We start from the raw sequence: 115,343 nt of genomic DNA, 5'->3' as shown, positions 1-115,343 counted from the left end.
GTCTATTTCCGGAGCGGCCTGATTGCTCTAACTTCCAGCAGGTACTTTACAAATTTTTCTGAATACGATATACTAATGTTAATCATGCAGAAGCGAGCCACGCTGGTAACGCATGGTACATGAGTCGGATACAACCTTAAAATCAAGCATAACTGCCAAATCTGTTTTCCGTTCAATGCCAGTTCTGAAACAGCAGATACAAGCCAGTTCAAACGAATGGACACCTGACTGTCCTTGTTTTGAAGTGGCTTATTTTTATGCTGGAAAGGCGTGATGAAGTGGCTGGAGCACTTGAAGGCATCAAAATTCTCGACCTGTCACGTGTGCTTGCTGGGCCTTACTGCACCATGATTCTCGGTGATCTGGGTGCTGAGGTGACTAAAGTCGAAGCACCGGGAGGCAGTGATGAAACACGCAAATGGGGACCGCCCTTTCAAAATGGCGTCAGTGCTTACTATCTCTCTGCCAATCGCAACAAAAAGAGCATCACCCTTGATCTGAAATCAGATGAAGGGCAGCAAGCGATTCTGGACCTTGTCAGAGACAGTGATGTTATCGTTAATAATTTTAAAACGGGCACGATGCAGCGTCTCGGTCTCGACTATGAAACCCTGGCTGCCATCAATCCGGGTATCATTGCCTGTTCGATTACAGGTTTTGGGGAAACAGGACCCTATCAGAATAGGGCCGGCTATGACTTTATTATCCAGGCAATGAGCGGCTTGATGAGCATTACTGGTGATCAGGAATCCGGACCTCAGAAAGTTGGTGTCGCTATAACGGATATTTTAACCGGTTTATATGCATGCATCGGGATCGAGGGAGCGCTTATTGAACGCATGAATTCAGGCAAAGGTCAAAAACTCGATCTTTCGCTGTATGATACCGCTGTGAGCGCGCTTGTGAATATCGGCAGCAATTATTTAATGGCTGGAAAAATCCCAGAGGCATTGGGCAATCAGCACGCTAATATTGTGCCCTACCAGACATTTGCCACGATGGATGGGCAAATGGTCATTGCGGTTGGCAATGATCAGCAATTCGAACGTCTGTGCACCCTTATGAACAAGCCTGAATACGCGGCAGACGCCCGTTTCCAGACCAATCCGGATCGTGTCAGCAACCGTGCTGCGCTAATCCCGCTGCTGCAGGCAATATTCCAAACGCGCTCAACCGCTTACTGGCAGGAGGCATGTGAGGCAAATAATATCCCGTGCGGCCCCATTCAAACGGTGGACGAGGTGGCCAGTGACCCGCAGCTGAATGCGCGGGAAATGTTTGTAACAGAACATCATCCAACAGCCGGCGATATCCGGATGGTTGGCAGTCCGCTGAAACTATCACGGACACCGGTCCAGATCAGGTATCACCCGCCCGATGCGGGTGAGCACACATCTGAGATTTTAAAACGATCAGGGTTTCCGGAATGACCTTTGACTGTCTAAAATCGGACAGCCATCATGACAATTTAACGATCACTTTTGACTGAGGAGATGAACATATGGATTTTAACGTTTCCGAAGAACAGGAAATGCTGCAGCGTACCGTCAGAAATTTTGTCGATAATGAGATCCTCCCACATATGGCTGAATGGGACCGGCAGGGACAATTCGATCCGGCTATGATGCAGCGGCTTGCCAGTCTCGGTCTGATGGGTGTCTGCATCCCTGAACAATACGGCGGGAGCGGCATGGACTATAATTCCCTGGCGATCGTCTGTGAAGAACTGGAACGGGGCGATACAGCATTTCGGACGGCTGTCTCGGTGCACACTGGCCTGAACAGCATGACACTCCTGCAATGGGGGACTGAACAGCAAAAGATGGCCTATCTCGTCCCCCAGGCAAAAGGTGACAAAATCGGGGCATACGGCCTCACAGAACCCGGTGCTGGTTCCGATGTTACCGCTATCCAGACGACAGCAACGAAAGAAGGCGATTATTACATTCTGAATGGCTCCAAGTCCTGGATCTCCCTCTGTGATACGGCCGATCATTTTTTGGTAATCGCTTATACCGACAAAGCCAAACTCCATAAAGGGATGTCCGCCTTTATCGTTGAACGCAGCCGGGATGGATTTGCCTCCAAAGCAACCGAAGGCAAATTAGGTATTCGCTCCGGCAATACCGGCGAAATTTTTCTCGATCAGGTCAAGGTTCCAAAAGCCAATCTGCTCGGTGACGAGGGTGAAGGATTTAAAATTGCCATGTCAGCGCTCGATAATGGCCGGTTCACTGTTGCCGCAGGTGCTGTCGGCCAAATTCGCGCCTGCCTGGAGGCCAGCACCAGCTATGCCAGTGAGCGTGAAACCTTTGGCAAGCCAATTGCCGATCATCAGCTCATCCAGCAAATGATTGCGAATATGAAAGCCGGTCTGGAAATGAGCCGTTTACTTGTTTTCCGCGCCGGTGAATTGAAAAATGCCGGCAAACGCAATACAGAAGAAACATCGATGGCCAAATGGCAGGCGTGTAACTTCGCAGCCAGGGCGGCTGATGATGCCATACAAGTTCACGGTGCCTACGGTTACTCGGATGCGTATCCGGTTGAACGGTATTGGCGCAATTCCAAAGCACCTGTGATCTACGAAGGCACACGTGAAATCCATACGATTATGCAAGCGGAATATGCCCTCGGCTACCGCCAGGATAAACCGCTGAATAAGATGCTGCCAGCCTGGGACGGAAATCCGGCCAACATCTGATTGTGGTTTGCATCGTGCTTGTATGGGCTCTTTAAACCTGCTTTTCCCTGTAATGCTCATACTGCCGGTACAGATCGTGCAATGCTGAGACGAGAGCATTGCCAGCCTTGCCCAAATAATGCGTTTTCAGCAGATCGGCAGGTGAGCTGATTCCGTCCTGCAGACTATGCCCTTTTAATAACTGATGAACAAACTGCCGCCCGTGTTCGGTCGCCAGCGTACAACTGGCCATTACAATAACACCATAACGTTTGTCAATTTCCGCCGTAATCGTTAATGTTTCATAAACGCTTTTTGCAGCCATGCCTGAGGGCAATCTGGCATGGCCTGCAATAAATACCGTATTCATCAATAGATTCGCCTCCTGTTAGAAATCCGGCCTGCGATAACCGAGTTTTCGGGAAATCGTCTCCGCCGTCTCCCGCGTCTTCTGCTGCAGCTTTGTTAAGTTATCCCCTGTAAAATAACGGGACAAGCCACTTACCGCTAAAGCCGCTATGACATCATCACTATAATCACAGATCGGATACGTTATCCCTGTCGTATCGGCATCCTGCTCCCCAATACTAGAGGCATAACCTGTTTCATAGATCTCAGCCAGCTCCTGCAGCAAGTGCTCGTAACTGGCCACCCTGTGCTCACCTTCCGCATAAGCCTTGTCCAAAATCACTTCCTGCTGATAGCGGGACATGTGTGCAAGCAGCATTTTCGGACCTGATCCCAAATATAAAGGTGACCTTTTACCGATACGCGTATTCAGCTGCAACGCCCGGAAACTATCAACCTTCTCAATATAAGCAGCCTCATCCTGGCTGTGAATAACCAAATGGACAACTTCATTCACTTCTGCTGCCAGCTGCTGCATATAGGGTAAAGCAGCCGTTCGGACTTCCAGCTGGTCGGTAACAATCTGACCGAGCTCCAATAGTTTAAGGCCGAGCTGATACGTGCTGTCGTGTTCCGTTACCTTAACTTTGGACAGAAAGCCACCTGCCTCCAGAGCAGATAATAACCGGTAAGCAGTCGGCTTGGGGATGCCTGCTTGCTGAGCAATTTCCTTAAGCGTTAATGACGGTGTATCACCTGTGAAATAATTTAGCAAACCGAGTGCTTTAAGAACGCTCTGATTCATGTCAAAACTCCTTGTGACCGCCTTATACTAAAAAAGGCTGCCGCCTGAGAAGCACAGCAGCCTTTGGTCGCTATTCACATCGTGGCATGTGCCCTTGCCTGGCTGATAGATTCGTGTATATGCACATCCCGTTTGGCCATCTCGTCAATATACACAGAGCCCGGGACAATCTGTTCAGGCGGGTAAACTCCCCGTTTGTTAATGTCGCCTGATCCAATCATTTGCGCGACTGCTGAAATGGTATTAGCAGTAGCCCGGGCCATTGCCGTCACTTGGGTCTCTCGGTCCTTATACGTCGTCATCTCAAACACATGGGTTTCCGGATGGTTGCCCTTCTTACCGCCGACCTCGACTCGCAGCAGCACCACATCGTCCTTTTCACCCAGTTCGACAATCGGGTCAAGCACTTCGAGCAGCACATCCCTGGGACTGACTTCCTGACCATTTATATCCACCGAATAATCCATACGCGTCAAATTCAAATCCACAAGCAGCTGAAACTTTTCTGCATGACCTGGATAGCGAATCGTTTTATATTCCAGCGTTTGCAGCTGCGGATACGAAATCGATAATGTTGATGTGCCCCCCGATGTGTGGAAGGCTTCCAGCGGTCCGAATTTCTCAAAATGCACCCGTTCCACTTCACTTAAAGAGGCAATTTCCTGCTTCAGACCGTTACGAACGATTAAAGCCGGATCTGTATAGTGATCAAACACCCCTTCCATGGAAAACACGTGATTGTACTCAAGGGGCGGCTCGGGATTCACCGGGATGCCGCCGACATACAATTTGATTTCGCCCGGTTCATCCAGCTTGCCTGCCCCGTGGCCGGATAAAATATTAATCATGCCGGGGGCAACACCTAAATCCGGAATGAGCGTGACACCAGCAGCCCGGGCCTCTTCATCATAGGTCAGCACTTTATCGGTGACATGTCCGATATGGCCGCCCAAGTCAACTGAGCTGACCCCTTCTTTAATCGCTGTTTTGGCAACCGTTTCATTAAAGGCGTAAAATAAAGCATTGATAATAACGTCGAACTGCCGCATATAGCTGGCCAGTTCCTGTTCGTCCTGAGCGTTAACCTGATAAGCGGTCAGTTTCGGTGAATTCAGCTGTGCGGCCGCTTCACGGGCTCGCTCAAGGTCGATATCCGCCAGACCAACAGCTGTCACCTCGTCACTGGATGCAAGATCCCGCGCCGCTTCTTTTCCCATCAATCCTGAACCGAGTACACCAATTTTCATATCATCCACTCCTTATCTGCGTATGTTTCGTTTAAATCTGGCAGGTTCGTTCTGACCAGGCCATATCCCAGAGCGTTACTCCGTATCAATCTGCGCGCGCTGCAGCTTTCCGCTGAAATCTATATAAACCGCTTTCCATTCTGTAAATACATCCAAAGCCTGCACACCGGAATCCCGATGGCCATTGCCTGTTCCCTTTGTACCGCCAAATGGCAAATGAATTTCTGCACCTGTCGTACCTGCGTTTACATAGACGATGCCTGTATCGAGATCGCGCTGGGCCTGAAAAACACGGTTGGCATCTGTCGTGAAAATGGAGCTGGACAAGCCATACGGCACGCCATTGTTAACGTTAATCGCTTCGTCAAAACTGGCTACAGGGATCAAGGAAACAACCGGCCCGAAGATTTCTTCCTGTGAGATACGCATGTCAGCTGTGCAATCCGTGAAAAGTGTCGGAGCGAAATAAAGGCCTTCCGCATATTTGCCTTCATCCAGCGCATAACCGCCGGCCAGCAATTTAGCACCCTCGTCCTTGCCGATTTGCATATAGCGGGTGATTTTGTCCATACCAGCCTGGTTAATGATCGGGCCGACCTGATTTGCTTCTTCAAGACCATCACCAATTGACAGCTTGTCGATTTCCTGCAGCAGCCGCTCCTCCAGCTTCTCTTTGACATCTTCATGCACAATCACCCGGCTGGCTGCCGTGCAGCGCTGCCCGCTGGTGCCATATGCACTCCAGACAATGCTCTCCGCGGCCAGATCCAAGTCAGCGTCGTCCATAACCGTTATGGCATTTTTGCCGCCCATTTCGAGCGATACTTTTTTCAATTGCTTGCCACACTCGCTGGCAATCTGACGCCCCGTGTCCCCTGAGCCGGTAAAGGAAATCACCTGAAGATCAGCGTGATGCACCAGCGCATCGCCAACAGCGGAACCTCTGCCATATACGACATTCAGAACACCTTTAGGCAAACCAGCTTCTTCAAGAATTGAGGCGAGTTCAGCAGCCATAATCGGCGTTTCGGTCGCCGGTTTCCAGATGACCGCGTTACCGGAAACAATCGCCGGGAAAGACTTCCAGGTCGCAATCGCGATGGGAAAATTCCACGGTGTAATAATCCCAACGACACCTACAGGAAAACGCTCACTCATGGAAAATTTATTCGGCAGTTCCGCCGGGGTCGTATGCCCGAACAAACGGCGTCCCTCGCCCGCCATATAAAAAGCCATATCGATGCCTTCCTGCACTTCGCCGCGTGCTTCCTCCAGCACCTTGCCGTTCTCCAATGTCAAGAGACGGGCCAGCCGTTCTTTCCTGTCTTTCATCATTTGACCGGCTGTGAAAAGGACTTCCGCCCGCTGCGGGGCCGGTGTCAGCGCCCACTTCTTCTGGGCCTTTTTGGCAGCAGCTGCTGCTTTGTCAATGGCCGTATGGTCTGAGAGCGGCACTCGGACGACTGTTTCCCCATTGGCTGGATTCGTCACAGCCGCCGTATCGCTTGTCTCCAGCCATTCTCCGCCAATAAAATTGGTCAGTTTTTCGGATGTAAGCAAACTTTGTGTCATATAAATACCTCCTGTTTTGATCAGTTTTAGTTAGTTGCTGGCACGATCATGCAGGTTTGTAATCGTGGATGACACCGAAATGTGTTCCTGATCCGTCGCAATGTCGATAACGGCTGGCTTATTTGCCTGCAGCGCCGTTTCAAGTGCCTTCGCAAATTCCTCGGGCGTACCGGCCGTATAGCCGTCAGCCCCAACACTCTGTGCTATTTTTGCAAACGACACATCACCCAGTCCGGTACCAATCACTTTTTCAGGATAATGCATTTCCTGATGCATGCGAATCGTCCCATACATCCGGTTATTGAACACCAATGTAATCACCGGGATGTGATAGCGAACGGCGGTTTCCAGTTCCTGCATCGTCATCATAAAGCCGCCATCCCCTGTCAATGCGATAACGGGTTTGGCCGGCAAAGCCATCTTGGCCCCGAGTGCGGCTGGCATACCATAACCCATCGCGCCGGATGTTGGGCCGACGTATGTCTGTTTTTCCGTAAAGACGTAATGCTTATGGAACCAGCCTGCAAAATTGCCGGCATCCGTGGTCAGGAGTGTTTCTTCTGGTAACATACGGTCCATCACTTTAACTATATGTTTGTTGATTGGATCATTATGCGAAATGTCCAGACGGCTCGACGCTGCAAAAGCCTGCCGGCGCTCATCTGCCCAATTTTGCCAATCACCCGGCACGTCGATAGCCGTCAGGGCAGCTAATGCTTCGCTGGCGTCTGTCACAACGCCGAGATCCGGCGGGTAAACCTGACCGATTGGCTCATGGCTGATATCCATATGGATGAGTGTCTTATCCGGTGTGATAATCTGATAATCCTGCGTCGTGACTTCGGACAGACGTGTTCCGATGGCGAGAATTGTATCCGCCTCCGCGACCGTCTGCAGGATATTCGGATGGGTTCCCAGCCCGAGATGGCCGGCATATAGCGGGTGATCATTCGGAAACACGTCATGGCGGCGGAAAGCAGCGATGACCGGTATATGATGCGTTTCGGCAAATGTCACAAGACTATCTTCGGCTTGCGCCTGTTTCACACCCCCGCCAGCGATAATCAGCGGTCTGGCAGCTTTCGTGAGCAGATTTTCGGCCTGGCTGATCTCCGCGTCAGCTGGTGCTGGTCGCGGATTTGCCGCAACCGGACCAAATGTCATGTCCGCTTGTGCTGGGAGAACATCCTCGGGCAGAGACACAACCACAGGACCAGGACGGCCTGTTCGGGCCACACGGAATGCGCGCTGCACCAATTCCGGCATACGTGCTGGATCCGTCACTTCCACCGTCCATTTTGCAATCGGCTGCAAGTACTGCTCCAGATCGATTTCCTGAAAGCCCTCCCGTCCGCGGAATCCGCTGTGCACCTGGCCGAGAAACACGACCATCGGGGTGGAATCCTGATAAGCTGTATGAACACCAATCGATAAGTTGGACGCCCCCACACCGCGTGTTGCCATGACAACCCCCGGTGTTAAGGAAGCTTTGGCATACCCCTCAGCCATAAAGGCCGCACCGCTTTCATGCCGATTCGAAATGAGGTCAATCGACGTTTCATCGAGCAATGCATCCAATAATGGCAAATAACTTTCACCAGGGACACCGTATACACGACGGATCCCTTCCCGTTTCAGGCATGTCACAATCGCCTGTGCAGCTGTCATGCGTTCCGTCTGACAGACGCCTTTTTTCCCCATTTAGCGTGTCACCTCCTGCAGATCCAGTTCACGCAAACGTTCCACAGCCTCACGCAAACGAGCGGCCGGTACCGTTAAGGCCAGGCGGAAATAGCCCTCGCCCCGCTCACCAAAGGCATTCCCTGGTGTCACGATCACACCTGCCTCCTGCAATAATTTGTCAGCGAAGGTCATAGACGTCAAACCAGCCGGCACTTCTGCCCAGACAAATATCGTCCCATTCGGTTTCGAAACGCTAATACCGAGTTCTTTCAGCCCTTGATACACAACTGAAAGCCGCTCTTGATAGATTTGATTATGCCTGGCCACGGCTTTTAGATCACTTGTGAGAGCTGTGGCTGCCGCCTTTTGCACTGGGAGAAACTGACTGGTATCCAAATTGCTTTTTAGTGCTGACAGTGCTTGAATCACTTCCGGGTTGCCGACAGCATAGCCAATCCGCCAGCCAGCCATATTGAAGCTTTTCGATAATGAGCCGAATTCCACTGCCTGCTCTTTGGCACCTGGAACCTGCATCACACTTGGTGCTTCATAATCAGCGAATGTCAGCAAATCATAGGCAGCATCATGGACAAGCAGCAGCCGATTTTCCCGAGCAAAGGAAATCGCTTTCAAAAATGTGTCGGAATCAGCAACGGCAGCGGTCGGATTATTGGGGTAATTTAACAGCAGTAATGTGGCCTGTTTTAATACGTCGGAGTCTATCGCAGCATAATCCGGCTGATAATGATGGGTGCTGTCCAGCGGCAGCGCAGCACTCTTCCCGCCCGCCAAATGGACAGCTGACCTGTAAACCGGATAGCCGGGATCGGGAATGAGCGCGACATCTCCGGGGTTCAGCGCAGCCTGCAGCACATGTGCGATGCCTTCTTTAGAACCGATCACCGCAAGCACTTCTGTATCCGGATCAAGCTGCACACCGTAATGCTTGTCGTAAAACTGAGCAACCGCTTCACGAAATTCCTGGGAACCGTTATAGGCGGAATAACCGTGGTTCGCCGGATTCCGCGCTTCCTCAGTCAGACGGTCAATCACAAAATCAGGCGGCGGAAGATCCGGGGCACCAATTCCTAAATCGATCACATCGACACCATCTGCTTCAAGCAACTGTTTCTGTTCCTGGAATCGCGAAAATAGATAAGGCGGCAAATTCATTACGTTATCCGAGACAAAAGCCATGTTATCCTCCCCGTTTCATTATGTGAAATGCCATTTCAGATATCTGCAGGAAGTATAAAGGCACGGCATTAAATTTTCAATTGTTTTAAAAGTCTAATATTGTCGTCATACGATTAATTGTCAACAACTTCTGCAGCCATTACGAAAACCTAAAAAAAGAACCAGCACCTCATGTACTGATTCCTTTTCGAAGCTGGGACAAACGTATTTTTATGACGTTAACCCCGAACAGCTGGCATAAATCTTAAGTTTTGTTCCAATCCCATTTTAACGCTGTCAGAACAATCACCGCTGTGGGACATGGAATTCAGGCATGTCACCTTCACCAATGCCGTTTTCACCTGCAGGATCACCGGAAAGAAAGTCATCCTCTTCGTCAGCGTTTCGGTCATGCTGACTGCTGCCTTCAGCCTCCGATGACATAGACGGTTCCGTCGGTTCTGTTGGTCCGGATGGCGTATCGCCGGTTTCTCTCGATGATGACACCGTTCCAGGACCCTCTTCGGATGTTAGTTGATTCTCCTCAGGTTCTGCCGACTTCTCTTCTGCCGGCGCTTGGGCGTCCTGATCAGAGAGTTCTGCCTCTTTTTTATCTGAACTGGCGGAACGACCTCCCACCTTGTCATCTGGTGACGATTCGTTCTTTTCCGCTTGCTTTTGATTTTCCTTCGTTTTCTCAGCTGCTGTTTCCGTATTTTTCGGATCAGTTCTATTCTTCGCTTCCGGTAAGGCGTCCTCTGCCTTCTTGTCCGGGTCCGCCATCTCCGAATTTGCAGCCTTTTGCGTCTCTGTCTCAGACGATGATAATGAATTGAATGCTGCCCATACCATGCCTGAACCCGCCAGTATTAGAATAAGCGCACCGGCAACGGATAGCCATATTTTAAAATGCTTATGTAAATACGAACGCATTGTCCATTCCTCCTGCCAGAATTATCACGTAAAAAGCGCTTCTTTTCAAGCAGGCAGACGCCACTTTTTGGCAGGGAAAACTAAAAAAACCGCCTCAGATCTCTCACACGCTTGAAAAGGTTTAAATTTTTAATAAAAGGGAACTTTACAGAAAAAGGAGGTCGTTTGTATGGCACGAAAAATCATGATTGTGGGCGGTGTTGCCGGCGGCGCCAATGTGGCTGCCCAACTGCGCCATGATGACAGTGAAGCAGAAATCACCCTGTTTGATAAGGGCGAGCATATTGCCTTCTCCACATGCGGTATGCCCTATTACATAGGGGATGTTGTCGAAGAGCGGGATCATCTGCTCGTCAGTCCTGACAAAATTGCACAAAAATACAATAGCCATGTTTATACGCAGACAGAAGTCACGGCGATTGACCGGACGAACAAGCTATTGACCTATCGGGATGCATCAGGCACACAGCAGACGGCTTATGACAAACTTGTCCTCACACCCGGCGCGTCAGCTGTCAAACCTGATTTTGCAGGCATGAATGAGGAACGCGTATTCACACTCCATACCATTTCCGATATGGATGCGATCAAAGACTACGTTGACACATACAAGCCACAGAGCTGTGCTATTGTCGGCGCTGGTTTTGTCGGAATGGAAATGGTGGAAAATATTCAGGCACTTGGTCTCGACTGCACACTCATTAATCATTCCAGGCACGTGATGAAGCTGGTTGAAAGTGATATGGCATCCGATATTGAAGACCACATCCAGGAAAAAGGTGTTCGGCTGCTGCTGAATGAAGGCCTGGCATCATTCTCTGACGATGGCACCACGTTAAACTTAGAGAGCGGCAAGCCTATCCAGGCAGACATGACGATTCTAGCGGTCGGCATCAAACCGAACACGGAACTGGCTGAGGCCAGTGGTCTAACTACCGGCGAGACCGGCGGCATACACGTCAATAGCTATATGCAAACAAATGACCCTGATATATATGCGCTGGGTGATGCCGTGGAGACACCGGACGTCGTAACCGGGAAGCCGCGTCATGTTGCCCTGGCCGGACCAGCACACCGCCAGGCGGCGATTGCAGCCAGTCATATAAATGGCAGACGTGAGCCTTACAAAGGCATTCAAGGAACCGCCATTTTCAAAGTCTTTGATTTAAGTGTCGGTACCACTGGGCTGAATAAAGCCGCACTTGATGACCTCGGCATAAACTATCAGGAAGTCACCCACGAATCACGGGCACACGCTGCCTATTATCCTGGAGCAGAAAAAGTCCGCCTTAAACTGCTGTTCGATGCTAAAGACGGCCGGTTATACGGAGCTCAAGCTGTCGGAAAAGAAGGTGTTGATAAACGATTGGCCGTGCTTGCAACAGCTCTGAAAGCAAACCTGCCTGTCCATGAGCTGCCTGACTTGGAACTTGGTTATGCACCGCCTTATTCCTCACCGAAAGACCCGGTCAATGTGATCGGCTACAAAGCCGCCAGCAAACTGCCGGAATGATAAGGCTGCTAAACAGCTATACACATAAAGCGAAGCTGAGACAAAAATGAACAATCAGAATGAACGCTTGCGTGAACAAACCGCTTCGGAAATAAACGTCGCTTTTTTCGGGCGGCTGTTCCCGCAGGATTCTCCGCTTTTACTCCGCCGATTTTAAGCGTCATGCGTCCTCTGAATGTGATAACCTTGTTTTGTCCCAGCTTCGTTTGTTAAAAACCTTCTTCAAACCGGTAAATCAAGCGGAATTTATCTTCATTTAAAAGATCCTTTACATGGACTTTCACATCATGGCCAAAATAGACCTCATCATCAGACATCGCCACGATCATGGCTTTCACATTACGATCGATATCTAAATACATATCACCGACAACCGGCCGGTCGAAGTGATCCTGCTCAGCTGTCAGGCCTGCTGTTTCGTCATCCCCGAGCTGTTCATCTGATACGAGGGACTTATCATAGTAAGCAATATCCTCAGCATCCTCGGCTTTTCCAGGCACCATGACAACGTACTCACTATGTTTGACACCATTATCGCGTGTCGTGACAACGTTCCCATTTTCCACACTTTCAACCTTTTCAATTTCGTTAAGTGAATAATAATCCAGAAAATCAGGCGCTGGCTTCACAATTAAAATAAGCTCACCTGGGTCTGGCCGTTTATTTTTATCAATGGTATAGCGTCTGCCGTAAAAAATGAATGTATCATTATGTTTCGGCCGGCATGGTTCAATATTACTCGCGCTTGTGATTTCCTGTTGCATATCCTTGAAACGATAGAGGTGAATAGAATGTTTAAACATTGGCTTGACGGAATAAACTTTATGAAGTTCATTTTTATAAAAAACAAACTGCCCTTTTCTCACCTGAAATAGCTTCATTCGGATGCCTCCTTGATTTTAGCAATTCTATGTTTATTATTTTCCATCATACCACATATATTAAACATAAAATCATACAAAACACAAATTTATTTAGAGACGGCACTTGCAAGACAGCAGCTAGCTGCCCTGCTCCTCAGCCAAAAGCGACAAGTCTTCCCAGCGCTGCATTTTGGCTTCCAATTCAGCCTCTCTTTCCTGCTGCTCCTGATAAAGATTCTGGACTTTTTCAGCATCGCTCCCAGCGCTGGCTATTTGCTGCTCAATCGATTCAAGTGCAGCCTCCAGCTCCGTTATGTCATCTTCAATTGTCTGCCATTCCTGCTTTTCCTGATACGACATCTTCTTTTTCTGCGCAGTCGCCGGCTGCTGCGGTTTCCGGGCTGCTTTCGCGGCTGGTTCAGGCGTCTCCTGTTTCGCCCGCTCCAGCAAGTCATGATAATTGCCGTAAAAATGCTCAATTGGCTCTTCCATTTTGAAAATCAGCATGTGGTCAACGACACGATCAAGGAAATACCTGTCGTGCGATATGGTGATCACAACTCCCGGAAATTGTTCTAAATAATCCTCCAGAACACCTAGTGTTTCTGTATCCAGATCGTTGGTCGGCTCATCCAATAACAACACATTGGGTTCAGCCATGAGCACCTTCAATAAATACAGTCGGCGCTTTTCGCCGCCGGATAATTTCCGGATATAATCCCATTGCTGCGGACGCGGGAACAGAAAGCGTTCGAGCATTTGCTCCGCTGTAATCTCTTCACCTTTTTTAGTGTGAATGATTTCGGCTGTTTCCCGGATATAGTCGATCAGCCGTTTGCTCCCGTCAAGTTCTTCCCCATCCTGCGTGTAATAGCCAATTTTGACAGTTGGTCCAATGTCAATCGTGCCTTCATCGGGGGTGATGCGTCCGGCTATAATATTCAAGAGGGTCGTCTTGCCTGAGCCATTGGGTCCAACAATCCCGAGACGGTCACCAGGAACAACCAGATAATCAAAGGCGTTAATCAGCGGCTTGTTTTCATAAGCTTTGCTGATGCCTTCCAGTTCAATCACCTTTTTACCCAGCCGGGTCGAACCCGCTTCAAAGGATACCTGGTCTTTCGTCGTATGAAAGGTCTGCTTTTTCATTTCCTCGACACGTTCCACACGGGCTTTTTGCTTCGTTCCTCTTGCTTGTGGTGCCCGCTGCAGCCAGGCGAGTTCTTTCTTCAGGATATTCTGATGTTTTTCTTCATAGCTGCGTTCCAGGGCCTCCCGCTCCGCTTTTTTCTCAAGGAACAGTTCATAATTGCCTTCATAGGTATACAGCTGGCCTTCATCCAGCTCAAATATCTGATTCGTTACCCGGTTCAGGAAGTAGCGGTCGTGTGTCACGAGCAGCAGGGCGCCTTCATAGGATGCCAAATAATGCTCGAGCCATTCGACTGTCTCATTATCCAGATGGTTGGTCGGCTCATCAAGCAGCAGCAGATCAGCAGGCTGGATTAGGGCCTTGGCGATTGCCACCCGTTTTTTCTGCCCGCCGGAAAGCTCTGATACGTGCTTATGATAAGCCGTAATGCCCAATTTCGTGAGCACCGTCTTGGCCGTTGCGTTGGCTTCCCACGCATCATAGTCATCCATCTGCTGCTGTTTATTGAGCAGCCGCTCCTGAACTTTTTCATTCTCCGGATCATTCTGCAAGTCAAGCAAAACTTGTTCATACTCGCGCATAACCTGCATGATCGCAGCATCCCCGTAATAAATTTGCTCAATCACCGTCAAGTCCGATTCCAGTTCAGGATCCTGGGCCAAGTATTCAATGCGGTAGTCCTTGGCATGCTGGATGTTTCCCTGTTCGGCCGTATCAATGCCCGCCAGCACCTGCAAAAATGTTGATTTACCAGTCCCATTAACACCAATCAGCCCGATCCGGTCGTTCGGCTTGATGATGCAGGAGATGCTGTTCAGCAATGTTTTAGCACCATACGTTTTATATAAATTCTCAACCGTCAGCATATTAATCCCTTTCTATTGTTGACTCATTGTCATGATTTTTGCGTCTTTTAATCAGCTGGCTGATCAGCGTCACAAGCAAAAATAACAGCCAGGACGTGGCCACATAGAACACTAATTTGCCGGTCTGGTCCATATCCTGAAAAAAGAAAGCCATCCCGATCCAAATAATGCCTAACGCGAAAGCCTGATAAGCTAAAACTTTAATAGGTTTGATAGCGATTGCCCCCTGAAATCATTTATCACATCTATTTTATCTTATTGACAGCCACTTTACCACCAGGAACATTCAACGAAACCTCCGCCCGGCAGCACCAGGCCGTACTGACTCAGCTGCTAAGTTCCTTAATAACATTGGCTGTTTCAATTGCCGCGGCAGCTGCTTCGGATCCTTTATTGCCAGATTTTGTTCCGGCCCGTTCAATTGCCTGTTGGGTCGTATCGGTCGTCAGAACGCCAAATATGACCGGCTTCTCTGAATGCTGGCCCGCATTGGCTATACCTCCAGCGGCTTCACGACAGACATAATCGAAATGCGGCGTTGATCCGCGAATAACCGCTCCAAGTGTCACGACAGCATCATAATCGACCTTCATGGCCATTTTTTGTGCTGCCACGGGTATCTCGAATGCGCCCGGAACCCAAGCAATATCGATGTTGTCTTCTTTAACACCATGCTGTTTCAGCGTATTAACCGCGCCTTCCAGCAGCTTATTCGTAATAAAATCATTAAACCTTGCCACCACAATGCCAATTCTCAAATTTGAGCCGACAAGACTACCTCTGAACGTTTTCCCCAAATTGCTCATCTCCCTTGTGTAAATTATGAGTGCTGCGAAGAACTGATAAGATGTCCCATTTTCTGTACTTTTGTGTGCATGTAGTGTTCATTTTCTGCCGTTAAACCTGTCTCAATCGGAATACGCGTGTTAATTTGGATACCATGCGACTCGAGTGCTTCTACTTTTTCAGGATTATTGGTCATAAGATTTACCTTTTCAGCCCCCAGATCCTTCAAAATCTGCGCACTGATCCTATAGTCGCGCTCATCTGGTGCAAATCCCAGATGTTCATTGGCCTCTACTGTATCCAGCCCGCGATCCTGCAGCTGATAAGCCCGGAGTTTATTAATGAGACCAATTCCGCGCCCTTCCTGACGCATATACACAACAATACCGGCTCCTGCTTCGCTAATGTCACGCAATGCTTTTTGCAGCTGCGGTCCGCAATCACAGCGGAGTGAGCCAAATACATCGCCCGTCAGACACTCGGAATGCACCCGAACAAGCACCGGCTCTGCCCGATTAATGTCACCTTTCACAAGCGCAATATGTTCTTTATGATCATGATCATTCGTATAGCCATATATTTTAAATAAGCCAAATTCGGTCGGCAATGTGGCCTCCGGCTCTCTGATAACATGACTTTCCTGTTGTTTGCGGTAAGACACCAGGTCGGCTATCGAGATAAGTTTCAAATGAAATTTATCAGCCATTTTATATAAATCCGGCACCCTTGCCATAGTGCCGTCGTCTTTAATAATTTCACAAATGACGCCTGAAGGAAAGGCACCGCTTAGTTTAGCCAACTCGACACTGGCCTCTGTATGCCCTTCACGCGTCAGAACACCCCCATCATTAGCAATGAGCGGAAAAACATGACCCGGCCGTTTAAAAGCTGACGCTTGAACGTCTGAATCAAGCAGCGCCTGTATCGTTTTAGAGCGTTCGACAGCACTGATACCCGTCACGGTATCGCTATGATCAATACTGACGGTAAATGCTGTTTTGAATGGATCGCTGCTCTCGTACGTCATAAGCGGTAATTGCATGTTCGCAGCTAAATCTGCTTGAATGGAAGTACACACAAGCCCTCTTCCATGTGTAATCATAAAATTAATCATATCAGGCGTTGCTTTCTCCGACAGAGCTACAAGATCCCCTTCATTTTCTCTGTCCTCATCATCGACTACAATGACCGGTTTGCCTGCTTGCAAATCGCTGATTGCTTCCTGAATGGTATGAAACACAATCTCACTTCCTTCATGTTAATGTTGCTCACTGAGCATATTTTTCATATATTTCGCCAGTATGTCACATTCAATTGTCACGGGGTCTCCTTTTTGTTTATCGCCCAGAACTGTCGCTGACACCGTGTGCGGTATCAATGAAAGCGTCATGGTTCTGCCGCTTATGCCGAATACCGTAAGGCTGACGCCGTCTACAGCGACTGAGCCCTTTTCGATCAAATAGACAGCTAGTTCATCCGGCACGTCTACAGCGACGTTGACTGCATTTTCTCGTGTCTCTTTCCGGGTAATCGTTCCTGATCCGTCAGCATGACCAGAAACAAAATGACCGCCAAACCGCCCATTAGCCGGCATCGAGCGTTCCAGATTTACAGATGAGCCTTCTGTCAACAGCTTGAGCGATGCAGTTTTCAGTGTTTCCGGCATGATATCTACCTGAAAATATGTTTCTGAAAAGGCCGTCACAGTTAAGCAGATACCGTTAACCGCTATGCTGTCGCCCATTTGCATATCATCCAGAATCTGTGATGCTTCAATCGTTATCAGCATGGCTTGTTCAGAAACCAGCTGTCTATCTTTAATCGTTCCCTTTTCTTCAATAATGCCTGTGAACATGCGTATCATCCTTTCGGGGTTCCGCGATGATTTTGATATCCTCGCCGATCATGTCTGCCTTGAGAATGGACAGCGACAGCGTTTCTGCCATGCTGTCAAAACCGCCCCCTGCGATGACTGACGGAGCATCTTTTCCGCCAATCAGTTTCGGCGCGATATATTGCACATACTGATTAATGTGTCCGCTTTCCAGAAAAGAGCCGTTCACTGCCGCACCGCCTTCAACAAGCAGTGACATGACCTTTTGTTCCCCTAGATATTGCAAAACCGTTCTGATATCCAGTGTGTCGAGTGGAATGATATGCACATGGCGCTTTTCCTTAAACGAATCAAGCTGTTCATCTGTGATCGTCCGCTCTGTGAAAATCCATGTCTCAGCCTGCGCGTCATTGATAACTCGAGCATCCATCGGTGTGCGCAGACTGTGATCAAGAATAATCCGCAGCGGATTCCTGCCGCCATCCGGAAGACGCGTAGTCAGGCTCGGATCATCCGCAATCACCGTGTTTACGCCTGTCAGAATTGCATCATGACGGTGACGATATTGATGAACATCACGTCTTGCCGGCTCACCTGTAACCCATTTGCTGTCGCCTGTATGGGCGGCTGTTTTTCCGTCAAGGCTGGCTGCTGCCTTTATCGTGACAAAGGGCATTTTCATCCGAATATAATGGTTAAAATATTTGTTAACAGCTTTTGCTTCTGCCGCCATAACCCCCAAATCTACCGTGATGCCAGCTGCTTCGAGTTTGGCCACCCCGCTTCCAGCCACTTTAGCATTCGGATCTTTCACAGCAATAACGGCCCGGCTTATGCCTTTTTCAATCATCAGATCAGCACATGGCGGTGTCGCACCGTGATGGCTGCATGGCTCCAATGTGACATACATTGTGGCGCCTTCTGCCTCACTTCCGGCCATGGCAAGTGCATGGACCTCAGCATGTGACTTGCCTGCCTTGAGATGCGCGCCGAAACCTAAAATAGTGCCATGCTTGACGACAACCGCACCCACTGGCGGGTTGGGATTCGTTTGCCCTGACACGGATCTGGCCACATTAAGGGCTAACTGCATATAAACGTCATCATTCACAATAGACCTCCTCGCCTGAATGTCGGGGCATGCTGCAGTATCACTGATTGGTCTTTCCGCACTTAAAAAACCTCTGAATTCACTTCAGAGGTTTGCGGATCGAATTATTACCGCATCATTCAGACACCAAACTAGACACCTGTACAAGGCAAACCAAAAAGGCAGCTGCCTATACGTGTCCACTGGCCTGATAAAATACGGCACAACTCCTTCTCCCATCCAGACTTTCACTGTCGGTCCCGGTCTTTCACCAGGTCCACCGCTTGGTATTAAACCGCACGGGTCGCGGACTTGGAAGCTATACTTCATCACCGCCGATTGGGAATTTCACCCGACCCCGAAGGAATATTCTATATTCATTTAATTTTTCATAGTATAGCACTTTCTGATACATCATGCAAAACGTACTTTTGCATAGCGTTATCATTTGAGCGGGCACGTAAACCAGAATGAATTAGATGGACCCTCTGATTGCAGGCCTATCTCACCGCCATGGTTTTCGATAATGTCGGCTGCGATCGCAAGTCCCAGACCGCTTCCGCCCGTTTCCCGGGTTCTGGGATCATCAGGCCGGTAAAATCGTTTAAAAAGACGGGCTGCTTCGTCATCAGAAATAGCTCTGCTGGGACCGCTGACCGAAACACAGTAGACCGATTCCTGTAAAACACCCTGCACTGTGATCGGACCATCACCTGTATAATACTGAAAAGCATTCTCCAGCAAATTGCTGATAACCTGCTGCATCCCGGCCACATGCACGGACAGTCGACATGAATCCGCACTGACCGTCAGCGGGATATTTTCCTGTTCCTGCCGCCATTCGAACATAGCCGTGCTTTGTCTGATTAATTCAGCCATATCAATGGCCGTATGTGTGACATATGCGGCCGAAGCGGCATCATCCCACTCTTTAAGCTGCTCCAGCTGCTCCAGCATTGCTGTTAAACGCTTCGACTCCTGGTGCAGGGATTCGAACAGCTCCTGACTGCCTGCGATATCACCGCGTTCCAGTGACTGAAGATAGCCATTTAAGTTGGTGAGCGGTGTGCGCAACTCGTGCGACAAATCGGACACAAACGTCTGTCTGTGCACGTCCCGGGCCTGCAATTGTGTGACGAGCCCGTTAAACTGATCAATAAGTTCACCCACCTCACCCTTAGAAGCGTTTGTCACTGGATCTGGATAAACGCCTGTTTTCAGCTGTTCAGCCGAAGCAATCAACTGTCTGACCGGTTTAATCATCTTCCGCGTCAGGTAAAAATGGAGCAGACTTCCACCGACAATGGTAAGACCTAAAAAAATCAATAAATAGTGAAACAGCGTTGCATTGAACTGACTTTGCTGCGGATCATTAAGCGTCCCCATAGCATCGACTAAAAAACAGGCCGTGTTATAAACAGCAAGACCGCTGAGGACAATGGCCGAGGCAACGATAATAAAATTTAAAAACGATAAACGCCACAAAAAACTGTCTGGAATCAACGACCCTATCCATTTACGCACTGACAAATTTATACCCCATTCCCCGGATTGTCTGAATGCGCCTTGGATTCGAGGGCGTTACTTCAACTTTTTCCCGCAGCTTTTTAATATGCGCGTCAATCGTCCTGTCCAGCACACTATTGTCAGCATTAGGATACAACTCGTTAACCAATTGTTCGCGGTCCAGCACCATGTCCGGATGCTGCATGAAATAATAAAGCAGCGTGAATTCATGTTTTGTTAGATGAAGCTCTTCATCATAGAGCAGCACCACACCCTGGCGCGGTTTCAGGCAAAGACCATCATAAACCAATTTCTGACACATTTGACCTGTACGCCGCAGAACCGCCTCAACATGTGCCATCAGCTCATCCGGATCGAATGGCTTGGTAACGTAATCATCAGCCCCCATCTTTAAACCGGCAATCTTATCATCGGTCCGGGCTTTAGCCGTCAGCATGATAATCGATACATCCTGAGACCCGCGTTCACGTACCCAATCACAAAATGCTTCGCCGCTCAGTTTCGGAAGCATCAAATCCAGAATGACCAGGCAAGGCCGGTATGTCAGAAACACATCCTGCGCCTCTTCACCATCAGAAGCTTCCAGGACATCATAGAGATGCTTCTCCAGATGCAGACGGACGAGGCTGCGTATCATATGATCATCTTCCACGATTAAAACTGTTTGCTGCACGCGTAACACCTCTGCTTTATTTTACGCCTTGGGAACAACGCTAGGACATCTTTTCAAACTCCTGCACCATGCGTTCATAGTTCATAGGACCGAATACTCTGAACGAAATGCGTCCATTTGAGTCAATCATAAACGATGACGGGATGGGCTGGATTCCATAACGGTTGGCAACTTCTGTATTACGGTCCAATAAAACAGGGAATGTCATCCCATATTCTTCAATAAAGTCGTCAATATCGCTTTCATTGCTTTCGGTTGATGTCAGGTTAATCGCCAAAAGTTTAATATCCTTGTTTTTGTAAAACTTCTCCAGATCCGGCACCTCAGCCCGGCATGGCGGGCACCAGGAAGCCCAGAAATTTATCATGACACGTTCACCACGGTAATCAGATAACCGTACTGTCTCGCCTTCCATCGTTTTTAGTTCAAAATCCGGCGCCAGGTTACCGGTGTTAAGCCCCACTTCATCCGGATCAGCCTTTTCATCTGATTCATCAGTATTCTCATCCGCTCCGCCTGACTCCTCAGCCGAATCCTCCTGGACCGTAAAATCATCTTCTCCCGTCTGTGCGGTATCCTCTGTATCATAGACCAGATCATAAACTGCCCAAGCAAACATACCTGCTATGACAACAATGATGATTGTCTTTTTCATTTAAAGCCCTCCCTCTAATGACATGCAATTGCCGCGTGCGATCAGTTATGTTCCGTAACACCTTTATCCGGTTTTTCCCGATTGGTTATGTATAAACTTATAATGCTCAGCACAAATACGAGGACCATGAACCATCGTGATAACGTATAGCCATATAAGGCTGTATATGGCAGCTGAAATGTCAAAATGAATTGCCCTAAGCTCCAGAGGCCCAAAACAAACCCTGAGGTCACCACAGGCACTTGCCGTTCGCGCAAAAACAGAAAAACAACCAGCAGGATCAGAAATAATCCCAGATGCCACGAAGCCAGCATGTTGTCATGGGCGGCGATTTCAATAAACTCATAGACAAACCCCGACCCGAGAAATATTGGAACAAGCGCTGAGAGTATCGAATTGAGATCCTTTTTGTGACGTTTTACAGTGTAACCGATGTTGACCAACAGCAGTAAAACCGCTATATAAAAGGCATTCGCATCACTTGGATAAGCCAGCACAGCAAGTGGGTCGGTAACAAACACAGCGATGTTGAGCACGATTTTACCAGCCCAGATGTACAGAATAAAATTAACAATTAGTGATACGCTTTCTTCCAGTTGCTGTTTTTTCTCACTTCGGCCTGCCTGACTGGTCACATAAAACAAGACCAGTCCAGCCGCAATACTCATAGCCATATAAGTCAGCTGTACCAGAACCCAAGTCGATAACATGGTATGTCCTCCATTCACGTTACATTCATTATAGACCATTTCTGTGAAAATTTGATGAAAATCAATGCAAACAAAAAATAGTCGCCAGTTCTGACGTCAGAAAGTTGTGTCTGTTACAATAATCGTAATGCTATAAGACGAAAGGGGTGTCAGCCTTGCAGCTGCCAAAAGGTCCCAATCAGTGTATCACCGATGTCCCTGGCGTAAAAACGGGCCATGTTACGTTATATGAACCTATTAATCATGAGGATACCATTTGCACGGGGGTTACGGCTATCCTGCCGCATACCGGCAATCTGTTCCAGCACAAGGTGCGTGCTGCGAGCCACATCATTAATGGGTACGGAAAAACGGCTGGACTCGTACAGGTGAATGAGCTCGGGCTGCTGGAATCGCCCATCATGCTCACCAATACGTTCAGTGTTGGTGCGATCATGCAGGGAACGCTGCAGTACATGCTGGAGCAAAATCCGGAAATCGGCGATACCGCAAGTTCTTTGAATCTCGTTGTCGGCGAGTGCAATGACAGCTACTTGAATTCGATGAGACTGCAGGCGGTTAAACCGGATCACGCAGTGGAAGCTATTGAGCAAGCTGCGGATGGACCGATTGAAGAAGGGGCTGTCGGTGCGGGAAAAGGCATGGTCTCTTTTGACTGTAAAGGCGGTATTGGCACAGCCTCACGCGTTGTGGATGATTATACTGTCGGCGGACTGGTGCTTAGCAATTTCGGCAAATCGGAAGACGCACGCTTTGCTGACTTCAGCCCAGACCGAAAAGCTGCACAGGATGGTTCGATTATGATCGTCATAGCCACCGATGCCCCACTTGATCACCGGCAGCTGGAGCGGCTCGCTAAGCGCAGTGCCGCGGGGCTCGGGCGAACTGGCAGTTATTTTGCGCACGGCAGCGGCGACATCGCCATTGCATTTTCCACCGCCAATCAAACAGCGCCGTATCAACAAACAGCTGAGGAAACAATCACCGCAGTCCGTGACACACACCCCATTATGAACAAACTCTTCCAAGCAGTCGCCGACACAACCGAAGACGCAATCATCAGCTCACTCAAACACGCAGAAACAACAACAGGCCGTAAAGGACGCGTCGTCGAAGCGGGTGCCAGGTACATACACAATTGGTAATATTGCGAATTGTATGTGTACCTGGCACCTACACGATTATTTCTATTCTTTCACGGTAATCATGCCGTTATTTGTTGTCAATTTAACATGGTGGTCGGCGTCGCCGTAAACGGTTTTTCGGTTTTCGCGGCCAAATAAGCTGACGATGCCATTATCCGTGTGAGCATCCAGCAGCGCATTGGACGGCCGTTTATCTGTTTGAACGATAATGCGTCCATTGTTCGTCGTCAAATCAATATCGCGATCAAGGTCAGATGTGGTAAGGCGAATCTCACCATTATCCGTTCGCCCGGTCACATTTCCACTAATATCTTTCATCAGCAACTGCCCATTATCCATTCCGACATTAATTTGATCAGTGGTCAAATGGTTGAGATCAACCTGACCATTGTCGGTCTGGATAGTTACATCGCGGGCTTCGAGCTGATTCGCGACGATTTTGCCATTATTAGACTTGACGTGAAGTGAGTCATATGATTTTTCAGGAAGGGAGACCGTCAGTTCATTTTTATTAAAAAAGTCAAAGCCAAAACTAAACAATTTAAATGGATTACTTTCCAGACGGACTGACAATTCACCGTTATTCTTACCAACTGACAAACGGTCGCCATCACCCTTGACAGGACCGGACCACTCAACGGTTGCCTGTTTGGCATCCTCGGACCGGACAGTATTTATTTTACCATTAACGGCTTGAATATTAATAGAATGAACGCTGTCCGCGTCGACTCTTTTTGTTTCCATACCCGATTCATTCCCAATCCCCGATTGAACAGTCAGCAAACTGCCAGCTCCGCCAAACAGAATCAGAAGAGCTGCTGCAAAAATGAGTATTTTAAAACGTTTATGCATGGCTAACCCCTCCTTTAACGGCGTTGACATTAAAGTGCAGATACTTGATAATTCCTTGAATGAAAAGACGTGTCAGATAATACATGCCGATGCCGATAAGAATGCCGACGCCTGATAACAGCAGGGAAAAAAACACGTCAAACCAGATAAACGTTGCCGGAAACAAGAGCGCATTCACAAGAACAAGAAGAGGTGTGGCCGTAAAGGAGACCCCAACAACCCAACCGGCAAATCCAATGCCTGCGAGCGCTAAAACCGGACCGAGTACGATAACCAAATTGAAAAAACCGAGACCAATCACCGCCCAGACTGCCCTAAGGACATTGGAAACTGAGTTATCTGAATCAACCGTCTCCAATTGATAAGCCGCTCGCATTTCCTTCCCGATTTGACGGGGCGACCCCAATCCAGCTGCGATGTCGAATTCAGATTTCCCCTCTTTGGCTCCTGCAGAAAAATGTTCGTCAAAATCCTGGTTAATATCCCGTTTCTCCTCGGCAGGGAGGCCGTTCAGATAATGGTTTAATTCTTTCATAAATGTTTGCTTATTCACCGCTTATCCCCTCCTCTATAATTTGGTTAACACCCTTTGAAAATGCGTTCCATTCCCTGATCATGGTATGCATGTAATCCCTCCCCTCATCTGTTAATCTGTAATACTTGCGTGATGGACCTTCAACAGACTCCTGTGAATAGGTGCTCAAATAGCCATCCTTTTTAAGCTTTCGTAACAAGGGATATACCGCCCCTTCTGAAATTTCAATCTGCCCGGATATCATTCGGACAAGTTCATAACCATAACGATCCTTCTTATCCAGAAGTGCCAGCACACATATGCCAAGAACCCCTTTTTTAAATTGTATATTCATGAAAGTTTCCCTTCCGATCTCATTCAGATTATATAGTATTATATATTGTATAGTACCAGATTATGAATCATAGTTCAAAGAGGTACCAGGTACATGAACAATTTATAATATTAGGAATTGTTCATGTACCTGGCACCCCGGTTGAACAGCCATTGGAGAGCTAATCCTTGCAGGGCGATGCCGAGGACTGTGACAGCTGTTAATGTCCAAATTGAGAGTGTTTGATCAAAATCAAAGATGCGGTGGCCAAAAAAGAATAAATAGCTAAAAACAGCGAACAAGGCTTCCCCATAATGCTGAACGCCATTTTCCAGAAACAGAATCAGACCTGCCTCACTTAACAGCAGCACGAGAATGCCCATAAGAATTAGTGATTTGGATGGTAATGTCATTCTTTCTAGAAGAGGGCTGAGATAATATTTCGTGATCGTCTTCAACCGGAATAAATGAACAAGCCTGACAATCCGCGCGATTTGGAAAAACTGATCAAAGGGAATAATAGCAATAACCAGAAATGGATTTTCCTTAATAAACACCCATTTTGAAGGCGACTTGATCAAGCGGGCCATAAAATCAATAAAAAAGATGCCCCACACAATCCAGCTGAGGGTTGAATTATAGGTGCTGTCGGTCCAGATCGTGATAATGGTCAGCATCACAAGGATAATCATGACAGATTCATAGAAAATGCTTGCCACTTTTTGCATGTGCATCCCTCTTTCAGCCACTTTAAAACCTGCAAAAACTAAAAAGCCAGGGTTCTAAACCCTGGCTGAGGCACAGTAATGAATCAGCGGTGTTTATTCCGCCAGTACATCCTGATACGCCGGTGTATCTTCAATAATCTGTTTGGCAAAGGGGCATGTTGCTTTGAGCTTCATGCCGTTTTCCCGGGCATGCGCAACAACCTTCTCGACCAGCTGGCCGCCAATGCCTGACCCACGCATGTCATCTGATACATACGTGTGATCAATATCCCAGGCACCGCCAGCCTCTTTGAACGTGACTTCTGCCTTTGGATGCTGCTGGTCACCAATATAAAATGTGTGATCACCTTGTTTGATATCCGCCATACTATCACTCCTTTATACATGGTATTCCCGGCAGCCGCGGTTATTAATCGTTTTTCTCGTTTAATTCAGCCAGGGCGAGGTTACAATAATCGCCACTGCAAGAATAATCATTAAATAATTGACCGATACCATAAACATCTTGTCCGCCCATTTCCGGTTCTCGGTTGTAAACATGCCACTGAACGCCAGAGCTAAATAAGCCATATTCAGCACTGTCGCTATCACAACAAATGCCGTGCCAAGAGGGAACAGTAAGAAAGGAAGCGGCACAAGACAGGCAATATACACGACCATCTGACGCTTCGTTATGTCCATGCCGTAGACGACCGGCAGCATCGCCACGTTAGCGGCTTTATAGTCATCATACTTGCGAATGGCAATGGCAAACGTATGCGGCATCTGCCAAATAAAAATAATCAGTGCCAGAACATATGGCATAACATGGGTCGCGGGTACAAGCGCAGCCCAGCCAATCAATGGTGTCACCGCACCGGAAATACTGCCGATAACCGTGTTCAGGGTATACCTACGCTTCGTTAGCATGGTATAGAATATAACATACGTAACCCAGCCAATCAGGGCATAAATAACAGCTTCAAACCTCGTGAATGCAAGCATTAAAAAACCCAGAACACTGGCAGAGCTTCCAATCCACATAACCGTCCGCATTGATATATTGCCAGTCACCGTCGGACGTTTTTTCGTCCTGTCCATCACCTTATCAATATCCGCCTCATACCAATTATTCAGCACGAGCGCTCCAGCCATCACGAGCGTACTGCCAATAAGCGTCAGTAAAAACAAACCAGCATTAGCTGTAAACGACGCCTCCGTGAAATAAACTGCCAGCCAGAACCCTGTGAAAACCGGCACAGCGTTAGCGATCAGGACCGGCAGTTTAAAAAGGGATTTCAGATCGGCCATTAAGGATACCTCATTTTCATTATCTGCTGCTATATCAGTCTGATTGATAGTTGATGACGTTATGATTTGTCTGCTCATCTGATCCACCCTCTCATGTGCACACTGCTTTATACAGAGTGATATCACTATACGTTAAGCCGAACTCGTTTAAATCGCCATTCTTAAGGAAACTTATGATAGCATTATCGGCTATATATATCCTAATTTATAATAACACATCCGGGGTGATAACCAAATCTTGTTCCATATGACATCTTTGTGACGCTTTAGGCATTTGAACAATCCGGCATCAGACTGGCTGCATATCTTATAGAAACTGAAACCGATTGAAAGGGAGGGAGGAGAAAATGATCCGATACAACAACAGGGCTCGTCCAGGACGCTGTGTCTTTCCTGGCTACCGCTTTTGCGGCCCGAACTGCAGCGGTCCGGGTCCACCGGTTAATATGACTGATGCTGCATGCCAGGCGCATGATGCATGTCTGGAAAGCGGTGGCTCACCATGTATCTGTGATCAGCTGTTTATTCAGCATCTCCAGAGACTGATGAATCCATACACAAAAGAGGGCAGGCAAGCTGGCACAATGTATTATGCCATGCGAATCGCAGCCCGTTTTCGATGCTGATCACTCAGCCAGCAGACGTTTTGAGTTACCTCACCAATAGCAATAAACCGGCTGAGTGAGAGCAATTTTTTGATCAGCCGCGTTTATACCAGTAATTATTGGCGGCCGCTACTGTCTCAAAATGAATCGCAATAACTTGCGATGACGCAATGAGATTCTCAGCATCCTCCGAATACTTGGGGCGCAGTTTTTTCCTGATCTTTTCAGACGGCTGTGTATATTGGATCCCTTTCTGGGCCAAAGTGATCGCCAATTCAAATCCTTCCTGCGGTGTCTTCGTCTGTAAACTGTTAATCCACTTCTCCATGAAACACAACTCCCTTTATAGTGTATCTTCTACACTATATGCCCATCACCGCACGACGTTCCTGTTTTCGTCTTGTCACAAAGCATCGTCTCAGACTGACGCGTCGGATACTTTCTTTTCCAGGCGGCACACGGCTTCCACGTGATGTGTCTGCGGAAACATATCGACGGGCTGCACTTCTTTGGCAGCATAACCGCCATCTTCGAGAATGCCTAAATCGCGGGCAAGTGTCGACGGATTGCAGGATACATAAACGATTCTGTCAGGTGCCATGCCAATCATTGCCTGTAATAATGCTTCATCACAGCCCTTTCTCGGCGGATCAACGACGATCACATTCGGACGCATGCCCTGGGCGGTCCACCAGGGCATCACTTTTTCTGCTTCACCCGTATAGAAGGAAGCGTTCGTCATCTGATTCAGCCGGGCATTTTTCTTGGCATCATCAACAGCATCCGGCACCACTTCCACGCCGTAAACCTGTTTAGCTTCCTTGGCCATGAACAGCGACAGTGTACCTATTCCGCAATAAGCATCGACCACGGTATCGTTTGCGCCGAGATTGGCGTATTCCAGTGCTTTATCGTACAGCTTCGTCGTCTGCGGCGGGTTTACCTGGTAGAACGACCGGGCGGAGATCGCAAACGTCAGGTCACCAATCTGATCCTGAATGTAATCGTCGCCCCAGATGGTCTGCGACTTTTTACCCCAGATTGCATTCGTCTCCTGATCATTAATATTGTGCACAATCGATGTAATATGCGGATAAGTCTTAAGCAATTCGTCCACAAGTTCATCCCCGTTCGGCAAGTCCGGCGTTCTTGTGATAAGAACAATCATCGTATCATTGGTTTTAGCAGCGGTGCGAACAACAATATGCCGCAATACGCCGGTATCCTGCGCTTCATCATAAGCGGAAATGCCGAGGCGGCTGGCGATGCGGCGTACGCCTTCCACCATGCGATCATTGACTTCATCCTGGATAACGCACGTCTCCATGCCGTCAATGATGCGATGGCTCCGTTTTTGATAGAAACCGGTCTTCAGTTCCCCATCATCTGTTTCGCCGACAGGCATCTGCACTTTGTTGCGGTAGCGCCACGGATCGTCCATACGAATAATCGAATGCACCGGTACATGGTCCAGGTGGGCGACTTTCCGCAATGTGTTTTTAACCTGCTCCTGTTTCATATCGAGCTGTTTATTATAGCTCATATGCTGCAGCTGGCAGCCGCCGCATTGATAAAACACATTGCACGGCGGCTCAACACGTTCCGGGCTGGATGCAGTCAACTTCAGCAATTTGCCGAAACCGAAGTTTTTATTAACTTTAACGACCTTCACATCCCCCTCTTCTCCCGGGAGTGCATATGGAACAAACAGAGGATAGCCGCTGATTTTCCCGACACCGTTGCCTTCATGCGTCAGATCCTCGAATTGAAGCGTGATGGTCTGGTTCTTTTTCACAGGTGCTGCTTGTTTTGCCATAAATATCTTCCTTTTCGTTCGTGAATGTGCTTTCCATCTTATCATACCCGCGATGCAAAAGGAATTTTCCCGAATAAAATACAGAAGAAATCGTTTGATATGCAAATAATAAAAAACGAGGCTGGCACTTATTTGATTCTCCAGTTTTTCTATGTACTCTCCCTTTTCAATATCCCATTTGATCTAGTCCGACCGCTATAATAATCATAATCACATCAATAATAGCTAAAATCCCAGAGATTTTTCCAACTGTATCCCCAAACCATATGGTGAAAATAGCTGTTAAAATGGCTAAAAAACCTGCAATAATCAAGAGTACACCAATCCTGGTCCCTAATCTTTCTCGATTAACTGGTTCCCATATTTGCGTGACATCTGCGAGAAATGAAAATACCATTTTTGTCCGAACAATATAACCCGCCCAGATTAAAAATGCACCGATAACAATACCTATAAATAGGCTCATATTAGATTTCACTCCAATTTTTAGTTCTTCTAGAAATCGTTGAACTGAACTGCCTGTTTTATTTCTGCTTTACAAGTATCATCGCATTTAACGCACCCTTTAATTCAAAAGGGGGATGCCTCTAAAATCATATATATCTTCCCTGACATCTAGTGCGAATGTTCAGCATAATGGCCCGATTCCAATATAATTCTTATTCCAAAATTGCGCCTGATTCCGGAATATTTATTAGTTTTCATTTTCTTTCTTATAAATCTTTTTTAGCGTTGCATTGATGTTATTTAAACTTATTAATATAAAGCCAAGCATTACGAATGTTATAATTTCGCCTGTAAAGAAAGATACAACACCTAAAATTAAAGCGTATAAAGCATACAACCAGTTATTCATATACAAACCCTCTCTTTTCTGAAAATCTGACCCGATTCCAGCACAATCCTTACGCCAGAATTGCACCCGATAGTTCAACAATGGGTAATACATGAACTCAAGGTCTCAAGCCATATGCGAGGTTGAAAATGATATATAGAAAAAATAATATGATACCGCTAAGCAGTACGGCTATTGTAAATTGAGTCCAGCGATTTTTTTCCAATGGTTTTATTTTTCGAATAATAGCGTATAGAACAAGTATGCCAATTGGAATGATAAAAGCAAAACTAAACCAGAATGCCCAATTTGAATTAACGTCCCACCCCTCTGGTATGACAGGACCATCATACATATTGTATTTCTCGTGAATACGGTGGCGACCGGTGATAAATACAATAGTAATAAGCGTATAATATAGGGCCACTGCCATTTTCACCCACTTATTATATAAAGCAGATTCCTTAATTAATAAAGATATCACAAGCAATAAAATGATAATAACGACAAGAAAAATGGTTAACCCTCCTATCCTCTCACACAAACATTTTTCCACAATCTGATCCGATGAGGCAGTCATAAACCGATTCGATCCCAATAATTCTATTTAATAAGCCCGTAGAATCGCCCAATTGTTTTATAATACGCTCCTATCGCGATATAAAAACAACGTAAGTGCATTTAACAGAATGGTAAAAATGGCAAGTACCGTTGAAGCAACAGCTACACCGCGCATTGTATCCGCCAAAGCAGCAAAGTCTTCAATGTTCACCAAGTAAAGGTTATAAAAAATTTGGAAACATATTGCGATAACGCAAGCGCTGAAACTGATGATAATGGAAAGAGCAATCCATTTCTTATTCTTCTGCTTTTTATTTGCAGCAATATTAATCATAGGAATTATCCAAGCTACTAATCCCAGTATCAAACTGCCGATGTTAAGCCAACCAGCATCAATCATATGTCATCCCGCCTTTTTTACAAAATTAGGTCATTTAGGTGTATCAACTATCTATCTGCCCTTATATACAGAACGGGCGCCATAAACATCAAGTTTTATACCGGAATGGCGCCCTTTAATTTAATAAGAATCCCTGTATGGAAACAAAAAACATAAACAACGAAACAATAATACTCATATAACCCCAAAATGCTTTTTTATCATTTTGAAGTTCAACTACTCCAGTAATCAAAGTCGATATACCTAATCCCAGCATCAGGTAAGGCATAAGCTCAAAATCTTGAGTTATCAGCATATAGCTAGCTAACACTGCAACAACTATTGAAAAAATTACTCGCAGTATCTTAAAAATAGTCTTCCCTCCCTCAATTTTGCCATCTTCAGAAAGACGCACTTATGAAGTTACCAATTATTGTACTGTTTGATTACCTGGCTCTGGCACTATTTCTTATTAGGGAAAAGTTCATTCCTTGAATAAACTTCACTCAAAAATTTTTTGACTTAATGTTAACATAATTATTTCACAAATTTAATTAGTAATGTAAGGATCTATAAAAACAATAGATCGAATCATTCAATAACACATAAAGAAGTCTACCCTTTTTAAGATAGACTTCTTTATAGGTTAAGCTATCTGCAAACCCTATTTCACAGTGGTAAATTACGTTTCCTGAAAATAAGCACTGCAATAACACATGTCGCAATACCAATTGAACCAAGCGTAGCGGATGATACCAAGACATCCGCCTCACCACTTGCAATGTTACCTGGCTCGTATAAAGAGAAAGGAGTGAAATCGCGAATCCAATCAATATCAGTCACAATTTTACCCATCATGTTCATGCCATAAAACAGGAATGTTAAGCCTCCCGCCAATGCAAAGGCATTCTTTTCATCATTAAACAGAGACGAAATAAGAAATGAATAACCTCCCACTGCAAAAAATAACAGAAATCCTACAACGTTAATTTGAAAAAATTCCCCGAATGCAATGGTGCTTTCAGTATCTATTAAAAATTCGGCAGCAAGAAATCCTCCACCAAATGTTAATACATGAATAACAATTAGACCGCTAATAAGTACTGTGATTTGTGTAACAGCAATTTGAACTCGAGAAACACGGGTTGACAACAAATAAGCCATAGAACCACGATCAACAAGGCCTGCAATTAATTGGACTGCAATCATGACACTGAATACACCAAGAATAAGCAAATAAAACAAACCATAATATTCAGCTGAAACAAACTGCCCATAACTGCTAAAAGATTCTAAACCCATTGCCCGCAAGAATGCATCAGGGAATATATCAATCAATTTATCAATTTCCTCCATATTCTTATCGAGCATAGGAAAGAGAGAAGTCATAAGTGTGACGTATAATGCTGAACCAAGACCAAAGCCGAGAACAGTCTTTAGGTTGGTTTTCATCATTTGCGTATAAAGTGAGAAATTCATAATCACAACTCCTCCCTATTATAATAATCCATAAAAATTTGTTCCAAACTTTGATCGTCAGCACTGATGTTTTTCACATGATAACCAGACAAAGTATCAATAAAAGCATCATAATTACCTTGAAGTTTAATGCTTACGGTGAAATCATCGATTTTTTCAGGCTTCAGTTCAGACTCCAAAATGGCTTCAACATCTTTTTTTTCAGTTAGTGTCACATTAAAGGCTTTCCGTTGCATGGTTTGAAGTTCATGAATGTTTCTCGTAGCAGCAATCTTACCATCCCGAATGATTGCAGCTCTATCACAAGTACGTTCAATTTCAGCAAAACTATGGGAAGACATAAGGAACGTTTTTCCTCTTTCTTTCTCCTCAAGCACCAAAGAAATGAAGAGTTTTTGCATAAGAGGATCCAGCCCTGATGTTGGTTCGTCCAGTATATAAATATCTGGATCATGCATAAAAGTTGCTACGATGCCTACTTTTTGCTTCATCCCTTTCGACATTTTCCGAATTGGCGTTTTTGGGTTGAATTGTAGTTTGTCAATAAGCTCTGTCCGCCGTTGTTTGTTATGAACACCTTGCATGCCAGCAATCATATTAAGGAAATCATGACCGGTCATGCCATCCAAAAAAGCAATTTCACCAGGAAGATAACCAACGTGACTTCGTGCTTCAGCTTGTTTCTCCCATGTGTCCAATCCCTTAATCGTTGCATAACCTTTCTGTGGCTTCATATACCCCATTAGATGACGTATCGTTGTTGATTTACCACTGCCATTAGGACCAAGAAATCCGAACACCTCGCCTTTTTCTACATTAAAAGACACGTCAGATATACCTTTTCCATTTGAAAACTGTTGCGTTAGATTTTCAATTTGAATCATCTTTTCTCGTCCTCCTTAATAAGAATGCGGACGGCGTTTAATTCATCAGCCCCGTTAGATAGAAAAAAGATACTTCTTCCGATTGAACGTGTTTATAGCCATACCGTTAAGCTTCTGGATCTTTTTGAAAGGTTCTAGTAATGCAATTTTCCGTCAAAAATATAAAGGATAGTTTATGTTGCCATAACACTGTATACAGCAAATGCTGAATGCATTCATAAATGAATATATTCGAATCAAATCATGATATGAATAGCAGGTCAAGATGGAATGAAAGGGTACTGTTTGAAACAAATAAAGAGCGACGTGTGACTGCTAAATTAAAATGAACAATAAGTTTCGCAATAAAAAAATAACACACCAATTATATGTGAATTGATGTGTCTTTTACTTCTATCATGTTAATTTTCGCCTCAGTAAGTGCACGGCTTCATTGGTTCAAAAACGCGTCCGGCACTAAAAGTTCAATATGCTGCGGCAAGTTTTCAAATTCCCCTGGCAGCAGCCCGCCGTATTCACCATCGATATTCAGCTGCATTTTTTCATCGGTGGCAACACTGATATGTTTCGCCTGCGTGTAAATGATGCGCTCATCATCAAGATGAGCCCCTCGCACAGCTTGTGTCGCTATTCGGACAAATTCGGCCAGATTCATTTTCTTCAAAATCAGCAGGTCAAAATAACCGTCATCCATCCGGGCGTCAGGGGCCAATTTTTCAAATCCGCCAACTGAATTTGTATTGGCAACAAGAAACAGCATAATATCTTCATTAATAATGGTGCCGTCGTATTCAATTCTGCTGCGTATCGGCCGTAATGACGGGAGCAATTCAATTCCTTTGACATAATAAGCCAGCTGGCCGAGAACCGTTTTTAATTTACTCGGCGCATCATAGGTCAGCTCTGTCAGTTTGCCGCCGCCTGCAATATTCATAAAGTAGTGCTCGTTCACACGTCCAATATCGAGCGGTTTTGACTGACCCGACACTAAGATATCCACAGCTTTATGAATCGCACGAGGGATATTCAGAGCTCTTGCAAAATCATTCGTCGTACCGGTCGGGATAATGCCGAGTTTCGGACGGTGCGGCTGCTCGGCTATGCCTTTAATCACTTCATTAATGGTTCCGTCACCACCCGCAGCAACAACCAGATCAAAATAACCGGCAACTGCCTGTTCAGCCGCAACCGTTGCGTCACCCTCACCTGTTGTGGCATGAGCTGACGTTTCATAGCCGGCTATTTCCAGACGGTTCATCACAGCTGGCAGTTCACGTTTGAAATTTTCCCGTCCGGATGTCGGGTTATAAATAATACGTGCTTTTCGCATATCCGCTCCCCCTCCCGCGCACGACTAAGCAGTTTAGCGGCATCGTATCAAAATGCGCCCTTGAGTCGAAGGTCAAACAAGGGACTGCTGCCATATATGACAGCAGCCCGATTGAACACGTTCTCTTTCAACGCGGCGGCGTTACCGCTTATCCATTTCCTGCTGCAAAATCTTGTTGACCATTGGCGGATTAGCCTGGCCTTTCGTTGCTTTCATAACCTGACCGACTAAGAACTTAATAGCTTTGTCCTTGCCGTTCTTATAGTCAATGATCGATTGTTCATTCTCATCGAGCACTTTCGTAATAATGTCTGTCAGCTGGCCTTCGTCAGAAATCTGAGCCAGTCCCTGATCCTGAACGATTTTTCCTGGGTCGCCACCGTTCTCCACCAGTTCGGCGAACACTTTTTTGGCTATTTTGGACGATATCGTGCCGTCTTCTATCAATTTGATCATTTTAGCCAACGTCTCAGGCGTCAGAGCCAGTTCGTCCAATTCTTTATCGTTCTTGTTCATGTAGGCAGACACTTCATCCATCATCCAGTTAGACGTCTGTTTAATATCAGCGCCGTGGCTGACGGTTTCTTCAAAAAAGTCAGCCATCTCTTTCGAAGCGGTCAAAACACTGGCATCATATTCGGGCAGCTCCAGTTCCTGAATATAACGCTGTCTGCGCGCATCCGGGAGCTCTGGAATCTTATCTTTAATCCGTTGTTTCCACGCTTCATCAACGTGAAGAGGCGGAATGTCCGCATCAGGATAGTAGCGATAATCCTCGGCTTCTTCTTTCACACGCATAAGAACCGTTTTTTTCGTTTTCTCGTCAAAACGGCGTGTTTCTGACTGGATCTCACCGCCCGACAGCAGCTCCTGCTCCTGGCGTTTCGCTTCATATTCCAGACCTTTTTGGACGAAGGAGAAGGAGTTGAGATTTTTCAGCTCGGTTTTAACACCAAATGCTTCCTGGCCGACCGGACGAACGGACAGGTTCGCATCACATCTGAGTGAGCCTTCCTCCATTTTACAGTCCGAGACACCCGTGTACTGAATAATATTTTTCAGTTTCTCCAAGTAAGCATAGGCCTCTTCCGGCGACCGGATATCCGGTTCGGAAACAATTTCGACCAGCGGTGTTCCTGCGCGGTTAAAGTCCACCAGCGAATAACCGTCATCCTGGTGAACCAGCTTGCCGGCATCCTCTTCCATATGCAGGCGGGTGATGCCGATTTGTTTCTTTTCACCATTGACTTCAATCTCTATTGAACCGTTTGATCCAATCGGCTGTTCAAACTGAGACAGCTGATAGACTTTGGGATTGTCCGGATAGAAATAGCTCTTCCGGTCAAATTTCATGTCAGTGGCAATGTCGCAATTCAAGGCCATAGCCGCTTCCATCGCATAGTTAACGGATTCCTCATTCAATACCGGCAAGACGCCTGGATAAGCGAGATCACCCGGATTCACATTCGTATTGGGTTCATCCCCAAATGCATTGGGGCTTGGGCTGAAAATTTTCGATGCTGTTTTTAATTCAACGTGGACTTCAAGCCCTATAACTGATTCAAAGTTCATGATTGAGCACCTCCTAATTGAGGGCGTTTTGTATGGTGTTCAGTTGCTTGTTCATATGCGTGCGCCGTGCGATAAACTGTGCTTTCCGCAAACGGTTTTCCGATGATTTGCAGGCCGATTGGCAGCCCTTGTCCGGAAAAACCGCATGGAAGCGATAGCCCAGGCAGTCCGGCCAGATTCACGGGAACAGTCAGCATATCGTTCATATACAGAGCCATGGGATCATCAGTGCTTTCGCCAGCTTTAAATGCAGGCGCAGGGGCTGTTGGGCCGATAACGACATCGTAGTCACGCAGAATGTTGTCAAAGTCCTGTTTAACCAGTGTACGGACCTTTTGTGCTTTTTTATAATAGACCTCATAATTGCCGGAACTGAGCGCGAATGTTCCAAGCATAATCCGGCGTTTTACTTCATCGCCAAAGCCTTCAGCCCGGGAATACGTAAACATATCATCCATGTTATCTGCTTTATCCGAACGCTTACCAAAGCGGACACCGTCAAAGCGGCCCATGCTGGCAAATGCTTCACCTGAGGAGATCATCTGGTAAGCTGCAACAGCATACTCGGAATGCGGCAGGGACACTTCTTCCCATTCAGCACCGAGCGATTCATAAACTTTCAGCGCATTCATAACAGCGTCTTTAACTTCCTGTGCAACACCCTCACCGAGATACTCTTTAGGAACGGCAATCTTCATGCCTTCCATATTGCCATCCAGGGCGTCAGTATAGGCTGGAACCTCGGCAGCTGCACTGGTGGAATCCATTTTGTCCTGGCCAGCAATCACTTCAAGCACGCGGGCGTTGTCTTCAACTGAGCGTGTAACCGGGCCGATCTGGTCCAGCGATGAGGCAAATGCAATCAGACCAAAGCGTGATACACGCCCGTACGTCGGTTTCATGCCGACAACACCGCAGAAAGAAGCAGGCTGACGGACAGATCCGCCTGTATCGGAGCCAAGTGAAAAGACAATTTCACCGGCGGCAACAGCTGCTGCTGAACCGCCACTGGATCCGCCTGACACATAATCAGTGTTCCACGGATTGCGTGTCACCTGAAAGCTCGAATTTTCCGTTGTTGAGCCCATCGCAAACTCGTCCATGTTTAATTTGCCTGCTGTTACCGACTTGTCGGCTTGTAATTTTTCGATAACGGCAGCATTGTACAGCGGATTGTCAAAGTCTTTCAGAAATTGACTGGCACTTGTTGTCCGCAAATTTTTCGTCACAATATTATCCTTAATGCCGTTGGGAATACCAAACAAACGGGCACTGGCATCCGGCGCATCATCAAGCTGCTTCGCCTGACTGCGGGCATGCTCCTCATCCAGGGTCAGAAACGCCTGAACCTGGTCATCGACTTCACTGATCCGGTCAAATGAGGTATTAACCAGATCTTCAGCCGATATTTCCTTTTTATGTAGCATCTCTTCCAGTTGCTTGATGCTGTGATCAAATAAGGCCATCAGTTATTCCCTCCTTAATCCAAAATCGATGGGACGCGGAAATACCCATCCTGCCTGTCCGGCGCGTTTTTCAATAGATCCTCACGTGAGGTCCAATTTGTTGGCTCATCATCGCGCATGACATTCTGCAAATCGGTCATGAAAATGGTTGGCTCAACACCTTCCGTATCAACATCCTGAAGCTTATCGGCATAGTGAATGACCGAACTGAGATCGTCAGTAAACCTGTCAGCTTCTTCGTCGGTTATGGCAATTTTTGCTGTTTCAGCGATATGCTTGATCTGCTCTTTCGTTATATCTGCCACTGGTAAAACACCTCCGTCATTAAATAGCATGTACCATCAGTATACCATTAGATAAGCTAAAACACACTAATAGATCATAGCAAATCCCCGTGTTTCAAAGCAAGCAAAATCATGTCACACAGCCCTTCTCATCTACTAACAAACATAATCCTAAAGTTCACATGATATGTCAGGAATAACGGGATGGTTCAAATATGAAGACTATAACAGATAAGCGCCGAACACTTGAAACGATGTCCGAACAAATTGCACACCGCGGCCGAGATGACAAAGGTTTCTGGACATCCGATCATGTGGCTCTGGCCCACCGGCGGCTGACATTCAGAAACGCTATGAGGAAGCACTTCAGGCAATGCCTAAGTCTCAGCTCCAGGGACTTGAACAACGCCGTCAGGAGATGCAATTTCTCAATTTGACGCACTTCCTGCCGATGTTGATGGACCGATCCAATCGTCTAAGTGTCAGGGCCGGTCTGGAAGTCCGCACACCTTTTTGTGATCACCGGCTGGTTCAATATCTCTGGTGATTCAGGTGAACGAATGGCTGCGAGTGAACAGGACTGGGACAAACGTATTTTGTCCCAGTCCTGTTTATGTATCAAAAACATGCACTTGCTTTTCGCTGTCTCCAGCATCCCGTGATATCACACTTTCCATTTTCTCGTCAGACTTGATGTTAATGTTCAGATCATAGTAGTCCTCAAACATCTCATCCGCGAGTTTTGATACATATTGGGTGAAACCAACAACTTCTTCCTTTCCGTGAAACTCAATTGGAATTTCCAGTGTCAGCTCTTGCAGGTCATCACCGATATAGAAGCCGTCTCCAATAACGCCAACGTAATTTGGAAAGTATTCCTCAATTCGGCTGCCGAAGTTTTTAACGAGCTGCTGTGTGTCGTAGTTTTTTTCTTCCCCTCTATCCGAAGGGAACAGCACATTCTCTTCATTAAGGTTCTCCCAGTCACTAATGCTTGCTTCGCCGCTTTTCACTGATGTTTTGGCAACGAAATTTCCCGGTACGGGCGCGTTCTCGTCTTCTTCCCGGTACAGGGCTATCATAATCGGAATATCGCTTAACGCGTCAATGTTCCGGACGCGCTTCAGCACGGTTTTGGCTATTTCCTTTCCCTTATCCAGCATTTTTGACTTGGATATCTCCACCTTGCCAGGATTGCCTTCCACTTCAAAACGGTAAACAGATTTTAAAGCAATACCAATCGATACACCGGACAGTTCCACCTTGTCATCATCATGCCGCTTCAAGAAATCCTGCTCCAGAATATGGGACACATATTTGGGATTTTGTTCATGATCATCTATTGTGGCGTTTTCTTCATCCAATGGCGGATTTAATGCCTGTTTCCGCTTAGCTAGCCGCTTTTCCATCTCTTTTTTCTTGATTTTGTTGTCTTTCACCTGTTTTTCCAGCTGGTTTTTCAATTCACTGAGTTCATCGTCCGTCGGATAACTTTCAAGCCACCTGTACAGCATATCCGAGTCCAAATACTGGCCTTCTTCAAACAGGTACTCATCAGGATCGAAATAGTCTTTGGAAAGTCTTCTTAAACCTGTTTCGGCCTCATCGATGTCCAGACGGTTCCCCATTTGCCCCGTAATAACGCCTCGGGAGGCACTGGGACGGTATGGCAGGAGAGTCCGGTAATCTTCATCTGACAGTTTGTTCGAAACAATCGACGTCTCCTGTTCTGACTTATCCTCGTCTTTGACAACCTCGTCTTCGTTATTAATTGATGGCGCACAGCTTGTGAGAAGCAGAATAGCAACGGCCAGTGACATCGTTAGTTTTTTTAACACATACCCCACTCCTTAATCGTTCGAAACATCTTTCAGCTGCTGTTCGTTCCAAATCGCTACGCCCAGCTGCTCCGCACGATTCAGCTTCGAGCCAGCGTCCTCTCCAGCTACGAGAATATCAGTCTTTGTGCTGACACTTCCCGTGACCGACCCGCCGAACCGCTCAACCAGCGCCTTGGCCTCAGACCGCGTTAAGGTATTCATTTTGCCTGTCAGGACAACAGTCTTGCCTGCTAACGCTGTATCGTCAGCAGCGGCTTCCAGCGCCGGGCCTTTGTACGTCATAGTCAGACCAAGCTCTCGCAAGTCATTCAGCAGCTGCGTCACCTCGTCAGCGGCAAAGTAATTCACAATGGCATCGGCGATCACCTCACCCATGTCCTCGATTGACACAATAGCTTCGCGGGAAGCCTGCTGCAGGTTAGCCATTGTCTGGAAATGAGCGGCAAGGGTCCGTGCTGCTTTGGAGCCGACAAACCGGATGCCGAGTCCGACCAGCAGCTGTTCCAGCGAATTTGTTTTAGAGGCTTCAATCGCCTTGAGCAGATTATCAGACGATTTCTCGCCCATCCGCTCCAGTTCCAGCAGCGCATCCTGCTGTAGCCGGTAAATATCCGCGATTGAATGGACCAGATTCTCCTGGAACAGCTGAATGACCACTTTTTCGCCCAAACCGTCTATATCCATCGCTGACCGTGAGGCAAAATGGATCAGCGCTTCCTTCAGCTGTGCCGGGCAATTCGGATTCATGCAGCGCAGGGCAACTTCTTCCTCAAGGTGAACAAGTTCACTGCCGCACTCGGGACATTCTTCAGGCATGACAAATGGCTTCTCCTCACCTGTCCGTTTTTCCTCCACCGCCCGGATAACTTCCGGAATAATGTCACCAGCTTTCTTGACGATAACTGCATCGCCGAGACGGATATCCCGTTCCCGGATAAGATCTTCATTGTGCAAGGAAGCCCGTCTGACCGTTGTTCCAGCCACCCGGACGGCATCCAGGACAGCTGTCGGTGTGACAGCGCCGGTCCGACCTACACTTAATTCGATATCGCGCAAGACAGTCAGCACCTCTTCGGCCGGGAATTTGTAGGCAATCGCCCAGCGCGGACTTCTGGCGGTATAACCAAGTTCCTCCTGCTGAGCGGTGTTGTCCACCTTCACCACGACACCATCGATATCGTAATCGAGTTCCGGACGTGCTTGTTCCCAGTGTTTGACAAATTGAATCACGTCATCAATCGTTTGGCACTGACGCCACTCCGGATTCACTTTAAATCCCAGATCCTGCAGGCGTGTCAGACGTTCGCTGTGAGATGTGAACGTCTCAGCTTCCCAATCACCAACACCATACAGGAAGACGTCCAAATGACGGCTGGCAGCGATTTTCGGATCGAGCTGACGCAGGGAGCCAGCAGCTGCGTTGCGCGGATTGGCAAAAGGGTCCCTGGCCAGCTTCTCGCGCTGCTCATTTAAACGCAGAAATGATCGATGCGGCATAAACGCTTCGCCGCGCACCTCAATCGTCTGATCCGCCTGAACCGACAACGGGATGCTGCGGATCGTTCGCAGGTTGCTTGTAATATCCTCACCGGTCGTGCCGTCGCCGCGGGTGGCACCGCGGACCAGACGGCCATTTTCATAAAGAAGTGAGACGGCGAGTCCATCAATTTTCAGTTCACAGACGAACGAAATCGGCGCATCAGTCCCCTCATCAGCGCGCCGGGCAAAATCACGCAATTCCGCTTCGCTGAAAGCATTTCCGAGACTGAGCATTGGTATATTATGGGCGACCTTCTGAAACGCATCGAGCGGCTCACCGCCGACACGCTGGGACGGTGAATCAACGGTCACCAGTTCCGGAAACGCCTCTTCCAGCTCGATCAGCTCCCGCATTTTCCGGTCGTATTCGGCATCCGGCACACTCGGATCATCGAGCACATAATAGGCATGATTATAATGATTCAGCACGTCCCGCAATGTTTGTATCTGCTGTTTTGCCTGCTGCTGTTCCATGTCAAGCACCTCCTATTGTTTCGTAATCGGTGCGAATTTGGCCAGAAGCCGTTTAACGCCCATTGGTGCGGGAAAGGCAATGTCAAGTTCCATTGCATCATCTTCGCCCTGCACTTTAACGACCGTTCCGACGCCCCATTTTTTATGTTCCGCTTTATCACCGGGATTCCACGTCTGTGCTTCAGCACCGGTCGACTGTTGGATTTTGCCGGCCTGGCGCTTAGGTGCCGCCGGCGTCTCAGATGCCTTTTCCTTCGATCCATACAGCGTCCCGCGCATCTGCTCGATCCCTTCAACCAGATCTTCCGGAATTTCAGTAATAAACCGGCTCACCGGATTCATATTCGTCCGGCCGAAAATCGTGCGCATTTTGGCATGGGTTAAGTAAAGTTTCTGTTCCGCCCTTGTAATGCCCACATAAGCCAGACGCCGCTCTTCTTCCATGCCTTCATCATCAAACAGTGACCGGCTGTGCGGAAAGACATTTTCCTCCATCCCGAGCAAAAAGACCACAGGAAACTCCAGTCCTTTCGCGGCATGCAGTGTCATCAGCGTCACTTTCGGCTCATTGGCCGTTTCGTCTTCCTCAGTTCTGTCAATATCGGCTACCAATGCCAGATCGGTGAGAAAAGCAATTAACGTTTTATCCTCAGCTTCCTCTTCAAAGTCCTTTGTGACAGTTTTAAATTCTTCCAGATTTTCCAGACGGCTCTGCGATTCCAGAGACTGCTCTTTTTTCAGCATATCTTCATAGCCAGTCCGTTCAATAACCGCCTCAACCATATCCGTAGCGGTCAGAAATTCCTGCTGCTGGGTCAGCGTCTGAATCAGACTGCCAAATTCCGACAGCGCATTCGCAGCCTTTTTCGTCACGCCAATGAAATCAACCTCTTTAACCGCCCTGTAAAACGAGATATCCTGATCCGCAGCGTAGGCGCGCAGCCGGTCAACCGTTGTCTGGCCAACACCGCGTTTCGGAACGTTCACCACGCGTTCGAAGCTGATATCATCATCCGGGTTGGTAATCAGACGCAAATAAGCGATCAGGTCCTTGATCTCTTTCCGGTCATAGAACTTCGTGCCGCCAATCATCTGATACGTAATATCCGATTTCAGAAACGTATCCTCCACCGCACGTGACTGAGCATTCGTCCGATAAAGGATCGCTACATCATCCAGGGAAAATCCCTCTTCACGGGTCAGTTTTTGAATTTCCTGGGTCACATACAACGCTTCTTCCTGCTCCGTCGCTCCCTGGTAGTAATTCACTTTGTTCCCGTCCTGATTGTCCGTCCACAAATTTTTCGGTTTGCGGCCGGTATTATGGGCGATGACATGGTTCGCGGCCTCAAGAATAGACTTCGTCGACCGGTAATTCTGTTCCAGATAAATCACCCGTGCCGATGGGTAGTCCTGTTCAAACGACATGATATTCGTAATATCAGCACCACGCCAGCCATAAATCGACTGGTCAGAGTCGCCGACAACACAAAGATTCTGAAACCGGCTTGCCAGCTGCTGAACCAGATAGTACTGGGCATGATTGGTGTCCTGGTACTCGTCCACATGGATATACTGGAAACGCCGCTGGTAGTACTCCAGCACCTCAGGCACGCGTTCGAACAAGTGAATCGTCTGCATAATCAGATCATCAAAATCAAGTGCCTGGTTTTTCCGCAGCGTTTTCTGATAGCGTTCATAGATCTGCGACACTTGCCGCTGGAAAAAGTCCGCAGCATTCTTGCTGTATTCCTCCGGTGTGATCAGCTCATTTTTCGCCGAGCTGATTTGTCCCAGCATGCTTTTGGGATTGAATTTTTTCGGGTCAATATTCAAGTCTTTCAAGATCTGTTTGACGACTGACAGCTGATCACCGCTGTCGAGGATTGTGAAATTCTGGCTGTAGCCGATTCTGTCACTATCCCGGCGCAAAATCCGGACACACATGGCGTGAAAAGTCGACACCCAGATCTGTTTGCCCTCAGCGCCAACGAGTTTATTCACACGATCCTTCATTTCACGAGACGCTTTATTCGTAAATGTTATAGCGAGCACACTTCTGGGCGAAACATCCTTTTCCGCAAGCAAGTAAGCAATGCGGTGTGTCAGCACACGCGTTTTGCCGCTCCCTGCTCCCGCCATAATCAAAAGCGGGCCATCTGTATGTTTAACCGCTTCCTGCTGCTGTTCATTTAAGCCATTCACTAATTCATGCATTGTCTGACGCACGCTTGTCACCACCTCTGGCTATGTTCTCCGTATTAACTGCCTCAACTGTCTGCAGTGCTTCCCCGATATCCAAGTAAATCAGATTGCCGACAACAATCGTATCGGCATGTTTCGTCATCTCCCGAGCCTGGGCCTTTGACGCAATTCCGCCGCCATAGACAAGCTGGGTATGACAGAGCTGTTCTCTGACCTCTTGAACGAGCTCTTCATCCCCATACATGCCGCTGTATTCCAGGTAAAAAATCGGCAGATGAAACATATGCTCCGCCATATACGCATAGGCCACAACATCATCATGATCCGGCAGATCACAGTTGGTATATTGAAAGGCCTTGGCATCTTCATTTAAAATACAATAGCCTTCGACTGCCATGTCATTCCAATTTATCAAGTCTTTATAGGCTTTAATAGCCTGGTGCTGTATATCCATCATCCATTTCTTATCACGGCTGTTCATGACCATCGGTATCAAGTAAGCATCAAAACCGGGTGTGATAGCCTCCATGCTGCTGATCTCCAAACCGCAGGGAACAGAATAGCGGCGGATGCGCATGAGCAAGTCAAGCACGCCGTCCAGTGTGACATGGTCAGTTCCGCCAACAATCACAGCATCGGTGCCTGATTCACAAACAGCCTCGAGATCATCATCCGTTATAAATTTGGCTGGGTCCAGTTTAAAGACATGCCTGGCATCTTGCAGAAACGCATTCACTATATAGCCCCCTGATCGATTAATGACTGTGTTCTGTTTGCTGGCCTATATTCCGTATTCAAAACAGATTTTCAATAAGCCGTATGATGTAACATAGCTTAACAGAAACACGTACTAATCTTCATTGATAAAGTATATCAAAAAACGCGCTGTAAATTTAGGGTTTCGGAACATGATTTTTTGAAAGTTAGCCTGTGTGGTAAAAAGGCAGCCTTTAAGGCTCCCTGCAGAGAGGAATGAAACCGGATGGAATGGCAGGAAACCGGCGGCTCAGGCCGATTTCCTGTCTATCAGCGGTGACATACACAGCAGACGCATACGAGCTGCATTATGCATCCGTATCCGGCATGCGTTCAAGCACCGTGTTATAACCGTCGCTTCCATAATTCAGACAACGCCGCACACGCGATATCGTAGCGGTTGAGGCGCCTGTCTCTGTTTCAATCACATTGTAAGTATCGCCTGCGGTCAGCATTTTGGCAACATGCATCCGCTGAGCAAGTGCGTGAACTTCGGACATCGTTGCAATATCATCAAAAAATTGATAGCATTCTTCCCGATCATTTAACGAAAGGATCGCATCAAACAGCTGATCCAGCTGTTCTCCGCGCAGTTTATCGATCTGCATGCAGCATTCACCTGCTTTCTACTCGTTTGACACGGTTACTGATTGCGCCATCCCCGGATCAGCCGGCACGACATTAATCCATGTTTTGCCCGGAACAAATGGCACCGGATCACCGTTTTTGACAGGGATGATTCGTCCGTCACGGTTTTCCCACTGGACTTTGCGGATGTGCCCTTTTTGGACAAGATAGGCGTCGCCGCCCGAGGTGATATCAATCTCCCGCCGGCCAGCATCGTCAATAATCTCATGCGGTGTTTCGATGATGAAAAGATTGTCTGCGGTCACTGGCTCATCAGCGTCTTTTTCAATTGATTGGTTACCGTTGCTGTAACGGTTGTAGACCGCATTGCCTTCATCATACGAATATGTAACCACATTCTTCATCCCGCCTGAATAATCAATGGTCACACTGGCTGCTTCATCACCTGATGCAGCGGCCGCTTCATCCTCATCTGCAAATGGCAGCGGCTGATAGGATTGCGTCACATTATACCCTTTTTGTTCGGCCATATCATTCACGCTGGCAAACTGCAAATAGGAATTATGCGGGGCAGACCGGTCTGATGAGCGTTTGAACAAGTTGCCATCATTATCATGCAAGGCACCATCCAAATGCTCAATGCCCTCATCAGCAATCATATCATTCACGAAGTTCGCAGCGCCATGATAAACATACAGCGCATCATACCCGTCGGCCAGATCAAAGTAATACTCCCGGGCACTGCGGACGGGTCCGACCACATCCGGCTGCTGACTTTGGTAGATGGCCAAAAAGCGGGTGATGCTCCCCTCAGCCAGCATCTCAAAGACAATATCGGCCTTGCTGAGACCGGTCTGCGGACGCGCTTTTGGATGGTTGTTCACCATAACACCAACAGCCCGCTGTTCGGTGTTTCCCTCTGCCGGCAAACCAGTAAGCGGAGAAACATCCGGGTTCTCATTCTTTTCCGTAACGGCTTGTCCATGTGACGCATTGTCCTGACTTGCTTGCTCCTCTTCACCGGAACAAGCAGCCAGAGACAGAATCAGTAAAGCAAGCAAACTCAATGCCGTCTTTCGCATTCATGCACCTCCCTGGAACACTTTCATTTCTCCGTTTCCATTATACGTCAGCGCATCGTTGCTGGGAAGAGGGCTTCACGTTTTTTAACATCAACGACGCCCTGCTGGGTGACGCGCGTATAGGGCAAATGCGTTGCCGATAAAAACAGAATCGCATACACCGGGTCATCGAACGGATAGCCAAAATCCTGCAGCCATTGTTTTAATTGTTTTTCTTTTGCAATCAAATCTTCCATATTGCCAGCATACATACTGCCGCCCAGTGCAAGCGGCAATTCGAATAAAATCTCACCGTCATGAACTAGAACAATGCCTCCACCCAGCGCTTTTAGACGCTGCCAGGCAAGCAGCAGATCCTGTTTGCTTTTGCCGATAAACACCAGATCACCCGTCGTAGAATACGAGCTTGCCAGACCGCCGAGCCGATCCGTGAAGCCTTTTATGGCTGTATTAACCCGCCACTTTCCTTTGCGGTCAACCAGCATAAGAAAAGCATCATCCAACGTCTCGGGTATTACATCCACTGTAACATCTGCCTTAATCGCGTAAGGCTTTATAATCACATCACTCACCATGTCCAGTCCAATGGGAACCGAAAACTGCAGATCCTCCAATCGTAAATCCCAGTCAAAATCGATCGGCTGAATACCATGGTGTTCCCAATCAATGCGGGAAGGCTCAGGCAGTTTCTGGTGATCTTTTACAAGCCATTCCCCTTTTGCCAGGACACTTACCGGCGTGGGATCTTCCTTCTTCGCCAGAATATTAATGTGCGCCAGACGGCCCGGGGCGATGCAGCCCAAGTCTTCCAGCAGACCATAATGATCAGCCGCATTATGCGAAGCCATTCGATAAGCGTCTGCGAGCGGTACGCCTTTTTGTATAGCTATCCTGATACACAGATTCATAATACCATTTTCATAGAAAGAAGGCGTCGATCCGTCCGTCGTCATGGTGACATGATCAAACACCGCCAGCCCTTCAGCAAGCATTTCTTCCAATAATGCGGGCAGATTAGGGCGGATCGAGGAGTAGCGCAATCCCGTCTGGTAGCCTGACTGCAGACGCTGAATAGCTTCTTTTCCGGTCGTTGCTTCATGGTCAGCTGCCACACCGAGCAGTTTCAGCTTCGTCAGCGTCTTTTCGGACGCGCCAGGCAGGTGGCCTTCCACCGGTTTACCGCGCCGGTTGGATTCCTGTATCCAGTAAAGCAGGCGGTCATCACCATCGAGCAAACGCGGCCATGCCGTTAACTCACCGCCCTGGATGACGGATGGGTGATCGAGCCATCTGAGCACTCTATTCGTGCTGAAAAAGTCCTCGCCCTGTTTCAAAAGCGTCTGCGGGTCAAAACGCGCCCACCAGTACATCGATACGGGCAGCTGATCAAATGCCTCAATGATAGAAAACGCTTTCTTTTGGTCTAATAAAAAATGCCAGACTAAGTTGTCATTAATAAATGTCGTCGTTCCCGTTTCTGCACCGTGGCTCGCAAGTTCTTCCGGATTATACAGCTGAAACGGATGCGCATGCGGTTCAATATAGCCCGGTACCAGATACATGCCTTCACAATCAACGATTTCAGCTGATCCGCTTTTTTCCGGAAGCTGATCACCAACATAAACAATCCGGTCATGCAAAATCCAGATATTGGCCTTAAGCCATTGCTTCGTATACGTATTCAAATAGGTGCCATTCTTTAAAACGATGGTCGGTTCCGCTGTGCCATCAATCACCGCGACATGCTGCCGCAGCTCGCGGTTCCGCCAGTATTGATTATCGATCATAACAAAAACGCTCCAATAGTTATTTCTTTAAGTTTAACATAAATGCGCTTTCATACGTTATGATTTCAGCAAATCAGCCTGACTTTTTTGTGACAGCTAAACAGCACCAGGCGTGCTGAAACCTCTCCAGCAAAGGGCCTGCTGCTAGTTGCTGGCAAGCCCAATCCGCCGGAAAATCGCATCCACATTTTTCAAGTGATACGTATAATCAAAGCAGGCATTAAGATCTGTCTCTGTTAATTTAGCCATGATCCTGCTGTCCGCCTCCAGCAGCTGTTTGAAGTGCGTGCCTGTCTCCCACGCCTGCATCGCTTTAGGCTGAACGAGATCATAAGCCTCTTCACGGCTCATACCCCCATCAACCAGTGCCAAGAGCACACGCTGAGAGAAGATCACGCCCTGTGTCTGGTTAATATTCGCTTTCATCCGTTCAGGAAACACGGTCAATTTCGCGACAATGCCGGCGAAACGATTCAGCATATAATCAAGGGCTGTCGTCGCATCTGGCAACATAATTCTTTCCGCTGAGGAGTGCGAGATATCCCGCTCATGCCAGAGCGAAACGTCTTCATAAGCTGTCGTCATATACCCCCTGAGAACCCGGGCGATTCCCGCCATATTTTCCGAGCCAATAGGATTGCGTTTATGCGGCATGGCTGAAGAACCCTTCTGCCCTTTCGCAAAAAACTCTTCCACTTCATGTGTTTCGGTCTTCTGCAGACCGCGGATCTCAGTGCCAAATTTTTCAATGGACGTCGCGATCAAGGAAAGGGTCGCTATGTAATACGCATGCCGGTCACGCTGCAGTGTCTGCGTTGATATAGGGGCAGGCGTGAGCCCGAGGTTATCACACACGTATTGCTCAACGAATGGATCTGTGTTCGCATATGTCCCGACAGCACCAGACATTTTGCCAAATTCAACATCGCGGGCAGCCTGTTCAAAACGTTCCAGGTTGCGCTTCATCTCCTCATACCAGAGGGCCATTTTCAGTCCGAACGTTGTCGGCTCGGCATGAACGCCATGAGTCCGCCCCATCATGACTGTGTGCTGATGCTCGATGGCTTTTTGTTTCAAAACGTCAATAAAATGGTGCAAGTCCTGACGAATGATCTGATTAGCCTGCTTCAGCAAATAGGATTGCGCGGTATCAACTACATCCGTCGAGGTAAGTCCGTAATGCACCCATTTGCGCTCGTCACCAAGGGATTCGGAAACCGCACGGGTGAAAGCGACCACATCATGCCGCGTTTCTTCCTCAATTTCCTGAATCCGCTCAACTTTGAATGACGCGTTGCGGCGGATGTTTTCCGCATCCTGGGCCGGTATAACGCCCAGCTCAGCCCATGCTTCACATGCCAGAATCTCCACTTCCAGCCAAGCTGCGTATTTATTCTCATCGCGCCAAATCGCGCCCATTTCCTCACGTGTATAGCGTTCTATCATCGTTTGCCTCCTCGCCCATGTCCGGTTTTTAGCCTGATTGTTCTACGATTGGTTATAATCATTCCCTGATTGTGCAGCTTGTGGTTTTTCGTCGTTTTTATGACGGTTATTAAACAAGCGGCCTTTACGCACTTGTTTCACCCAGAAACCGCCATGAATCTGCTTCGGTTCATAGGATATGATAAAGGCTTTCGGGTCAATTGTTTTCACCGTTTCATACAAACGCAGTTCGTATTTGCGCGGTGTGAGAATTTGCATTGCCAGCCGGTCGCCGTCCATGCCATAAGCCTGCCAGCTTGTCACACCGTAGCCTTTCTCGCGGACTTTTCGCGTCAATTCAATATCAGAATCAGACGCAATGACGTTAACCGTAATATAGCCGAGCGCCAGTTTTTCCTCAATTTTGGTGCCGACAATCACACCAATACCGAAACCAATCGCGTAGGCCGCAACATTCTGGATTTGATCTAAATTATCCAGAACAAGACCCAGACCGATCACATACATCACAACTTCAAACATACTGACAAACGCTGCCATGTAGCGCCGGCTTTTCAGCGTCAGAATCATCCGCATCGTCGACAGGGATACATACACAATATTAACGACCAGTATAATGGCCACCATCACCAGAGCATTATCCAGCAAGAGATTGCCTCCTTCCAGCTGCAGCACTATGTTCTCTGCGGTCACGACCAGTGCCGTCCCTTAATCCTCTCTCCTTGTATTATTGTACCTGTGATTGACAGGAAAATAAAATCAAAATGGTGTTACAGCCACAAGAATGATTTGCGGCAATTTTCTGATGGTTATGTAAGGATTGCAGGTTCAGCATAAATGCATCTATTACCCGCCAGACCCGATTTTATGATAAAATTATGTGACATATGATTAACCGCAGCATCTGGGGGGGGGAATGTGACATGTCAAATTTGAAAAAAGCAACATTTGCCGGCGGCTGTTTTTGGTGCATGGTGAAGCCATTCGATCAGTGGGATGGCATTCATGGCGTCGTTTCCGGCTATACTGGCGGCCACACCGACAATCCGGCTTACGAGGACGTTAAAACCGGCACAACCGGACACCGGGAAGCCGTGGAAATCACCTACGATCCAACGGTCATTTCCTACGAAACGATTTTAACGATTTACTGGCAGCAGATTGACCCGACTGATGACGGCGGGCAGTTCCATGACCGCGGCGACTCCTACCGCACAGCCGTCTTTTATCACAATGATGAACAGAAAGCACTTGCTGAACAAGCAAAACAGACGATCGCCGAGAGTGGCAAGTTCCGCGATCCGATCGTTACATCTATTCTGCCAGCCCAGACATTTTATCCGGCTGAAGACGAGCATCAGAATTTCTATCAGAAACATAAAGCGTATTACGAACAGGACCGAGAGGCCTCAGGAAGGGATGCATTTATCCAGGCTGCATGGGGAGAGAACCTTTAACTCTCCTCTTCTTTGCCTGGTCATTCCAGGCTTATTGCATGACAGGCAAATCGCCTCTTTAGGTGCTTTGACATATTGACATCGCGTAATATAATAAAATTAAACGTATTTTGAAAGCGGTTACCTTACAGGACAGCTGCAGCATATCGCAAATATATGTTTAATATTCTGATTTTTGTGGAATAGACCGTTAAACATACCAGGTAAGCGTTATTCATATATATGTTAAGGGAAAGGAGTTTTGCAATTGTCCAATACAGATAGACTCAATACGCTTTTAGAAGAAGATCGTACGTTTGAACCACCTGAATCATTTAAAGCACAAGCAAACTTCAACGACCCGAGCGTTTATGAAAGGGCTGCCAATGACCCGGAAGGCTACTGGGCAGAACAGGCAGAATACTTAAGCTGGTTTAAGCCTTATTCAGAAGTGCTTAACTGGAATCCGCCACATGCTGAATGGTTTGTGGATGGCAAATTAAATGCAGCCTATAACTGTGTAGACCGTCACCGCGAAGGCCCGAACAAAAATAAGGCTGCGATTATCTGGGAAGGCGAGCAAGGCAACAGCCAAATCTTTACTTATGACATGCTCGGCCGCGAAGTCGATAAAGCAGCTCATATGCTGAAGCAGCTCGGGGTTAACAAAGGAGACCGCGTCGCCATCTATTTGCCAATGATCCCTGAGCTTCCGATTTCCATGCTTGCCTGTGCGAAAATAGGCGCGATCCACTCGGTTGTTTTCGCCGCTTATTCAGCCAAAGCATTGAATGACCGAATCACAGACACGGAAGCCAAACTTCTGATCACCTCAGATGGCAGCCGCCGCAGCGGTAAGATATTGCCATTGAAAGATAACGCGGATAAGGCTGTTAAAGATACAACAGTGGAAACGACGCTGGTGATCAACAATATCGGTCCAGACGCGAATACAGCGTGGAACAAGGCTCTCGATGTTGACTGGGGAACACTAAAACAAAAAATGCCGACAACACCGCTCGAGCATGAAGAAATGGATGCAGAAGATCCTCTGTTCATTCTTTATACGTCAGGAACCACTGGCAAACCAAAGGGAATCGTTCATACGACAGGCGGTTATTTAACCGGGGTCAACCACTCTGTCCGGAGCATCTTTGACTTAAAAGATGAAGATGTGTTCTGGTGCACAGCAGACATCGGCTGGGTTACCGGCCACTCCTATTCGGTTTACGGCCCCCTTTCTGCTGGCGGAACCAGTGTCATGTATGAAGGCGGCCCTGCTTATCCTGAACGTGATCGTTTCTGGGACATTGTCGAGAAATATGGCGTCACCATTTTCTATACAGCCCCAACCTCGATCCGCACATTCATGAAATGGGGACATGAATACGTTGAAAAACATGACTTAAGCTCGTTAAGATTACTTGGAACAGTTGGGGAGCCGATTAATCCAGAGGCTTGGATGTGGTACCACAAATATGTCGGCGGCGAAAAGTGCCCGATTGTCGATACGTGGTGGCAAACCGAAAACGGGTCTGCCATGATCGCACCACTTCCCGGCATCACAACAACAAAACCAGGATCTGCAACCAAACCAGCGCCAGGCATTATTGCCGATATCTTTGACGGAGAAGGCAATCCCGTCGAACCCGGCAATGGCGGCTATCTCGTCATTAAGCAGCCATGGCCGTCCATGCTGCGAACCGTCTGGGGAGACGATCAGCGCTTCAAAGACTCCTATTTCGGTGATTATGATGGCATTTATACATCAGGCGATGTTGCCCATAAAGATAAAGATGGCTATATCTGGATCTTAGGCCGTGATGATGATGTCATTAATGTCAGCGGTCACCGTCTGGGGGCAAGTGAACTGGAAAGCGCCATTGTCAGCCACGATGCAGTCGCCGAAGCTGCCGTCATTGGCCGGTCCGATGACATTAAAGGGGAAGCAATCACCGCATTTGTCACCCTGAAAGAACGCGCTCAAAGCAGCGACGAACTGCATGATGAGATTGTTGCGCAAATCGTTGATCAAATTGGCAAAATCGCCCGGCCGGATGAAGTGATTTTCACAGCAAGTCTGCCGAAAACAAGCAGCGCGAAAATCATGCGCCGCCTGCTCCGGGATATTGCAGAAGGCAAAGCTGTCGGAGACACGTCCACGCTGGAAGATCCAAGCGTTGTCGAGGACCTCAAAGAGAAATACGCTGAAGCTGAAGAACAATAGAGCCTATGAGTGCTGCGGGAGAACGCGCGATTCTCCCGCAGTTTTTTTAATAATATCTCTCCCTTAAAAGAGAACAAGTGACAGATAAAGGCCGATCAGCGTTATAAATAAAATCGGTATCGTTAACATAATCCCGGTCTTGAAATAGGTTTTCCAGGATATTTTAACGCCTTTTCGCGCTAGCACATGGAGCCATACGAGCGTCGCCAGCGAACCGATTGGTGTGATTTTAGGACCTAAATCCGACCCGACCACATTCGCGTAAATAAGAGCTTCTTTTAATACACCAGATGTGTTTGTCTCAGCAATGGCTAAAGCATCCACCATGACAGTCGGCATATTATTCATAATCGACGACAGGAATGCCGCCAAAAACCCCATCACGATCGTCGAAACAAATAAGCCCTGTTCAGCCACCGACTCCAGAACACCGGCCAGCATAGACGTGAGCCCGGCATGTCCTAAGCCATAGACCACAACATACATCCCGATGGAGAAAAACACGATATCCCATGGCGCGCCTTTGATAACCGCTTTCGTATCCACGGCTCGACTGGTGCCAGCCATAAAAATAAAAAAGAGTGCAACGACACCCGCCACAATCGAGACGGGAAGGGTGATAAACTCACTTAAAAAGTAGCCAATAAGCAGCACAGCAAGTATATACCACGACACGTGAAACAGCTTCTGATCTTTAATAACGTCTTTTGGATCACTTAATTGCGACACGTCGAATGATTTGGGAATGTTTTTGCGAAAATAAATATATAAGACCGTTATCGTTGCCAGCAGGGAAAATAGATTCGGAATCATCATTCTTAGCGCATATTCCACAAAGCCAAGTCCAAAAAAGTCTGCTGATACGATATTCACCAGATTACTGACAACAAACGGGAGGGATGTGGTATCAGCTATAAAGCCACTTGCCATAATAAAAGGGAAAATCATTTTCTCTTTAAAATTCAAATGACGCACCATCGCCAGCACAATTGGCGTCAGAATCAGCGCTGCCCCGTCATTCGCGAATAAGGCAGCAACAATAGCCCCTAATAAACTGATATAAATAAACATCTTAATCCCGCTGCCTTTGGCAAATTGGGCCATATGTAAAGCGGCCCACTCAAACAACCCGATTTCATCCAAAATCAGCGAGATGAGAATGACCGCTACAAATGCCAAAGTCGCGTTCCAGACAATATCGGTGACAGCTATGACATCAGCTGGCCCTACCACGCCGGTTACTAAAGCAATTACAGCACCGCCGATTGCCGTCCAGCCGATATTCAATCCTTTGGGCTGCCAAATGACGAACACTAATGTGACAATAAAAATGCTAATGGCAAGGATGAGAGTTGTTGACAACGTAAAGCCTCCGTTCAGCAGCAAAAATGATTGCCATGGCTGCCAGTTGAATTAATTCAATGAGCCATTCAGACAGACACACAATCTATCGCTTTTGACTATACTAAATGTCTATCATACCATATACCAGTCTATCTAGTAGTGATCCTGACATCATTTTGAATAAAATTTCAGCTAAAAAAAAGCTGGGTTGAGTATACTTACCGACTCATTGTCCCAGCCTCTCCCTATTTAAAGCTTCGCTCGTTCCGTTTTCGCCTATAACCCCATGTTTTTCGCAATAATGTCTTTCATGATTTCATTCGTACCTGCGTAAATGGACGTCACTGCGACATCCCGGTAGCGCCTGGCAATTTCATATTCTTCCATATAACCGTATCCACCATGCAATTGCATGCATTCAACCGCCACGCGTTTTGCCAGATCTGTCGTCCACCACTTGGCCATAGACACTTCAGACACAATCTGCTTGCCCGCCACATGCTCCTCAATCAACTTATCAACAAATGCGCGGCCGATTTCAACCTCTGTTTTCATTTCGGCAAGTTTGAATTGTGTATTTTGAAATTGACTGATTGGCTTGCCAAATGCTTCCCGCTGTGTTACATAATCAACAGTGAGGTCCACCATTTTGGACGCTGAAGGTATACTGGCAATCGATACCATTAACCGTTCCTGCTGCAGTTTTTCCATTAAATAATAAAAGCCTTTATTTTCTTCACCTATTAGATTGCTTGCCGGGACTCTGACATCTTCAAAAATAAGTTCGCTCGTGTCACTGGCATGCTGGCCGATTTTATTAAGTTTTTTTCCGCGCTTAAACCCCGCCATACCCTCCTCAACAACGAGCAGACTGATTCCCCGGTGGGCCGGTTCAGCCTGGGGATCTGTTTTGCATACGACAACAACTAAATCAGCAGAACTGCCGTTTGTAATAAAGGTTTTTTCGCCATTAACGATATAATCATCGCCATCCCTGATGGCAGTCGTTGTCACAGAAGCTAAATCAGAACCTGTTCCCGGCTCGGTCATGCCAATGGCGGAAATAAGCTCACCAGTCGTTGCTTTGGGCAGCCAGCGCTGTTTTTGTTCATCTGTACCGTATGTTTCAACATAGGGCATAACAATATCATTGTGAAGACCAATCCCTGTCAGACCCGTTCCAACACGCTCAAACTCCTCCGAAAGCACAACTGAATAACCGAAGTCAGCATTCAGACCTCCATAGGCTTCATCAACTTGTGGACAGAGAAAGCCCTGCTCCCCTGCTTTTTCCCAGAATGACCGTGGAACTTGTTTATCCTGTTCCCACTGATCATAATATGGCGCCGCTTCCTGTTCGAGAAATTTACGCAGTGATTCGCGAAATATCTCATGTTCATTCGTTAAAAAGGTCCGTGACATCGCTCTCGCTCCTTTCTTTAAGATTAGCGGTGGTTAAATTCAGGTTTTCGTTTTTCAATAAAGGCCTGAATCCCTTCTTGACTGTCCTGGGTTGCAAATAATGCCTTGAATGCCGCTTTTTCTTGCTGCAGTCCCTCATGAAGCGACACCTGCTCAGTATTATTAATCAGCTGTTTGATGCGGCTTAATGATTGCAATGAGTTACCGGCTACTTTATGAGCGAGCTGGTTGGCTGCTTCTTTTCCTTCTGACTTCTTGACGACCTGGTTAACAATGCCGATATTATATGCCTCGTCTGCGGAAATATGGCTGCCCGTAAACATCAATTCCTTGGCTTTTGCTATGCCAATCTCTTTTGGCAAACGCTGGGTTCCGCCGCCACCAGGCAGTAATCCCAGATTCACTTCCGGAAGCCCAATCTGAACATGATCTTCCGCAATCCGGAGGTCACATGTCAAGGCAAGTTCTAATCCGCCGCCTAATGTAAACCCATTCAGCAAAACAATGGTAGGCTTTGGAATCGCCGCAATTCTATTTAAAACACCATGCGTGTCTTTTGCCTCCTGGTTCACGTCTTCGTCCAGAAACTCTTTGATATCGGCTCCGGCCATGAACGCACGATCGCCAGCGCCGGTTAAAATAATCGTGATAACCTCATCATCTGTCTCCAGTTGCCCGAACACATCATCCAGCCCCGTGAGAACCTGATTGCTTAAGACGTTCATCGGCGGATTATCAATAACCACTGTCGCAACACCATCGTGTTTCGTGACTGATACATGTTTACTCATTAACCTCATTCTCCTTTATTAAATCATTTAAAATCATATCCGTATGCTCCCCTAATGCAGGCGCCTCTGACTTAAGGCTGCCGGGTGTGTGTGACAGTTTAATAGGAATACCGACTTGCGTTTGTTCACCCAGCGCTGAATGGTCGAGAGAGGGAAACATATCCCGTTCCTGCAGTTGAGGATTTCTAAGAACGTCATCAAATGTCTCAACCGGAGCAACACACGCTTCGACTTCATAAAAATCCACCATCCATTCAGCCAATGGTTTCTGCGCTATGATGGATTGAATGGTTTGTTTCATCAGCGCCTGCTCCTCTGCAGGTGCCTTTAATTGAGCAATCAGATCTTCGCGGCCGATTGTTGTACAGAATGCCTGCCAAAACTTCGGTTCCAAAGCACCGACAGACAACCAGCGCCGGTCTTGTGTTTCATACACATCGTAGCAGGCAAGGCCGCCGCTCAGGTCATGCTCACCACGCTCGGGCTGTTTTTCATCAGCCAGATACTCGGACAGCAACACCGGCAGCATGGACACAACCCCATCGGTCATGGCTATATCCACGAACTGGCCTTTACCAGAATTCCGGCGTTCAAATAAAGCGAGCAAAATCCCGATGACAGCTGGAAACGCACCACCCGCAATATCAGCAATCTGTGTGGCCGGAACCACCGGCTTCCCTCCTTTTTCACCCATCATCTGAAGCAAGCCTGCATAACTAATGTAGTCATGTCCTGGACGATTGGCATAAGGCCCTGTCTGACCATAGCCGGTAATTGAACAAAAGATGAGCTGCTCGTTAAATGCTTTCAACGTTTCATAGTCGATCCCCAGACGCTCCATTACACCAGGGCGAAACGATTCGACGACGACATCAGCGGTTTTGACGAGCTGGATGAAGTGACGTTTTCCTTCATCTGATTTCAAATCCAGGCAGATACTTTTTTTATTGCGGTTAAGCATATGGAATAAAGCACTATTGTCATCCCGTTTTGGTTCGCCGTGACGTGCATAATCGCCTGTATTGGGATCTTCAACCTTAATCACCTCAGCACCAAAATCAGCAAGCATCATGGTGCCGTGAGGTCCCGGCAGCAAACGGGTCAAATCAAGTACTCGAATCGATGTCAGCGGCATCTGCTGGCCCACCTTTCTCTGAAAATGAAAGTCATCTTTTAAAACACGTGAACGCTACAGCCGCTCAATAATGGTTGCGTTGGCCATGCCGTGCCCTTCGCACATCGTTTGCAGGCCGTATCGTCCGCCTGTTCGCTCCAGTTCATGAAGCAGCGTAATCATAAGGCGGCCGCCGCTTGCCCCCAGTGGATGGCCCAGTGCAATGGCTCCGCCGTTTGGATTTAACTTCGCCGGATCTGCGCCCGTTTCCTGAAGCCATGCCAATGGTACAGATGCAAAGGCTTCATTCACTTCAAACGTATCAATATCATCGATCGTAAGGCCGGCCTTGCCGAGTACGTTTTGCGTCGCTGGGATGGGACCTGTAAGCATCAAGGTTGGATCAGCCCCGACAACAGAGCGGGCAAGAACCTTAAATTTTGGTTTGAGACCCAGTGCCTCTGCCTTATCTCTTGACATCAGCAAAATGGCATTCGCCCCATCACTGATTTGGCTTGCATTGCCCGCCGTTATTGCCCCATCTTCAGCGAACGCGGGCTTAAGTGAGCTTAATTTCGCCATAGTTGTATCCTCACGCGGCCCTTCATCATGCTCTACCGTTGCCGTCGTTCCATCCGGAAGTGTTACCTCAAGCGGCATGATTTCCTTTTGGAAACGTCCTTCATCTCGTGCACGAATGGCTTTTTTATGACTGTCTAAGGAGAGAGCATCCATGTCTTGCCGGTTAAGCTGCCACTTGTTTGCTATCCGATCGGCTGACAATCCTTGATGAATCATCTCATAGCGACTTGATAACTCCGGGCTAAAGTCAACATCCTGACGACTCGAGCCGATTGGAACCCGTGACATGCTCTCAATCCCGCCGGCCACAACAACATCCATATCCCCGCTGATAATAGCCTGTGCTGCAAAATGAACCGCCTGCTGACTTGAACCGCATTGACGATCAATCGTTGTGCCGGGCACTTCGACTGGATAGTCTGCCGTTAACGCCGCCACTCTGGCAATATCAAGTGACTGTTCCCCTACTTGTGACACACACCCAAAGATCACATCTTCAATGATGTTTTTCTCGATCCCTGATCGTTTTACGATTTCTTCCAAAGGTTTGGCTGCAAGGACATCAGCTCGAACACCACTTAACTGACCATTTCGCTTTCCAACCGGTGTCCGCACCGCTTCTACAATCACTGCTTCACGCATCGTTTCCCCTCCCGCTAACCAAGATATTATTGAACATTCTAACAACTAAACTTCAAACTTTACTGATTCGGGATTCTTATTCCGGCTGCATTCGAATTGCCCCATCCAATCGAATCACTTCGCCATTCATCATCGGATTTTCCATTAAACTTTTGGCGAGCATGGCATACTCTGTCGCATAACCCAGACGCTGTGGAAATGGCGTCATTTTTCCAAGTGCGTCACGTGCTTTTTCAGGCAGTGCGGCAAACAACGGTGTATCCAATAACCCAGGCGCAATCGTCAGGACACGAATGCCGAGTTTCGATAAATCCCTTGCAATCGGCAATGTCATCCCAACAATACCGCCTTTTGAGGCACTATAGGCAACCTGACCAATCTGCCCTTCATAAGCTGCAACCGATGCGGTATTAATTATAACGCCGCGTTCCCCTTCATCATTCGGGTCATTGGCATTCATCTTTTCCGCAGCAAGCCGAATCACATTAAATGTACCCATTAAATTCACTTCAAGAATCTTTGAGAAATTCTCAAGCTTGTGCGGTCCCTTACTGTCACTGAACGTTTTTTCTGCGTTGCCGATCCCAGCACAATTGACCACTGTGTTAATCGATCCGTGGGCACGTACGGCCTGATCAAGGGCATGCTGGACGCTTGCTTCATCGGCTACATTCGTTTCAGCAAATATGACATGTTCATTTAATTCAGCTGCGATTTCTTCCCCTCTATCCACCTGTAAATCCAGAATGGCCGCCTTGCCTCCATTTTTAACAATATTGCGAACAGTAGCTTCACCCAGTCCGGACGCTCCACCTGTTACGACTGCTGATACATGTTCTAAATTCATTGATTCGTTCTCCCTTCCATCGTTTGGCCTGATAATTTTATCTCGCGAATGGTGTGAATCACTTACCCCTTCACTTTTTCCCGCAATTCAACTTTGCGTAATTTTCCTGACGTGTTACGCGGGAGCGCTTCTTCGATCAGCACCTTTTTGGGAATTTTATAAGGTGCTAAATCGTTTCGGCAAAAATCATTAACCGCCTGAAATAATCATATCCTTGCTTCGGTCAACAACAGTCATATAGCCTTCCCAAGTGTAGGAACGATCGTCGTAAACAACAGCTTGCTTATCAGGAATACGCGCAGCATTCGAACTTGACTTTAAGTGTCCATCTGAATCTGTTTCTGACACGCACACTATGTCACATCAACTAACACTTTAAAGGTGAATGACAATACTTCAGCATTATGCTGATTGGTTATACGGGTCTGCATCGTCAGCACGCCTCTTGTATGATCCGATAATAATTGTTTATCTATCACGGTATACACACCCATTAAACGATCATTTGCCATCACAGGTTTCACCCACTTGATATGGTCAGCACTAAGACCGCCCAAGCATTCCTTTCCCAGGACATCCATTCGAATGAATTCGGCCCAGACAACATTCATCGTATAAAATCCCGATGCAATTAAAGCGCCAAACGGGCCCGCTTTCGCACGCTCTTCATCCAAGTGAAGATATTGCGGGTCATACTTTTTCGCGTAATCGACCATATCTTCTTTTCTCACAGTGATTTGGTTTGTCGTAAACTGATCATTCAGATTAAACGCAGCAAACTTCAGATTATCACCTCCCTCAAATTCAGAAGACACACTTCAGCCTTGAAAGACACTAACGATGCCGTGAAAACCCTTTCAAAAAATTCGATTGCATGAGCCTGCCCTTCCTTAATCCTTAACTAAGATGAGCTTTAGATAACTGGAAATGGATCTCGCCAGCGTCGCTTGACTCCAGGTTCCTTCCGGCGAATACCACTCAATGACATAGTTCATCGCGCCCACAATAATATTGCGAACAATTGTGATATCCACATCATGAAAGCTGCCCTCTTCAATCCCGATTGCAATCAGTGAATCAATCTTTGAGCTGTACGTGTCGCGCAAGTCAATGATGTCTTTCAATTGACCGCCTTCAAAAAATTGCTCAGGTCTAAGGCCCATCCCAAAACCTGTTCGCTCTGTAATTAAATAGTCCGTATGCTGCGCCATCGTCTCCTCGAGTTTTTCCGCCGTTGTTAAGTGCTTTTGCATGATGTCGTCGATATTCCGAATACTCTGCTCTAACAGGGATTTCTGGCTTTGGAATAATAAATCTTGCTTGTTTTTAAAATAATAATAAACAGAGCCCTTTGTCATCAGAAGATTAGACGCGATATCCTCCATTGTTGTCGCATGATAGCCCTTTTCTGCTATCATCTGTAAAGCCGACTGTACAATGTCATCTTTTTTCTTTTGTGTTTTTTGTTCTCGTAACGATAGCATAATGTCACTTCCTGCTTCATTGTTATGCCTGCATTGCACCTTTTATTCTATAAAGTCATTTTTTAAATGCTGATTTAAATTAATCTATCTAGGCTTATTTTCCAGGCTGTTTCTAATAATGACTGAATTAAGTTAGCAATTTTCTAAATTATATGTTAAATTAACCTTACAGCGCAAACAGAAATTTCAGAAGGAGGTTACATTTTGCAAGCCAGCGACCTTATCGCACCGCAAACATATAATTTAACAAGCGAAATAGAACAGTATACGACTGATGCGAATCGGATAGCCATCAAATGGCGCAGTGAACAAGGAGCGTCAGAAAACCTAACCTATGTCGATTTATTTAAACGCGCGAACCAGTTAGCAAATGCCTTACAAGAACAAGAGCTCGGGAAAGGCGATCGTGTACTGATCATGCTGCCCCGTATGACCGAAGCTTATGTGACGTATTTAGGCTGCTTGAAAGCCGGATTGGTTGTGGTTCCTTCATCTGAAATGTTACGTGCAAAAGATTTAAGTTACCGGATTAATCATGGCGAAGTAAAAGCGGCTATCGTCCATGCGCCTCTGATCGGTGAAATTGACAGCATACAAGAAGATACACCGACACTCGCTGTCAAAATCATTGTCGATGGTGAGGCCCAGGGCTGGCTTCCGGAACGTTCATTGACTGATAAAGCAAGTGAGGCATTCACAACCGTTTCAACCCATCGTGATGATATGGCACTTCTGGAATACACGTCAGGAACCACAGGTCAGCCTAAAGGCGTGGTCCATACGCATGCCTGGGCTTATGCCCATCTGCGAACGACCGCGAAAAGCTGGCTGAATATTGAAGAAGGCGATACCGTTTGGGCAACAGCGGGGCCGGGCTGGGCAAAATGGGTCTGGAGTCCGTTCATGGCAACACTTGGCTCAGGCGCGACCGGATTTGTGTATTCAGGAAAATTTGAACCGGCAAGCTATTTGTCTATGATTCAGGAATACGGGATTAATGTGCTATGCTGCACACCAACGGAATACCGGCTAATGGCGAAAATCGATCACCTTGATCACTATCATCTGTCCACATTGAAAAACGCCGTGTCTGCTGGTGAACCTCTCAATCGTGAAGTGATTGACACGTTCTGCCAGTATTTTGACATTGATGTCCGGGACGGATACGGCCAGACAGAAAGTACATTATTAATTTGCAACCAAAGGGATATGCCCCTTCAGCCCGGATCAATGGGTAAACCCACACCAGGTAATTTTGTTGATATTTTAACAGAAGACGGTGAGGTGGCACCTGTTGGCGAGGTCGGTGATATTGGCGTGCACAAGGACACACAGGCCTTGTTCAAAGAATATTTCAAGGAACCGGAAAGGACAAACGCAGCCTATCGGGGCGATTACTTTTTGACAGGCGATCGTGCCAAAAAAGATCAGGATGGCTTATTCTGGTTTGAAGGACGCAGCGACGATATCATTGTCAGTTCCGGTTATACGATTGGCCCGTTTGAAGTAGAGGATGCCCTTGTCAAACATCCTTCAGTGAAAGAGTCTGCGGTCGTGGCAAGCCCTGACCCGAATCGCGGTCATGTCGTTAAGGCGTTTATTATTTTAAAAGATCCGGAAGAAGCAAAAGATGCTTCGCTGGTTAAGCAATTGCAGGACCATGTGAAGTCATTGACCGCGCCTTATAAATATCCGCGTAAAATTGAATTTATCGACGACTTGCCTAAAACAACATCTGGCAAGATCCGCCGTATTGAACTCCGGGAAAAGGAAGACCGGATGGCCGCAAAATAAACCTCTTTTCGGAGATACACATTTTGTGGGACTGGGACAAAAGTGCGAACCACTTGCGTGACTGAAACGCTCCGGAAAAAGACGACGCTTTCCGCGGGCGGCTGGTGAGCCTCCGAAGTGCGTTCGCACTCCGGGGTCTCACCTATCCTTTGCTCCCGCAGGAGTCTCCGTCTTTTCCTCCGCTGAGCCACAGCTTTGTTCGACGCTTGAGTTAGTCGCTTTCGTTATGCCCCAGCCTTTTTTGCTTAGAAAAGATTCATGTATATTTTTTTAGCGAACACCAAACAATAGCACTATGCTAAAATAGTAGGAGGCCATGAAGCTGAAATGGAACACCAACCAGAATTAACGGCATCGGAAATCTCTAACCTTTGGACATCTTATCAAAACGACTCCATGGAAATTTGTGGAATTAAATACTTTTTAGCGAACATTGAAGACACCGACATTCGCTCAGTTTTAGAATACGCCCTTGCGATCTCTGAGCAGCATGTGCAGCGTGTCACCGCTATTTTTCAATCGGAAAATTATCCGGTCCCGGTGGGATTCACGGAACATGATGTCAATCTCAACGCCCCGCGTCTGTTTTCGGATCGTTTATACTTAGATTATATCCTGAACATGGGAAAATTCGGCCTCAGCTCATACAGCTTAGCCTTATCCCTGTCCTCACGTGATGATATCATTGAATATTATTCAAATTGTCTATCTGAAACAACAAAGCTGCATAATTGGGCTAAAGACATATCCAAACAAAAAGGGGTCTATGTGCGCGCACCGCAAATTCCCACCCCTGAACAAGTGGATTTTGTGAAAGATCAACGTTTTTTATCCGGAGGCTTATTTGGGGAACCACGACCGCTTTTGGGTGTTGAAATTGGCAGCCTTGTTTACAATGCCAAACGGAATTCACTTGGCCAAGCACTCATCACCGGATTTAGTCAAGTTGCAAAAGACAGCAGCGTTCGGCAGTACTTTGAAAGAGGCCGGGAGATTTCAGGAAAGCATGTCGAGATATTTAATTCATTACTTCATAAAAATGACCTTTCCGGTGTCAACGCTTTAACGGACGAGGTCACGGATTCAACTGTGGCGCCTTTTTCAGATAAGCTTATGATGTATCACGTTTCAGCATTGATTGCTTCAGGGATTGGCCAATACGGCATATCCATGTCTACCAGCCCGCGGCGCGATTTAGGTGTCGACTATGCCCGTTTAATGGCCGAAATTGCTAAGTACGCTAATGACGGGGCAAAAATGATGATCCAGAACGGCTGGATGGAACAACCGCCCGAGGCAGCTGATCGGCAAAAGTTAGCTAAACGGAAATAGCGGTGTTTGCCGCGAAATGGCCCTTCCAGCAAAAACACTTAAAAGTCTATGGCTGAACCATGTCAGATACAATAAGAATCAAACCTATAAAAAAACCATCACTCAAGGTCATAACAAGTGCTAAGGCAGCAATTAGTTTATTTTCCGTTTTCTTAAACAGACCTATAAGCGCTAACAGAAAAGCTAATATCATAAGCGTGACAATGAAAAAAAGTGCGGCATCTATGTCCCAATTAAAAACGCTGTAAAGAACAGCCATGTAAAGAGGTATTGGCAGAATACTTAATACCAAGGCGGAATAACTTAGCCATCTGACTTTTTTCATCTGACCATTCATTGAAAACACCCCTTTTTTCCTATTTAACAGGGCGGTTTTATCAGCTTCCATATGTATAGTACCATATGAGCACGGCTGTTATTGCTTCATTACTTTTTTAACAAGCAATACCAAACTGTAGCCTAAAAAACCCATAAGTACGTACACAAGTATATAGATGAGTCCACTGCTATTCAGCCACATAAACATAATGACCATATAGGCAGCCAGCGAGATCCCCAACGATAAAAGAATATTCGCTTTAAGCAACGCACATACTAAACCTTGTACAAAGAACAGAATTGGGTAATAAAGTATCAGGGATTCAATTATAAGGTTCATTGAATTCAGTGAACCTGCATCATACACTATATTTGAGAACGATAGAATGACGAGCGTGAACATTATAAGAACTGGCACAATGATATGAATCCCAACGACAATACGGCGTTTATGCATTTTAACCGGACTCCAATTCTGATTAAACTGGGGCTTCCCATAACCACTGCGATCACTCTTTTTCACCAGGTGCACTGCGAAAGGCTGCGACATACCACAAAACGTTGGTAATGAATGTTATAACACCAAAAATAAGCACTACCAAAAAACCAGTCAAACTGCCTGCAGATAATCCCCTTAAAAGGTCACTTACCATTATACAAGACACGATGACCAATCCTGCTCCACAGAAAACGGCCATCACATATTTCACCGTATAGACACCCGCCAGATATAAACTTAATAGCACGCTATAGCACACAAGCAGGATGGCAATAATGGCCGACATATCAAAGGAACTAAATGCATTCACAACGGAGGCGGGGATGGTAAACGGAAAAAGGAAAATTGAAATTGTTAAAAAACAGAACAGAAAAGCTGAAATTAATGTCATTAACGCAATGCACCATCTCATTCCCCAACCCCCTTATATCAGATTCGATAATTTTCATAGGTTAATTCTGTCCATTTCTAAATTTCCGTCTTATCAATCAAAAGAATAATATGTAAATTTTAACACAAAACAGATAAATACAAAAAGAATATTTTTCCACATACGCTGTCATAACGGTAACAGGTGACGGCATTTGCACAAGCAGAATCATGGCAATCAGCACAAATGTTACCATTCACCCATTAATGGAGGGTGATTTTATAATTTTAAAGATTACTAATATTATTGATATATTATGAAGTTTACTCTATGTAAGCGAATTCTCTCTACTGATATGATAGTAATTTTTTAATATTTTTGCAGTTAACATAGTGACATTTTCCTCCGACAGCTGTTGACATTTTATTCATATATTGTATTCTACAGTATATAGACATTTTGTTAAGTTTATTTTTTACAAACTAAATGTTCAGTACAAAATAAACATTAACGTCTATAATCTCTTTTGTATCGCAGTGGTTCGCATCAATTCGTCTCTTCCCCCCCTTAAAGGAGGTGAGCAAAATTGTCCGAAATAAAGGTTGACAACCAGTATTACGAAATAGATGGTATCTTATTTGATAAAGACGGAACACTATTGGATTTTGCGAGCTTATGGCTTCACTGGGCCATCAGCTGGATTGATCATTTGCAAGCCGCGAATCCAGATTCTGACGTGAGCAGAGCCGATTTAGCAGAAACAATTGGGGTAGATGTGGACCACAATAGCTGGGATCCCACCGGCCCTTTGGCTATTGGCAGTAATGATGACCTGAAGGCTTTATTAGGATCATGTTTATATAAGAACGGGATGCCTTGGAATGAAGCCATCTCCCTGGTTATCCAGAGCCGTGAATCCACCGACAATTCCCTGGACTGGGAACACTATTTACAGCCTATAAAGGGATTGAGAGCCTTCTTAGAACAATTGCATCAAGCATCGATTCCGCTTGGTATCATTACTTCTGATGATACACAAAGAGCACACCACCATTTAGAAACTCTCAACATAGCTGATTATTTCACAAGTGTTATTGGGCAGGATGCGGTTAAACGAGAAAAGCCATTCCCCGATAGCGCCAGAAAAGCCTGCCAGCAATTGAACATCGATCCCGGAAAAACATTAATGATCGGCGACTCCAATGGGGATATGATAACTGGCAAAAACGCCCATATGCTGGCGACAATAGGAATCGTTCCCGAGCAAATCGGGACAAGCCGCCATTTAAAACAGGCGGATCAGGTAATCACTAATTATGAAAATAGTAATCTTTTAACCTAAAGAGGAGGAAATTTTATGAAGAAGTTTTTAATTGTTATGGCCGTTGCCTTACTCGCTCTAATAGCCACAGCATGCGGAAGTGATGATGCTGACAGCGCTGGAGACGGTGATGGTGATGATGTGAGCGGGACGACACTTAAAGTCTATACACACAATAACGCGGATACAATGGATCCCCTTGCTGAGGATATTGAAGAAAACACGGGAGTCGAATTGGATGTACTCCGCCTTTCCAGTGAAGAAGGCTGGAGTCGTATAGAGTCTGAGGCACCAAACTTTGGCGCCGATATGCAAATCGGCATGCTGGAAGGAATCGGACGGAAAGCAGCTGATAAAGACTACCTTATGCCTTACGAATCAGAGAACTGGGAAGATGTTCCAGACAAATTTAAAGATCCGGACGGCAATTGGTACGGCACCGGTTTCTGGTACACCATGGTAGGCATGAACAAAGAGATTTTCGAGGAAAAAGATTTGGACAAGCCCGAATCATGGGAGGACCTCCTCGAACCCCAGTATAAAGGCGAGATCATCATGCCTGACCCAGGTACGTCCGGTACCGCTTATCTGTTTGTAGCAGCCATCCTGCAAATTATGGGTGAAGAAGACGGTTGGGACTATCTCAAAGAATTGGATAAAAACGTCGCCCAGTATGAAAAATCCGGCACCGCTCCCGGTGAAAAAGTCGCACAAGGCGAATATGCTGTTGCCATTACTTGGGACAAAGGTGTCACAGATTTCGCAGATGAAGGTTATCCTATCGAAGGCATGATTCCATCTGAAGGCGTTGGCTACAGCCTGGACGTCAACTGGATTTTCAAAGATACAGAGCATCCTGAAGCAGCCAAAAAAGTGATGGACTACATGGGAACGAAAAATTTCGCTGAGAAAAACGCAGAATACCGCTCTGTTGTCACTAAACCTGGTGTAGAAGGTACCGAGGATAGTGAAGAGCTGGAAAAACAATTTATCGATTATGATGCTAAATGGGCCGCTGAGAACAAGGACGCCATCATGAAAAAATGGCGTGAAACATTCTCTGATTAAACCAAAAGGGACTGGGGCAGCACTTACGTTTGTCCCAGCCTCTCCAACATGATTAAAAAGGGGTGTTAACTGTGGAGATGACAAAGCGAAAATCCAATCCCTTTACCAGAGCTTGGAAAAATCTTTGGGCAGAACCAGGATTTGCGATTTTAACCATCATCCTGGCACTAGCCATTTTACTGCTTATTGTTGTGCCAGTTGTAGCTGTCTTATTAAAAAGTTTTGGAATTGGTTCCGAAACGCTGACATTTTCGCATTACAAAGATTTTTTCTCTTCGTCTACCTACTTAGGGGCACTGCGTAATAGTATATTGTCATCGATTGTAACAACCACTGTCGTTATCTTTTTAAGTATTGTCTTAGCACTGTATGTAACACGCTCCCGGAGTTTACTATCCCGGTTTTATGGCGGAGTAGCCCTATTGCCGCTTGTAACACCGCCCTTTATTTTTTCCTTGTCCCTTATTATTTTACTGGGCCGCAATGGATTAATTACCAATCTATTATCCGATTGGTTTGGATGGGATTTCAGCATCTATGGCTTTTGGGGTGTCGTTTTAGCACAGATCATTGGCTATTTCCCTATGGGCTATATGCTTGTAGAAAGTACACTGAGCAGCATGAACCCAAGCCTTGAACATGCTTCCAGAGATCTCGGGTCCAGTCAGTGGCGGACATTACGTAAAGTGACGCTTCCGCTTGCTAAATCAGGGATTATCAAAGCTGCTATGCTCGTCTTTGTTATGGCCATGGCTGACTTTTCGAATCCACTGATCATCGGGGGAAGCAATGCGTTTCTCTCATCGGAAATGTATCTTGCCGTCGTCGGTCAGCATAATATGGAACTCGCTGCTGTTATGGGCGTTTTTCTCATTATTCCGAGTTTGATTATATTTATCTTTCAAACCTACTTTTTAAAAGACACCAATCTCGAAACCATAAGCGGCGGATCAGGAGAATCCAACGCACCGCTCTCCAAATCTGTAAAAGGTTTCATGACCACGATCAGTACATTGTTCGTCCTCGTTATCCTGGGGATGTTTGTGATGGTCGTACTGGGAGCATTTGTTAAAATTATCGGTATCGATAACTCCTTCACGCTCGATCATTTCAAGGATCAGAGCGATTGGGAACCATTGTACACGAGTATTATTGTGTCGTTCATTTCAGCTATTCTCGCGGCTGTCATCGGGATGCTGCAAGGTTACTTATTTGCCCGAAAACCAATCCCCGGCAAAAGCGTGCTGGAATTTTTGACACTATTCGGCTTGGCTGTCCCGGGAACCGTAATGGGGATCGGTTACGTCTTGATCTTTAATGGCCCGCCATTCTTCTTAACCGGTACAGTGACGTTACTCGTCTTAAACATGACCTTCCGGAAAATCGGAGTCGGAATGGAAAACAGCATCAGTAAAATGCATCAGATTGACTCTGGCATGGAAGAGGCATCCAGTGATCTGGGAGCTGGACCCTATCGCACCTTCCTGCGTGTTGTTGCACCGCTCCTGACACCATCGTTTGTCGCCGGTTTCGTTTATACCTTTATGACGGCCATGGTGTCTATTAGTTCCGTCGTCTTTCTCATTTCACCTGGAACCAATCTGGTTGCCGTACAGATCCTTAACCTGGCCGAACAGGCCAAAGTCGGTATGGCTTCAGCGATATCGTTTGTCCTGATTGTCATTGTCCTTTTCTGTATGGGCATATTAAAGTTTCTGGAAAAACGCTTTGGCGTCAAGATTTAATGGGAATCACTCAAAATTCCTATCCGATCGTCACGGATCCAGGATATAGCATGTTAAATGACTACCAAAGGAGGCTCAACAATGGCAGAAGAATTCTTGAATTTGGAGCATCTATTTAAATATTTTGGCAATGTAACGGCCGTCGACGATATTTCCGTCCAAATCGGTAAAGGCGAACTCGTATCATTTATCGGTCCCAGTGGTTGCGGTAAAACCACCCTCCTCCGTACCATCGGAGGATTTCACAGGCAAGATGCTGGTGACATTGTTCTCGATGGTCAAAATGTCGACCATTTACCACCTGAACGGCGCTCGACGGGGATGGTGTTTCAGAACTATGCACTATTCCCTCATATGACAGTCTATCGTAACGTTGAATACGGACTGAAAATACAAAAACTGAGCAAATCAGAGCGTGAGGAACGTATTCAACAGGCCCTATCCCAAGTGCAGCTGGAAAATTACGATAATCGCAAACCGAGCGAATTAAGCGGCGGTCAGCAGCAGCGCGTAGCAATCGCACGCTGCTTGGTCCTGCAGCCAAAAGTACTGCTGCTTGATGAACCGTTGTCCAATTTGGATGCGAAACTGCGTATGACCATGCGCGAGGAGATCCGCCGTTTAAAAGACGAATTAAATCTGACCGTGATTTTTGTAACCCACGACCAGGAAGAGGCATTAAGTATTTCGGACCGTATCATTGTTCTAAACGAAGGTGTTATTCAACAGCTGGGTAATCCAGATGAAATCTATAATCACCCCGTCAACCCTTTTGTTGCTAATTTCGTGGGTCAATCCAATATACTGGAAGGAATCACTGAAGAAGAGGGACCAAAGACATTATTTAAAAACGACGCGCTAGAATTTGAAATAACAGACAACAATTCACAGCAACGTGATAATAAGCGTAAAATCATGATTCGTCCCGAACGCATTATTATTAATGAAGACAGTGCTATACAGGGGAATGTTTCCAAAGTCGTCTATAATGGAAACGTCATCCGTTACTTTGTTGACCTGAACGGAACAGAAATACTGGTCGATCAATTTAATATTGATTCCTCTCGTCATTACCACAAAGGTGATCACATTGGTCTCGAAATGCCTAAAGACCCGCACTTTTTATAAAAAAGTGCGGTCCTATTGCTTAGGGAGCAAGCCGTCATAGCAATAATTGCCGCGCTCCCAGCGGCAATTTAAAAATGCCAATGCCAGAGATGCCTTATCCCCAACATTGGCATGTTTACTTAACCCGTCTCGTTCTGCGATTTTCCTTTACTTTTAGATAAATAATCCTGCAATCGTTGCCGATAAGATACTGACCAGCGTTGCGCCGTATAACAATTTCAGACCGAAGCTTGCAACCTCATTGCCCTTTTTCTCATGCAATCCTTTTACAGCGCCTGTGATAATACCAATCGAAGAAAAGTTTGCGAAAGAAACAAGGAAAACAGAAACGATTCCTGTTGCACGCACAGACATTGGATTTTGACTGCTGAGATCTGTCATGGCAACAAATTCGTTGGTCACCATTTTGGTAGCCATAAGACTCCCAGCATGGACTAGGTCTCCCCAGGGAACGCCCATAATAAAGGCAATTGGTGAGAAGACATAACCCAGAAGCTGCTGAAAGGATATGCCGATAATACCTTTGAAGATCCCGTTGACGATGGCGATCAGAGCAACAAATCCGATAAGCATGGCGCCAACCGTAATGGCAACCTTAAACCCATCCATGATATATTCTCCAAGCATTTCAAAAAAGGATTGCTTCTCACCCTCCTCCTCTTCTGCTTGCAGCTCATACTCCTCCTCATTTACAGTATAAGGATTGAGAATCGACGCGATAATGAAACCGCCAAATAAATTTAAAATAAGAGCTGTGACCACATATTTCGGATCAAGCAATTCCATATACGAGCCGACAATCGACATCGACACGGTCGACATAGCAGAAGCACACAACGTATACAGCCTGTATTTAGGCAGATACTCAAGCTGATTTTTCACCGAAATAAAGACCTCTGACTGGCCCAGAATCGCACTGGCAACACCATTGTAAGATTCCAGTCTTCCCATGCCATTCACCTTGCTTAATATCAGGCCAATATATTTAATAATAAAGGGTAAGATCTTCGTATACTGGAGAATCCCGATAATGGATGAAATGACCACAATGGGCAGCAGCACTGTCAAAAAGAAGGGCGCCTTGCCTTCGTTTGCCATTCCCCCAAATACAAAATCAACACCCTGGCCCGCATAGTTCATCAGGTTATCAAAGACAAATGAAATCGCCTTAATAATGGCTTCGCCCACCGGTGTATTCAGAAAGATAAAACTCAGTATAACCTGCAAACCAATCATGACAGCAATGGGTCTGTAGCGAATCTTTTTGCGATTATTACTTCCCAGATAAGCCAGCGCAAAAACAACAAGCACGCCTAAAAGGGCGATTAAAATCCTCATCCTTGGCTCCTCCCTTTTCTGTAAAAAATACTCAGATGTTAAGGTTTAGCAATGCTATAATCACTAATATTTCATATCCTCAGCATGCACCGGGAGCAGCTAACTAATGGAGCGCTCGCTCTTGGGTGGGTAAGTTTATTAGAAGTCTTTTACTTTTTTAAACTCAATCTACCGAATAGTAGAATAGTACGTTTATGAATATTTGTCAAAGTTTGTTTAAATAGGCGTGAAGGATGACGGTGAACATTGTAAAGATGTCCTCAATCCCTAATCCAACACCTGCCGCTGACAATTGATCTGTGATAAATGCCTCTTAAAGTCCCATAAAATGGTACTTATTCTTTATCGATAACTGACTCGTGGCAGGTGCGCTGATCTTAAATATGATCTGTCAGCCGATTAATTCAACCATAATCGCCGTTGCTCTACCCCCTACCGAATACCGCCACGGCCGCTTATCTCCTTTCGTTTATGTATCGCTGACCGTGGTCTTTTATCATGAAACATTTTTACGTCTGCATGTCTTCATGGCGCTTTATGGCTTTTGCAATATTGTCGTCGATAATCTGATAATATTCATCCATTGAAGCGACATCGCCATCGACATCTTTAAAGGTAAGATGTCTGGGCTGAAGTTGTGTCGGCGATTCGACACCGGCAGCTGCTGCAACCCGGAATATGCCTTTACGCATCGTTACCAGATAATTGGCGACTCGATTTTTTTTCTCGTCAACGACCAGAGCCTTTTGTAAATCAGGATCGGTGGTCGCCACCCCGACTGGACAAATATTAGCATGACATTTCAGCGTTTGAATACAGCCCACTGTGACCATAAAGCCGCGCGCAATGTTGATCAGATCGGCCCCCATCGCTAGCGCCATCGCCGATTTATCTGGTGTCTCCAGTTTCCCAGAGGCAATGATTTTAACTTGATCGCGTACACCATAATGACGCAGTGTGGCATCGACAATTGGCAATGCCGATTTGATGGGCAAGCCAACACTTTCCATTAGTTCCTGATAAGACGCACCTGTACCGCCTTCACCGCCGTCTATGGTAATATGGTCAGGACTTTTACCTGTTTCTTTCATTTTTTTAGCCAGCGGCACCAGGCTGTCATTTCGCCCGATTACCACTTTAATGCCGCACGGTTTTCCGGTATGGTCGCGAATTTTCTCAACAAAATCAAGGAGGGTCGACACATCATCAAACTGGTGAAAACGATTCGGACTTTCAATGGATTGATAAGGCTCTACCTTGCGAATATCAGCAATTTCGGGCGTGACTTTCTCCGCATCTACGTGACCGCCGCGCTGTTTTGCTCCTTGCGCTAATTTGAGCTCAAACGCTTTGATTTCTTCCATATCCCCTTTTTTCTTTAACTCCTCCCAGCTGAAATTCCCGTCCTTATCACGGAAACCAAATAAACCCGAGCCAATTTGCTGAATAATATCTGTTCCACCTTTTAAATGGTGCGATGACAGCCCGCCTTCACCCGTATTCATCCAGGTTCCCTTCGCCATTGCCAGACCTTTCGACAGTGCGGTGATAGCACGCTCACCAAGGGAGCCATAGCTCATTGCAGACTGGCCGACCAAGCTTTTGACAACAAATGGATGAGCAGCATCAGGTCCGATGACGATCGCATCATCATCTTTTAACAAATAAGCGCTTGTTTGATTATCTTCCAATTTTTCTTCACGCTGCCCAAACAACGAATCCTTCAATAAAATATATTTTTTCGTTCGTACTTGAGTTTCATGATTAACTTGCATTTCGTCTGCTTGTTTGGGAAACATGGTATTGGCCAAATAATAGCCCGCCGCATCATAGTCCCGCTCGGCACCGAATCCAAGCACTTCACGCTGGTATTTAGCACTTTTGACGATATTCTGGTATTGGTTCCGGGAAAAAGGCTTGCCCTCGGTATCGCTGTCAAACCAATATTGACGCATCTCCGGGCCAATGTTTTCGAGAAAATACCGAACTCTTCCCAAGACGGGATAATTGCGTAAGATAGGATGCTCACCCTGGCTGTGATCTTTGCGATACATTAATAAAAAAGCAATCCCGGCAGCGATGATCGTTAAAACGATAATCGCAAACCCGATTACTGTTAAATAGTTGGCCAAGTTCATCTGCGATTCCTCCATTTGTCTGTATTCTGTGTCTTATTATTCATAATGACAGCTGAATTTATACACATGGCGAAATCGACTGCCTGGCTGCGGCATATCTTAGTTCGTGTGAGATTTAGTTTTAATGGGAACATCTGTTTCAACGTCAGCGTCATTGAATTTTTCAATTAGCGTCAGATTGTTTATCGCCTGTGATGTTTCTTTTGTTATCGTAATGACATGCGTCCGTGGCGTTGCCATCTCCTCACAATTATCAGTTGGACCTATTAAATCATTTAACATTACTGTCATTGTACTATGGTCACTGTCCAATTTGATGTTTTTTATCATTGTCGGACAGTTTCCCGACCCTTCACCAGATTCGTACAATCCAATGAACAAAGCGTCTTTCTTAGTAAAGTCTATACGCGGCGGCTTATTTTCAAGTTCATATAAATCCCACGCATCTTCATAGTCCGATTGATTGGTGACTTCTTTTACGACATACTCATAGAGCGGTGTTTCCTTCCTTTTAAACGCCATTTCATTAAATTTCGCAGGCAAAGCTTTCTCGCTTGCCGCTAACGTAATCGTCTGCTCACTATCAGCAGAAAGATCCCTGCCGATTTGCTCCTTAACAGCAGACGAAGCGGAATTGGTTTGATCATTGGAATGTTGCTCTTCAGACGTCCCCGAAGCACAACCTGCCAGCATCAATAATGTACTCAAGAATAAAACGTTTACATAATTCATAGTCATCCCTCACATTTTTTGATCAACAAGCCATATTTTACATGACTCTGCCCCTTCAGGAAAACCGGCAGTCCGCAAATGAGACAGGGTGGCATATACTGCGTGCCGTTTTATGATTATGTTACTATAAAGATAGTGATAAAACAGTCATAACGCATTGAATGGAGAGAGGTGAAGCGAATGATCGAGTTAGATGACTTCAAACCAACTGACTTTCAGCAGCTCATCGAATGGATTGATTCAGAGGATTTTTTAGTTCAATGGGGAGGCCTTGGTTTTTCTTACCCGCTGGACAACGAGCAGCTGAAAACATATATCGAGAACACAAATCATAAAAGTGCTCGCGATTTCATATTTGCGGTGCGGCTTAAAGAGACCGGCGATACGGTTGGCCACATTTCCTTAAGACATATTGATCAAGAAAACAAGTCGGCACGAATAGCCAAGGTTCTAGTAGGAAATCAGCATTCAAGGGGGCAGGGAATTGGCCAGCAAATGATCCATGATGTCTTACGCATCGCGTTTGATCATTTCCAGTTACACCGCGTCAGTCTAGGTGTATTTGACTTTAACACCCCGGCTATAGCCTGCTATGAAAAGGCTGGATTCACAAAAGAAGGTTTGCTTAGGGATTGCAGAAAAAGAGGAAGCGATTATTGGAGTCTGTGGGAAATGAGTATTTTAGAAAATGAATGGCGAGACAATAAGAGCCATTTGTATGAAGATTACCTCTAAATAGTTGAGCTGAAGAGGTTCAAAAGGAGTTGTTGCACTGTTAAAATTGACCGCCGCAGTCTTGTTAATCCTCTGTTACGATTTCAACTTGCTGTTATAAAGTCCGCTGACAGTGCCACGATTACACCCATGATAACGAAGGATAGTGAGAATACCCCTGATCCCAGTGTGTCGATAAGTATCATTCCAGAGATCAAAAAGACCAAGCTCATACATATCAAAGTCAGTCCCGTTTTACGCTTTTTAATTTTACGAGGTGAGTTGGTGAAGAAAACCAGCCCCAAGCCTGCTAAAAAACCGACACCATAGATAATTCCATTAAAACCACTGTCCCATACAGAAAGATCCTCACGGTTCAGGAAATGAATAACACCTAAACCAATTATTAATAACCAGCCAGTTATTTTAAGGATTAGTCTTACTTTCATATTTAAAATACCTTTCCTTGGGCGTTCTGGCTCTTCAAAAAACCTTCTTTTAGACAACTATGGCTGCCGTTGATTATCTTTCATTCCTTGCAAATTCTAATAAACATCCATCTGCTGCTATATCAGCTTTATTCATCCGTTGCCGTTTTCTTGAGTTTTTTGTTTCGAATAATCCCCCAAATGAACAAGGTGAAAAGAAACATAAATAACAACGTAAATATAATACCCAGTCGTATTTCATTATAAGCATAGCTTTGATACGCCTTTAAAGACCAAGTCATCGATGTAAACAATATTCCTGCAAGAATTAATGGGTGAACTCTTGCTTTAGAAAACTCATCACCTGCTTTCTTCTGTCGAACGTTTTTATACTGCTATTAATTGCCGTTTTTCTTCTCAAGATCACTAATTCTTTTCTCAAGGTCTGAAATGTCCTCTTTTAACGCATCAACTGGCGCATTAACTCTGTCGACCACCCCTCTGAGGATTGCTATAACAGCTAAAATCAACACAATCAAGCCTGCTGCAAAAATCAAAATTATTTCCATAATATCTTTTGTCCTTTCCGCTGCTCTCGATCGATTCCGTGCTGTGCTTCGATCGACTTTCCGATGCTCCCGATCGATTCTGTGTGCGCCTCGATCGACTTTCTGGTGCTCTCGATCGATTCCGTGCTGTGCTCGATCGATTTTCCGGTGCTCTCGATCAATTCCGTGCTGTGCTCGATCGACTTTCCGATGCTCTCGATCGATTCTGTGCTATGCTCGATCGACTTTCCGCTGCTCTCGATCGATTCTGTGCTGTGCCTCGATCGACTTTCCGCTGTTCTCGATCGATTCTGTGCTGTGCTCGATCGACTTTCCGGTGCTCTCGATCGATTCTGTGCTGTGCTCGATCGACTTTCCGCTGCTCTCGATCGATTTCGTGCTGTGCTCGATCGATTTTCCGATGCTCTCGATCGATTCTGTGCTATGCTCGATCGATTTTCCGGTGCTCTCGATCGATTCTGTGTGTGCCTCGATCGACTTTCCGCTGCTCTCGATCGATTCTGTGCTGTGCTCGATCGATTTTCTGATGCTCTCGATCGATTCTGTGCTGTGCTCGATCGATTTTCCGCTGCTCTCGATCGATCGACTGCCCGTCTCGATCGAATTGATACAATCAATTAAACGTTAACATGTTCCCATAATTGTGTAAATATTTCCATTAGCTGACAACCCCTAATCCAGCGCGCCGTCATCACCATTTCAGAATCTGGTTCAATACACACAAAAGCGGCCCCACCCAGAGTGGCGCCGCTTTTTCAATCAGCTCAGAAATATAAAATATAAGACAAATATGACGAATAGTCCATACATCACGGGATGAACTTCTTTGATGCGGCCTTTCAGAATCATTGTAATCGGGTAGAAGATAAAGCCGATGGCAATCCCGGTGGCGATGCTGTACGCCAGCGGCATGGTTACCACTGTCAGAAAGGCCGGCACCGCGATTTCAAATTGATCCCAATCAATATCTTTTAACGAGGCCGACATCATGACGCCAACAATAATCAGAGCCGGCGCGGTCACTTCTGAGGTGATCACGCTCAATAATGGCGAAAAGAATAAGGCCAGCAGGAAACAGGCCGCGGTCACGACGGAAGTAAAACCGGTCCGGCCGCCTGCGCCAACACCAGCGGTCGATTCAATATAGGATGTTGTCGTGGATGTGCCAATGACAGCGCCAGCAACGGTTGCGGTCGAATCTGCAAACAGCGCTTTGCCGGCACGCGGCAGCTTATTATTTTTCATCAGGCCTGCCTGGGTGGCGACAGCGACAAGTGTGCCTGCAGTGTCAAAAAAGTCCACAAATAAAAACGTTAGAATCACGACAAGCATATCCATCGAAAAGATGTCGCCAAAGTGGCTGATGGCCTGGCCGAACGTCGGTGCGACACTGGGTACTTCGCCGACGACACCGCTGATACCAGACGGCGCATCAATCAAGCCGGTCACCATACCGGCAATCGCCGTGATAATCATGCCGTAAAAAATACCGCCTTTAATGTTCAGACTCAGTAAGATAACGGAAATGACCACCCCGAAAATAGCCAGCATAACAGGCGGTGCTGTCAAATTGCCCAGCGATACGAGTGTATCGTCATCACCGACAATAATACCTGCGTTCTGAAACCCGATAAAGGCAATGTAAAGACCGATGCCAGCACCCACAGCCATTTTCAGATTGGGCGGAATGGCGTTAATAACTTTTTCGCGCAGGCCTGTTAAGGTTAAGACGATAAATATAAGTCCGGATGCCAAAACACCGGCAAGAGCGGTTTCCCAGGGGATGCCGAATCCTAAAATCACCGTGTAAGCGAAAAAGGCGTTCAAGCCCATCCCCGGTGCGAGCGCAATCGGGTATTTGCCGAGAACCCCCATGATGAGCGTTCCCAGTGCCGCCGCAACAGCAGTAGCCGTGAAGACCGCCCCCTGATCAATGCGTGTGACACCTTCAGGCAAATCTTCCACGCCAACCAATGCAAGCGTCGAAGGGTTAACAAACAGAATATAAGCCATCGCTAAAAAGGTCGTCAGTCCACCCATAATTTCGTTCCGGTAAGTCGTGCCATGTTCGCTAAACTGAAAATAACGCCGCAATGTTTCTCCTCCTCACTTTTCCTTTTAAAATAAAAGCACTCCTGCGGGGGCAAGAGTGCTCACAAAACCGAGCAAGAAAAAGCAATCAGAAGAGACTCAGTCCTCAACATCATGACTTTTCTCTTGCGTAGTCAGACCATTTACGGTGGTCTGGTAGAGACTCTGGGCCGTATCCCCGAAATTATACGCAAACTATTTAATTATAGGTTCATATTACATGAAGCAGCTGAACACGTCAACAGAAAACGAACATTCTATTCATTTATATAGTAAATGTTCGTTATTCCCATTCAATCGTTGCAGGCGGCTTACTGGAAATGTCATACACAACACGGTTAATTTCGTCGACTTCATTCACTATGCGCGTCGATATTGTCTCTAAAACATCCCACGGAATACGTGCCCAGTCAGAGGTCATGCCATCGACGGAGGTTACCGCGCGGATGCCGATTGTATAATCATACGTGCGCGCATCACCTGTTACGCCGACACTGCGGATATCCGGCAGAACCGTGAAATACTGCCAGATAGTTTTATCCAGACCGGCAGAAGCAATTTCGTCACGCAAAATAGCATCCGATTCCCGAACAATCGCCAGCTTGTCCTCCGTCACTTCACCAAGGACGCGAATTCCCAGGCCGGGACCTGGAAACGGCTGCCGCCACACAATCGTCTCCGGAAGCCCAAGCTGCAGACCAACTTCGCGGACTTCGTCTTTAAATAGGGTATCCAGCGGTTCAATCAGTTCGAACTGGATGTCTTCCGGCAGACCGCCGACATTATGATGCGACTTGACCACCTGACCGTTTTCGCCGCCGCTTTCGATTACATCGGGGTAAACGGTTCCCTGCGCCAGAAATTCAATATCTTTCAGTTTGTCTGCTTCATCATCGAACACATAAATGAATTCATTGCCGATGATTTTCCGTTTCTGCTCCGGGTCTGTTACACCTTTCAGCTTGTTTAAAAACCGGTCAGCCGCATCGATGGCGATGAAATGCGTATCGAAATCCTCCGCAAATGTCTTTTTAACATCACTGGCCTCATTTTTTCTGAGAAGGCCGTGATCAACAAAGATGCAGGTCAGCTGCTTGCCAATCGCTTTATCAACCAGTGCGGCCGTAACGGAGGAATCAACGCCGCCGCTGAGCGCGCACAGTACTTGCTTGTCCCCTACCTGGTCGCGGATGCGTGCCACTTTCTGATCGATGAAGGCCTGAACGGTCCAGTCACCTCCGCAGCCACATACATCATAAATAAAATGCTGCAGTAAATCCTCACCATACGCTGTTTCGCTGACCTCGGGATGAAACATAACGCCATACAAACTGCGATCAGGAGCGCTCATTGCTGCAACGGGGGTCTGAGCGCTTGAAGCATTTGTCTGAAAGCCCTCTGGCACATTGGCGACATCGGCACTCTGGCTCATCCAGACCGTCTGCGTTTTAGGTGCATCCTGAAACAGAACCCCGTCACCCTGAAGCTCAATCACGGCTTCACCCTTGTCCTGGCGGGCCGTTTGCGTCACCGTGCTCCCGACATGACGCGCCATCTGCCGCATACCGTCATCAATGCCCAAAACCGGAATGCCCAGATCAAAAATAGCCGGGTCGAAATTCTCAGCTTCATTAGCCGGGCCTCCTGAGAGGATAATGCCTTTAGGCCTCATCCGGCTGATCGCCTCAGCGCTTGTCGCTTGCGGATGCAATTCACTGTAGACATGCTGTTTACGAATTTGTTTCGTCAACAGCTGGTTATATGGGTTGCCAAAATTTAATACTAATAGCATATCGTTCGATTCCATTTTGCCTCGCTCCTATCAATCCTGCATTTTTGGTTCGTGACTAAGCCCGCCTTCTGGGTTCGCAGAAACAGCCAAAGGTCACATCCTGTTTCTTTCAAAAATAACCCGGACCCCTGCCACTGGACAGCACATAGCTGTTAGAAGGCAGAAATCCGGGTTCGTGCTAATAACCCATTGACATTCCGCCTTCATAGTCAGGGCATTTACGGTGCCCCGGTAGAAACTTTCGACCCTTATTGTCGAGGATATATGAACGGCGTTATCTAGTGATCAGGCAGTTTTTATATGGTCTTATTTTACTAAGGGATGAACAAGGCGTCAAGCTAAAATGCGCTTCATTAATTGCCGCCATAACTCACGCAGGCGGACCTCATCCTGAGACGTCAGTTCATTTTTATAAAGCCATTGTTCATAAGCCGTGGTAAGTCGCCCCATGTCGGTTGTCTGGTAAAGCGTATCAACCTGCTGTGAGAATTCACTTAATGTCTCATCCGGTCTCCGGGTCACACCTTTATGGGCAAGCAGGTCCAGCAAACAGAGATACGCTTCCTGAAAGATCTGATCATCCGGCCGACGCTGCCATTTCCGGAGTAAGTAAGCCATCCGCCAGCGAAAGCGTGTCTTATAGATAACCAGGGCCAGAACTGCGATCACAGCAGCACCTGCAAGCACATAACCCCAGGGAAATGACCCGTTGCTGCGGGTTTCCTGCGCCTGAGCTGCTTCGTCTGCCTCATCAGACTGTTCAGCTGTATCCGGTTCGTCCGTCTCTGGCTCCTCTGTGTCCTGCTCGGTCTCATTGCCGCTTTCCGCGTTCGAATCCTGTTCCTGGTATTCAGTTAAATTGGAAAAACCTTGCGTCGGCTCAAATGACACCCAGCCAGAACCTGGAAAATAGACTTCCACCCACGAGTGGGCATTCGCATTCGTCACTTTGTAAACATCAGCGTCATCATCAGTTTCGCCATAGTCGACAACCTCACCGCTCGTAAAACCTTTCGCCCAGCGTGCGGGAATGCCCAGTGACCGCAGCATCACAACCATCGAGGTGGAATAGTTGTCACAATAGCCTTCCTTGGAGTCAAACAGAAACTGGTCCACATAATCCTGGTCCGCATCAGGCACCGGCACATTGCTCGTCTGGTAACGAAACCCACTCTGGCCAAAATACGTCTCAATCGATTGCGCTTTGTCATAGCGATTAGTCGCGTCTTCAGTAATCTCCTTTGCCAGTTCGCCGACCCGCTCCGGAAGACTGTCCGGCAGCTGGGTATAGCGTTCCTTCAGACCACCTGGATCGTCGCCGGGACTGACTGACCGCAGCACGTCAGGTCTGAACGACGGCACATCATACTGGACGGTATACTGCTTAAGGCGGGAGATGCTGCCATTTTGGACAGGCCGGATCTCGCCAAATTGACGATCCACCTGCATATCAACGTCAAGGTCGGCCGCAACGCCGTTGGCTGCAAAGCCTGTGATCCCGTACGGGTAAACGAGCTTTCCCATCGGACGGCCATTTTGAAACGTCACTTGAGCCTTATGTTCTTCGACGGGGACATCATCGGAAAAAGTGTCCATATCAATAGCATCGCTGGATTGTAAGTTATACTGCGTATTCTGCGATTTTTTCCACCCTTTTCCGGTGTAGACATCTTTTGTCTCGACACGCCAGTAATGCTCATCTTGTGCTTTTGCCTTAAAAACCACTGTCTTATCTTGCACAAACGAGCCGCCCAGCTGGGTGTCATCCTCGCCATAGCCGGATTTTTGCGAGCCTGCATCATCACTGTTCTCCAATCCGCTGGCATTCTCCGCAGCACTGTTAAGAAATGGGACTGGATCAGGCCATTGCGGGTCAAACTTGGGAGCAGCGAAGCCAGTGAGAACTGACACCATAATCAGCACAGCGAGTGGAATAACCCATGAAGGCGCCTTTTTCAGCCAGGCAAAACGGACAGACTCCCGCATCTCTTCCTGGGACAAATGACCGACGCCAAGAGCAATAAATGACACGATCAATGTGCGGACAATCGCGGCATCCGCATCATACGGTGTGAATGTATCCAGGAGTGACAGGTAGACAACGGTCATGACAACAAACAGGAACACGCGCTGCATCACAATAAACCAGTAATACAATAGATAACTGAGCATCCAGATTAAGAGCAAAAACAATAGACTGCGGAATAAAGGTGTGAGTGCGCCCCAATGCTGGGCCATAAGTGCATTCAGATTAAGGCTGATTTCTGACACAGCCTGATTCAGCCACGCGCTGCTGAAAAGCGACGGTTCCAGAAACAGGCTATCAAGAATCAGCACGAGCCCCATGCCTTTCAGCGGCATTGACAGCCACCAGCGCAGCCGTAGCATAGCGATAGCAAAACAAAATATCGCGTACACAAGAAACACGGTCATGTTCCGGACGTCACTGACAAGCTCGACCGGGTAAAGCCATTCCAAAAATAATATAAAAGCACAGCCATATAACAGGGTCGTATACAAAAATGATTGTTTGCCCGTCATACCGCTCTCACCTCAATCAAATCCTGCGACAGCTCCGTTTCTGTCAGAACATTGACGCGAATACCTGCAGCGCGGAGCTGATGGACTCTATCCTGCTCCGCTTGAGAAATCCACGCAGCGGCCTGAATAAAGAGAAGCGTCATCTGTTTCACCTGCCGCTGTCTTAAACGGCTGATCACATCTGGAAGATCAGGCTCTATATATGTGGTCACAACAAAGAGATTGGCCATTGGGGCCGCTTGCTGCATGCGTCTCTGCAGCAAAACCGAAAACGACTCCGATCCGCCCGGCTGCAAATGCGTTAAGTGTCGTCTAATGGCCTGCTGCTGACCCGTACTCAGCCTGAGCGGAAAATACATCGTCCGTTTCCCGGCCACAAACAACCCCGCCTCTGACGTCTGCTGCCGAACCGCCTGCAGAAGTCCCAGTGTCAGCTCAATCGCCATTTCAAAAGCCTGTGTATTATTACCAGAAGCAGCACTCGCATCCAGTGCCACCACCGTATCCGAGCTGTTTTCCTGCTCAAATTCTTTGGTGATGATTTGATTGCGCCGTGCGGTCTGTTTCCAATCAATCCAGGACAGACTGTCACCGGGCACGTATTCCCGGACACCTGCCGCGATAGTCGTATGGGTTAAATGAGCCTTATGGGATTTAGACGAACCGTGCTCGGCACTGTTAAAGGCGCCTGACAGCATGACCGGTTGTTTATTCGGCGCTGCGGCAAGTTCATCCGCAACCGGGAAGCAGTGCTCCTTTGTGATCATGCCAAATACATCACTCGTCCGAATCCTGACTGCTGGCAGGACGTGCTCACCGCGCGGGATATCCGTGATGCTGTAGCTCAGCCTGATCACCCGCCGGAAACCCGGAAACAGCATGCGTTTCATCTGGCGCTGTCTGTGACGACTGCTCGGATCGGCCAGACTGTGATAGCGTTCTGCCGCATTATCCGCCTGCTGCAGTGTATCAGGAAATTGTTCCTCACACAGACAGTAATAGACAGGAAATGGCAGCGACCGTTTAATGGTCAGAGTCACTTGAATCCGATCACCCGTCCGGACCGTATGCCGGGAAAGGCACCGGCTAACGTGCCAATCACTTATCGGGTAAAGCAGCACCCCGAGCTGGTAGAGCAGAACCGGCAGCACGGCAAAAAACAGAAACCAGCTGACAAACCCGCCCTGAAACATCGCAAACGAAAACAGCGCTCCCACGAGCAGCACCGCGACACTTATTTTGCCAATCAGCCGGAGTGTTCTGCTCATGACTGAAAGCCCTTCTGGATGGGAATGTCGCTGTGTGCCACAATCGCGTCAACGACCTGTTCAGGCGTCCAGCCATCATAAGCCGCTTCCGCATTTAAAATCAGGCGGTGGGCGAGCACAAAGGGTGCCAAATATTTCACATCATCCGGCAGTACATAATCACGTCCATAAATATAAGCATAAGCCTTGGCAGCTTTCATTAAAGCGATCGAACCGCGCGGACTGACGCCAAGATAAACGAATTGGTCGTCACGCGTATTGTTCACGAGATTAATAATGTATTGTTTGATCGTCCGGTCAATATAAACCTCATTCACCTCTTCCTGCAGATGAACGAGATCAGCTTGTGTGAGTACAGGGGACAGGCTGTCAATCGGATGGTGCTCAGCAGTTAAATCAAGCATCTGCATTTCCTCATCAGCTGACGGGTATCCCATTGTCATCTTCAGCAAAAACCGGTCGAGCTGAGCCTCAGGCAGCGAATAGGTTCCCTCGTACTCGATTGGGTTTTGTGTCGCCATGACAAAAAACGGCCTCTTTAATGGGAGGGTTTGCCCATCGACAGTGACACGATTCTCTGCCATGCCTTCAAGTAAAGCGGACTGGGTCTTGGGTGAGGTCCGGTTGATCTCATCCGCCAGCACAATATTGCCGAGAATCGGACCGGAACGAAACTCGAATTCCAGCGTTTTTGGATTGTAAATCGACACACCTGTGACGTCTGAGGGCAGTAAATCAGGAGTAAACTGAATTCGCCGCAGATCACAGTCGAGTGATGCCGCCAGGGCGCGGACAAGCATCGTCTTCCCCACACCCGGCACATCTTCCAGCAGAACATGACCTTGAGCCAAAAGGGCAACAAGACTCAGCACCGCTTCTTTCTCCTTGCCAACGATGACATGATTAATATTGGCAATAACTCTCGCAATCTCGTTCTGATAACGCTCAGTCTTCTCTATCATCCAGCAAACGCCTCCCCCTCGATCCTTTATAAGTTCGCTATACTAAAAATCTTTAATCTAATATCGGCTTTTAAAGCAAGTATGGACGCATCAAACAGCGTTTATACGCCGAGTCGCTCCTTCTCTCATCTATCATGCGGCTGAAAGCTTAGTCAGCCTGCGTCATATACGGGTTTCCGCGCATGCCTGCCCACACGTCTGTCTTTTCCATATCACCGGCAAGCTTCAGCAGCAGATCCTCCTGCCCTTTTCCAGTCATGAATTGAACCCCTAATGGCAGTCCGCTCGCTGTTGTATGCACAGGAACAGACATAGCGGGCTGTCCGGTCAGGTTGGCCAGCTGTGAAAAAGGTGTGTAGGTGAGACTCGGCAAAAACACGTCATAGATAAGATCCTGCTGCTCGTGTTTATCCAGCTGGTGCATCTGCTCCCGGAGCACAGCCTGGCGCTCCTGACTGTAGGTTAATTCGCCCACTTCCGGCGCCGGAAAGGCTGAGGCCGGTGTCAGATACAGATCATACGTCTCGTGGAAAGCAGCCATCCGGGCAGCCGCCTGATCCCAGGCACCGAGACTGATCGAGTAGTCCGCAGCGGAGACCGATTGCCCGGCTGTGTTTAACAGCCACGTTTCAAGCTCCAGATCATTTTCCGTCAGAGGTCTGCCTATAGTCTTCGCCAGATTTTCCCCGAGAGCAGCGATCTCACCGCTGTTCATCATATAATAGTGACGCATTAAATCGACGCCATCGATGTCAGGTGCTTGTTCCTCCACGTGATGGCCCTGTTCCGCCAGCCACTTAACCGTTTTCCGGACAGCTTCCCGGGCCTCGCCGGAAACAGGTGTGCCAACCGGGGATTCGGTTGTGAAGGCAATCCGCAATGGCTTTGTAAACGGTTCGGTGACTTTTTTCAGGTAATTCCCAGCAAATAATGGTGTCTGAAACGCCGCTTCCGGCTGCACAACTTGCAGGTTGTCCAGTATCGCGGCACTGTCACGAACGCTTTTGCTCAGGGCAAAGTCAATCGCGGCACCCTGCCACTGCCGGCCAGCACCGGGCCCCACCGGTGTGCGTCCGCGTGTCGGCTTCAGCCCGAACAGACCCGTGAACGATGCGGGTATCCGGATCGATCCGCCGCCATCACTGGCTCCTGCTGCCGGGACAACGCCGCTTGCGATGGCTGCCGCTGAACCGCCGCTGGAGCCGCCAGGTGAGTGATTGGTGTTCCACGGATTGCGCGCCGGCCCGTACAAAGCAGGCTCTGTAATATTTTTTAGACCAAATTCGGGTGCATTGCTGTGCCCCATTAATAAAAAACCCGCTTCCCGAAATGTGCTGACGATCGTGGCATCCTGCTGGCTGATGGTAGCTTGCATGAGCCGGGAGGACGCGTTGAGCTCTTCACCGGCAATCGACTGCGTCAGATTTTTTAATAATAGCGGAACACCTGAGAACAGCCGGTCCATTGCCACTGTGTCTGCTTCCGCCATAACCCGGTCTTTGCGCTGCTGCACAACGGCATTGAGGCTTGGATTAACCGCTTCAAGCCGCCGGAAAGCCAGCTGCAGAAACTCAGACGGCTGCATCTCATGACGCTGAATTAACTCAGCGATTGCCGTCGCATCCAGTGTCGTATATGTTTTGACGTCCATCCTGATCTCCCCCTTATGTCGTTAACGCTTATTGTAACATGTCAGCGGAGTTCTGCTGGCGTTTATGAAACTTTTAATAGAATAAATTCATTTATTCTGGTTAAACTAAACATGTTAAATTCTGGGCATTCAAGGACACTTGACGTACGGCCGACCATCCAGCGAACGCTTCGTAAAAGGAGACGATATCATGACAGAACGACAGCCATTCGTGCTTGACCAAAGCCAGACAGCTGCGACTCGGATTCGAGGACATTCCATACCAGACCTGTACAGCTGGTCTGATCGGTAAACATATGACAACGTATTATGGCAAAAACCGCACAAAACTTGAAGCGCTGTTATGGAGTGTCGCCCTGCCCGGATTTGGACAGCTTATGAATCACAGCTATTTAAAAGGGTTTGTATTTATCTTCCTGGAACTGCTTATTAATGTCATGGGGAACTTCAACGAGGTAATTATGTTAAGCTTTCATGGCAGCATACAGGAAGCCATTCAGCAGACAAATTACGCATGGCTGATGTTTTACCCATGTATTTATTTTTTCGCCATGTGGGATGCCTATAAACAGGCTGAAGGCGGCAGCCGCCCCTATGCTTTTATCCCTTTTGTGTTTGCCGCTTACTTTGTGACAGTTGGTTTGATTTTTTCACCTCATTTTGAGCTATTTGGCTATTTAATTGGTCCGATGTGGCTGCCCATGCTGGGCGGACTGCCTCTTGGATTAATCATCGGCGGCATCATTCGCTGGCTGCTGTTAAAGCGGATGGCTAAAAACTGGAAAGACAAACGTTAAACCCCGGCGCAGTCTCGACAGCGGCGGGGTTAATTAGCATGATATAGATGAGCTGATTTGGCTTATGAAACAGCCTCTCCTGTTAAGGTGTTATCCCTTGATCAAGCAACGTCACGTCAACATCAACATCAACCGTTATGTCCGGAAATTTATCACGCCATTCCGATTCCGTCAGCGCACCACTTCGTTTTTGCGCTTTATAAATGCGCCCATAGCCGATAGGATCCACATTCAGTTCCTGCAATTTCGTTACAAGCTGTGTATACTGCTGTTTCATTGTCTTCTCAATCTCTGTTTCCAGTGCGCTAATCGCGTCTCGCTTCTGCAGATTAATGCTCTCGGTTAATTCCAATAAGTTTACCCCAAATTTTAATTGGGTCTGAAAATGGAGATTTTGTTTGTCGACGAGCTTTGTTTTACTTGTCCCTTTCTCAATATTAAATACTGTATAAAGGTGATCACGATCGCCTTTTGGTTCCTTTTGTAAATGCTGCTTGAGCGGCTGGAGCGGCAATTGAACCTCTTGATGCAGGCCATGGATCGTTTCATGGGCAACTTTGATGTAAAAAGCCTGGTCGATCGGAATTTTCCCCGCCAGCTGATCACCCCGAAACAGCCCCAGTGCAGTGAGTTTTACTTTTTTATCTTGATAGGACATAATCGGCATCACTGGATCCCTGCCCGATTCATAATAATGATGATCAAAGCTGTGAAGTGTTACTTTAGGGAGAACGTTCATATCATTGTTCACTTCAATATTCTTGGACAGCACCCTATTGACATTGATATTTGGCCGCTTATCGATCTTGGTTATCAAACCCTCGGCGGTCGTATCACTGATAGCCAATAATCGCCTGCTGGACGCTACTGGATCACGGACTGCCGCTTCCATATAACTAATCAGACCTTTTTTAGCGGCTTTCTTGCCGAATAGCTCTAATTCAATCGATCCCGACTGCAGCTCAAATCCGAGCTTATAATTCATCCGTTTTTGGCCCTCCGCCAGTGTTTTTCCTTTGCCCGTGACAAGTCTGGATGAACCCTGACCTTTGGATCCGAATTTGTAATACACAGATGTGGTGCTTAGCTGGTCACGCTGGGTGATATCAACGCCATAGACACTCATAATACCGTTTTCTTCAAGGATCTGTGGTTGAGCACAGCCACCCAGGAGTATACTCATCAAAACAAGAATGCCCAACAGACAGCGTTTCATATTTCTCCCTCCTTCACTTCCGGTTTTGCCGCCATTTTTTAAATTTAACAATGGGCAGCAGGACAAGTGGATAAACAAAAATGATCCAAAAGGCCATATCATTCGCGAAATTGGTTAACATCATAACCTGACCATGACTGTCGATGAAGCCGCTTAAGACAGCCATAATTAACGCGAGACTATACAACGTCACGCGCTTCGGGACATTATAAAGTCGCTTCATGCCTTGCGTCGTAGCCCACATATACAACAGTATCGTCGGCAGGGCGATCATCATCCATTCGGCCACAATAATAAAGTCAAAGCGAGCAATAAACGGCAATTCAACATTTTGAAGCATCGCTAAGACAGTCCATTCGATGGTTTCCAATTGAATGGGACTAAAGTAACCGATAGCTACGGCAACACTGAACAATAATATGCCCGCCGACCAGGTTATTCCTAACCAAAGAGGGCGCCAAACATGTTTTTTATTCTGGATAAACGGATACAGCACGAAAAGGATTTCAAATCCGGCAAGCGTGAATGCAGATTCTCTAGACCCTTTTAACAGATCAATCATCGACGCCTGCAGAACAGGCTGATAATGAGAGGCATCGATTAAAGAAATGGGTTTATACATTAACAGCCACAGCCAATGAGACAGCAGAAAGAAGAGAAACACAACCCCGATAACCGAGCGCAAGCCGCCGGCAACACAATAGACAACTAATGATAAAAGCAAAAAACTGATAAGCCAAGCGTTGAGATGTGGAAAGATAAACAACTGGATAAGGTCAATATAGGTGACGAGTACGACAAACAGAGTCAAAGCAAAATGCAGAATATAAACCGTACCCAGCAGCTTGCCGATCCACTGGCCAAAGATATCCGCCTGGATTCCAAAAATATCAGCATTATCATAGCTTTTCAGGATAAGAAGCATCACCCACAAAATTATTAAAATAGCCGCATACGCAATCAGAACAGAGATCCAGCTGTCCTGTCGCGCGTGCGTGAAAATGTATTTGGGTCCGCCTATAACGCCAACACCAATCTGAATGCCGCCCATTATAAAAAACAGATAAAATGCGCGAAAACGCAGTGCCTGGTTGACCTTCATATTAATATCCATTCGTCACCCTACTTCTTAATGTCTCGTTGCCGTCTGGCTTCTTCCCGGTTATAGCGATGCGATTTTCTGGGCTGAAATGACAGAAAGCGTCTGTTTTGGAATTGCAATGGCAAACGGAACAACGCTTTATTCAGATCTTTTAAGTAAAACGGAAAAACCGGTGACAGGTACGGTCTGCCCAGGGACTTGAGTTTAACCAGATGAATGACGAGAAAACATGCCCCGTACATAATGCCGATCAGACCAAACAGCCCAGCCAGAATCATCATAGGAAAGCTCACAACACGAATGCTTGTTCCCATCATATAATTTGGTACCGTATAGGAAGACAAGGCACTCAAGGCAACGATAATAATTAAAATGCTACTCGTCAGTCCCGCCTCTTCAATCGCTTGTCCGATAATGACACCTCCCACAATGCCAATCGTCTCGCCGATCTTTGTCGGCAGGCGTGCTCCGGCTTCGCGCAGGAGCTCAATTAAAAATTCTAAAAACAAGGCCTCAATCAGCGGCGGAAATGGAACAACCGCCCGGGATTTGCCAATAGTAATGAGTTCATTGGTCGGAATGATTTCAAAGTGATACGTCACCGCTGCAATATACAGCGGTGTAATAAAAACCGCAAACAGCAGCGCCAAAAACCGTAACAGGCGCAAAAATGACCCAACATTCCAACGCATATACATATCTTCAGTCGATTCAAAAAAACTAAAGAATGTAGACGGCGCAATCATCCCGGATGGACTGTTTTCCGTTAACATGCCAACCCGTCCCTGCTTAATGTCATGCGTGAAGCGATTGGTCAATTCCGTCGCATAGTATTGCGGGAATACAGACGAGGATGAATCGTTAATATACTGCATCAAAATCGTCGTATCCCCCACATCGTCAACATCCAAATCCTGGAGTCTCTGGCGCATCGTATTAACGTCCGTTTGATTAGCAACGGATTTAACATAGACGAGACGCACTTCACGCGGGTAAGTATGCCCGATCATAAATTTTTCCATCACCAGATCGGTCGAACGAATACTCCATCGCACCACATTCATGTTCGTTATCAACGATTCAGTAAAGGAAATCTGGGGACCGAGAACCACCGATTCATTTTCAGCTTTGTTAAGCGCCCGGTGCTCTTTATTCAGCAACAGGTAAGAAAGAGCCTCTGTTTCACCTTCAACATAAATAAAAACTTCCCCGACCAGCAAACCTTTTAGAATTTCATCCAGCGTTTCCTTTGTCATTTGAGTAGCAATCGGAATGTCATTTTTCAGCGACGATGTGCTCCACTCGTCCTGACTGTTGAGCACAGGGTCAAGTAAGTCCTGCTTCACTTGGCTCTCTTTCGCCATATACTGGATGAAAAAGACAGCCACTCTTGTCCCTTGATCCTGCTCATAGATCGCAAATGTTAAATCCTGATTATTCTCGAATTTGCTTTGCATCATTTCTTTTAAGGCATCAAGTTTTTGGGGAAATAACTGATCTTTCTTGCTCTTCCCCTGATTCTTCCGTTTCATAGGGACCTCCAAATTACATGCTGCTGTTAGTATGTGACACGTGAGGAAAATTATAAGCGGTTTGGAAAACGTGTCACAGCATATAGTTATTGATTGAGGCCTGCCGATAACTTAGCCGCACACACTAAAAAAATGGCGCACCCTGCCGTAAAGAAGCAGGACGCGCCATGTGTGTTTCTGTATGATTTTTTTGCCGGATGCCGTTCGTGTGGCTGGCCTCGGGGACGATGTCTAAAAGAAGCTGTTCCGCTTTCGTTTGCGGTGAAAAAGAATACCCGCAGCACCAATCACAACAGCTGTCAGCGGGATAACCATCATAAGCGAATCATTCCTGTGTAAAAGACTTTTTCCCTCAGCATTATGATCGGCTTTTTCCGTTTTCGCCTCTGTCTGGTCTTCAGCTTTCGCCAGCGGTACAGAGGCTATCACGCCTTCGTCCGGCTGACTGATTTCCAGCTCGCCATCCTCTGTAACATCCTGCCGCACTTTCTTGTCCAGATCATGTGTATAGGTTAGCTTTTCGTCCGTCTGATAATCATCGCTTCCTGCCGTATAGGCTGTCCCCTTATCAATCGTCGACTCTTCAAAATGGTCAAAACCGTCATCCAGAAGTTTGGTGGTATCAGCATAAGCCTCGTCTTTGCGGGAGACATCCAGCGTGATGACAATCAGTTTTAAACCATCGCGCTCGGCAGCAGTTGCCAGCGTATGACCGGATTCATCAACAAAACCCGTTTTGCCGCCGACCACACCATCGTAGGGATCTTCGCGCATCAATTTATGATGTGTGTAAAGGGTTGTATCCCATGTCTCCCCATGCCAGTCGAGCTCTTTGGTTCCAAAGATCTCCCGAAACGTGTCATGACGCATAGCATATCGTGTGATAGCTGCCAGGTCCTTCGCAGTTGTCACATGATCTTTATTAAAGAGACCATTCGGATTTTCAAAATGTGTGTCATGAACACCGACTTGTTCCCGCAGATAGTCGTTTATAGTCGATGCAAACTGGCTGACACTGCCGTCAATATGCTCAGCAATTGCCACAGCGGCATCATTGCCGGAATTGATCAATAAACCCTGGAGCAGTTTCTTTAAGGAAATGTCCTCATCCTCCTCGAGGTAGACGCTGGATCCTTCTGTACCAGCCGCATTCTCACTCACTGTGACACGTTCATCAAGATTCGCATTCTCGATCGCATAGACAGCGGTTGCCATTTTTGTCAGACTGGCCGGATACATCGACTTTTCAGCCTGTTTTTGATAGAGAATATCACCGGTCTCGCTATCTATCATAACGGCTGCTTCACTCGACAAAGAAAGATCAGCATCGGCTGCCTCAGCCTTCACTGCCATCAGGCTGAACGGCGTCAGAGCAACAGCCAAAGCTAATAAGGCGATGAATCGTTTCATCATACGAACACCTGCTTACGTTCAATAGATTCGCCTATTTATGATACACGATTTTTGTCAGTTTTTCAGTTTTGTTAAACAATTGTTAAACATTCTTAATCAGGCAGTCATTCATTTAGCGGCGGATACTAGAAGCCAGGCTAGTTTGCCTGTTCATTAAAAAATGGCGTATCAAATTTAGCTGCTATTTGATACACCATTTATAAGCACTATTTTCCCATATTCTATTTTTTGTGCCGGATGCCGATCACACGGCCGGCTTCCTGCGGTTTTTCTGCTGGTGTATGTTCCTCAGCGAGTTCTTCCAGCTTCGTGAAAACCGTCTCCGGGAATGGTGCGGGGCGCCCGGTTGTCTGGTCCATTCCCATGAGCATCTGCTCACCAGTGGCTGCCCGTTTGTCATTGTCACCGAACAGCTCAAAAAACACATGCGCCCGCTTCGCATCATAATCCAGGATTTGCAGCCGAACGTCAAACGGCTCATCCTGCTTCATCTCGTCCAGATAACAAATGTGTGCTTCCAGCGTGTACACCGTGTACTGCTCTTGGTCGCGAAAATCTTCCGTCAAGCCGATCAAGGTCATAAACGCATCGACCCCCTGGCTGAACGCCCGGCTATATTCGGCATCATTCATATGGCCATTATAGTCGATCCAGGCAGCGGGCACCGTGTCCTGAAGCAGCTTTTTCGCCTCACGCATAGCATATCACCTCTATTTCTTCTGCAGCGGCTTAGATGCCGCCGGACAGATTAGCACTTGGCCAGTATTTTTGCAGCAGCTGCTGCAGTTCAATCAAAAATTGGTCACGCCGTTCTTCAAGTCTGTCCATTTCGACATTACCCGTCTGAGCTTCACTGCCTGTGACAACTTTTTCAGCGAGTTCATTGGTTAATTCCGGTGCCTCCAGGTATGTCCATGGCAGTTTCAAAGCCGGACCGAACTGTTCCAGCATATGGCGCATGCCTTCTTTGCCGCCGCCCATATGCAGTGTCATAAACGGCCCCATCAAGGCCCAGCGCAGGCCCGGCCCATAGACGATAGACGCATCGATTTCCTCCGTTGTCGCTGCCCCATCATTAACGATGTGCAGTGACTCACGCCAAATGGCTTCCATCAAACGGTCGGCAATATGACCTTGGATTTCCTGATGAACAACGAGCGGTTTCATGCCCATACCTTCATAAAACGCCTGTGCCTGTTCAACAAATGTATTATCTGTTTTCTCGCCGCCAACCAGTTCCACAAGCGGCATAAGATAGACCGGATTGAACGGATGGGCCACAATCACACGCTCCGGATGCTGCACACAGTCAGCCTGCAGTGTGCTCGGAAGAATCCCGGATGTGCTTGAGGCGATGACCGCTTCCTTTGGTGCATAGTGATCAATGGATGCAATGACGCTCCGTTTAATTTCTTCGCGTTCTGGCACGTTTTCCTGAACAAAATCGGCTTCAGCCAATGCTTTTTCCAAATTCGGTTCAAATACCAGGTTGTCCTGTGAGGCATTGTCAGCCAGACCCATCTGTTCGATCGAGCTCCAGGCACGTTTTACGGAATCCCGTGTCAGAGCTTCGGCTTCCGGAGCTGGGTCTGAGGCTACAACGTGGTAGCCATTAGCCAAAAACCGGGTGATCCAGCCATTGCCGATAACACCTGTCCCGACAACGGTAATTTGTTTGATTGATGATGATTCTGTCATGTTAGGCTTCCTTTCCATATGGATTAAGCAGATTTAGTTCCTGACGTGCTTCGGCTGGTGTCATGATATCTGAGCCAAGACTCTGGATGATCCCGGCTGCTTTATCGACGAGCTGTTCATTCGTTGCCAGCTGGCCTTTTTTCAGATACAGGTTATCTTCCAGTCCGACGCGTACGTTACCGCCCTGCATGACGGATTCGGCAACCATCGGCATTTGCATTTTACCAATGCCAAACGATGCCCAGCGGCTGTTCTCCGGTACACGGCTCTTCATATATGATAACGTCTCGGCATCAGCGGCAGCTCCCCATGGGATCCCTAAGCAGAATTGAAACAGTGGATCGCCGTCCAGCAGGCCTTCCTGATACAGCTGGTTGGCAAACCGCACGTGGCCTGTGTCAAAACATTCAAGCTCAGGCTTCACGCCGCTGTCCTGCACCATTTTGGCATGCCGGCGCAGCCAGTCAGTCGGACCAAGATACAGCATATTGCCGAAATTCGTGCTGCCGCAGTCGATCGTGCACATCTCCGGCAGAAGTTCTTTAACCGGTTCGTGCCGCTCTTCCGGTGTCTGGATATCCGTCCCTTCGCCGCCCCGGGTCGGATCGGCGTCACTCGGAACCCAGTCACCACCGCCGCCGGATGTAAGATTAATAATAATATCCGTATCCGCTTCACGAATGCGTTCCACTGTTTCCCGGAACAAATTGACATCGTGGCTGAGCTTACCTGTCTCCGGATCACGCACATGGATGTGGGCGATCGTCGCACCGGCTTTGGCTGCTTTAATCGCCGAATCGGCTATCTCTTTTGGAGTTACCGGCACATCCGGATTTTTAGCTGTCGTCTCACCCGCACCTGTCAGGGCACATGACATCATAACCTTATTACTCATTAAAATCGCCTCCTGGTTGTTGTTTAGGTACATGCTTGAAGATTTCGCCGCTTTCAAAGAAGTCAGTTACGCGGCGTATCCAGTCATAGTATTCTGTCCACTCTTTAATTTCAGCCAGCAAATCATTAATCGCCTGTTCGTCTTCATTCGTCAGCTCCGGCTGTGCTTGAAGGTCATCCAGTTTGCGCCGCAAACGCTGTTCAAAGTGACGACTGCGGCTTATGGCCTTTTGCCAGGTGGCCGTAAAAATGGAAATGAACGTCTGATAGTAATCATCTTCCACCTGGTAAAGATCTTTCCGAACACCTTTTAGAAACACACGCTCCGCAATGTTCATATCAATCATTTCCCGGACAACCTGGCTCATCCGGGTTTTGCTCATCCCGGTTTCCGCCGATAACTCATCAAGCGTCATCGGGTCGCCGTTCATATAAATAATCCCCAGAACACGGCCAACACTCGTTGGCGCACCAAATGCGTTCATATTGTCTGTGATCTTCTCAACAAATTGCGTCCGGATATCATCAATTTTCTCCTGATTAACACTCATACCATTCTCTCCTTTTTCCATCTTTTAACAATACCGTACCACAAGATCTTGAACCCATGTAAATGTTATACAAGAAAGAGTTAACACGATCTATAAAGGAGAGTCTGTTTCGTCTGCAATCGGAAGCAGAATACGTGATCCTGTCTGCCCGCCCTCGTGAATATATTCAATATCAGAATAACCATCCTGATGTGTTTTCGTTGTTGTTCCATTGTTCAGATTGACATCATAATGCGGTGCATTGGACGCAGCCAGATCGATCCGCAGTCGATGACCAGCCTCTAGACGGTACAGCGTTGTCCCGACATCCAGTTCCAGACGTACGATTTGATCCGGCTCCACCTTTTCCCGGTGAAATGTTTCGGTGATATTCCAGGCACGGCCTTCTTCGTCCACGTCGGAAAGCCTGATGACTATATCGAACAGGGCTGAAGGCGAGGTACCCCAAACAAGCGCCTTGACCGTTCCCATCAGTAGCAGGGATTCCTCGGCAGGATCACTCGTATACACAAGCACATCTGAACGATTCTGGACGCCGGAAATGTCAAACATTCCGGAATCACTTCCGGCGATCAGGGCATTGCCGCCAAAAGTAGGAACAGGATGAGCAGGGTCCAGAACCATCGCCGTTTTGGTTTCCGTCTCCGTCAGCTGGCCGGCCAGTTTTCCGCTATCACCGGTCGCCGCATTTCCGTCGCTCTGCAGGAAGAATGCTTGCTTGGACGCATCTGGCTCCTGTGAGAAAGCCTTCCACTCTGCGTCGCCCATCGCATACAAATGCACAGGTTCCTGAACAGGCATTGGTTTGCCTTTAAGCCAATAGTCAAACCAGATGATGTGCAGTTGGGTCGGATCTTGAATCCTGTCAACACCGATATGCTTCTCTGCATTCTGAAACAGAACCTCACCGGCGCGTCCGGTCATTTCCTCATGCGTCCAAGGCCCAATCCACAGCATACTCGGGCCATGATAGGCACGATAAGCCTCAAGCGTCGGTTTGAGCAGCGCATCGAACCAGCCGCCCATAAACAAGGCTGGAATATCGATTGAATGCAATTTATCCTGAATGTTGGCACGTTCCATTACTTTAGCCGGAAAATTCCCTTTCATCACATCAAAGAAGAACGAATCAGGATCAAGATCTTGCATAGGCCCCCACGCTTCTGCCGGTGCCTGATGGAGGAACGTCGCCAGATTCTCATGATAATACCGCAACTTTTGCTCATCCAGTATGCCTTTGCGCCGCAGCTGATCTTCCACAATCGACCCCAGCACCCAGGTTTCGAATTTCCCTGTTGCATGGGCAGCATTATCTTCTGCGTAAAGGTCAGCCCACGGATCAGCCATCGTCATCACAGGCGCTATCGCTTTAAGAGAAGGCGGTTTTTCCGCGGCGGCAGCGAGCTGCGTATAGCCATGATAGGACATGCCGAACAGGCCAACGTTTCCATCTGCATAAGGAAGGCGTGCTGCCCATTCGACAGCTTCACAGCCATCCTTTCCTTCGTCGGTGAACGGTGAAAACGTGCCATCTGAAGCAAATCGCCCGCGCACATCCTGGAGAATCACTGCATAGCCTGCTTCCACCATTCGCGGGACCTCCAGGTATTCATCATAATAACGCGGTGTTTCCTTATCATAAGGAAGGCGCAGCATCAGTACCGGATACACACCATCATCATCGGGACGATACACATCTGAGCGCAGCACAATTCCGTCCGAAAGCTTGCAGGGAACATTTTTCTCAATGATCATATCACGCTTTTGCATGCATCATACCTCCAAGTCATAGTTGAACCTAAAAGCAGAATCGCGACGCGTTTTAAGATTTAGCTGGCTGTAACAAGCGTTCTGTCCAGCCCAGAATCAAGTCTGCGATAATGGCCATCAGTGCTGTCGGAATGGCACCTGCCAGAATAATAGCTGTTCCGTCAGTCGCATTTGTACCTGTAATGACAATAGCGCCAAGGCCACCAGCTCCTATAAAAGCACCAATTGCCACAATGCCAATACCAATAACCAGCGCTGTCCGAACACCAGCCATAATGACACTGACGGCCAGTGGCAATTCAACCATGCGCAATAGTTGAAATTTGGTCATGCCAGAAGCGAACCCTGCTTCAACAACTGTTTTATCAACATTTTTCATTCCCACATAGGTGTTTTGTGTGATAGGCAGAATCGAATACAAGATTAACGTGACGATGGCTGTATTAGTCCCTAATCCCATAACCAGCATAATAATAGCCATAGCGCCAAGCGCAGGTATCGTTTGGATAATACTTCCGGCAGTCAGCACCCAGTTGCTTAGCCTGCCATATTTAGCAATGAGAATTCCCAGAGGGATCGATATAATGGATGCAAACAGCACGCCATATGCCGACATCAGAAAATGTCTATAAAATTGTGTCCAAATATAATCGCCATTGGCACTGACATAATTGATCAATTCCTGCAACGTATCCATGTATCAGTTCCCTCCTTCAAAGTAATCATTTTTTTCCAGAAATCGCTTCGCAGTTTTATGTGGGCTCATATGCTGAACATCCATTTTGTAGTTCAATTCCTGCATTTCTTCTGTTGAAATCTGATTATGAAGCCGCTTCGTTATCTCACCGATTTCAGGATGCTCTTCCAGAGTCTCATTATTGATAACCGATGATGCATCATAAGGCGGGAAGAAATGCTTATCATCCTTAAGCACTTTCAAATTATATTTTTGTATCCGGCCATCAGTGGAATAAGCCAGTACAGCATCCATATCTCCACTGGCTGCCGCCTGATAAACCAGACCGAGATTCATCGGATAAATATCACCGAAGTCAAAATACGTCTCTTTGAAAGCATCATAACCGTCGCCTTCCCGGTTAACCCAGGCATTATTGACACCAAAATCCAAATCATCAGCGTAGGGCTTCAAATCCGAGATGGTTTCAATGTCATTTTTATCCGCAAATTCTTGTGTGACAGCGATCGAATAGCTATTCTCAAATCCATATATTTCAGCCCACGTTTGATTGAACCGATCTTGAAACTCGCGCTTCACTGTTTTCAATGCTTTGTCGGGATCTTTAATAGGATTCATATCAAGAGCGCCTGATATATCAGTACCGGTATATCGTGTGCTCGAAATATCAATATCACTGCGCACCATGCCCTGATGCTGAACAATGGATGAACCCAGTTTCGTAACGAGATCCGTATCAGCATCGGTTTCCCGTTCAATCATAATGGACAGCATTTCTGCCATAAGCTCGGATTCCGATTGTGTCAGTGAGCCAATTTTAATAGTTTCCTTTGATGTCCCGGACAGTCCTGGCAAGGAGCAGCCGGCAAGCATAACCATCACAAGGGATATGATAATTGCCTTTTTTATGACTGTTTTCACGCGTCTTCACCTCCCATTATGCTGCTTCTTTCATCCCATTAGGCGTCAGCCTGCTTTCCAAAAGTGCAAGTGAACGATCCGCAATGACAGCAAGAATGGTTGCCGGAATCGTTCCAGCCAGAATCAGTGACGGCTGATACAGATTCAGGCCATCAAAAATAAAGTCACCAAGACCGCCACCGCCAATGAATGCCGCCAGTGCTGCCCAGCCAATTAAGTAAACGGTTGACAGTCGGATACCAGCCATAATCACAGGCATCGCAAGCGGCAATTCCATTTTCGTAATCGATTGGCCATTGCTCATGCCCATGCCTTTACCTGCTTCGATAACGCCCGGATCAACATCGCGAACACCAATATACGTATTGCGCAAAATCGGCAGAAGCGAATAAACAAATAACGCGATAATAGCCGGCACTTTGCCAATGCCTACAATGGGTATGAAAAAAGCCAGAATCGCCAGACTTGGTATCGTCTGCAGAATACCAACAAATGAAATGAACTTATCCGCAAATCTGGGAACCCTTGAAAGAGCAATACCCACGGGAATGGCGACAATCACACCAAGCAGCATGGCGAACAGGGAAATGTAAAAATGTTCCCACGTTTTGTACAGCAGTTCCGTTCCATGTTCTGAGAAAAATGCCATCATAGTCGTCACCTCCTATTCTGATGTTGCTGCAGTATCTTCCAGTTCCGAACCATCGCCCCAGATCGAGTCATACACAATAGTGGCAAGTGTCGCCCGGGTCACGATGCCGGTTAGCTGATCATCCTGATTAATGACCGGCACATAGGACACACCACGATGCAGGATCTTATGAACCGTGTCACGCAACAGACTGTCCTCAGAGACATAGAAGACATCTGGTTCCATCACTTCTTCGATGAAATGGGCTTCTTTGTAATAATAATTAACCGCCTCAACATCTAAAAAGCCCTGCAGCTTATTAGTGGCATCAACGACGATGAGTGAATCAACGCGTTTATTGCGCATGATCGAAATCGCGTCTTTCAGCGTCGTGCATGTTTGAGCTGTTACCGGATAGCCACCCATTATCTGACCCACAGTAGTCACTTCCGGACGTGCCTGGATCAGTCGGTCTTTACCAAGAAACTCTTCCACAAATTCACTGGCAGGATTGCGAAGAATTTCATTTGGTGTATCCGCCTGCACGACTTCACCATCTTTCATAATCACGATGCGATCACCCAGTTTCAGTGCCTCATCCATGTCGTGCGTGACAAAAACGATCGTCTTATTTAGTTCTTTTTGCAGCTTCTTAAATTCTTCTTGCAATGAATCCCTTGTAAGCGGGTCCAGCGCACCAAATGGCTCGTCCATCAAAATCAAAGGCGGATCTGCCGCCAGAGCTCGCAATACACCAATACGCTGCTGCTGACCACCACTCAATTCGTGCGGGTATTTATCCAAATATTCTTCAGGCATGCCGACAAGCTTCAGCAATTCACGAGCACGCTCATCCTTCTGTTCTTTGGACCATTTCAGAAGCGTCCCGACAAGCACAATATTATCTTTAATCGTCATATGCGGCATCAGACCAATTTGCTGAATCACATAGCCAATCGAACGCCGCAGCTCCACCGCATCCTGTTTCTTAATATCTTCACCGTAAACTGAAATCGTGCCCTCTGAAATATCTATCAGCCGGTTAACCATTTTCATGGTTGTTGTTTTACCACAGCCGCTCGGTCCGATAAAGCACACAAATTCACCTTTATCAATATTTAAATTCAAATCGTTGACAGCTGGCTCGCTGCCACTGTAACGCTTAGTTACATGCTCAAACTCTAGCATTCTATTGCACCTCCGTTATGACTTACGACGAAATTACTTGTTTAGTATAAAAAATCCACAGCAATAAGGAAACAAGCAAATAAGGTTATGCAGTATTAAAAACTTATACAATTTTTATTGTATAAGATTTATTATGTTTATATCGCAAAATTTCGCCTGATTCCTGCCGATTTCGCATGTAACTGAATATTCAAATAAAACAATGCCGCCATGACAGTGTTCACTGGCGAACTAACAATACAGCATGATGCGAAAAAATTATCATGCTGCTTGAAATGTAGGAAATGTTTGAGCGATAAGAGGGATGTGCTGTTGGAAGGGGGCGATCGGGTGTTGTGCTCGATCGAATTTCTATGCTCCTCGATCGATCCAGAGCGTTGCTCGATCGATTTGCTGTGCTGCTCGATCGATCCAGAGCGTTGCTCGCGCGCCTTTGTGCTGTGCTCGCGCGCCCTTGTGCTGTGCTCGCGCCCCTTTGTGCTGTGCTCGCGCGCTGTCGTGCTGTGCTCGCGCGCCCCCGTGCTGTGCTCGTGCGCCCCCGTGCTGTGCTCGCGCGCCCCCGTGCTGTGCTCGCGCCCTCGTGCTGTGCTCGCGCGCCTTCGTGCTGTGCTCGCGCGCCTTCGTGCTGTGCTCGCGCGCCTTCGTGCTGTGCTCGCGCGCCTTCGTGCTGTGCTCGCGCGCCCCCGTGCTGTGCTCGCGCGCTCTCGTGCTGTGCTCGCGCGCCCCCGTGCTGTGCTCGCGCGCCTTTGTGCTGTGCTCGCGCGCCCCCGTGCTGTGCTCGCGCGCCCCCGTGCTGTGCTCGCGCGCCCTCGTGCTGTGCTCGCGCGCCTTCGTGCTGTGCTCGCGCGCCCTCGTGCTGTGCTCGCGCGCCTTCGTGCTGTGCTCGCGCGCCCCCGTGCTGTGCTCGCGCGCCCCCGTGCTGTGCTCGCGCGCTTTCGTGCTGTGCTCGCGCGCCCCCGTGCTGTGCTCGTGCGCCCCCGTGCTGTGCTCGCGCGCCCTCGTGCTGTGCTCGCGCGCCTTCGTGCTGTGCTCGCGCGCCCTCGTGCTGTGCTCGCGCGCCTTCGTGCTGTGCTCGCGCGCCTTCGTGCTGTGCTCGCGCGCCCCCGTGCTGTGCTCGCGCGCCTTCGTGCTGTGCTCGCGCGCCTTCGTACTGTGCTCGCGCGCCTACTCCTGCACACCTTACTAAATCCTTCCCTTCCATCCAACTTAAATATTGGGAACAGCTGCATAAACCTGTTAATATAGAGTAAACTACTAGGAATTAAGCTGCGGCTCATTTCCCGCTTGATAAGGAGTGTATCCGAATATGGACGTTGTACAAAATATGGCGGAGCTAATCGGCAAGACGCCGATTGTCAAATTGAATCGTCTGGTACCTGAGGGATCTGCGGATGTCTACATTAAACTTGAATCCATGAATCCTAGCATGAGTGTCAAAGATCGTGCTGCTTACAGCATGATTAAAACGGCAGATGATCAGGGTCTTTTGGAGCCCGGCGCGACGATTATTGAGCCGACCAGCGGCAATACGGGCATCGGCCTTGCTATGAATGCCGCTGCTAAAGGCTATAAGGCGATTATGGTTATGCCGGATAACAGCACATTAGAGCGGCGGAATCTTTTAAAGGCTTATGGTGCTGAGGTTGTGCTCACCCCGAGTGCGGAGAAAATGCCTGGTGCGATTAACAAGGCGCTCGAACTGCAGAAGGACATACCAGGCAGCTTTATCCCCCAGCAATTCGAAAATGAAGCCAATCCGGACATTCACCGCTCAACGACAGCTCTGGAAATTGTTGAGCAGATGGATGGCGATCTCGATGCTTTCGTCTGCACAGCCGGTACGGGAGGCACCGTCACTGGAACAGGCGAGGTTTTAAAGGAAAAAATACCTGGTTTAACGATTACCGTTGCTGAACCTAAGGGATCCCCCGTCTTATCGGGCGGTGAGCCTGGTCCGCATAAGTTAGTTGGCACGAGTCCCGGATTCGTTCCGCAAATTTTGAACACCAGCGTTTACGACGAAATTATGCAAATTGAGGATGAGGATGCCATCGATATGTTCCGCCGGCTTCCACAGCGTGAAGGCATCTTTATCGGGCCTTCCGGTGCTGCGGCCGTCTATGCTGCTCTCGACACAGCAAAACGTTTAGGCCCCGGCAAGCGTGTTTTATGCATCGCACCCGACACCGGTGAACGCTATCTAAGCATGGATTTAATCTAAGACATAACATGCCCTGTCCAAAGCAACACACGGCTTCTTCCCCTATGTCGAACGTTTCGCATCGGCCTAATAATGAAAAGTGCGCTCCTTCGCATGGGAACGCACTTTTTTATTAATGACCGCATTTGATAATAAATAATAGTTTGGGAACACTTTTGCTAATTTATATCTTCTTCACCAGATGAATTAACGGAGATTATCACATGGATCACCTGTGATTTATATATGGCGCGATTATTGACACTTACGTAACACATAACAAACAATATCCAGAAGAATTCAAAGTTAATTTAAATAAATTGTAAACGCCGTTCCTTTGTCTTCCTCGCTTTCAACAGTGACGTTACCACCATGTTTAGCAATAATTCCCGCAGCAATAGAAAGACCTAGACCTGTACCTCCTGATTGGCTGTTACGCGATTTATCGACACGATAAAAACGTCCAAAAATCTGATCCAAGTCCTCTTTGGGTATGCCAATACCCTCATCAATTACAGTGATTGTTATTCTGTTATCTACTTCTTTAAGATTAATTTGAACAGGCTGATCGCTGTATTTAATAGCGTTATCTACAAAAATGTACAGCACTTGTTTAAGTTTCTGTGGATCCCAATCCACATAAATTTCGTCCCTATCAGAAAGAAATTGAACATTTCGGTTATAAGTGATTGACAACGTTCGTTGAATCGCTTGACAAAAGCTGACGAGTTCAATGGACTCGGGATAAATGGATTCATCCCCACGCTCGGTCGCTGCCAAGTTTAGCATTTTTTCCGTCAGCATTTTCATTCGTTGAGTTTCTGAACTAATTGCCTCAATGGCCTCTTCCCGAATGGATTCATCGTCTTTCCCCCATCGTTTTATTAATTTAGTATAACTTTCAATGACAGTTAAGGGCGTCTTAAGTTCGTGTGAAGCATCTGAAATAAATTGTTTTTCTTTGTCGAAGTTTTCCTCAAGACGATTGATCATATTATTAAACGTTATAGCCATATCATATAATTCATCCTCAGAAAGTCGCGTTGTCTGGATTTTCCTAAATTGACCGCTCGATGCTATCGTTCGCATCGTTTTTGTCATCGAAGAGATAGGATCGAGAAGAATGTTTGCTAATAGTTTGCCTCCCAGAATAGAAAGAAGGACAGCTACAATCGAAGCGACTATTATAATGAATAATAGGAGAGATAAGTTTTCATAAAGAGGATCAAGGGTTCGAGCCAATTCTAAGGTGCCAAGAAAATGATCATTAGCATCGTAAACAGGATACCAGGCTACTAAGTACTTCTCTCCTTGAAGGGTTACCCGTTCATAATCGTCATCTTTCTTAACAACTGGTGAGAGACTTTTTAATTCCTCCTCATTCTCGATTTCATTAACAACATGTCCCTCTGTGTTAATAAATCGGACGATACCATCATCAATAACATGCGCCCTTAACAGTCTGCTATGGCCAGGGGTGGTAAGAAGATCCAAATTGTTATTTTCAGTTATTAGTTCCGCTTGGTCCTGCCAATAATCAGCCTTCTCTTGGATCGCCGCCTGTTTGTAAAAGAAATAAATGGATACATTCATTATCAATAAAATCAAACATAAAAAAACAGAAGAAATCAAATAAATTTTGGTCCGAATTTTCATGATGGATCCGCTCTCATACTATAGCCTACGCCACGGATAGTCTGAATGTAGGATTGTTGAAAACCCTTATCTATTTTCCTTCTCAGGTAGCGAATGTAAACATCAACAACATTCGTTTCACCAACGTAATCATACCCCCATACGTTAACGATGATTTGTTCTCTTTCCAACACTTGATTCTCATTTTTCATTAAATAGGTTAACAAATCAAATTCTTTAGGGGTTAGATCGATTGATTGGTCTTCTCTTTGTACCATCCTGGTATTTAAATTCACTGTAAGATCACCGACCATTATTGTATGTGATTCAAATGGGCTGGATTGCTGTTGACTTTGATATGATCTTAGACAAGCACGGATCCTTGCCAGAAGCTCCTCAATTTCAAATGGTTTTGTTACGTAGTCATTGGCACCAAGATCAAGACCGCTTACTTTGTCCGGAGTCGTATCTTTAGCCGTTAAAATTATGACTGGAACAGTGTTATTCTCGGCCCGTAACCGTCTGAGCACTTCCATACCACTCATCTCCGGGAGCATAATATCCAGCAAAATGAGATCCCATGATGTTGAAGAAAGTTTTCTGAGTGCTTTTTGACCGGTTGATACAGACTCTGTTACATATCCCTCATGCTGAAGTTCAAGACTTATAACGCGCGCAATTCGGGCTTCATCTTCGACAATCAATATGTTTTCTTCCGACATGTGTAATCATCCACCCTCAAATCAAGTAGCTAACATTTTACAAGCATGGAATTGCAACTTTTAATTATTGTTTTCAAAACCACATTATTTATTTATCAAGTCCTGCCTGCTTCACCGTTGGCAAAACCCAATACCATAATTATGCGGATACAGAAATGAAAAAATCTCTTCATAATGAATACATTCCTCATTATGAAGAGATTTTTTTCACGGATGATTAACTCGTCAATTTAAATAGAACATATCTTTTACTGGTTTAATTCGTCCTTAATTCTGCGGTGAACTTCCTCTTCAACATCATGAAGACTGTAAAAGGAAAATTCCTCTTGTAGTGGTTTTGGCTGAAACCAACGAATGTTTCCTTTATCATAAAGACCTTGATATTTCTTTCCTTCAAGAACTAGATCAAATTTCCAATGTTGATAAACGGTATTTGCAAGTATCGGTCTTATTTGGAAATCATTAATTCGACGATGAACCTCTTCTTCAACATCATGAAGACTGTAAAAAGAAAGTTCCTCAGATAGTGGCTTTGGCTGAAACCAACGAATGTTTCCTTTATTATAAAGACCTTGATATTTCTTTCCTTCAAGAACTAGATCAAATTTCAAATATTGATAAACGGTATTTGCAAGCATCGGTTTTATTTGGAAATCATTAAACAATGTGATCAATCTCCTTTAATTATGTGTCAGCTTTAAAATTATTTTCTGTCTGACCAACTTTCAATTTCTATTTTATTGACCACAATTTAAAAAACGATGAGTAGAAGATTAAAATCTTTTAATGAGGAACAAAAAATGCTGTTTGATATACTGCGAAGATTTTTTACCATTTCGTTCGATGCGCACTTTTGCCACCCTGCGTATACGGATTTTTAGCACCAATTATGATAGAATGGGTCTGTACTGCGTTAAAAGGAGGAAACACCATGAAACTTGTTTTAATCAGGCACGGACAGAGTGACTGGAATCTGGAAAACCGGTTCACCGGCTGGACCGATGTGGACCTAACTGAAAAAGGCGCCGACGATGCCAAGCAGGCAGGCCGGATTCTCAAACAGAACGGCTACACGTTTGATATGGCCTATACTTCTTACTTAAAACGGGCCATCAAAACGCTCTATTATGTCCTGGATGAAATGGACGAGCTGTGGCTTCCCGTCCATAAATCATGGAAATTAAATGAACGGCATTACGGCGCGCTGCAGGGATTGGACAAGGCCAAAACAGCTGAGGAGCACGGCGAAGAGCAGGTTCATCAGTGGCGCCGGAGCTTCGACGTTGCCCCGCCGCTTTTGGAAACAAGCGACGAGCGTTTTCCGGCCAATGACCGCAAATACAGCGAGCTCTCCAAGGATGAGCTGCCAGCCGGCGAAAGCCTGAAAGGAACGATCGAACGCGTCATTCCTTATTGGCATGAAACGATTGTCCCCGAACTTGAGAATGACCAGAAAATCGTGATTGCAGCGCACGGCAACAGCTTAAGAGCGCTCGTTAAATACCTGGACAACATCAGTGATCAGGACATCACCGATGTGAATATCCCGACAGGCGTCCCGCTCGTTTATGAACTGGATAACGACCTGAACCCAGTGACCAGTTATTATCTGCGGGATGAGGAATCATCTAATTAAACAGCGCTCCACTAAAACACGCGCACGCCCGATAAGCCGGACGTGCGCGTGTTTTTAATTTTCCAGCCGCGGCAATCACTCATTCCACGCGCCGCCGGTAAACCAGCCACATGCCCAGCACACTGATCAGCAGCCAGACGGTTCCCACTAAAAAGACACCAAAGCCTGTTTCGGCAAACAGACCTGTGACAAACGCACCGGCGACAACACCCAACGAGAAAAAGCCATAGAATAGACCATAAGCCTTTCCGCGTTCGGCTGTGCCAGCATTGCTTGCCACCAGTGCGGTCATTGGCGGGAATATCATTGCAAATCCGACGCCGTAAAAAGCCATGACACCAAACATGAGCCCTTTAACAGTCACGATTTCCAGTAAAGCCAGTGCGAGACCGAGAATGACAATGCCTGTCATCATCGTCGGCGCATAGGGCAGGCGATCATACAGACGGTTAGTGGGCAGAATGAAAATCAGCGTTGCGATAATCGCGAACGTACTCAGCAATATGCCGCTCAAACTGCTGTCAAAGCCCAGTTCCGTTACGCGAAGCGGCAAAGCGTAGGCAAGAATCCCCTGGGAAAACATAAGTGAAAAAGCACCGGCATAGCTCAGCAGCAGACCGCGGCGTTTAAATAGCGCAGCAAAACTGCCTATATGAAGACCGCCATCAACGTTTTCAGAAGGTGTCTTTTGTTTTTCAGGCAGCACAAAATACGCCAGAAATGCTGTCACAATCATTAAGAATCCGATCGTCACAAACACCATATCAGCTCCAAAATTCGAGCTGATAATGCCGCCATAGGCTGGTCCGATAATCGACGCCAGGCCAACGCCGGCTCCGGACAGCGCCATCACTTTTCCCTTTTGCCTCTCTGCATTGTGATTGGCCAAATAAGTGAATGCTGCGGGCACCAGCAAGCCGCCCGACAAGCCATGGAAAAAGCGCACCACCAGAAGAGCACCCGGAGAGTTCACTAACACATAAAGCGTCAGAATCACTCCGGTCACCAGTAAACCAGCGCTAAGAATTCGTTTGATCCCTTTTCGATCAATCACATAGCCGGCCACCATGTTCCCGGCAATATTCGTAAATGAATACATTCCCACAATGATCCCGATCATCAGCGACGACGCGCCAAGCCCCTGCGCATACGGACTCATAATCGGGAGCTGTGAAAAGGTATCGACAAACGCTACCAAAATTAAAAAATAAATAAAATAAATCAAAGTCATCTTCCTTATCATGGGCATTTCAATTAGATATCATTTTACACGGAAGCGTTTGTCCATATCAATGAACAAATTTATGAATTTTTGAATTGGAAACAAGTGCGTACAAGACGGACTGCGGTCCTGGCAGTTTAATCAAACATTTCGGGAGTCCACCCCTTCAGTGCTTTCTCGATAGATGCCTGTCGTTTGCGAGCTGGTTCAGGATCAGCGAGCGCATCTGTTCTGAGTGCTTGAATGGTCTGCTGAATCGCGGCCCTCACTTTTTTGTAATCAATCTTTTCCCATTCCTGCAAATAGGGAATGTACTTCCGGCTATTGGTTTCTTTCACTTTTTCGAGAAGTAATAAGATCATGCCGCGATTGCGGTCCTTTAAGTAATGCATATCCGGATTCATCCTTCCTGCAGCTAGCCAGTCATCCCATTCCTGCAGAAGTTCATCAGCCATCTGATCACGTTCGATTTCCCAGCCTCTGTCTGAGTAAATGATCATCGGGAGTTTCCCGCTGTACTCAATTTCTAAAAAATCATGATTGACCATCCAGTCAATTTTGTGTAAAACATCATCCTGTCTCGCTTCTTTAAAATAGCCGTAGACCGGACATAATTCAAGTTGCAGCTGCAGCACTTTTTTCTCACGAGAGCCCTTCAGAATTTTGGCCAGCAGCGTTCGCCCGCCTGCACCTATAACTTCATCGGCCGCCCGCAAGATGGCCCGAATAGCATTTTCCGGCGGTTTTTTTGTTTGCCGTGTCATATGGATAGTCCTTTCTCCAGAATGCTCCTTGATTCAGTTAGAGTCGTTTAGCTTATCCCACTCGGTTTTCCTATATTTAATGAACTTGAGCGTTCCATTAATAAAAGCTGGATTATATCCCCGATACATCTGCTCCTGGAACCATTCGGTCATTCGTTTATAGTCCGGTTGACTCGAGTCGTTATAAACCCGCAAAAACTCATAATAGCCAGGAAGACCGCCTACATCTTCCGGCGGCGCCGTCTCAGCGCCATCAATGAGTGTCGGGTAGCCATAATAATAGTCGTATCTGGTTTTCTCCAGTGTTATAAGAAACCGCCAGTTATCACCAAAGTCATAGGTATAGTGGAGTTGTCCATATTTCTCTAAATACGTATCAATCTTAATCCCTGCCGGCTTCCGCACCACCTTTTCCAACTCTTGCATTCGCACCCTCTGAATGTCCTCATACTCTGGTGGAACGTCGAGCATTTTCGCCCTGATGGCTTTCCGGTTCTTCTTAAAGTCCTGATGCTCCTGATACATGTCTTCATCATTCGTCACGATCATATTGTCACCGGAGAGATCGAATGCAAAAAGATGGTCATCGTGAAATTCCATCACCATCTGGATAATATCATGCAATCTATTGAAAGTCGCGTCAGCAGGCATGATCACGCGCCGCCAGATAAGTGGATCTGAACCAGTCAGGTCAATTTTGATTTGATACGCTTTCATCTGACCATCTCCTTAGATAGTTTGCGCGTCACTTCTATGATCATTAAAAGACACATTCATACCTTTTGCCAGTAAACATAGAACCTCAAATCAGAGGTTACTATCTCATATATATCCAATAGCAGAATAGGTTAAACGTTTAATATTTTTTGCGCTATTGGTCGATAATGTCTATCATTGTCTAACCATAACATTCTCCATCACAGCAGCCCGGCCATTTTCAGACCATGCCAGAGACCATCTTCATTCACATCACGCGTCACCTGCTTGGCCGCCTGTTTGACAATATCTGAAGCATTACCCATTGCGATACTGTTTTGCACGGCCTGGAGCATCGGGATGTCGTTCAGGCCATCACCAAAGGCATAGATATCAGCGCTCGGCACATCCAGCTCTTGAATCAATTTTTGAATGCCCGCCGCCTTGGATCCGCCAGCAGGCATGACATCCATAGAATACGGGTGCCAGCGGACAAACTCGAGCTGATCAAACGTTTGTCTATAAGTGGCTTCATCATCCTCAGTACAGAATAAAAGTGTCTGATACACATCGCCCTCACGGTAGAAATCAGGTTGATACTTGAGCGGCTGATCAATTTTCAAGGAGTCAATCGCCTCGTTGATCCGCGGATGATGCCGTGTGTTCGCATACCAATCCGTATCGCTGAGATGAACCAATGGATGCTCGCGCTTCGTCGCATACGCTTCCAGCTCAGCAAGATCATCGGACTTGAGCGGATTTTTATAAATAACGTCGTTGTTATGCACGACATACTGCCCGTTAATGCCGACATAGGTATGAATGTGCAATTTAGTTAAAATAGCTTCAAACGCAAACGGCGCACGGCCGGTTGCAATCGCTACGAAATGCCCAGCCGCTTGCAGTTCTTCGATGGCCTGGATGGTTGCTGCCGGCAGTTCTTTATTATCATTAAGCAATGTCCCATCAATATCGAAAAAAATCAATTTCTGTTCCATATCTGCTGCCTCGTTTCGTTGGTAATTGTCTCCTGCTATTCTAGCATACAATCACCCGAATAAGAATCAGCCCTGCAAAGGAGATTATCAGAATACTTGTTTTTGTGACTGCCTGTCCTTTTTCGAACAGATTCACCCCGTTCACGTCGCCTATTACCGGCATTTTTTGCTGTCACCCACAGGAATTTTCCCCAAATGGCGTATTAAGAAATTTACCAAAAGTTAATAACATAGTATAATAGCTATAAGGTTCTGTTTTTTTGAAAGGATGTTTAGGTGATGAGACATCGTCATAAACAAAAGCGATTGACTAAAAAACGCCTGTTTCTCATATTGCTGATCCCGCTTGTGGTGATTGCTTCGGGAACGATTGTGTATGGCATGCATTTAATGAACAAAGCAGAAGGTACGGTGGACGATTCTCACCAGGCTATCGATCGTGACCATCAATCCAGCCTGCGTGATATTGACGTTAATCCAGTGGACAATAATGTATCGATCCTGCTCATCGGAGTGGATAACAGTGACGAACGCGATTTTGAAAACGTCCGGTCTGATGCGCTAATGCTGGCGACCTTTAACAAGGAGCAGCAGAATATCAAGCTCCTTACCATACCGCGTGATACCTATACATACGTGCCGGCAACCGGCTACAACACGAAAATTAATCATGCCCATGCCAATGGCGGCCCGAGTGCAGCGGTAGAAGCAGTGGAGAATTTTATGAATGTACCAGTTGACTACTATATGGAGGTGGACTTTGATGCCTTCATCGACACAGTCAATACACTCGGGGGAATCGAGTATGAGGTGCCCTATGAAATTAATGAGCTTGATGCCGATGACGAGTCAAACGCCATCCATCTTGAACCCGGCGAACAAAAACTGAATGGCGAGGAGACGCTCGCTCTGGCACGAACACGTAAATATGACAATGATTTCAAGCGCAGCGAACGTCAGCGCGCTATTCTCAGAACCATTATGGACAAAACGACGTCCTTCTCGTCAATTACGAACATCAGCAATCTCATCGAATCTGTTGGGGACAACATGACAACAAATATGTACTTTTCTGATATGAAAGCATTTGCCCGTTACGGCTTGAATCAAGACGTGAGCATGGAGTCACTCACGCTTGACGGAGAAGGCGGCTATATGGATGATGGCTACTGGTATTATCAGGTTAACGAAGCAAGCCGGGCTGCGGTGGCCAAAGAGTTGCGTGATCATCTGGATGTGTCCATGCCGGATGGCGATGTGACGCAGAACGACAAGCCGGTGAAGACGCCGGACAATGCGCAGGAGGAAGGCCAGCAACCACAAGAATCCCGTCATGACCCAGCCTGACTGAAGGCTGCTATGGCGAATGAATCGAGCCTTGGGAAAATTTACGCGCATTCATGATGGCGGACACTGTGCTGCTAGTGTTATCATGGAAACAACTTAAAACTAGCCGCTGCCTGTAAATGCGGGATGCCGTCTCATTGGCATTTCCGCACATTGACAGACACCATTCTGCAGCGGACTGCCATCAGGATGTTATGCAGGAAACAGCTCAGCAAAAAATGGAGGTTTATAGCATGGGTATCGGAAGTATTGGTATTCCCGGACTGGTTCTGATTGTTGTACTAGCTTTAATTATTTTTGGACCCAAAAAGCTGCCGCAAATTGGCAAGGCTGCAGGTGAGACGCTGCATGAATTCAAAAGTTCAGCCAACGATCTCGTGAACGACGACACTGACAGCAGCACCAAGCAGGATACAGAAGAAAACATGGCCGACAACCAGACATCCGACAAACACGAAGAGCGGTAAGAAGAAGCTGATTCACGTCTGCTGCCGCTCACAGTCTTTATCTCTATGAACCATTGACAGTTTTAACCCCTGGATCCACCCCAGGGGTTTCTTAAAACATGACCCCTCTTTCTCTCATTCAATCATCAAGCGTGTCCTTAGCATAAGACCAGATACAGAAGTAGCCACCCGCCCGTAATGGCGGATGGCTATAGCTTTGCCAGTTTCTGCTGAACGTCCTGGTCTCGTGCGCACTTGCAGGTAGCCCGCGCCGGAATTATCACGTTTCCGTTAAATAATCCTTATGGGCCCAGCCTGTCTGGCTGTTATATTTGATTTTATAGTAGTCATTTCTTTGGATCAGGTCGCCCTTATCATTAAGAAGGCCTTTAACAGTATCGCCATTCTGCAGACTGCCGATTGGCTTCTTGTTCCGGTTCGGCTCCGGCCGCACATTCAGAGTCGTTAAAATACCAACAACTTCCAGCTTATTCGAATCCGCTTCCGGTTGTTCCGGGTCTGTTTTCCCAGGTTCTGGCTCTTCTAAATAATCGCTGGATACCCAGCCGGTCTGGCCGTTCGCTTTCACCTTATACCAGCCGCCATTCTCGCCGATAACATTGACCTGCGTTTCGTTTGCCAGGATTGCCGCGATATCGCCCCAAGGGTACGTGCGCATGTTCAAATCAGAGGTCGTCACGTAGGTTTCCCCTTTTTCCGATTCATTGAGCGCGTATTGAGCCTCACCGACTGGCTTCGAACTTGCATCTGGATGATTCTGATATTCCGGTACGTCAAACGTTAACGACATGTTGTCCAGCAATCCGGCCTCTTGATACATTTTCATCATTTCACGCGCCTGAATCACAGCCCATTGCACGTGTGTCGCATATTGGTGACTGCCCGGCTGATCAGGATTCCAGCGCATTTTATACAGTGTATTCTGGCCGCCGCTAATATAGCCGTTATTAATAAACTGAGCACCGCCGACAATCGCCTTTTCCGGTGAAAACCAGCCTTCCTGATAAGCACGTTTGGCGCCGCACTTCTTAGGGCAGTTATCATAGGCGCCGATGCCAAACATATTATAGACTGTTTTAATAGCGGTTAAGCTGTCTTTGTTTCCAGCCGTGACATATTGCGGATGCCCGCTTTCATCGAGACCGGCCTGCAAACCGCCAGCGAGCGATGATTGGCCGTTTCCTGTCTCATGGAGCGCATGGGCAATTAAATAAATCGCATTGATATCATATTGCTCACCTGCTTTAATAAAAGCATCCGCCGTCCCTTGGAGACTTCCTGTATCAGCCAGGATCTGCTGATTAATATGACTGGCTTTTAAATCTGGATCATGCGACAGCTGTAAAAACTGGAAGAACGCCGGTGACTCTTTCGAAAAATTATTCGGATTGGCGTAATAGGCCGTTAAAGCTCGGCTGGCCGTAAACTGTCCGGCACCATCCAGTTTTGGTGATCGCTGATGATCCATCGCCTCAGAAAAGCTGCTGTTATACGACGTGACCGTATATGAATTCTCACCCTGCTGCGGCGGATCCGGTTCAGGCTTGTCCGCTTCTGGCGGATCAGGCTCCTCCTCTGGTGGATTTGGCTCTGAATCCGAATCTGGCGTTTCAAGCATACCTTTGTTCACCATTGACCTATGTAAAAAA

Annotated in this window: 111 protein-coding genes and 3 riboswitches (1 of these 114 running past the window's edge); of the genes, 21 read left to right on the top strand and 90 right to left on the bottom strand. The window is 47.0% G+C overall.

Annotated elements, in window-relative coordinates; all coding sequences use genetic code 11:
* The first annotated feature begins 278 nt into the window (after nucleotides 1-278).
* Nucleotides 279-1,430 (top strand): CaiB/BaiF CoA transferase family protein, encoded by a 1,152-nt coding sequence (locus ACZ444_RS04445; RefSeq protein WP_382357500.1) that lies wholly within the window; start codon nucleotides 279-281, stop codon nucleotides 1,428-1,430.
* A 71-nt stretch (nucleotides 1,431-1,501) separates the two neighbouring features.
* Nucleotides 1,502-2,704: an acyl-CoA dehydrogenase family protein gene (locus ACZ444_RS04440; protein WP_382357463.1), complete on the top strand. Its 1,203-nt coding sequence runs from the start codon at nucleotides 1,502-1,504 to the stop codon at nucleotides 2,702-2,704.
* 31 nt (nucleotides 2,705-2,735) lie between these two features.
* On the opposite strand, the gene ACZ444_RS04435 is transcribed toward ACZ444_RS04440, so the two are convergent.
* The 7 genes from ACZ444_RS04435 to ACZ444_RS04405 all read right to left on the bottom strand — a co-directional run bounded on the left by ACZ444_RS04435 (nucleotide 2,736) and on the right by ACZ444_RS04405 (nucleotide 10,447).
* Complete coding sequence (locus tag ACZ444_RS04435) at nucleotides 2,736-3,053, bottom strand: DUF3870 domain-containing protein (protein WP_382357499.1); 318 nt, start codon at nucleotides 3,051-3,053, stop codon at nucleotides 2,736-2,738.
* 18 nt (nucleotides 3,054-3,071) lie between these two features.
* Nucleotides 3,072-3,836 carry an IclR family transcriptional regulator gene (locus ACZ444_RS04430; protein WP_382357462.1) on the bottom strand — a complete coding sequence of 255 codons (765 nt, stop codon included), beginning with the start codon at nucleotides 3,834-3,836 and terminating at the stop codon, nucleotides 3,072-3,074.
* 74 nt (nucleotides 3,837-3,910) lie between these two features.
* Nucleotides 3,911-5,083: a saccharopine dehydrogenase family protein gene (locus tag ACZ444_RS04425; RefSeq protein WP_382357461.1), complete on the bottom strand. Its 1,173-nt coding sequence runs from the start codon at nucleotides 5,081-5,083 to the stop codon at nucleotides 3,911-3,913.
* A gap of 75 nt (nucleotides 5,084-5,158) precedes the next feature.
* Nucleotides 5,159-6,655, bottom strand: a complete 1,497-nt coding sequence (locus ACZ444_RS04420) for an aldehyde dehydrogenase family protein (protein WP_382357460.1) — start codon at nucleotides 6,653-6,655, stop codon at nucleotides 5,159-5,161.
* A 30-nt stretch (nucleotides 6,656-6,685) separates the two neighbouring features.
* Nucleotides 6,686-8,356, bottom strand: coding sequence for a thiamine pyrophosphate-dependent enzyme (locus tag ACZ444_RS04415; protein WP_382357459.1), 1,671 nt, complete (start codon nucleotides 8,354-8,356; stop codon nucleotides 6,686-6,688).
* Nucleotides 8,357-9,535: an LL-diaminopimelate aminotransferase gene (locus tag ACZ444_RS04410; RefSeq protein WP_382357458.1), complete on the bottom strand. Its 1,179-nt coding sequence runs from the start codon at nucleotides 9,533-9,535 to the stop codon at nucleotides 8,357-8,359.
* A 285-nt stretch (nucleotides 9,536-9,820) separates the two neighbouring features.
* The gene (locus tag ACZ444_RS04405) at nucleotides 9,821-10,447 is read right to left on the bottom strand and encodes a prolipoprotein diacylglyceryl transferase (RefSeq protein WP_382357457.1); all 627 of its coding nucleotides are present in this window, start codon (nucleotides 10,445-10,447) and stop codon (nucleotides 9,821-9,823) included.
* 169 nt (nucleotides 10,448-10,616) lie between these two features.
* Here ACZ444_RS04405 and ACZ444_RS04400 point away from each other — a divergent pair, with 169 nt between their 5' ends.
* On the top strand, nucleotides 10,617-11,960 hold the full coding sequence (locus ACZ444_RS04400) for an FAD-dependent oxidoreductase (RefSeq protein ID WP_382357456.1): 1,344 nt from the start codon (nucleotides 10,617-10,619) through the stop codon (nucleotides 11,958-11,960).
* Between the two features lie 209 nt (nucleotides 11,961-12,169).
* On the opposite strand, the gene ACZ444_RS04395 is transcribed toward ACZ444_RS04400, so the two are convergent.
* The 11 genes from ACZ444_RS04395 to ACZ444_RS04345 all read right to left on the bottom strand — a co-directional run bounded on the left by ACZ444_RS04395 (nucleotide 12,170) and on the right by ACZ444_RS04345 (nucleotide 22,117).
* Complete coding sequence (locus ACZ444_RS04395) at nucleotides 12,170-12,841, bottom strand: hypothetical protein (RefSeq protein WP_382357455.1); 672 nt, start codon at nucleotides 12,839-12,841, stop codon at nucleotides 12,170-12,172.
* A gap of 120 nt (nucleotides 12,842-12,961) precedes the next feature.
* A complete protein-coding gene (locus ACZ444_RS04390; RefSeq protein ID WP_382357454.1) occupies nucleotides 12,962-14,842 on the bottom strand; it encodes an ABC-F family ATP-binding cassette domain-containing protein in 1,881 nt (626 codons plus the stop codon).
* Nucleotide 14,843: 1 nt separating this feature from the next.
* On the bottom strand, nucleotides 14,844-14,975 hold the full coding sequence (locus ACZ444_RS04385; protein ID WP_464433589.1) for a hypothetical protein: 132 nt from the start codon (nucleotides 14,973-14,975) through the stop codon (nucleotides 14,844-14,846).
* Nucleotides 14,976-15,168: 193 nt separating this feature from the next.
* Nucleotides 15,169-15,639: a 6,7-dimethyl-8-ribityllumazine synthase gene (gene ribH / locus ACZ444_RS04380; RefSeq protein WP_382357452.1), complete on the bottom strand. Its 471-nt coding sequence runs from the start codon at nucleotides 15,637-15,639 to the stop codon at nucleotides 15,169-15,171.
* Between the two features lie 23 nt (nucleotides 15,640-15,662).
* The gene (locus tag ACZ444_RS04375; protein WP_382357451.1) at nucleotides 15,663-16,868 is read right to left on the bottom strand and encodes a bifunctional 3,4-dihydroxy-2-butanone-4-phosphate synthase/GTP cyclohydrolase II; all 1,206 of its coding nucleotides are present in this window, start codon (nucleotides 16,866-16,868) and stop codon (nucleotides 15,663-15,665) included.
* Nucleotides 16,869-16,886: 18 nt separating this feature from the next.
* Nucleotides 16,887-17,483, bottom strand: coding sequence for a riboflavin synthase (gene ribE, locus ACZ444_RS04370; RefSeq protein WP_382357450.1), 597 nt, complete (start codon nucleotides 17,481-17,483; stop codon nucleotides 16,887-16,889).
* The gene (ribD, locus tag ACZ444_RS04365; RefSeq protein WP_382357449.1) at nucleotides 17,464-18,573 is read right to left on the bottom strand and encodes a bifunctional diaminohydroxyphosphoribosylaminopyrimidine deaminase/5-amino-6-(5-phosphoribosylamino)uracil reductase RibD; all 1,110 of its coding nucleotides are present in this window, start codon (nucleotides 18,571-18,573) and stop codon (nucleotides 17,464-17,466) included. Before ribD ends, ribE begins: the two co-directional genes overlap by 20 nt.
* Nucleotides 18,574-18,776: 203 nt before the next feature.
* Nucleotides 18,777-18,922, bottom strand: a riboswitch (FMN riboswitch).
* Nucleotides 18,923-18,996: 74 nt separating this feature from the next.
* A complete protein-coding gene (locus tag ACZ444_RS04360; RefSeq protein ID WP_382357448.1) occupies nucleotides 18,997-20,076 on the bottom strand; it encodes a sensor histidine kinase in 1,080 nt (359 codons plus the stop codon).
* Nucleotides 20,069-20,752, bottom strand: coding sequence for a response regulator transcription factor (locus ACZ444_RS04355; protein WP_382357447.1), 684 nt, complete (start codon nucleotides 20,750-20,752; stop codon nucleotides 20,069-20,071). Before ACZ444_RS04355 ends, ACZ444_RS04360 begins: the two co-directional genes overlap by 8 nt.
* 40 nt (nucleotides 20,753-20,792) lie before the next feature.
* Nucleotides 20,793-21,407, bottom strand: a complete 615-nt coding sequence (locus ACZ444_RS04350; protein ID WP_382357446.1) for a peroxiredoxin family protein — start codon at nucleotides 21,405-21,407, stop codon at nucleotides 20,793-20,795.
* Between the two features lie 41 nt (nucleotides 21,408-21,448).
* The gene (locus ACZ444_RS04345) at nucleotides 21,449-22,117 is read right to left on the bottom strand and encodes a hypothetical protein (protein WP_382357445.1); all 669 of its coding nucleotides are present in this window, start codon (nucleotides 22,115-22,117) and stop codon (nucleotides 21,449-21,451) included.
* Between the two features lie 155 nt (nucleotides 22,118-22,272).
* On the opposite strand from ACZ444_RS04345, the gene ACZ444_RS04340 reads away from it, so the two are divergent.
* Nucleotides 22,273-23,262 (top strand): DmpA family aminopeptidase, encoded by a 990-nt coding sequence (locus ACZ444_RS04340; RefSeq protein WP_382357444.1) that lies wholly within the window; start codon nucleotides 22,273-22,275, stop codon nucleotides 23,260-23,262.
* A 42-nt stretch (nucleotides 23,263-23,304) separates the two neighbouring features.
* On the opposite strand, the gene ACZ444_RS04335 is transcribed toward ACZ444_RS04340, so the two are convergent.
* The 19 genes from ACZ444_RS04335 to gatC form a co-directional block, all read right to left on the bottom strand.
* Nucleotides 23,305-24,114, bottom strand: coding sequence for a DUF4097 family beta strand repeat-containing protein (locus ACZ444_RS04335; RefSeq protein WP_382357443.1), 810 nt, complete (start codon nucleotides 24,112-24,114; stop codon nucleotides 23,305-23,307).
* A complete protein-coding gene (locus ACZ444_RS04330) occupies nucleotides 24,107-24,667 on the bottom strand; it encodes an HAAS signaling domain-containing protein (protein WP_382357442.1) in 561 nt (186 codons plus the stop codon). The genes ACZ444_RS04335 and ACZ444_RS04330 overlap by 8 nt, the downstream gene beginning before the upstream one ends.
* The gene (locus ACZ444_RS04325; RefSeq protein WP_382357441.1) at nucleotides 24,660-24,983 is read right to left on the bottom strand and encodes a PadR family transcriptional regulator; all 324 of its coding nucleotides are present in this window, start codon (nucleotides 24,981-24,983) and stop codon (nucleotides 24,660-24,662) included. The genes ACZ444_RS04330 and ACZ444_RS04325 overlap by 8 nt, the downstream gene beginning before the upstream one ends.
* A 110-nt stretch (nucleotides 24,984-25,093) precedes the next feature.
* Nucleotides 25,094-25,690 (bottom strand): transporter, encoded by a 597-nt coding sequence (locus ACZ444_RS04320; protein WP_382357440.1) that lies wholly within the window; start codon nucleotides 25,688-25,690, stop codon nucleotides 25,094-25,096.
* Nucleotides 25,691-25,783: 93 nt separating this feature from the next.
* Nucleotides 25,784-26,056: a GNAT family N-acetyltransferase gene (locus ACZ444_RS04315; RefSeq protein WP_382357439.1), complete on the bottom strand. Its 273-nt coding sequence runs from the start codon at nucleotides 26,054-26,056 to the stop codon at nucleotides 25,784-25,786.
* A gap of 60 nt (nucleotides 26,057-26,116) precedes the next feature.
* Entirely contained in the window at nucleotides 26,117-27,058 is a 942-nt protein-coding gene (gene cyoE / locus ACZ444_RS04310) for a heme o synthase (protein WP_382357438.1), read from the bottom strand.
* Nucleotides 27,059-27,679: 621 nt separating this feature from the next.
* Nucleotides 27,680-27,913, bottom strand: coding sequence for a hexameric tyrosine-coordinated heme protein (locus ACZ444_RS04305; RefSeq protein WP_382357436.1), 234 nt, complete (start codon nucleotides 27,911-27,913; stop codon nucleotides 27,680-27,682).
* Between the two features lie 90 nt (nucleotides 27,914-28,003).
* Nucleotides 28,004-29,401, bottom strand: a complete 1,398-nt coding sequence (rlmD, locus tag ACZ444_RS04300) for a 23S rRNA (uracil(1939)-C(5))-methyltransferase RlmD (RefSeq protein WP_382357435.1) — start codon at nucleotides 29,399-29,401, stop codon at nucleotides 28,004-28,006.
* A gap of 166 nt (nucleotides 29,402-29,567) precedes the next feature.
* Complete coding sequence (locus ACZ444_RS04295; protein ID WP_382357434.1) at nucleotides 29,568-29,867, bottom strand: hypothetical protein; 300 nt, start codon at nucleotides 29,865-29,867, stop codon at nucleotides 29,568-29,570.
* A 228-nt stretch (nucleotides 29,868-30,095) separates the two neighbouring features.
* On the bottom strand, nucleotides 30,096-30,257 hold the full coding sequence (locus tag ACZ444_RS04290; protein ID WP_382357433.1) for a hypothetical protein: 162 nt from the start codon (nucleotides 30,255-30,257) through the stop codon (nucleotides 30,096-30,098).
* A gap of 97 nt (nucleotides 30,258-30,354) precedes the next feature.
* A complete protein-coding gene (locus ACZ444_RS04285) occupies nucleotides 30,355-30,816 on the bottom strand; it encodes a hypothetical protein (protein ID WP_382357432.1) in 462 nt (153 codons plus the stop codon).
* 57 nt (nucleotides 30,817-30,873) lie between these two features.
* Complete coding sequence (locus ACZ444_RS04280; RefSeq protein WP_382357431.1) at nucleotides 30,874-31,197, bottom strand: hypothetical protein; 324 nt, start codon at nucleotides 31,195-31,197, stop codon at nucleotides 30,874-30,876.
* Nucleotides 31,198-31,312: 115 nt separating this feature from the next.
* Entirely contained in the window at nucleotides 31,313-31,591 is a 279-nt protein-coding gene (locus ACZ444_RS04275; protein WP_382357430.1) for a DUF3953 domain-containing protein, read from the bottom strand.
* 254 nt (nucleotides 31,592-31,845) lie between these two features.
* Nucleotides 31,846-32,655, bottom strand: a complete 810-nt coding sequence (locus ACZ444_RS04270) for an ABC transporter permease subunit (protein ID WP_382357429.1) — start codon at nucleotides 32,653-32,655, stop codon at nucleotides 31,846-31,848.
* A 2-nt stretch (nucleotides 32,656-32,657) separates the two neighbouring features.
* Nucleotides 32,658-33,539 carry an ABC transporter ATP-binding protein gene (locus ACZ444_RS04265; RefSeq protein ID WP_382357428.1) on the bottom strand — a complete coding sequence of 294 codons (882 nt, stop codon included), beginning with the start codon at nucleotides 33,537-33,539 and terminating at the stop codon, nucleotides 32,658-32,660.
* 430 nt (nucleotides 33,540-33,969) lie between these two features.
* A complete protein-coding gene (locus ACZ444_RS04260; protein WP_382357427.1) occupies nucleotides 33,970-34,869 on the bottom strand; it encodes a diacylglycerol kinase in 900 nt (299 codons plus the stop codon).
* Nucleotides 34,870-35,010: 141 nt separating this feature from the next.
* Nucleotides 35,011-36,441, bottom strand: coding sequence for an Asp-tRNA(Asn)/Glu-tRNA(Gln) amidotransferase subunit GatB (gatB, locus tag ACZ444_RS04255; protein ID WP_382357426.1), 1,431 nt, complete (start codon nucleotides 36,439-36,441; stop codon nucleotides 35,011-35,013).
* Nucleotides 36,438-37,907: an Asp-tRNA(Asn)/Glu-tRNA(Gln) amidotransferase subunit GatA gene (gatA, locus tag ACZ444_RS04250; RefSeq protein ID WP_382357425.1), complete on the bottom strand. Its 1,470-nt coding sequence runs from the start codon at nucleotides 37,905-37,907 to the stop codon at nucleotides 36,438-36,440. Before gatA ends, gatB begins: the two co-directional genes overlap by 4 nt.
* A gap of 14 nt (nucleotides 37,908-37,921) precedes the next feature.
* Nucleotides 37,922-38,212: an Asp-tRNA(Asn)/Glu-tRNA(Gln) amidotransferase subunit GatC gene (gatC, locus tag ACZ444_RS04245; RefSeq protein WP_382357424.1), complete on the bottom strand. Its 291-nt coding sequence runs from the start codon at nucleotides 38,210-38,212 to the stop codon at nucleotides 37,922-37,924.
* A gap of 352 nt (nucleotides 38,213-38,564) precedes the next feature.
* Between gatC and ACZ444_RS04240 the strand changes: the two genes are divergently transcribed.
* Nucleotides 38,565-38,738 (top strand): asparagine synthase-related protein, encoded by a 174-nt coding sequence (locus ACZ444_RS04240; RefSeq protein ID WP_464433588.1) that lies wholly within the window; start codon nucleotides 38,565-38,567, stop codon nucleotides 38,736-38,738.
* 64 nt (nucleotides 38,739-38,802) lie between these two features.
* Here ACZ444_RS04240 and ACZ444_RS04235 read toward each other — a convergent pair whose 3' ends face one another.
* The 9 genes from ACZ444_RS04235 to ACZ444_RS04195 form a co-directional block, all read right to left on the bottom strand.
* A complete protein-coding gene (locus tag ACZ444_RS04235; RefSeq protein WP_382357423.1) occupies nucleotides 38,803-40,029 on the bottom strand; it encodes a CamS family sex pheromone protein in 1,227 nt (408 codons plus the stop codon).
* Between the two features lie 12 nt (nucleotides 40,030-40,041).
* Nucleotides 40,042-42,045 carry an NAD-dependent DNA ligase LigA gene (gene ligA, locus ACZ444_RS04230; protein WP_382357422.1) on the bottom strand — a complete coding sequence of 668 codons (2,004 nt, stop codon included), beginning with the start codon at nucleotides 42,043-42,045 and terminating at the stop codon, nucleotides 40,042-40,044.
* 12 nt (nucleotides 42,046-42,057) lie between these two features.
* Nucleotides 42,058-44,262, bottom strand: a complete 2,205-nt coding sequence (gene pcrA / locus ACZ444_RS04225) for a DNA helicase PcrA (RefSeq protein ID WP_382357497.1) — start codon at nucleotides 44,260-44,262, stop codon at nucleotides 42,058-42,060.
* Complete coding sequence (pcrB, locus tag ACZ444_RS04220; protein WP_382357421.1) at nucleotides 44,255-44,986, bottom strand: heptaprenylglyceryl phosphate synthase; 732 nt, start codon at nucleotides 44,984-44,986, stop codon at nucleotides 44,255-44,257. Before pcrB ends, pcrA begins: the two co-directional genes overlap by 8 nt.
* A gap of 328 nt (nucleotides 44,987-45,314) precedes the next feature.
* Nucleotides 45,315-45,614, bottom strand: a complete 300-nt coding sequence (locus tag ACZ444_RS04215; RefSeq protein WP_382357420.1) for a YerC/YecD family TrpR-related protein — start codon at nucleotides 45,612-45,614, stop codon at nucleotides 45,315-45,317.
* An 18-nt stretch (nucleotides 45,615-45,632) separates the two neighbouring features.
* Nucleotides 45,633-46,676 carry a DUF3048 domain-containing protein gene (locus tag ACZ444_RS04210; protein WP_382357419.1) on the bottom strand — a complete coding sequence of 348 codons (1,044 nt, stop codon included), beginning with the start codon at nucleotides 46,674-46,676 and terminating at the stop codon, nucleotides 45,633-45,635.
* 47 nt (nucleotides 46,677-46,723) lie between these two features.
* A complete protein-coding gene (locus ACZ444_RS04205; RefSeq protein WP_382357418.1) occupies nucleotides 46,724-48,463 on the bottom strand; it encodes an adenine deaminase C-terminal domain-containing protein in 1,740 nt (579 codons plus the stop codon).
* A gap of 144 nt (nucleotides 48,464-48,607) precedes the next feature.
* A complete protein-coding gene (gene purB / locus ACZ444_RS04200) occupies nucleotides 48,608-49,909 on the bottom strand; it encodes an adenylosuccinate lyase (RefSeq protein ID WP_382357417.1) in 1,302 nt (433 codons plus the stop codon).
* Nucleotides 49,910-49,951: 42 nt separating this feature from the next.
* Nucleotides 49,952-50,557 carry a DUF2179 domain-containing protein gene (locus ACZ444_RS04195; RefSeq protein ID WP_382357496.1) on the bottom strand — a complete coding sequence of 202 codons (606 nt, stop codon included), beginning with the start codon at nucleotides 50,555-50,557 and terminating at the stop codon, nucleotides 49,952-49,954.
* A gap of 275 nt (nucleotides 50,558-50,832) precedes the next feature.
* On the opposite strand from ACZ444_RS04195, the gene msrA reads away from it, so the two are divergent.
* On the top strand, nucleotides 50,833-51,366 hold the full coding sequence (msrA, locus tag ACZ444_RS04190; RefSeq protein ID WP_382357416.1) for a peptide-methionine (S)-S-oxide reductase MsrA: 534 nt from the start codon (nucleotides 50,833-50,835) through the stop codon (nucleotides 51,364-51,366).
* A gap of 247 nt (nucleotides 51,367-51,613) precedes the next feature.
* Nucleotides 51,614-53,572 (top strand): acetate--CoA ligase, encoded by a 1,959-nt coding sequence (gene acs, locus ACZ444_RS04185; protein WP_382357415.1) that lies wholly within the window; start codon nucleotides 51,614-51,616, stop codon nucleotides 53,570-53,572.
* A gap of 63 nt (nucleotides 53,573-53,635) precedes the next feature.
* On the opposite strand, the gene ACZ444_RS04180 is transcribed toward acs, so the two are convergent.
* The 9 genes from ACZ444_RS04180 to ACZ444_RS04140 all read right to left on the bottom strand — a co-directional run bounded on the left by ACZ444_RS04180 (nucleotide 53,636) and on the right by ACZ444_RS04140 (nucleotide 61,798).
* Nucleotides 53,636-54,934 carry an arsenic transporter gene (locus ACZ444_RS04180; protein WP_382357414.1) on the bottom strand — a complete coding sequence of 433 codons (1,299 nt, stop codon included), beginning with the start codon at nucleotides 54,932-54,934 and terminating at the stop codon, nucleotides 53,636-53,638.
* A gap of 258 nt (nucleotides 54,935-55,192) precedes the next feature.
* A complete protein-coding gene (locus tag ACZ444_RS04175) occupies nucleotides 55,193-56,338 on the bottom strand; it encodes an acyl-CoA dehydrogenase family protein (protein ID WP_382357413.1) in 1,146 nt (381 codons plus the stop codon).
* A gap of 23 nt (nucleotides 56,339-56,361) precedes the next feature.
* Nucleotides 56,362-57,129, bottom strand: a complete 768-nt coding sequence (locus tag ACZ444_RS04170; RefSeq protein WP_382357412.1) for an enoyl-CoA hydratase/isomerase family protein — start codon at nucleotides 57,127-57,129, stop codon at nucleotides 56,362-56,364.
* Nucleotides 57,122-58,264, bottom strand: a complete 1,143-nt coding sequence (locus ACZ444_RS04165; RefSeq protein ID WP_382357411.1) for a CaiB/BaiF CoA transferase family protein — start codon at nucleotides 58,262-58,264, stop codon at nucleotides 57,122-57,124. The genes ACZ444_RS04170 and ACZ444_RS04165 overlap by 8 nt, the downstream gene beginning before the upstream one ends.
* Before the next feature lie 54 nt (nucleotides 58,265-58,318).
* Entirely contained in the window at nucleotides 58,319-59,467 is a 1,149-nt protein-coding gene (locus ACZ444_RS04160; RefSeq protein WP_382357410.1) for a thiolase family protein, read from the bottom strand.
* 76 nt (nucleotides 59,468-59,543) lie between these two features.
* Nucleotides 59,544-60,314, bottom strand: coding sequence for a 3-hydroxyacyl-CoA dehydrogenase (locus ACZ444_RS04155; RefSeq protein ID WP_382357409.1), 771 nt, complete (start codon nucleotides 60,312-60,314; stop codon nucleotides 59,544-59,546).
* A gap of 189 nt (nucleotides 60,315-60,503) precedes the next feature.
* Entirely contained in the window at nucleotides 60,504-60,662 is a 159-nt protein-coding gene (locus tag ACZ444_RS04150; protein WP_382357408.1) for a hypothetical protein, read from the bottom strand.
* A 5-nt stretch (nucleotides 60,663-60,667) separates the two neighbouring features.
* Entirely contained in the window at nucleotides 60,668-61,129 is a 462-nt protein-coding gene (locus tag ACZ444_RS04145; RefSeq protein ID WP_382357407.1) for a MaoC/PaaZ C-terminal domain-containing protein, read from the bottom strand.
* A gap of 75 nt (nucleotides 61,130-61,204) precedes the next feature.
* The gene (locus tag ACZ444_RS04140) at nucleotides 61,205-61,798 is read right to left on the bottom strand and encodes a TetR/AcrR family transcriptional regulator (RefSeq protein WP_382357406.1); all 594 of its coding nucleotides are present in this window, start codon (nucleotides 61,796-61,798) and stop codon (nucleotides 61,205-61,207) included.
* 204 nt (nucleotides 61,799-62,002) lie between these two features.
* On the opposite strand from ACZ444_RS04140, the gene mbcS reads away from it, so the two are divergent.
* Nucleotides 62,003-63,592, top strand: a complete 1,590-nt coding sequence (gene mbcS, locus ACZ444_RS04135) for an acyl-CoA synthetase MbcS (protein ID WP_382357405.1) — start codon at nucleotides 62,003-62,005, stop codon at nucleotides 63,590-63,592.
* 327 nt (nucleotides 63,593-63,919) lie between these two features.
* Nucleotides 63,920-64,924, top strand: coding sequence for a DUF3231 family protein (locus tag ACZ444_RS04130; RefSeq protein WP_382357404.1), 1,005 nt, complete (start codon nucleotides 63,920-63,922; stop codon nucleotides 64,922-64,924).
* A gap of 46 nt (nucleotides 64,925-64,970) precedes the next feature.
* On the opposite strand, the gene ACZ444_RS04125 is transcribed toward ACZ444_RS04130, so the two are convergent.
* From ACZ444_RS04125 to ACZ444_RS04115, 3 genes are read right to left on the bottom strand one after another with little or no spacing between them, the layout of a single operon-like run.
* Nucleotides 64,971-65,312: a hypothetical protein gene (locus tag ACZ444_RS04125; protein ID WP_382357403.1), complete on the bottom strand. Its 342-nt coding sequence runs from the start codon at nucleotides 65,310-65,312 to the stop codon at nucleotides 64,971-64,973.
* Nucleotides 65,313-65,339: 27 nt separating this feature from the next.
* Complete coding sequence (locus ACZ444_RS04120) at nucleotides 65,340-65,792, bottom strand: hypothetical protein (protein WP_464433587.1); 453 nt, start codon at nucleotides 65,790-65,792, stop codon at nucleotides 65,340-65,342.
* On the bottom strand, nucleotides 65,752-66,132 hold the full coding sequence (locus ACZ444_RS04115; RefSeq protein ID WP_464433586.1) for a DUF5391 family protein: 381 nt from the start codon (nucleotides 66,130-66,132) through the stop codon (nucleotides 65,752-65,754). Before ACZ444_RS04115 ends, ACZ444_RS04120 begins: the two co-directional genes overlap by 41 nt.
* 565 nt (nucleotides 66,133-66,697) lie before the next feature.
* Here ACZ444_RS04115 and ACZ444_RS04110 point away from each other — a divergent pair.
* The 4 genes from ACZ444_RS04110 (at nucleotide 66,698) to ACZ444_RS04095 (ending at nucleotide 71,373) form a co-directional block, all read left to right on the top strand.
* Entirely contained in the window at nucleotides 66,698-67,453 is a 756-nt protein-coding gene (locus ACZ444_RS04110) for an HAD family hydrolase (RefSeq protein ID WP_382357400.1), read from the top strand.
* 15 nt (nucleotides 67,454-67,468) lie between these two features.
* The gene (locus ACZ444_RS04105) at nucleotides 67,469-68,500 is read left to right on the top strand and encodes an extracellular solute-binding protein (protein ID WP_382357399.1); all 1,032 of its coding nucleotides are present in this window, start codon (nucleotides 67,469-67,471) and stop codon (nucleotides 68,498-68,500) included.
* A 77-nt stretch (nucleotides 68,501-68,577) separates the two neighbouring features.
* Nucleotides 68,578-70,245, top strand: coding sequence for an ABC transporter permease (locus ACZ444_RS04100; protein ID WP_382357495.1), 1,668 nt, complete (start codon nucleotides 68,578-68,580; stop codon nucleotides 70,243-70,245).
* 81 nt (nucleotides 70,246-70,326) lie between these two features.
* Nucleotides 70,327-71,373 (top strand): ABC transporter ATP-binding protein, encoded by a 1,047-nt coding sequence (locus tag ACZ444_RS04095; protein WP_382357398.1) that lies wholly within the window; start codon nucleotides 70,327-70,329, stop codon nucleotides 71,371-71,373.
* A 153-nt stretch (nucleotides 71,374-71,526) separates the two neighbouring features.
* On the opposite strand, the gene ACZ444_RS04090 is transcribed toward ACZ444_RS04095, so the two are convergent.
* The 3 genes from ACZ444_RS04090 to ACZ444_RS04080 all read right to left on the bottom strand — a co-directional run bounded on the left by ACZ444_RS04090 (nucleotide 71,527) and on the right by ACZ444_RS04080 (nucleotide 75,581).
* A complete protein-coding gene (locus tag ACZ444_RS04090) occupies nucleotides 71,527-72,711 on the bottom strand; it encodes a NupC/NupG family nucleoside CNT transporter (protein WP_382357397.1) in 1,185 nt (394 codons plus the stop codon).
* A 509-nt stretch (nucleotides 72,712-73,220) separates the two neighbouring features.
* The gene (locus tag ACZ444_RS04085; RefSeq protein WP_382357396.1) at nucleotides 73,221-74,849 is read right to left on the bottom strand and encodes an FMN-binding glutamate synthase family protein; all 1,629 of its coding nucleotides are present in this window, start codon (nucleotides 74,847-74,849) and stop codon (nucleotides 73,221-73,223) included.
* 99 nt (nucleotides 74,850-74,948) lie between these two features.
* A complete protein-coding gene (locus tag ACZ444_RS04080; protein WP_382357395.1) occupies nucleotides 74,949-75,581 on the bottom strand; it encodes a hypothetical protein in 633 nt (210 codons plus the stop codon).
* A gap of 180 nt (nucleotides 75,582-75,761) precedes the next feature.
* Between ACZ444_RS04080 and ACZ444_RS04075 the strand changes: the two genes are divergently transcribed.
* Nucleotides 75,762-76,316: a GNAT family N-acetyltransferase gene (locus tag ACZ444_RS04075; protein ID WP_382357394.1), complete on the top strand. Its 555-nt coding sequence runs from the start codon at nucleotides 75,762-75,764 to the stop codon at nucleotides 76,314-76,316.
* 83 nt (nucleotides 76,317-76,399) lie between these two features.
* Here ACZ444_RS04075 and ACZ444_RS04070 read toward each other — a convergent pair whose 3' ends face one another.
* Both ACZ444_RS04070 and ACZ444_RS04065 read right to left on the bottom strand, forming a co-directional pair.
* The gene (locus ACZ444_RS04070) at nucleotides 76,400-76,744 is read right to left on the bottom strand and encodes a hypothetical protein (RefSeq protein ID WP_464433585.1); all 345 of its coding nucleotides are present in this window, start codon (nucleotides 76,742-76,744) and stop codon (nucleotides 76,400-76,402) included.
* Nucleotides 76,745-77,121: 377 nt separating this feature from the next.
* Entirely contained in the window at nucleotides 77,122-77,292 is a 171-nt protein-coding gene (locus ACZ444_RS04065) for a hypothetical protein (RefSeq protein WP_382357391.1), read from the bottom strand.
* A gap of 63 nt (nucleotides 77,293-77,355) precedes the next feature.
* Here ACZ444_RS04065 and ACZ444_RS04060 point away from each other — a divergent pair, with 63 nt between their 5' ends.
* Nucleotides 77,356-77,913: a WXG100 family type VII secretion target gene (locus ACZ444_RS04060; protein WP_382357390.1), complete on the top strand. Its 558-nt coding sequence runs from the start codon at nucleotides 77,356-77,358 to the stop codon at nucleotides 77,911-77,913.
* A gap of 138 nt (nucleotides 77,914-78,051) precedes the next feature.
* Here ACZ444_RS04060 and ACZ444_RS04055 read toward each other — a convergent pair whose 3' ends face one another.
* The 6 genes from ACZ444_RS04055 to ACZ444_RS04030 form a co-directional block, all read right to left on the bottom strand.
* A complete protein-coding gene (locus tag ACZ444_RS04055; protein ID WP_382357389.1) occupies nucleotides 78,052-79,386 on the bottom strand; it encodes an NCS2 family permease in 1,335 nt (444 codons plus the stop codon).
* A 108-nt stretch (nucleotides 79,387-79,494) separates the two neighbouring features.
* Nucleotides 79,495-79,595: riboswitch (purine riboswitch) on the bottom strand.
* Nucleotides 79,596-79,666: 71 nt separating this feature from the next.
* Nucleotides 79,667-81,190, bottom strand: coding sequence for a glutamine-hydrolyzing GMP synthase (gene guaA / locus ACZ444_RS04050; RefSeq protein ID WP_382357388.1), 1,524 nt, complete (start codon nucleotides 81,188-81,190; stop codon nucleotides 79,667-79,669).
* A gap of 171 nt (nucleotides 81,191-81,361) precedes the next feature.
* Nucleotides 81,362-81,463, bottom strand: a riboswitch (purine riboswitch).
* 45 nt (nucleotides 81,464-81,508) lie between these two features.
* On the bottom strand, nucleotides 81,509-83,716 hold the full coding sequence (locus ACZ444_RS04045; RefSeq protein ID WP_382357387.1) for a transglutaminase TgpA family protein: 2,208 nt from the start codon (nucleotides 83,714-83,716) through the stop codon (nucleotides 81,509-81,511).
* Nucleotides 83,713-84,984, bottom strand: coding sequence for a DUF58 domain-containing protein (locus ACZ444_RS04040; protein WP_382357386.1), 1,272 nt, complete (start codon nucleotides 84,982-84,984; stop codon nucleotides 83,713-83,715). The genes ACZ444_RS04045 and ACZ444_RS04040 overlap by 4 nt, the downstream gene beginning before the upstream one ends.
* On the bottom strand, nucleotides 84,981-85,946 hold the full coding sequence (locus ACZ444_RS04035; protein WP_382357385.1) for an AAA family ATPase: 966 nt from the start codon (nucleotides 85,944-85,946) through the stop codon (nucleotides 84,981-84,983). The genes ACZ444_RS04040 and ACZ444_RS04035 overlap by 4 nt, the downstream gene beginning before the upstream one ends.
* A gap of 148 nt (nucleotides 85,947-86,094) precedes the next feature.
* The gene (locus ACZ444_RS04030) at nucleotides 86,095-87,597 is read right to left on the bottom strand and encodes an amidase (protein WP_382357384.1); all 1,503 of its coding nucleotides are present in this window, start codon (nucleotides 87,595-87,597) and stop codon (nucleotides 86,095-86,097) included.
* A 296-nt stretch (nucleotides 87,598-87,893) separates the two neighbouring features.
* On the opposite strand from ACZ444_RS04030, the gene ACZ444_RS04025 reads away from it, so the two are divergent.
* Nucleotides 87,894-88,394, top strand: coding sequence for a hypothetical protein (locus tag ACZ444_RS04025; RefSeq protein ID WP_382357494.1), 501 nt, complete (start codon nucleotides 87,894-87,896; stop codon nucleotides 88,392-88,394).
* Nucleotides 88,395-88,476: 82 nt separating this feature from the next.
* Here ACZ444_RS04025 and ACZ444_RS04020 read toward each other — a convergent pair whose 3' ends face one another.
* The 13 genes from ACZ444_RS04020 to ACZ444_RS03960 form a co-directional block, all read right to left on the bottom strand.
* Nucleotides 88,477-89,610, bottom strand: coding sequence for a Ger(x)C family spore germination protein (locus ACZ444_RS04020; RefSeq protein ID WP_382357383.1), 1,134 nt, complete (start codon nucleotides 89,608-89,610; stop codon nucleotides 88,477-88,479).
* 13 nt (nucleotides 89,611-89,623) lie between these two features.
* Nucleotides 89,624-90,724 (bottom strand): GerAB/ArcD/ProY family transporter, encoded by a 1,101-nt coding sequence (locus tag ACZ444_RS04015; protein ID WP_382357382.1) that lies wholly within the window; start codon nucleotides 90,722-90,724, stop codon nucleotides 89,624-89,626.
* 8 nt (nucleotides 90,725-90,732) lie between these two features.
* The gene (locus ACZ444_RS04010) at nucleotides 90,733-92,244 is read right to left on the bottom strand and encodes a spore germination protein (RefSeq protein WP_382357381.1); all 1,512 of its coding nucleotides are present in this window, start codon (nucleotides 92,242-92,244) and stop codon (nucleotides 90,733-90,735) included.
* Between the two features lie 231 nt (nucleotides 92,245-92,475).
* Nucleotides 92,476-93,654, bottom strand: a complete 1,179-nt coding sequence (locus ACZ444_RS04005) for a D-alanyl-D-alanine carboxypeptidase family protein (protein ID WP_382357380.1) — start codon at nucleotides 93,652-93,654, stop codon at nucleotides 92,476-92,478.
* 224 nt (nucleotides 93,655-93,878) lie between these two features.
* A complete protein-coding gene (locus tag ACZ444_RS04000; RefSeq protein WP_382357379.1) occupies nucleotides 93,879-94,355 on the bottom strand; it encodes a thioesterase family protein in 477 nt (158 codons plus the stop codon).
* Between the two features lie 31 nt (nucleotides 94,356-94,386).
* Nucleotides 94,387-95,355, bottom strand: a complete 969-nt coding sequence (locus ACZ444_RS03995) for a 3-hydroxyacyl-CoA dehydrogenase NAD-binding domain-containing protein (protein ID WP_382357378.1) — start codon at nucleotides 95,353-95,355, stop codon at nucleotides 94,387-94,389.
* Nucleotide 95,356: 1 nt separating this feature from the next.
* The gene (locus ACZ444_RS03990) at nucleotides 95,357-96,250 is read right to left on the bottom strand and encodes a beta-keto acid cleavage family enzyme (RefSeq protein WP_382357377.1); all 894 of its coding nucleotides are present in this window, start codon (nucleotides 96,248-96,250) and stop codon (nucleotides 95,357-95,359) included.
* A complete protein-coding gene (locus tag ACZ444_RS03985) occupies nucleotides 96,243-96,800 on the bottom strand; it encodes a GbsR/MarR family transcriptional regulator (RefSeq protein ID WP_382357376.1) in 558 nt (185 codons plus the stop codon). The genes ACZ444_RS03990 and ACZ444_RS03985 overlap by 8 nt, the downstream gene beginning before the upstream one ends.
* Before the next feature lie 90 nt (nucleotides 96,801-96,890).
* Nucleotides 96,891-98,570, bottom strand: a complete 1,680-nt coding sequence (locus ACZ444_RS03980) for a CocE/NonD family hydrolase (RefSeq protein WP_382357375.1) — start codon at nucleotides 98,568-98,570, stop codon at nucleotides 96,891-96,893.
* Nucleotides 98,571-98,622: 52 nt separating this feature from the next.
* The gene (locus ACZ444_RS03975) at nucleotides 98,623-99,267 is read right to left on the bottom strand and encodes an ABC transporter permease (RefSeq protein WP_382357374.1); all 645 of its coding nucleotides are present in this window, start codon (nucleotides 99,265-99,267) and stop codon (nucleotides 98,623-98,625) included.
* Nucleotides 99,268-99,270: 3 nt separating this feature from the next.
* Nucleotides 99,271-100,146, bottom strand: coding sequence for an osmoprotectant ABC transporter substrate-binding protein (locus tag ACZ444_RS03970; protein WP_382357493.1), 876 nt, complete (start codon nucleotides 100,144-100,146; stop codon nucleotides 99,271-99,273).
* A 58-nt stretch (nucleotides 100,147-100,204) separates the two neighbouring features.
* Complete coding sequence (locus ACZ444_RS03965) at nucleotides 100,205-100,849, bottom strand: ABC transporter permease (protein ID WP_382357373.1); 645 nt, start codon at nucleotides 100,847-100,849, stop codon at nucleotides 100,205-100,207.
* A 3-nt stretch (nucleotides 100,850-100,852) separates the two neighbouring features.
* Entirely contained in the window at nucleotides 100,853-102,007 is a 1,155-nt protein-coding gene (locus tag ACZ444_RS03960; protein ID WP_382357372.1) for a betaine/proline/choline family ABC transporter ATP-binding protein, read from the bottom strand.
* 580 nt (nucleotides 102,008-102,587) lie between these two features.
* Here ACZ444_RS03960 and ACZ444_RS03955 point away from each other — a divergent pair.
* Both ACZ444_RS03955 and cysK read left to right on the top strand, forming a co-directional pair.
* On the top strand, nucleotides 102,588-103,193 hold the full coding sequence (locus ACZ444_RS03955) for a hypothetical protein (RefSeq protein WP_464433584.1): 606 nt from the start codon (nucleotides 102,588-102,590) through the stop codon (nucleotides 103,191-103,193).
* A gap of 120 nt (nucleotides 103,194-103,313) precedes the next feature.
* Nucleotides 103,314-104,228 (top strand): cysteine synthase A, encoded by a 915-nt coding sequence (gene cysK / locus ACZ444_RS03950; RefSeq protein WP_382358674.1) that lies wholly within the window; start codon nucleotides 103,314-103,316, stop codon nucleotides 104,226-104,228.
* Nucleotides 104,229-104,513: 285 nt separating this feature from the next.
* Here the strand turns inward: cysK and ACZ444_RS03945 are convergent, their stop codons facing one another.
* The 3 genes from ACZ444_RS03945 to ACZ444_RS03935 form a co-directional block, all read right to left on the bottom strand.
* Nucleotides 104,514-105,863 (bottom strand): sensor histidine kinase, encoded by a 1,350-nt coding sequence (locus tag ACZ444_RS03945; RefSeq protein WP_382358673.1) that lies wholly within the window; start codon nucleotides 105,861-105,863, stop codon nucleotides 104,514-104,516.
* On the bottom strand, nucleotides 105,860-106,564 hold the full coding sequence (locus ACZ444_RS03940; RefSeq protein ID WP_382358672.1) for a response regulator transcription factor: 705 nt from the start codon (nucleotides 106,562-106,564) through the stop codon (nucleotides 105,860-105,862). The genes ACZ444_RS03945 and ACZ444_RS03940 overlap by 4 nt, the downstream gene beginning before the upstream one ends.
* A 248-nt stretch (nucleotides 106,565-106,812) precedes the next feature.
* The gene (locus tag ACZ444_RS03935) at nucleotides 106,813-107,229 is read right to left on the bottom strand and encodes a DUF5342 family protein (RefSeq protein WP_382358671.1); all 417 of its coding nucleotides are present in this window, start codon (nucleotides 107,227-107,229) and stop codon (nucleotides 106,813-106,815) included.
* Between the two features lie 266 nt (nucleotides 107,230-107,495).
* Between ACZ444_RS03935 and gpmA the strand changes: the two genes are divergently transcribed.
* Entirely contained in the window at nucleotides 107,496-108,200 is a 705-nt protein-coding gene (gpmA, locus tag ACZ444_RS03930; RefSeq protein ID WP_382358670.1) for a 2,3-diphosphoglycerate-dependent phosphoglycerate mutase, read from the top strand.
* Nucleotides 108,201-108,279: 79 nt separating this feature from the next.
* Here the strand turns inward: gpmA and ACZ444_RS03925 are convergent, their stop codons facing one another.
* The 4 genes from ACZ444_RS03925 to ACZ444_RS03910 all read right to left on the bottom strand — a co-directional run bounded on the left by ACZ444_RS03925 (nucleotide 108,280) and on the right by ACZ444_RS03910 (nucleotide 111,880).
* Entirely contained in the window at nucleotides 108,280-109,425 is a 1,146-nt protein-coding gene (locus tag ACZ444_RS03925; RefSeq protein ID WP_382358669.1) for an MFS transporter, read from the bottom strand.
* A 134-nt stretch (nucleotides 109,426-109,559) separates the two neighbouring features.
* A complete protein-coding gene (locus tag ACZ444_RS03920) occupies nucleotides 109,560-110,186 on the bottom strand; it encodes an RQC-minor-1 family DNA-binding protein (RefSeq protein ID WP_382358668.1) in 627 nt (208 codons plus the stop codon).
* 33 nt (nucleotides 110,187-110,219) lie between these two features.
* Entirely contained in the window at nucleotides 110,220-110,903 is a 684-nt protein-coding gene (locus ACZ444_RS03915) for a plasmid pRiA4b ORF-3 family protein (protein ID WP_382358667.1), read from the bottom strand.
* Nucleotides 110,904-111,103: 200 nt separating this feature from the next.
* Nucleotides 111,104-111,880: a Cof-type HAD-IIB family hydrolase gene (locus ACZ444_RS03910; protein ID WP_382358666.1), complete on the bottom strand. Its 777-nt coding sequence runs from the start codon at nucleotides 111,878-111,880 to the stop codon at nucleotides 111,104-111,106.
* A gap of 279 nt (nucleotides 111,881-112,159) precedes the next feature.
* Here ACZ444_RS03910 and ACZ444_RS03905 point away from each other — a divergent pair, with 279 nt between their 5' ends.
* Nucleotides 112,160-113,227, top strand: coding sequence for an LCP family protein (locus ACZ444_RS03905; RefSeq protein WP_382358665.1), 1,068 nt, complete (start codon nucleotides 112,160-112,162; stop codon nucleotides 113,225-113,227).
* A 233-nt stretch (nucleotides 113,228-113,460) separates the two neighbouring features.
* Nucleotides 113,461-113,694, top strand: a complete 234-nt coding sequence (locus ACZ444_RS03900) for a twin-arginine translocase TatA/TatE family subunit (RefSeq protein WP_382358676.1) — start codon at nucleotides 113,461-113,463, stop codon at nucleotides 113,692-113,694.
* 259 nt (nucleotides 113,695-113,953) lie between these two features.
* Here the strand turns inward: ACZ444_RS03900 and ACZ444_RS03895 are convergent, their stop codons facing one another.
* A protein-coding gene (locus ACZ444_RS03895) for an SH3 domain-containing protein (RefSeq protein WP_382358664.1) crosses the window boundary here: on the bottom strand, nucleotides 113,954-115,343 show its 3' portion. The gene runs 590 nt beyond the window's last position; only the last 1,390 of its 1,980 coding nucleotides appear in the window; its start codon lies off the right edge, out of view; the stop codon is at nucleotides 113,954-113,956.

Source organism: Lentibacillus kimchii, assembly GCF_055381965.1.
The sequence above is the reverse complement of the archived record's forward strand: the minus strand, read 5'-3'. Positions and strand labels throughout refer to the sequence as shown.

Coding starts and splice junctions, on each gene's coding strand:
- cyoE (WP_382357438.1), bottom strand. CDS start 27,058: ATGAGCAGACAAATCATAACGTCATCAACTATCAATCAGACTGATATA.
- rlmD (WP_382357435.1), bottom strand. CDS start 29,401: ATGGCAAAACAAGCAGCACCTGTGAAAAAGAACCAGACCATCACGCTT.
- ACZ444_RS04215 (WP_382357420.1), bottom strand. CDS start 45,614: ATGCAGATCGATAAACTGCGCGGAGAACAGCTGGATCAGCTGTTTGAT.
- ACZ444_RS04425 (WP_382357461.1), bottom strand. CDS start 5,083: ATGAAAATTGGTGTACTCGGTTCAGGATTGATGGGAAAAGAAGCGGCG.
- ACZ444_RS04140 (WP_382357406.1), bottom strand. CDS start 61,798: ATGCTATCGTTACGAGAACAAAAAACACAAAAGAAAAAAGATGACATT.
- ACZ444_RS04010 (WP_382357381.1), bottom strand. CDS start 92,244: ATGAAACGGAAGAATCAGGGGAAGAGCAAGAAAGATCAGTTATTTCCC.
- ACZ444_RS04095 (WP_382357398.1), top strand. CDS start 70,327: ATGGCAGAAGAATTCTTGAATTTGGAGCATCTATTTAAATATTTTGGC.
- ACZ444_RS04385 (WP_464433589.1), bottom strand. CDS start 14,975: ATGGACCAGACCGGCAAATTAGTGTTCTATGTGGCCACGTCCTGGCTG.
- ACZ444_RS04015 (WP_382357382.1), bottom strand. CDS start 90,724: ATGGATATTAATATGAAGGTCAACCAGGCACTGCGTTTTCGCGCATTT.
- ACZ444_RS04265 (WP_382357428.1), bottom strand. CDS start 33,539: ATGATTCAAATTGAAAATCTAACGCAACAGTTTTCAAATGGAAAAGGT.
- ACZ444_RS04085 (WP_382357396.1), bottom strand. CDS start 74,849: ATGAACTTGGCCAACTATTTAACAGTAATCGGGTTTGCGATTATCGTT.
- ACZ444_RS03985 (WP_382357376.1), bottom strand. CDS start 96,800: ATGAGTGTTAATCAGGAGAAAATTGATGATATCCGGACGCAATTTGTT.
- ACZ444_RS04100 (WP_382357495.1), top strand. CDS start 68,578: ATGACAAAGCGAAAATCCAATCCCTTTACCAGAGCTTGGAAAAATCTT.
- ligA (WP_382357422.1), bottom strand. CDS start 42,045: ATGGAACAGCAGCAGGCAAAACAGCAGATACAAACATTGCGGGACGTG.
- ACZ444_RS03990 (WP_382357377.1), bottom strand. CDS start 96,250: ATGAGTAATAAGGTTATGATGTCATGTGCCCTGACAGGTGCGGGTGAG.
- ACZ444_RS03915 (WP_382358667.1), bottom strand. CDS start 110,903: ATGAAAGCGTATCAAATCAAAATTGACCTGACTGGTTCAGATCCACTT.
- ACZ444_RS03910 (WP_382358666.1), bottom strand. CDS start 111,880: ATGGAACAGAAATTGATTTTTTTCGATATTGATGGGACATTGCTTAAT.
- ACZ444_RS03940 (WP_382358672.1), bottom strand. CDS start 106,564: ATGTCGGAAGAAAACATATTGATTGTCGAAGATGAAGCCCGAATTGCG.
- ACZ444_RS04350 (WP_382357446.1), bottom strand. CDS start 21,407: ATGAAAAAGACAATCATCATTGTTGTCATAGCAGGTATGTTTGCTTGG.
- ACZ444_RS04040 (WP_382357386.1), bottom strand. CDS start 84,984: ATGAGCAGAACACTCCGGCTGATTGGCAAAATAAGTGTCGCGGTGCTG.
- ACZ444_RS04175 (WP_382357413.1), bottom strand. CDS start 56,338: ATGTCACGGACCTTTTTAACGAATGAACATGAGATATTTCGCGAATCA.
- ACZ444_RS04400 (WP_382357456.1), top strand. CDS start 10,617: ATGGCACGAAAAATCATGATTGTGGGCGGTGTTGCCGGCGGCGCCAAT.
- ACZ444_RS03945 (WP_382358673.1), bottom strand. CDS start 105,863: ATGAAAATTCGGACCAAAATTTATTTGATTTCTTCTGTTTTTTTATGT.
- ACZ444_RS03905 (WP_382358665.1), top strand. CDS start 112,160: ATGAGACATCGTCATAAACAAAAGCGATTGACTAAAAAACGCCTGTTT.
- pcrA (WP_382357497.1), bottom strand. CDS start 44,262: ATGCATGAATTAGTGAATGGCTTAAATGAACAGCAGCAGGAAGCGGTT.
- ACZ444_RS04435 (WP_382357499.1), bottom strand. CDS start 3,053: ATGAATACGGTATTTATTGCAGGCCATGCCAGATTGCCCTCAGGCATG.
- ACZ444_RS03920 (WP_382358668.1), bottom strand. CDS start 110,186: ATGACACGGCAAACAAAAAAACCGCCGGAAAATGCTATTCGGGCCATC.
- ACZ444_RS04115 (WP_464433586.1), bottom strand. CDS start 66,132: ATGACATTAATTTCAGCTTTTCTGTTCTGTTTTTTAACAATTTCAATT.
- guaA (WP_382357388.1), bottom strand. CDS start 81,190: ATGGAATCGAACGATATGCTATTAGTATTAAATTTTGGCAACCCATAT.
- ACZ444_RS04165 (WP_382357411.1), bottom strand. CDS start 58,264: ATGCCGCTGACATCGATTCGAGTACTTGATTTGACCCGTTTGCTGCCG.
- ACZ444_RS03995 (WP_382357378.1), bottom strand. CDS start 95,355: ATGACAGAATCATCATCAATCAAACAAATTACCGTTGTCGGGACAGGT.
- ACZ444_RS04210 (WP_382357419.1), bottom strand. CDS start 46,676: ATGCGAAAGACGGCATTGAGTTTGCTTGCTTTACTGATTCTGTCTCTG.
- ACZ444_RS04170 (WP_382357412.1), bottom strand. CDS start 57,129: ATGAGTAAACATGTATCAGTCACGAAACACGATGGTGTTGCGACAGTG.
- ACZ444_RS04120 (WP_464433587.1), bottom strand. CDS start 65,792: ATGTCGCAGCCTTTCGCAGTGCACCTGGTGAAAAAGAGTGATCGCAGT.
- ACZ444_RS04130 (WP_382357404.1), top strand. CDS start 63,920: ATGGAACACCAACCAGAATTAACGGCATCGGAAATCTCTAACCTTTGG.
- ACZ444_RS04415 (WP_382357459.1), bottom strand. CDS start 8,356: ATGGGGAAAAAAGGCGTCTGTCAGACGGAACGCATGACAGCTGCACAG.
- ACZ444_RS04335 (WP_382357443.1), bottom strand. CDS start 24,114: ATGCATAAACGTTTTAAAATACTCATTTTTGCAGCAGCTCTTCTGATT.
- ACZ444_RS04020 (WP_382357383.1), bottom strand. CDS start 89,610: ATGAAACGCTGTCTGTTGGGCATTCTTGTTTTGATGAGTATACTCCTG.
- ACZ444_RS04075 (WP_382357394.1), top strand. CDS start 75,762: ATGATCGAGTTAGATGACTTCAAACCAACTGACTTTCAGCAGCTCATC.
- ACZ444_RS04430 (WP_382357462.1), bottom strand. CDS start 3,836: ATGAATCAGAGCGTTCTTAAAGCACTCGGTTTGCTAAATTATTTCACA.
- msrA (WP_382357416.1), top strand. CDS start 50,833: ATGTCAAATTTGAAAAAAGCAACATTTGCCGGCGGCTGTTTTTGGTGC.
- ACZ444_RS04285 (WP_382357432.1), bottom strand. CDS start 30,816: ATGACTGCCTCATCGGATCAGATTGTGGAAAAATGTTTGTGTGAGAGG.
- ACZ444_RS04125 (WP_382357403.1), bottom strand. CDS start 65,312: ATGGAAGCTGATAAAACCGCCCTGTTAAATAGGAAAAAAGGGGTGTTT.
- ACZ444_RS04065 (WP_382357391.1), bottom strand. CDS start 77,292: ATGGAAATAATTTTGATTTTTGCAGCAGGCTTGATTGTGTTGATTTTA.
- ACZ444_RS04160 (WP_382357410.1), bottom strand. CDS start 59,467: ATGCGTGAAGCAGTGATTGTAGAAGCGGTGCGGACACCGGTTGGAAAG.
- ACZ444_RS04320 (WP_382357440.1), bottom strand. CDS start 25,690: ATGCAAAAAGTGGCAAGCATTTTCTATGAATCTGTCATGATTATCCTT.
- ACZ444_RS04155 (WP_382357409.1), bottom strand. CDS start 60,314: ATGAATTTAGAACATGTATCAGCAGTCGTAACAGGTGGAGCGTCCGGA.
- ACZ444_RS04440 (WP_382357463.1), top strand. CDS start 1,502: ATGGATTTTAACGTTTCCGAAGAACAGGAAATGCTGCAGCGTACCGTC.
- ACZ444_RS04395 (WP_382357455.1), bottom strand. CDS start 12,841: ATGAAGCTATTTCAGGTGAGAAAAGGGCAGTTTGTTTTTTATAAAAAT.
- ACZ444_RS04070 (WP_464433585.1), bottom strand. CDS start 76,744: ATGAAAGTAAGACTAATCCTTAAAATAACTGGCTGGTTATTAATAATT.
- ACZ444_RS04345 (WP_382357445.1), bottom strand. CDS start 22,117: ATGTTATCGACTTGGGTTCTGGTACAGCTGACTTATATGGCTATGAGT.
- ACZ444_RS04260 (WP_382357427.1), bottom strand. CDS start 34,869: ATGCGAAAAGCACGTATTATTTATAACCCGACATCCGGACGGGAAAAT.
- ribE (WP_382357450.1), bottom strand. CDS start 17,483: ATGTTCACAGGCATTATTGAAGAAAAGGGAACGATTAAAGATAGACAG.
- ACZ444_RS04410 (WP_382357458.1), bottom strand. CDS start 9,535: ATGGCTTTTGTCTCGGATAACGTAATGAATTTGCCGCCTTATCTATTT.
- gatA (WP_382357425.1), bottom strand. CDS start 37,907: ATGGCCTTATTTGATCACAGCATCAAGCAACTGGAAGAGATGCTACAT.
- ACZ444_RS04295 (WP_382357434.1), bottom strand. CDS start 29,867: ATGAGCCTATTTATAGGTATTGTTATCGGTGCATTTTTAATCTGGGCG.
- ACZ444_RS04000 (WP_382357379.1), bottom strand. CDS start 94,355: ATGCGTGAGGCGAAAAAGCTGCTTCAGGACACGGTGCCCGCTGCCTGG.
- ACZ444_RS04090 (WP_382357397.1), bottom strand. CDS start 72,711: ATGAGGATTTTAATCGCCCTTTTAGGCGTGCTTGTTGTTTTTGCGCTG.
- ACZ444_RS04045 (WP_382357387.1), bottom strand. CDS start 83,716: ATGACGGGCAAACAATCATTTTTGTATACGACCCTGTTATATGGCTGT.
- ACZ444_RS04205 (WP_382357418.1), bottom strand. CDS start 48,463: ATGATCGATAATCAATACTGGCGGAACCGCGAGCTGCGGCAGCATGTC.
- ACZ444_RS04420 (WP_382357460.1), bottom strand. CDS start 6,655: ATGACACAAAGTTTGCTTACATCCGAAAAACTGACCAATTTTATTGGC.
- ACZ444_RS03970 (WP_382357493.1), bottom strand. CDS start 100,146: ATGGTTATGCTTGCCGGCTGCTCCTTGCCAGGACTGTCCGGGACATCA.
- ACZ444_RS04290 (WP_382357433.1), bottom strand. CDS start 30,257: ATGAATAACTGGTTGTATGCTTTATACGCTTTAATTTTAGGTGTTGTA.
- ACZ444_RS04005 (WP_382357380.1), bottom strand. CDS start 93,654: ATGAAACGATTCATCGCCTTATTAGCTTTGGCTGTTGCTCTGACGCCG.
- ACZ444_RS04035 (WP_382357385.1), bottom strand. CDS start 85,946: ATGATAGAGAAGACTGAGCGTTATCAGAACGAGATTGCGAGAGTTATT.
- ACZ444_RS03960 (WP_382357372.1), bottom strand. CDS start 102,007: ATGCTAGAGTTTGAGCATGTAACTAAGCGTTACAGTGGCAGCGAGCCA.
- ACZ444_RS03900 (WP_382358676.1), top strand. CDS start 113,461: ATGGGTATCGGAAGTATTGGTATTCCCGGACTGGTTCTGATTGTTGTA.
- purB (WP_382357417.1), bottom strand. CDS start 49,909: ATGATAGAACGCTATACACGTGAGGAAATGGGCGCGATTTGGCGCGAT.
- ACZ444_RS04080 (WP_382357395.1), bottom strand. CDS start 75,581: ATGAATTATGTAAACGTTTTATTCTTGAGTACATTATTGATGCTGGCA.
- ACZ444_RS04025 (WP_382357494.1), top strand. CDS start 87,894: ATGACAACGTATTATGGCAAAAACCGCACAAAACTTGAAGCGCTGTTA.
- ACZ444_RS04305 (WP_382357436.1), bottom strand. CDS start 27,913: ATGGAGAAGTGGATTAACAGTTTACAGACGAAGACACCGCAGGAAGGA.
- gpmA (WP_382358670.1), top strand. CDS start 107,496: ATGAAACTTGTTTTAATCAGGCACGGACAGAGTGACTGGAATCTGGAA.
- ACZ444_RS04240 (WP_464433588.1), top strand. CDS start 38,565: ATGCCTAAGTCTCAGCTCCAGGGACTTGAACAACGCCGTCAGGAGATG.
- ACZ444_RS03980 (WP_382357375.1), bottom strand. CDS start 98,570: ATGCAAAAGCGTGATATGATCATTGAGAAAAATGTTCCCTGCAAGCTT.
- ACZ444_RS04315 (WP_382357439.1), bottom strand. CDS start 26,056: ATGGCGGATATCAAACAAGGTGATCACACATTTTATATTGGTGACCAG.
- ACZ444_RS04280 (WP_382357431.1), bottom strand. CDS start 31,197: ATGATTGATGCTGGTTGGCTTAACATCGGCAGTTTGATACTGGGATTA.
- ACZ444_RS04405 (WP_382357457.1), bottom strand. CDS start 10,447: ATGCGTTCGTATTTACATAAGCATTTTAAAATATGGCTATCCGTTGCC.
- ACZ444_RS04325 (WP_382357441.1), bottom strand. CDS start 24,983: ATGAATATACAATTTAAAAAAGGGGTTCTTGGCATATGTGTGCTGGCA.
- ACZ444_RS04270 (WP_382357429.1), bottom strand. CDS start 32,655: ATGAATTTCTCACTTTATACGCAAATGATGAAAACCAACCTAAAGACT.
- ACZ444_RS04060 (WP_382357390.1), top strand. CDS start 77,356: ATGCTCCCGATCGATTCTGTGTGCGCCTCGATCGACTTTCTGGTGCTC.
- gatB (WP_382357426.1), bottom strand. CDS start 36,441: ATGAACTTTGAATCAGTTATAGGGCTTGAAGTCCACGTTGAATTAAAA.
- cysK (WP_382358674.1), top strand. CDS start 103,314: ATGGACGTTGTACAAAATATGGCGGAGCTAATCGGCAAGACGCCGATT.
- ACZ444_RS04030 (WP_382357384.1), bottom strand. CDS start 87,597: ATGGACGTCAAAACATATACGACACTGGATGCGACGGCAATCGCTGAG.
- ACZ444_RS04390 (WP_382357454.1), bottom strand. CDS start 14,842: ATGCTGACGGTTGAGAATTTATATAAAACGTATGGTGCTAAAACATTG.
- ACZ444_RS03975 (WP_382357374.1), bottom strand. CDS start 99,267: ATGGATACGTTGCAGGAATTGATCAATTATGTCAGTGCCAATGGCGAT.
- ACZ444_RS04105 (WP_382357399.1), top strand. CDS start 67,469: ATGAAGAAGTTTTTAATTGTTATGGCCGTTGCCTTACTCGCTCTAATA.